Source organism: Pseudomonas sp. PB105 (assembly GCF_009764655.1).
GTDB lineage: Bacteria > Pseudomonadota > Gammaproteobacteria > Pseudomonadales > Pseudomonadaceae > Aquipseudomonas > Aquipseudomonas cyclaminis.
This window is the reverse complement of record NZ_RWIO01000050.1, coordinates 1-102,680: the sequence shown is the minus strand read 5'-3', so window position 1 is coordinate 102,680 and position 102,680 is coordinate 1. Positions and strand designations below refer to the sequence as shown.

The following is a 102,680-nucleotide window of genomic DNA, read 5'->3' as shown; positions in this document are numbered from 1 at the left end:
GCGGCGTCAGCCCCAGCAAGGGCAGTTTTTGCGCCGGGGCGTGCAGGCTGAAGCGGGCGTGCTGGCCGAGCAGGGTTTCGGCGGCGAGGTCACGTTCGGTGCTGGTGAATTCGATGTGGTAGGCGAACGGTTCGCTTAGGCGTTCCTGGCTGTTGAAGGCCAGGACGTCGAGGTGGGCGTTGACGTTGCGAACGCTCAGGGTGTGGCGGCTGTGATCGAAAAAAGCGCTCGGTAATAAGCTGGAAGTCATCCCTTTCACTCCTGGACGCGAAAGCCCGGAGAGTAAAGATTTGTTATCTGTGATTAATGTCGGAAAATTCGACTTTACGAGACAGGCGCTTCCTGAATGTCTTATTGCGCTTCTCAAAAATGGCTGGATGCGAACAGCATCTCCGATGCTGATAACGCACGTTACGTCCACTATGTGCAACGCCTGACAGATACCGGAATTCCCCGTGTAGCCCCTTTCCTAAAGTGAAAGATGGCAGGCAAATTCACCCGGCTAAACCACGACAGTGCCACTGAGCGAACTTACATTTTGCAGCCCCCTTTTCATTCGAAGAAGCTGCAAGTGTCTCAGCCATATGCGTTTATCAACGACCGTCAACAAACGTCGACCGAACTCAAGGCTCGACTTGACATGAGCAGATCCGCTGCCGAGAAGTTCGAATTACTCAACAGCCATATCCGCAACGTAGTGGTTTTACCGGGCCAATTGGTGCTCGTCGGGGATGACACCACGACAATGTGTACGCCACAGGAGTCGCGTTTGAAGCAGGCGGCCTGGAGTGTCCGCCACAGCGTGATGGCAGAAGGAGGTGCCAGCTTTGCGTTGCAGAACTATGACCTGTTGCAAAAACTGCTGGGTTTTACTTCGCTCGGTATCGGTACGGCGGGGGACGCCTGGAGTCGACACCTGAACGATATCGTCAAAACTCTCGATGAGATCGATGCCTTGCACAAGCATGCCCTGCACCAAGGTGGAGGCAGGGCGCGGGATGAGTTCCTGACACGCCGCCAGGTTCTGTTCGCCAGATTGGAAGCCCAAATGCGTGGGTTTGCGCGATATGGCACAGGCTTGCGAAATGAAGGGTCGATTAAGAAAATGCTCGGAATTTCTACTAGGAGTTATCTGCATACCGGGGAGATCAGCCGATATGCCGAGAGGATCGCGCTGATTGCAAAAACAGCCAAAGCGCTTAAGGCAGGGACGCCGTTGGGCATCGCATTGAGCACGGCATCTGCTGCGCTAGAGATCAAGGAGGCGTGCTCGACGGGAAGGGAGGAGCAATGTTCGAAGGCTAAATATGTGGAGGTAAGTAAACTGACGATGGGCGTTGGCGTAGGAGCCTTGGGAGGGTATGCAGGATCAGCGTTGTGTCTTGCCGTACTTTTACCCACAACCGGGCCTGGTTCTCTGGCTTGTCTATTAATCGGTGGAACGGCAGGGGGCATCGCGGGGGCTGCACTTGGCAGTTGGGGTGGAGAAGCAGTGGGGGAAAAACTCTATGAATATTGAAGGCCTCTTAAGTCCTCACGTCATTTTCGGGTTTGAATTAATACTGTGTGTTTTAGCACTTGTCGCCTTATTACTAGGTGTCTTCCTTGCCTACCGACGGCTGGAACACATGGAGCGACTCTTGGATAAATGCAGTTTTGTCGTATTTCACGCTCAGTATTGGGGGAACTCGCCGCGAGCACGAATGATGCGGCTATGTGCGATCAGCGTAGCCGTGTTACTACCAAAGCGATTCTTGAAACGCGGTCTTATAGATTGGCGGCAGGTTCAGGAATTTCCTCGTTGGCTTAAAAACCTGATTCTGTGGATATTGTTTATCGATGTGCTTTTCTTGACCTACTTTTTTGTTCTTTGGTTGCGTGAATAAAGTACTGCTCAGCAAATGTCGTTCTTCAACCACCAAACAAAAAAAGCCCCATGACCAAACAGGCCACAGGGCTAAAAATTGGCTGGATGCGACCAACCAAAGGAGCTCTTTACATCACTTCGCCGTTGCTACAACCGTGTCCGGCTTCCACCCACCCCCCAGCGCCTTGTAGATCGCCACAATCCCGCGATACAGGTCCACTTCGGCCTGGGCCTGGGAGTCTTCGGCGGCGAGGCGTTCGCGTTGGGCGTCGAGCAGGACGAGGAAGTCCACGGTGCCTTCGCGGTAGCGGATGGCGGCGAGGTCGGCGGCGGCGCGGCTGGATTCGCTTTGACGGATCAGCGAGATCAGGCGTTGTTGGCGCTTGCCGTAGTCACTGAAGGCGTTCTCGGATTCTTCCAGGGCGAGCAACACTTGCTGTTCGTAGGTTGCCAGGGCGCCATCGGCTTCGGCGTCGGCGCCACGCAGTCGAGCGCGCACGCTGCCCAGGTCGAACGCGGCCCAGGTAATGCTCGGGCCAAGGGCCCAGGCATTCGCTGCCGAGGAGCCGATCTGCGAACCGCGCCCGGCGGTAAAGCCGAGGAAGCCGCTGAGGCTGACCCGTGGGAACAGGTCGGCCTTGGCCACGCCGATGCGCGCGGTGGCGGCGGCCAGTTTGCGTTCGGCGCTGAGGATGTCTGGGCGACGTTGCAGCAGTTCGCCTGGGTCGCCGATGGGCAGTGCCTTGGCAATCGCCGGCAAGTCTTTGGGGCTCAGGTCCACGCTGAGTTTGTCCGGACGCTGGCCGAGGAGGGTGGCGATGCGGTTACGCTCGCGCACTTGTTCGGCCTGCAGTTGCGGCACGCTGGCTTCAACGGCGGCGAGGCGTGCGTCGGCACGTTCCACGTCGAGTTGGTCACCCACACCGGCATCCCGCAGGCTGACGGTGATGGTGCGTGATTCCTGCTGGTTCTTCAGGTTGTCCAGGGCGATCTTTTCACGCAGTTGCGCGCCGCGCAGTTGACCGTAGGCGTCCACCAGTTCGGCAATCATGCTGACTTGCAGTTGGTACAGGTCGGCTTCGGCGGCCTGCTGGTCGGCGTCGGTCGCTTCCAGGTTGCGCTGGATGCGGCCGAACAGGTCCAGTTCCCAGGCCATGTCCAGGCCGAGGTCGTAACGCTCGGTCTTGACGCGGCGAGTGGTCTGGCCGGGGATCTGGCCCTTGCCCTGGTCACTGCTGACGCGGCTGGTGATGGTCGGCATGGCGTCATTGCTGGCGTCATCGCGGATCGCCCGAGCCGCACGCAGGCGGGCAAAGGCGACGCGCAGATCACGGTTGCCTTGCAGCGATTGAGTCACCAACTGGTTAAGCGTCGGGTCCTCGAACTGCTGCCACCAGATACCTTCGAACTTGGCATGGTCATACTGCTTGGCGTCCGCGGCGGCGGTGATGTTCGCCGCCTCCGGGGTCTGGGTTTTATAGTCCGGGCCGACGGCACAGGCGCTCAGCGCCAGTACCAGCAAGCTCGGCAGGAATACTTTCACACTCATTGCTGTGTCTCCAGCTTCAAGGCCTTGGCCGCTTTGCGCGCTTCGCTGCGTTCCACATAGCGACGGATCAGTACGTAGAACACTGGCGTCAGCAACAGACCGAAGAAGGTCACCCCGATCATCCCCGAGAACACCGCCACGCCCATGGCATGACGCATCTCGGCACCGGCACCGCTGGACAGCACCAGCGGCACTACACCCATGATGAAGGCGAACGAGGTCATCAGGATCGGCCGCAGACGCAGGCGGCAGGCTTCCAGTACGGCGGCGAGCGGGTCGAGGCCTTCCTGTTGTTTATCCTTGGCGAACTCGACGATCAGAATCGCGTTCTTGCACGCCAGGCCCACCAGTACGATCAGGCCGATCTGGGTGAAGATGTTGTTATCGCCGCCCGAGATGATCACCCCGGTAATGGCCGACAGCAGCGTCATCGGTACGATCAGGATCACCGCCAGTGGCAGGCTCCAGCTCTCGTATTGAGCAGCCAGTACCAGGAACGCCAGCAGCACGCACAGCGGGAACACGAACAGTGCGGTGTTGCCCGAGAGGATCTGCTGATAGGTCAGGTCGGTCCACTCGTAGGTCATGCCGTTGGGCAGTTCATCCTTCAACAGTTTTTCAATCGCGGCCTGGGCCTGGCCGGAGCTGTAGCCCGGTGCGGCGTTGCCGTTGATTTCAGCGGTGATAAAACCGTTGTAGTGCATCACGCGGTCCGGGCCCGAGGTGTCGCTGACCTTGATAAAGGTCGCCAGCGGGATCATCTCGCCCTTGTTGTTGCGCACTTTCAGCTGGCCGATCTGGTCGGCGTCCTGGCGGAACTGTTGCTCAGCCTGCACGTTGACCTGATAGGTGCGCCCGAAGCGGTTGAAGTCGTTGGCATACAACGAACCCAGGTAGACCTGCAGGGTGTCGAAGATGTCGCTGATCGCCACGCCGTGGGTCTTGGCCTTTTCGCGGTCGATGGCGGCATCGACTTGCGGCACATTGACGGTGTAGCTGGTGAACAGGCCAAACAGCTCCGGCACGCCGTGGCTCTTGGTGATCACGTTCTGCACTTCTTTGTACAGCTCGTCATAGCCCAGGTTGCCCCGGTCTTCGATCTGCAGGCGGAACCCGCCGATCGTGCCCAGGCCCTGTACCGGCGGCGGTGGGAAGATCGCCATGTAGGCTTCTTCGATGTTGGCGTACTGGCCATTCAGCGCGCCGGCAATCGCTCCGGCGGACATGCTCGGGTCTTTGCGCTCATCGAACGGCTTCAAGGTCACGAACACGATGCCGCTGTTCGGGCTGTTGGTGAAGCCGTTGATGGACAGGCCAGGGAAAGCAATCGCAGCTTCCACGCCAGGCTGTTTCAGGGCGATCTCCGACATGCGCTTCATCACGTTTTCGGTACGGTCCAGGCTCGCGGCGTCGGGCAGTTGGGCGAAGGCCACCAGGTATTGCTTGTCCTGAGCCGGCACGAAACCGGTCGGCGTGTGGGCAAACCCGAAGAAGGTCAGCACCATCAGGCCGGCGTACACGAACAGCGCGATACCACTGCCGCGAATCACCCGGCGTACGGTACCCACATAGCCATGGCTGGCCTTTTCGAAAAAGCGGTTGAATGGACGGAACAGCCAGCCGCCGAACAGCTTGTCGAGGAACTTCGAGAAGCGATCCTTCGGTGCGTCGTGACCGCGTAGCAACACAGCGGCCAGGGCTGGGGACAGGGTCAGCGAGTTGAACGCCGAGATCACCGTCGAGATTGCAATGGTCAAGGCGAACTGTTTGTAGAACTGCCCGGTCAAGCCACTGATGAACGCGGCGGGAATGAACACCGCGCACAGCACCAACGCTGTGGCGATGATCGGGCCGGTCACTTCACTCATGGCTTTTTCAGTCGCGGGGAACGGCTCCAGGCCCAGCTCGATATTACGTTCGACGTTCTCTACCACCACGATGGCGTCATCCACCACGATGCCGATGGCCAAGACCAAGCCGAACAACGACAGCGCGTTGAGCGAGAACCCGAACAGGTGCATCACCGCAAAGGTACCGATCAACGATACCGGCACCGCCACCAACGGAATGATCGAGGCGCGCCAGGTCTGCAGGAACAGGATCACCACCAGCACCACGAGGATCAGCGCTTCGAACAGGGTATGCACGACCGCTTCGATGGAGCCACGTACAAAGATCGTCGGGTCATAGGCGATGCGGTAGTCCATGCCCGCCGGGAAGCTCTTTTTCAGCTCGGCCATCTTGGCGCGCACATCGTTGGAGATGTCGATGGCATTGGAGCCGGGGCGCTGGAAGATCGGAATCGCTACGGCAGGCTGGTTATCGATCAGCGAGCGCAGCGCGTATTGGCTGGACCCCAGTTCAACCCGGGCGATGTCCTTGAGGCGCGTGATTTCACCGTTGGCGCCGGCGCGAATCACAATGTTCTCGAACTCTTCCTCGGTCACCAGACGGCCTTGGGTATTGACCGACAACTGGAAGCTGGTGTCGCTCGGCGCAGGCTGCGCGCCCAGGGCACCGGCCGCCACCTGGCGGTTCTGCTCACGGATCGCGGTCACCACGTCGGTGGCGGTCAGGTTGCGTGAGGCGGTCTTGTTCGGGTCGAGCCAGACGCGCAGGGAGTAATCGCCCATGCCGAACAGTTGCACGTCGCCCACGCCGCCCAAGCGGGCCAGCTCATCCTTGATGTTGAGGATGGCGTAGTTGGACAGGTACAGCATGTCGTAGCGCTGATCCGGGGAGGTCAAGTGCACCACCATGGTCAGGTCGGGAGAGGCCTTGTCCACGGTGATACCGATGCGTGTCACTTCCTCGGGCAGTTTTGGCTGAGTCCGTGTCACACGGTTTTGCACCTGCACCTGCGCGTTGTCCAGGTCGGTGCCCAGGGCGAAAGTGATGGTCAGGGTCAGTTTGCCGTCAGCGGTGGATTGCGAGGACATGTACAGCATGTTCTCGACGCCAGTGATGGCCTGCTCCAGCGGCGCGGCCACGGTTTCGCCGATGACCTTTGGGTTGGCGCCGGGGAAGTTGGCGCGCACGACCACAGTCGGCGGCACCACTTCCGGGTATTCGCTGATCGGCAGTTGGAACAGCGAAATCGCGCCGGCGATCAGGATCAACAGCGACAGCACTGCTGCGAAGATCGGCCGCGAAATGAAGAACTTGGAAAAATTCATCTTGAGTCGTATCCCTTAACCGCGTGGAGTCGCGACGCTGGCCAGTTTGGGCGCGGCTTTATCCGGCGCCACTTGTTCCAGGTTGCTGGCTTCAAGCGCTTGTCGTTGTTGGGCCAAGGCGGCGAGGGTTTCCTGGCTGGCCATCGGAATGGTTTCCGGCGCGACCGGCGAGCCTGGACGCACGCGCTGCAAGCCCTTGACGATAATCGTGTCGTCCTTGTTCAGGCCGCTGCGCACAATGCGCAAGCCTTCGATCTTCGGCCCCAGTTCCACGGCGCGATAGGCCGGTTTGTCGCCGTCCATGACCAGCACGAACTTCTTGCCCAGGTCGGTGCCCACGGCTTCATCGTTGATCAGCACGGCGGAGTAGGTGCCGCTGCCCACCAGCTTCAGGCGTGCGTAGAGGCCCGGGGTGTATTCGCCCTTGCTGTTGTCGAACACGGCGCGACCACGGATGGTGCCGGTGGCCGGGTTGACCTGGTTGTCGACGAAGTTCATCTGGCCCAGGTGCGGGTTGCCGGTTTCATTCGACAGGCCCAGGTACACCGGGGTAGTCGCGCCACGGCGGCCCTGGCGCGCCAGCTCGGTGTACTTGAGGTACACGCGCTCATCGGCGTCGAAGTAGGCGTAGACCTTGTCGGTGGACACCACGCTGGTCAGCGCGGTGACATCGGCGGTCACCAGGTTGCCGGCGGTGATCTCGGCACGGCTGACGCGGCCGCTGATCGGCGAGGTCACGCGGGTAAAACTCAGGTTCAGCTTGGCCAGGTCCAACTGCGCCTGGATGCCGGCGACAGCGGCGCGGGCTTCCTGGGCGGCAGTGGTGCGCGAGTCGGCCAGTTCGGCGGAGATTGCATTGCTCTGGCGCAGGCGCTCGCCGCGTTGGGCTTCATTGTCGCTGCGAGTGGCAGCGGCGCGGGTCTGTTGCAACTGGGCTTCAAGGCGGCGCACTTCAGCCTGGAACGGACGCGGGTCGATCTGGAACAGCAGGTCGCCTTTCTTGACCAAAGCGCCTTCGGTGAAAGCGACTTGGTCAATCTGGCCAGAAACCCGAGGACGGATCTGCACCGTTTCCGGCGCTTCCAGACGGCCGGTGAACTCATCCCACTCGTTGACCGGCTGTTCCAGCACCTTGGCCACGCTGACTTTTGCCGCAGGCATGGCGGCCGCTTGGTCCGGGGTCTTGCCGCACGCGCTCATCACCGCCACGGCCAGAATCGCCAGGGGCAAGCGCAAATGTTTGAGTGACTGTTCCATGAGGTGCATCCGCCAATGTATTTGAGATGGGCGGATCATGCGCGGCGAGGGGGTATGTCACGAATCGAATGAAGCGAAGGTAACTATCATTGCGAATGATATAAGCGCGATATCAGCCCTCTAGCATAGGGGTTTCGTTAGGGGGCTATCAATGGCGATGATGACAAAGGACTGTTGCGGGTGTGCAAGCAATGTCGACTTCGGCATCCGTATGGTTACTATTGCGCATGCAGATCGTTCGACCAGGAAGTCATTCATGACCATGCTCCAAACGTCGCCCCGTAAAGATGTCAGGGTCCAGAGCAATACCTTTTCCCAAGCGCTCAGCCAGGCCCTGACGGTCTTGTCCGAGCGAATCAGCCAGGCTCAAGCCAGCATTGCCGCTATCGACCGCCTGAGTTTACGCAGCGCCGAAAGGGAGCGCACCGAAGCCTTGGCTCCGACCCAGGCGTGCGTGCACAAGTGCCAACAGCAGTTTGATCGGCAGAAAGGTGAAGGGCACGGCTTCGGTTGGCTGCTCAGCCCGTTGGATACGCATCAGGCGTCCGTTGAGCTCAAGGCCGCCCGGCTCCAGCATGAGCAAGCGATCCTGGCTTTCGATGAGCCGGCCATCACGGCACAACGCAACCGCGACATTGACGAGCACAACCGGTACGTCGCCGGCCAGCACGAGGAACGGCTCAAACTCAAGGAGCTATTGGCGAAGCTTCTCAGATCCCAGAGCCAGTTGAAGGACTTCGAGTTGGCCGCGACAGAGGCGTTGGCAGCTGCGAAAGGCAATGGATGGCTGGCGCCTGATTTCGCCGTAACCTTGGCTCGGGTGATGGACCTGGTGCGCGAGATGAAAATGCCACAAGCCCACGACTGCCTGGGGCAACTGGTCTTTCAGAAAACACCGGACGTGGCCGCCTATGCCAAGTGGCGCAAGCGCGCCGAAGGCATTCGCGAACGCGCCAATCGGGATCACTTCGGCGTCGCGGTGACGGGCGGCTTTCCCAATATTGTCGCGGCCAGCGCCAGGCTGGCGGCGGCAAACATGCAACGCGACCCAGCCCGTCAACTGCTGCAATGTGGTCACACTGCCGATCAGTGGCAACTGCTGAGCCAATTGGCGACTTCACCCACCCACCTGTCCATCGATGTGCTCTGGGCGATCTACTGGGCGATGTTTCAGTGCCAACAGGAAATGGCCAGGTTTCTGAACAGCGCAGCGGCCATTGAGGACCTGTTGAACGGCCGGTTCAGTGCCTACGTCGAACACTGGCTTGGGAACTGGGCGTCCAAACAGGTTCCAAAATTCGGCTACCCCATGTCCCAGTCTTTCCTTGGCACGCTGCAACTGGCGGGCAAGCCGGAAGAAAGCCGTTTAGGGGCCGACCTTGGCGTCATTATCTCGTTGAATATCGGTGGCCTGATCTGTCGCAAAGCCGTGCTTTTGCAGGCCAAGCGGGCCAAGGATTGGGTCGCCGATGTGGGCAGCAAAAAAGGCCAGCTACCCAAGCTGTCCAAGTTGCCGCGGGGCGGTTACTACCTGTTCTACCATGAGTCTGCGAACCTGCACTTGGCCACTGCGGTTCCAACGGTCAGCTCTGCTCAAGCGTTGGAGCAACTGTTGCTCACGGCGGGCAAAAAACCGGATGGCACCTACCTGCCCGTCGACGTGCGCGAGACGGGTTGGGATTGGGCGAGCTTTATCAGTTTTGGCCTGTGTGACGCCAATTCGCAGATCGGTGAGCCGTTCGACACCATTGATGACGCGCTGCGGATCCTGGGCAGTGGCGAGACCGGCGCGCTGCCCCTTCGGCTGTTCATGGTCGCTATCGAGGATGAACCGTATGTGCGTGAAATGGAGCAGCGTGTCCGTGAGCGCTATATAGACCTGCAAGAGCCGCTGACCAAGCAAGAAAAGAAACAGCTGGACGGGGATGAACGTGACCATAGCTACAGAATGTGAAGCGTCAAGGACCTGCATGCCGAGTGCCTGAGGGCACCAGGGCTGCGAGCTGACCACGCTCGCAGCCCTGGTTGTTTACGCGGTACCGAACTCGACCCGCACCGTCAGCGCCCCCTGGTTATCCCCCAGCCCAATCCCATACCGCCCCTCCAGGTCATCGTTGATGCACAGCTGCAATTCCCCGGTCTGCCCCGGCGGAATCTCGGCCAGATCCCCCACCAGAAATGGCGCGCCACTGTTGCCCACACGCCCAATCAGCGCCCCTTCATTGGCACCGGGCAGGGTGTAGCCCGCCTTGGCGATCAACCCCGGGCTGCCATTGCCATCGACCATGCCGCCGACCGGGCTGGCCAGCCATTGGCCGCTGACATAGCGCACCAGGCGCGGGCTTGGGCCGTTGATCTGCACGCCAGTGCCTTGCCATGGTTGGTTCGCTTGCACCTGCACGGTGACGGCCTTGAGGTCGTTGCACAGCGTGTCGCCGGCCTGGATCGACAGCGCGGCGATGGTCAGGCTCGGGTTGGAGGTGCCGGTGGTGGGGAACACGCCGTCGCCCACCAGGAACAGGTTGTTGTGGTCCCAACTGCGCTGGTACTTGTCGACCACCGAGGTGGCCGGGTCCGCGCCCATGCGGTAGGTGCCCATCAAGTGGCCGGCGCCCTGGAACGAGTACGACTCGCCCTGGTAGTCAAACAGCCCCGGCTTGATGTCGGCCGTCAGTTCGGTGGCGCCGAGCAGTTCGGTGATGACATGGCTGGCGAGAATCCGCGCCTGCTTGAAACCTTCCTTGGTGTAGTCCGACAGGTCGTAGTGGATTTCCGGGCGCGGGATGCCCAGGCGGTCCTGGTACTGGCTGGACGGCACGATGTAGCAGTTGGCGTTGTTCGGATCGTCCTCGACTTGTTCCACCAAAAAGCCCACGCGAAATTGCCGGGTGAGCAAGTTGTTCAACTGCTGCACCAGCGCCGTGCCGAACAGCACCTGGGCCGCGCCCGTGGCGTTTGGCAACGGGTTGGTGCGGCTGACGTTGGTGCCGTCGATCAGGTCGGCGACGGTGGTGTAGGGGTCGCCGATCGGCCAGTTGAAACCCTCGTTGCCGATCTCGATCCGCCACGCTGCGCGCTGGCTGCGAAAGGCACCGTCGCGCAGGCTTTCGATGCCGGAGGTGGCCACCGGGCCACGGTACGGGAACACCGTCTTGCCTTCGGGCATCAAGCCCCACGCCAGGTAGATCGGGTGGTCCGCCAGGCTGCGACCGACCTGGCCGCTGCTGTTGGCCACGCCCTTGGGCCAGGCGCTGCTGGTTGAGTTGAGCAGCAGTTTGGGCGTCTCGATGGCATGGGCGGCGATCACATAACGCTGGCCGACCGCGACGCCCGTGCCAGTGGCCGGTCCATCACCCAGCTGGTACTGGATAAACTCGATGCCACTGACCGTCTTGTCCGCTGCCACCGTGACCTTGCTCGCCACGGTTTTGTACAGCACCCGTACATTGCCGGTGTTGAGCGCATTGTTCAGGGTCACCGTGGCGTCATACTTGGCCTGGATAGGACAGATCGGCGTGCAGTTGGTATTGCCCGCGCACACCCGGCGCCCGGCATACGGCTGCGAGTTGCGCCCGGCCGGCGTCGGGCTGACCACCAGCGGCAAGCCCTGGAATGACTGGCCCTGCACCGCGCTGACGAAGCTGCCATCGACCAGTGACAACGGAATGCTGGTCATCGGGTATTCATAGTTCGTCGGGAAGGTGATGCCCAGGTAGGCCTGGTCGGCGACGTTGGCCGCCACGCCGATTTCCGCTTCGGCGCGGCAATAGGCGCTTTGCAGGTCGTTGTAGCCGATGGGCCAGTCCACGCCCACGCCGTACAGCGACTTCATCCGGAAATCATTGGGCAACATGCGCAGGCACGTGGCGACCCAATGCCAGGTGGTGCCGCCGCCGACCCGTTCATACGTGCTGGTAAATGGCAGCGGGCCTTTCTGCACCAGGTAACTGACCTCGGGGTTGTCCCAGCCCAGGATCAGGTCGGCAATCGTCGCCCGTGGCGCGTTCTGTTCGGCCGGGTTGCGTGCCGGGCTCAGCGTGCTGACCGGCGGGTAGGGCGATTCGGGGGTCTTCAGCGTGGCGGTGTAGAACCGCTGCAGGTACTGGTTACGGTTGGCCGGGACTTCCGGGCCGGACTCCAGCACCAGCACCTTCACCCCCGCCAGGCCGAGTTGGTAGGCAATGATGCTGCCCGCGAGGCCCGCACCGACGATCACGACATCTGCTTGTTCGCTGCTCATGACGATGCTCCTGGCTGTGGGCTGGCGGTGACCCCGGTGAAGTCTTCCAGGCTCGGTGGCGGGCTGTTCCAGTAGCCGAAGAAAAACTCGCTGTAGCCCATCGGGTGAGCCTGAGCGATGCTCCACGCCCAGCTCTGGGTGTAGGCCTCATCGCTGACCACGGTTTGCTCGTTCACCGGGAACGCGCCTTGGGTATACGGCTGATACCACACGCCGAGCATCCACAACTTCATGATTGCCCGCGCTGCCTGGGCGGTTTGTGTCGCGGCGGGTTGGCCGTTCTGCATCAGGATGGCCGTGCCGATTTGCTGCGGCGTCTGTTGCTCACTTACCAGCGCGGCGTATTGGGCGAGCAGGGCGCTGAGCACGGTTTGCCCCAGGCGTGGGCCGATGAAATCGAGAAAGGTGCTGGGCAGGCCGATGGGGTCGACCGATGGCGCCAACAGTTCCTGATTGATGCCGGTGAGCACCACGCTCAGGCCGGTGAAATTGTCCAGGTCGGTACTCATGGCTGACTCCTTGTCACACCGGTGGATTGGGCGCGTTCGAGCAGGTAGGTGAAGTCGGCGAAACTGGTGCGCGGTGATTGCGTCACGTGGGTGGCCGCATTGCCGTGACACGCAATGCAGCTCGACGACGCCTGGGGCACGGTGCCCTGGATATAGGTCTCCAGCGTGGCATTGGCGAGGAATGACGGCGCCGGGTTGCCCAACGGCTTGGTGGCCGAGATCTGGCACGGGGGCTGGCCGCTGAGGGTCGGCCACTGGGTGCTGATCAACTGGTAATTGGCCCATACGCTATTGGGATTAACCGTGCGCAACAGGTTCTGGTAGGTGGTGTTGAGGGCCTTGGTTTCGTCGGTCAAAGGGATTTCACGCACGATCTGCGATGGCGTGGCCTTTACCGCCGGGTTCCACGGCCGGGGCGGCGGCTGGTTGACCTCGGCATGGCTGCTGGCGTTGTAGAACAAATACGGGCCTTTGCGCTCGGCGGGCGGCGTGGTTTTCTCCGGCACATTGTCGACGTGCTCGAAGGTCGACCACACCCACTGCGGCGCGCTGGTGGTCTTGTGCACGATATGCAATCCCACCAGCCCCACCGGCTCGGCAACGCAGGACTCGGCCACCACCGGCCCCTTGCTCGGGTCGCTGTTGCCCGGCGTATACACCAGGGCATCAACGGTATGGAAACTGCCAGGCTGGTCGTTGCCGTCCAGCACCTTCCACGACGCCTTGACCATCAGCGAACCCACGTCACTGGTGGCCGGGTTGCCACAACTGAACGCCACCGCATTGGTCGGGCTGGCGGCAAAAAACGCCTGCTGGCCCTGGATGCTGTACAGGCCATTGTTGACGATGCCGTCGAACATCGATTGGTTGACCACGATTTCATTGCGTGTGTACACGCCGCTCTGGTCCACCAGCGGGCCACTTTGAAACGGCTGGATAAACTCGTCCAGCACATCCGGCACCTTGCCCATTTGCTGCAACAAGCGTCCCGAGCCTTTGCCCTCACAGGCTGCCGGAACGTTGGCGGGCGCCTGCCAGGCCGCTGGTTTCTGCCCTTGGGGCAGGAAAATCTGATAGCTCTCTTTGTAGCTCTCCCACACCGTGGCCGCGTCCTGCTGGCCGATCTGCACACCGGTATTGGGCTTGCCATCGGCCAGCACCGGCCAGTTCAGCGCAATAAACGTCTGCCATGACATCTCGTCGAAGTTGGCTTGCAGGCTGGTGAGGGAAAACGGCGGCGTCGCCGTGACATCGAAGGGTATTTGCGTAGACAGCGTGGGGGCCGCGACGACCAGGGGGCTCAGCAACGCGCCAAACAGCGCACAGCCGAACCCAGGCCGGGGGCGATGGGTTTCCTTTCTCATCGTTATCTCCTAGGCATCAGGCGCCAGGAGACAGTGGGTCCGTCATGGACTCTTCAATGCGCCTCCTGGCACGGGCTAGAGCGTAGATAAGGTTGAGAACGCAGGTGTACGCAGCGCTAGATTGATTCGTGATAAAAACAATAGCTCAGCGGCGGTTCAGGCACGGTCTGCGCGAATATACGTGCGAAACACATGGTCCCACAGCGGCGAAGACACGCCGAAGTTCTTCTCGATGCCTTTGCGATGATGCAGATCGTGATTGGCCACCAACCCTGGAATAAACCCATGGGCCCAATGCGCCGGGCGGTGCATCACGTAGTGCACGGAGATGTAATAGAAGTAGCCCGTGACCGCACCGACAAACGCCGAGGTCAGGCCGGTGTACCAGGCCAGCAGCAGCAACGCCGCAAAGGTGGAACTGGTTTTCCAGCTCGATACACCGATATAGGCCAGCACATCCACATGGTGGGTCCAGTGCTCGTGGCGATACAGCGAGTGGAACAGAAAGCGATGCGCCGAATACTCCACCAGTGTCCAGGCCAGCAGGCCCGCCAGCAGTTGCAGCGGCTCAAGCGGCGCCAGGCAGAGCGCCAGGCCGACAAACAGGGGGACGGTGAAAAAATCCAGGTAATACGCGACTGACGACATCAGCCATTTGTTTGAAGCCGCCATGTGCGGATCGTCCTTGAAGTGCATGAACCGAGGGGAAGTCAAGCCGGGTTGTCCCCGGCGGCGGGCAGAGTGCCCGTTGCCTGGCGCCTTTGCAACAACTCGATGTGCTCGGCGGGCACCAGGGTGCGCAGGGTCTTGTAGAGCACACGGGTTTCCAACAGGTTCCACACCCGCAGCATGGTTTCCAGCGCGTCCAGCGGTTTGCTGATGAAGTCCCGGGCGCCCAGGGCCAGGGCGCGCAGGCGCGTATCGCGGGTGGCGTCGGCGGTAAGGACCAGGATCGGCAGGTATTCACCCTGGGGGATGCGCCGGTTGAGTTGTTCCAGCACCGCGAAGCCGTCGAATTGCGGCATGTGCAGGTCAAGAATCACCAGGTCCGGTTCGAAGCTGTTGAACAACTCCAGCGTGCGCAGCGGCTGGGTGCTGCTCAGCACGTTGGTCAGCCCTTCGCGGGCGAGCAGTTGCTCTACCAGGTCCAGGTTCGGGCGTTGGTCGTCGATGATCAGAATGCGCAGGTCGAGGTTCACATGGGCTCCATAAAAGACTGGTCGAGGTGGGCGAGAAACGCGGGCACGTTGATCGGCTTGTTCAACACGGCGGTTGCGCCTGCCGCCTGCAAGGCCTGGCGGGTAAGGTCGCTGGCGTCGGCGGTGATCATCAGCACCGGGGTGTCACGGGTGATCGGCGATTGACGCAAGCGTTGCAGCACCTTCACGCCGTCGAGGTCCGGCAGGCACACATCCAGCAGAATCAACTGCGGCGCGTGCTGCGCGGCCAGGTCCAGGCCCAGTTGGCCTTGCATGCTCGACAGCAGTTTTATCCCCGGTCGGCGTTGCAGCAGGGTTTCGATCAGCGCCAGGCTGGAGAGGTTGTCTTCGATGCACAAGACCTTGCCCAGGTGCGCGCAGGCCGTGGGGGCAGGGCGCGGCGCCTGCGTGTCGATGACGGGCGTGGCGATGCGCTGCAATGGCGCCACGCGCGTGAACGGCAGTTCCAAGGTGAAGCGTGAGCCAATGCCGGCCTGGCTCTGCACGTTGAGGTGGCCGTCCATGTTTTCCAGCAGGCTTTTGCTCAGGGCCAGGCCCAGGCCGCTGCCTTCCACATTCGGGTCGGCGCCCAGGCGCTCGAAGGGTTTGAACAGTTGCCCCATATGGTCCGCCGCAATGCCGTGGCCGGTATCACACACCGACACGCCGATACGCGGGCCATCAACGACGACTTCGATGCTGACCTCGCCATCGCGCGGGTTGTATTTGATTGCATTGGACAGCAGGTTCAGCAGCACCTGTGTGAGGCGTTGGCGGTCGGCCACGATGCCCACGTCCGCTGCCAAGTCCGGTAATGGCTGCAATCGAATGCCGGCGTCGGCAGCCATCGGCGAGACCAGCGACAGCGCCTCTTGCAAGACCTCCGCCAGCGGGATCGGCGCGATATTCAACGCCAGGCTTCCTGACTCGATCTTGGCGATGTCCAGCACTTCGTTGATCAGCGTCAGCAGATGCTGGCCGGCGCGCAGGATATGCCCGACGTCGGCCTTTTGCGCCTTGGGCGCGTCCATGTCCAGCAACTGCGCGAAGCCCAGGATCGAGTTGAGTGGGGTGCGCAGTTCGTGGCTCATGCGCGACAGAAACTCGCTTTTGGCGCGGCTGGCGCGCTCGGCTTCCTCACGGGCCTTGCGCAGGGCGATTTCCGCAGCGCGGCGGTCAGTGATGTCGCGGGTGATCTTCGAAAAGCCGCGCAAGGCGCCGGTGCCGTCGTACTGGGCGGTGATCACCACGCTGGCCCAGAACCGCGTGCCGTCCTGGCGGCAGCGCCAGCCTTCCTCGGTGTAATCGCCATTAAGGGTGGCTTCGCGCAGCGCCATGTTCGGGTGCTGCGGGCATTCCTCGGGCAAGTAGAACACCGAGAAATGCTGCCCGATGATTTCCTGCTCGGTATAGCCCTTGATCCGCTCGGCGCCGTTGTTCCAACTGGTGACATGGCCCGCCGTGTCGAGGGCGAAGATCCCGTAGTCCTTGACCCCGTCGATGATCAGCCGCAGGCGTTCTTCGTTGTCACGCAAGGCGCGCTCGCGTTCGGCCAGCAGCAACCCGGCTTCCACCAGGCTGGTGCCCAACTGGCCGATTTCATCGTGTTCCGGCGGTTGCGGCAGCAGGGGCGAGCCCAACGCCAGGCGCTGGGCATTGCGCTGTACATTCTGCACCCGCGCCACAATGCCCTTGGACAGGAACAGCACCGCAACAATCGCCCCAAACAGCCCGCAGATCGCCGCCAGCCAGGTGGACAGCAGCAACCGTTGACGGGTTTCGGCCGCCGCAGCGCTGCGCTCGGCCAGCAACGATTCCTCCAGGGTGAGCATGGTGCTGATGTGTTGGCGCAAGGCATCGAGGATGTGCTTGTTGCTGATCAGGATGGTACTGATGGATTGCGGTGTGGCGTCGCGGTCCTTGAGCATCTCTTCCAGGCCGTCGACCTTGCCTTCGATCAGCGGCTTGATGGCGCTCAGTTGCTCACGCACCCGTGGATCACGCACGTTGCGGTCGAGCCGGCGCAGAGCGGACTCGATCTGTGGCCCGGCGTTGAGGTAGCTGGGCAGGAAGTCTTCACGGTGCGTGAGCAGGTAGCCGCGCACACTGGCGGCGGCTTCTGCGAGCAGGGTGTGCACGGCCTGGATATCGCCTTGCACGCGCAGCACCCGGCGCACGTCTTCTTCGGCGCGGGCGGTCTGGCGTTCGGTGGTGTAGATCAGCACCAGGGACAGCAACAGCACCACCAGCGGCAGCGAGATCACCACCAGCGCCTTGCCCCGCAGCGGCAGGTCGGCCCAACGCCGCTTCATGGTGACGTCACCAGGCCCAGGGCGATGCCGCGCACGGCTGCCTGGGTCCGATCAGCCGCGCCGAGCTTGCCGATCACGCGTTCCACATGGGCCTTGGCGGTGCCGGTGGTGATCCCCAACTGTTCGCCGATGGCGCGGTTGCTCATGCCGTTGGCCACCAGGCCCAGTACCTGGCGCTCGCGGGGGGTGAGGTTTTCGCTGGGGGCTGCGCCGCTGGCCTGGCGTTCGGTCATGCGGCGCAACAGCCGCGCGCTGACCGCCGTGTTGAGCGCTTCGCCGCCGGCGCCCACGTGTTGCAGGGCGTCGATCACCTCGGCCCGGCTGGCGTCCTTGAGCAAGTAGCCGACGGCGCCGGCATTCATCGCCGCTTCCAGGTATTCGGGGCTGTCGTCCATGGTGAACATCACCACCTTCACCGCCGGCAGGCGCTCTTGCAGCAAACGCGCGGCGCCCAAGCCGTTGAGCCCGGGCATGCGGATGTCGAGGATGACGATGTCCGGCAGCAGCTGTTCGCACAGCTCGACCGCTTGCAGCCCATCGCTGGCTTGACCGACCACCTCGAACTGCGCAAGGCCGGCCAGCAGCGAGACAAAACCGGTGCGCGTGACTTCATGATCGTCTGCCAGCACGAGACGCAGGACGTGGGTCATTGAGGGGTTCCAGGCAAATGGGCCGGCACGCGGGCGTGCAGTTGGGTACCGCTGTGGGCTGCGCTGACGCAGGTGAAACTACCGCCCAGCAGGCTGGCGCGCTCCTGCATGGTCGCGAGGCCCAGGTGCTGGGCGTCATCGCGCAATGGCGCGCAAGTGAAGCCTTTGCCATTGTCGTCCACGCGCAGGGATGCCTGGCTGTCGTGCAACGCCAGGGTCAAGTGCACCCGGCTGGCGTGGGCATGCTTGAGGACATTGTTGATGGCTTCCTGGCCGATCCGGAACAGCGCGATCTCCACCTGGCTGGCCAGGCGCGTTTCACACTCCGCCTGCCACACCACGCTGATGCCCGCGTCGCGCAGGCGGTCGGCTTCCTTGTCGAGGGCTTTGAACAGGCCGAAATCATCCAGCACCGTTGGGCGCAGGCCGGCGATCAATTGCCGGCCTTCACCGACGCAGTGCTGCGCCAGGGTGAGGATCGCCTGCAGATCGGCGGCGAGTGCGTCAGGCAGTGCGGGGCAGCGGCCGGCAAAGCCTTGCAGTCGCTGGTGCAAACCCGCGAGAGTCTGTGCCAGTCCATCGTGCAGGTCGTAGGCCACGCGTTTGCGCTCGTCCTCCTGGGCGCGGAACAGGCGGTTGACCAGGTCGGACAGGGTCTTGTCGCGGGTTTTGAGGGTGGTCAGCAGCCGATCGTTTTCCAGGTGCGCAGCCAGCAGGGTGGCGAGCAGTTGCAGGGATTCGCTGTCTTCGTGATCCGGCGCCCGCAGGCTGACGCTGTTGCCCAGCACCAGCAGGCCAAAAGCCTGGCCGTCACTGCCGCACAATGGCACTTGCAGCACGCTGTGCGGCTGTTCCTGCCAGCGTGGTGCGCGCAGGTCGCGGTCGGCGAGGGCCGCCAGGCCGTTCAGGCGCGCCGGGCTGCCATGGCTTGCCGTGGTGTGGACGGCCCCTTCGGCGTCCCATTCCTGCAGCAGGCCGTGGTCCATCGCAAGAAACGCGCAGGCGCGCACGAGCACGCGTTCGCGCATGGCGTCGGGGGCCAGTTGGCTCAGCTCCTGTCCGGTATCCACCAACAGCCGCAGCCGCGCCGTGCGGCTTTGCGATTGGCGCAAATGCGCGCGCATGGCCAAGGCGCTGCCGGGGTCATGGGGCAGGTTATGCATGGGTGATGCTCCAGCGATGCAGGGAGGGCGGGGCGTCTATTAAACATGGTTAAACGCCTTGGCGGCTATCTGCCAAATGGCATAGGTAAATGACTCCGATTGGCCGATGGCGCGCCATGCTCGGTTTGGCAAAGTGGGCTCAACGAACACCACTGGAGTCTCCCCATGCAATTCAAGCCCGCAGCAATCGCCCTGATGTTTGCCTTGAGCGTTCCGTTTGTTCAGGCCGCTGAAACGTCACCCTATGTCTACCGCGAGGTGGCCCAGGCGCCCGCCAATGTGAAGGACCGGGAGATTGCCGGTTTGTTCGACCGCTGGAACAGCGCCCTGCAGACCGGCAACGTCACGTCGGTGGTCGACCTCTATGCGCCGGGCGCGGTGTTGCAGCCGACCGTGTCCAACCAGGTGCGCACCACGCCGGACCAGATCAAGGACTACTTCGATCACTTCCTGGCGCTCAAGCCGGTCGGCCAGATCAACTACCGTGAAATCCGCCAACTGGGCACTAACGTGGCCATGGACAGCGGGGTCTACACCTTCACCCTGACTGACGCGAAGGGTAAGGTCAGCCAGGTGCAGGCGCGGTACACCTTCGTTTATGAGCAGGTGGGCGGGCAGTGGAAGATTCTGAATCATCACTCTTCGGCGATGCCTGAGGTGCAGGTCAAGCACGCCAAACAGTGATAGGTGGAGGGGTGATGCCTATCCGTTGGTGGGTGTGAGCGTGGGGGGGCGCTCGGCCGAGTGAACGGCTGGCCTTAGTGGAAATACACCGGTTTGTAAGAAATAACGCTATCGGTGAACATCGGCGGCGCGCCTACATCTGCCACATTGATCTTGACGACACTGCCGTGAGCTTTAGAGATGGTTGGCGTTATCTGACCGATAAATTTTTGTCGTAGTATCTCGTCTGACACTTGCTCGACGAGGCTGGGAGAGGCTTGCGGATACGTATTTTGTGTTTCCGTCATTAACGTGCGCCGCTTGCTGGTCATTTGGGTAGAGCCGTAAGTCATGCTCACCGTGCCTTCAAACGCTTTGACGGGGCGCTGGACTTCTTGTTGGAGCAATCGACCAAAAGCCTGGCTTCGCCCTTCACCGGAATAGCACACCAAAAGCCTGATGTTGTTGTACAGCGAGGGATCAACCCCCTTGCTGTTCAATAACGTCACCAGTTCCCGAGCAGAATAGGGTTTACCCTCAATCACGACATGAGTGCCCCTGCCGAATATTTTGTCAGCCAAGTTACGGGGGTGTCCGTGGGCAACGATGTTAAGACGGTCCACTCCTTTGTATACATCAACATACGTATGCATTTCGTTAGCGACCATCTTAAGGTCCTGCATTGGACCGCCCATTTGTACAACGTTATCGGCTTGCAGACTTTTCTCGAAGTGATTGAGCGGGGCCGAAGGTGCAGAGGCTATAGTTGAAACCGGTCGATGTGTCTGCGGTGAGAACTTGTCAATTTTTGCTCCGTACGGGCGCGCTTTGTCAGCGTCATAATGGAACCAGTGACCTGTGTTCTGATCGCGCATCGCTAGCGCTTTGATACGCTCAGTGCTCGTGCCCACCTGATAGGTCCCTTCAGTGATATCCGCCCTTTTGACGAATTCCTTCATCTGCGCGTTGTTCATCGCACTTTGTTGCACCTGACGGATGTGCGGGAATTTTGCGCCAGGCGCAATGGGTCGAGTGCTGACAGGCAGGCGCGGGGCGCTTCCCAGCACACCTCGGCCAAATGGCCTGCTCGCAGCGCTTGCCGCCCTGGTACGTCCGACGCTACGGAGCGCGCTGCCGCCTTTGGTAAAGGCCGTACCTGTCAGGTACATGACGGCATCAAAACACAGATCGCCAATCGCGGCCAGCGGGTCGCCGTTGATCAAGTTCCTGACGGCGGAGGCCCCAGGTATCAGGCCGAAGATGATATTGGTTATTGCGTTTTCCTTGGCTTTCTCTTCATCAAATGTCGTGATGGCCTTGGTCAACTCAAACATAGTATTAAAGAGCGATGCGGGGTTGCTATGGGAGGCGACGAGTTCACCAATATAGTGACTGCGTGGGCTGGTGAACGAAGCGGGTGTAGTGACCGGTAGGGGGCTGGCTGCTTGTTTAGCGGCCTGGTCCACCGATGGGGTGCGTTCATAGATAGCCGTGTTTTTCCAGGCTTTGCCATAAAGGCTAGGGATTTCGACCCAATTGCCTTGAGGTCCTTCCTTGAAGTTTTTTTTCAGGTCGTCGCGCTTGGTTATTTGCCCTTTTTGCGATGACATTTCATAAAACTCCAGATTGCCGTCACGCTCGGTCTGGAAAATAAGCGCCCGTTTGTCCTGGGGTTGGACTGCATGGCGATCTTCGTGGTCGTGTGTAGAACCGGGAAGGACCAAACGTGACTTTTTGACCTCACCTTCGGTAAAGACTCGAATTTTACCGAACTCGAGATTTTTTCGATCATCTGGGGGCAGTCTGGAAATCTGGTTTTTTATCACGATGGTGTGCGCGTCGATAACGTTTTGTTTGTACGTGTCAAACGCTCGCTCATGTTTGGATTTTGGGTTGGGCAGGCTCGACAGTTGAGCGATCATGCCGGTGGGAAACCGACTGTCATCTGATACCCAGTTTGAAAATCTATTCAACTCAGGATTGGTTAGGTAAAAATCCAACAACGAGAAGGTGGGTTGTGTGGGGCTGGCAAGGTTGCCGCTGCCTCTTCCTATAGGGCTGTTATCCCTGAAACACTTGAGTTCGTAAGGAAGTTCGGCGCCAAACTTCTTCTTGAGTTCGTCCAATCCAATATCGCGTTGGGTGGGCACCTTGGTGGCAAGGTGTTCGAGTGACGTTTGCAACGCTGTAATTTTGTCCTGAAACGCTTTTTTCGTCTGGTCGATATGTGCCTGAGCATAGTTGCCGTCTTCTCGGGGCACGAGTGTGCCGTGCAGTTTTCCCCATTCGATCAGAGCCAAGCGTGATTTGGCTTCCTGAATTCCTTGGCCGGAAGCGGTAATCGGATCCTTGGCGTCCAGTGCGGACACCTGAGCAAAGGTCATCTGCGCGGTGGCGCCAGGACTGTAGGTTTCGATGCGCGCCACCGCTGCCTTGAGCGCTACCCAAGCGGCGGACCCGTAAGTCACGTGATTGGGAATATTTTGAACCAGCAGCTCGGGCGCCGCACGCGCCAGCAGCAGGTGCGCAGCAACAGGGGCCAGCTCTTGCGATGCTCGGTTGAGCTGTACGAGATGGTCGGCGAGTTCCTGTTTGATCGTTGTCAGGGGCTGCCCACTGAAGCGGTAGTCTGCGAGGTTGAAACCTGCCACATGATTGAGAGTTGGACGAAAAAGGCTCTCTGTGTCCAAGGTTGTCGCGATCGCAGTCAAGACCCAGTCATGGGAGGAGCTGGTTTTCCATTGGTCGCCCATTTTTGCTTGCAGGGCAGACTCGAGTTCGCGAGCCTTGGGGGTATTGAGTATTTTCTCTATGACTTGAAGAGGATTGCGCAATTCGCTGCTAGAAAATTGGATGTTTTTTGCCAGGTAACCCAAGGCACCTCGTGGGTCTTTTTTAAGACCATTTTCGATAAGGCTTGGCAGATTCAGGTTGTAGTAGAAGTGACTGTAAACCGCTTTTTGTTCGTACGTCTTCAGCGGCACTGGCCATGACAGGGCTCCCCCCAGAGTGCCAAGCGTTGACACGGGCAGCGGTGGACTGTTGATGACCTGTATTAAGTTGTCGAGTTCTGCCGGTGTTTTTGGCAGGTTCCAATTGTTTGCAAGAATAAACTGTTCGAGTGTAGGGGGCATGGTGATACCCAACTCGCTCAATTGGCCGAATGACGAGTCCGGATCCACATCCATCGTGGTACTCGTCAACGCACCTTCGATTTGGCTGGCGCCGTTGTACTGGAGTTGCTTCAACCTAGAGGACAACGTGTGTATGTCCTCAACGTCGCCCAGCGCAGTTTTTTCCATGGCCAGGCGATCCAGACTGGCCGTTGGGGTCATGTGACTGTCCGGATTGTTAGCCGCGTTTTTTCTGAAGGTCTGGGTCCGCTCCAACTCGTTGGCTCGCACAGCACTCACATTTCCCCATTCTCCATAGAAATTCGCCACGACCTGAAAGGGGGCGCTGGTGGGACTGCCCGGCGTGATTACCAGGGGGGAGTTACCCGCCTCCACCACGCCCGCCGTCCGTAGCACTGGTGCCACGGCCATGTCCCATAAGGGGTCCTTATCTAACGCTCCGAAGGTTTGGTGCTGGCCACTGGCAATCGCGGTCAGACGGCCGAAGGAGCTGATCAGCAGAGGCTTGGAAAGGTCGATATGTTTGCCTTTCGCCCAACCCACGAACTGTGGGTTTTTAAGCAGTTTGTGTAGGTGTGTCCACCATTGTCCGAAGGTTGAATCAGGCGGAATCTCGTCGAGGTAATCGGTATTGTCAAATGAAAGCCCGGTCTTCACGAGTTCATGTGAGGTTTTGGCAAACACCCCCGCGAGGTCCTTGTCGCCCTTGGCCTGGGGAGTTTCGCCAAGGGCTTGATTGGTCGCGTGTGCAGCTGTGCTGGTGGCGGGTGACGGGACCAGTGTGGGCTCGGCCACGAAAGGCTGTGGCAGTACTTGCCCTGTATTCCGGGGGGCGCTGCTAGTCAGTAGGGTCACGAATTTCTACCTCTCAACCTCAATCATTCATGGGTGCCCAGTTTTGGTTCTATCGACGGGGCTGTTGAAGTGAGTGAGCAACCGTGACGTTTGATTCCCCTGTAATGAATTCAAAGGTGTTAGCAATTGCTTCCTCCCCAGACCGTATGCTTGAGGAACGCCTCAGGCGGCCGTCGCCTTGAGCAACTGGCCAGGGATGGCCGCAATCAGTTCGCGGGTGTACGCGGTGGCCGGACGGTTGAAAATCTGCTCCACCGAACCCTGTTCCACCACGCGGCCATTGCGCAGCACCAGCACCTCATGGGCGAAGTTGGCGACCACCGACAAGTCATGGGACACCAGCACGTAGGCAATGCCCATGTCCCGTTGCAGTTCCTGCAGCAGGTCGAGAATGTGTGCCTGCACGGACACATCCAGTGCGCTGACCGGTTCGTCCAGCAGCAGCAGGTCGGGTTTCAACGCCAGGGCGCGGGCGATGGCCACACGTTGGCACTGCCCGCCGGACAGCTCGCGGGGCAAGCGGTCGAGGCAACTCACCGGCAAATGCACGCGGCTGATCAACGCCCGCGCCGCCTGCTCCAGCGCCGCGCCCTTGAGCAAACCGAACGACACCAGCGGTTCGACAATGCTGTCGAACACCGTAAAACGCGGGTCGAGGGCGGCGAAAGGATTTTGCTGCACCAATTGCAGGCGCTGGCGCAATGGGCGGAAGTCGCGCCAACTGAGGTCAGTGACGTCTTGCTGTTCGAACCTCACCCGGCCCTGGCTTGGCTTCTCCAGGCCGAGGGCGATGCGCAGCGCGGTGCTCTTGCCCGAGCCGGACTCGCCGACGATAGCCAGGGTCTGGCCGGGGTAGACCTCCAGGTTGAGACCCTCCAGGGCCAGGAAGGTCGACGCCTCGCCCTTGACCTTGGGCAGGGCGAACGTCTTGCCGACGTTGTGCAGGCTCAGGATCGGCTGGCGCCCCAAGTCGAGATTGATCAACGGTTCGCGGCGCCTGGCGAAGGCGGGCGCGGCGGCGATCAGGGCGTGGGTGTAGTCGTGGCTGGGCTGGGCCAGGATCTGCTTTGGCGGGCCTTGTTCCACCACCTCGCCGTGCTGCATCACCAGGATGCGGTCGGCGCGGTCAGTGGCTACGCCGAGGTCGTGGGTGATGATCAGCAGCGAAATGCCGCGCTCGCTGACCAGTCGTTGCAGGTGATCGAGGATCTTGCGCTGCACGGTCACGTCGAGGGCGCTGGTGGGTTCGTCGGCGATGATCAGGCGCGGGTTACCGGCCAGGGCGATGGCGATCAGCACGCGCTGGCGCATGCCGCCGGAGAGTTCATGGGGATACTGACGCGCACGCAGTACCGGTTTGTCGATCCCCACCTGTTGCAGCAACTCGACAATATCCGCATCGACGCCGGGGTAGCGCTTGCCCTTGGCCAGGATCAACGCCTCGGCAATCTGCTCGCCGACGCGCAGGGTGGGGTTGAGGCTGACCATCGGGTCCTGGGGCACCAGGCCGATGGTGCGGCCGCGCAGGCTGCGTTTCTGGCGTTCGCTGGCGTGGGTCAGGTTATGGCCGTCGACCCACAGTTGCCCGGCGCTGATCTGCGCGTTGTCCGGCAGCAGGCCCAGAATGGCGTTGGCCAGAGTGGATTTGCCCGAGCCGGACTCGCCGACAATCGCCACGGTTTCGCCCTGCGCCAGGGAAAACGACAGCGAACGCACCGCCGGATTGACCTGGCCGCTGGCGCGGTAATCGACACTGAGTTGGCGTACATCGATCAAAAGCGCGCTCATCGCTGGATCTCCTCAAAGGTGCGGGCGATATGGTTGAGGCTGAACACCACCGCCACCAGGAACAGCCCGGGCAGCAAGGACACCCACGGTGCGGTGATCAGGAAGTGCCGGCCGTTGGCGATCAGGGTGCCCCATTCCGCCGCCGGTGGCACGGCGCCGAAACCGAGGAAACTCAAGCCTGCGGTGGCGAGGATTGCCGCGCCGAAATCCAGGGTGGCCAGTACCGCCACCGGGCCCCAGGCATTCGGCAGGATGTGTCGCAGCAAGGTGCGGCCCCAACTGGCACCGCCCAGGCGTGCGGCTTCTACATAGGGCAGGGTTTTCACCCGCAGTACTTCGGCGCGGGTGGTGCGGGCAAAGCCCGGAATAATGCCGATGCCCACCGCGATGGCCACCGGCACGGTGCCAAAACCGATGGCCGTGACGATCGCCAGGGCCAGCAGCAGGCCGGGCAGGGCGAGCAGCACATCGACTACGCGCATGGTCACCGCATCGAGACGGCCACCGGCAAACCCGGACAAGATGCCCAGCCCGAGTCCGCCCACCAGTGCGATCCCCACCGCCAGCGAGGCTGCCAGCACCGACAGGCTCGCGCCGTAGACCACGCGGGTAAACAGGTCGCGGCCCAGTTCATCGGTGCCGAACCAGTGGTTCAGGTTAGGCGCGGTGAGCTTGGCGGCGGGGGCGGTGGCGTAAGGGTCGAAGCTGCTCAGCAGGTGCGGTGCCACGGCGGCGACCAGCGAGAACAGCACCACCAGCACCGCCAGGCTGAACCCCGGCCGGCGCAGCAAGGGCAGCAGGGTCGCCGTGGCGCGTTGCCAGGGGCTGCGGCGGCGCCAGAGGGTTTCACTGCGCACGCGTTTGTGGGTAAGCGTCGTCATGGTCTAGGACACCTTGGGCGTGTGGGAGATGCGCGGGTCGAGCCACGGGTAAAGCAGGTCCACCAGCAGGTTCACCAGGACAAAGGCCGCCGCCGACACGGCAACGATGGCCAGCACCACTGGAATGTCCTGGCGCAGCACGGCTTCCTGGGCCAGGCGGCCGATGCCGGAGCGGGCGAAGATGGTTTCCACCAGCACGGCGCCGGACACGGTATTGCCCACCTGCAAACCGATCAGCGTAAGGATGGGCAGCGCGGCATTCCTGAACCCATGGCGCGCCTGCACCTGGCCTCGGCTCAGGCCTTTGGCGTAGGCGGTGACGATATAGGCTTCTTTCCACACGCCCTGAAAACTGCGTTGCAGCACCTGGGCGTACACCGCCGCACTGGGGATCGCCAGGGTGATCGCCGGCAGTACCAGGCTTTCGAAGCCCCGGCTGCCGGTGGCGGGAAACCAACCCAGGCCAAACGCAAACACCTGGATCAGCAGCAAACCCATCCAGAACACCGGCACCGAAAAGCCCAGGGACGGCAAGCGCGCCAGGGCTTTTTTCAACGGTTGCCAGCGGATATACGCGGTGAGGTACGCCAGGCCGATGCCGCCCAGCAGCGACAGCACAATCGCCAGCCCCGCCAGGGACAGCGTCTGGGGCAGGCGTTCGGCGAGCAACTCGGCCACCGGGCGGTTAAGCGACAGTGACTGGCCGAAGTCACCGTGCAACGCGCCCAGCAGCAGGTCGATATATTGCTCGAACAGGCCTTTATCCAGCCCGTAATAGGCCCGCGCCTTGGCCAGGTCTTCCACCGACAGCGCGTCGGCTTCCATGCCGGACGCACTGAGCATGATCGACAAAGTGTCGCCCGGCAGCAGGTAGAGGATGAAGTAAGTGATGCTGTACGCACCCCAAAGCACCAGCAGCGCCTGGCCGACCCGGCCGATCAAGTAGCGGCTCATGGTGCATCGACCTCGATATCACCCAGCAGCGCAAAGCCTTCGGCGGTCCAGCGGAAGTTTTTCACTTTGGATGAGGTCGCCGCCTGCCACACGCGCTCGTAGACCGGGAACGCCGAGCCCTCATCCACCAGCAGGTCTTGCAGGGCGCCGTAGGCTGCTGCACGTTGCTGGCTTTGGGTGGCGGTGATGCCGGCATCGAACAGGCCCTTGGCGGTGTCCAGTACCGCCGGTTCGTAGAGGTTGGTGGCCAGGGTCGAGCTGTTGGCGGTGCGCGGATCGAGGATGGTTTGCAGGATGATCGGGTCGGCGCGCGTCATGTAGTTGATGGTCAGGTCATAGTTACCGGCGGAGTTGTTGGCGACCCACTCGGCGCGGGTGACCACGCTGAGCTTCAACTCGATGCCGACCTTGCGCAGTTGATCCTGGATCAGTACGTCGCCTGCGGTTTCAGCCGGGCTGATGTTGTAGCTCAGGCTCAGGCGCTTGCCGTTTTTGCTGCGGTAACCGTCGGCGCCCTTGGCCCAGCCTGCCTGATCCAACAGGCGCTCCGCACCCGCCGGGTCATACACCAGCTTGGCGCCCTGGCTTTTGAAGTAAGGCGTGGTCACGTCATAGATGCCGTCCACCACCGGGAATTCAGCGTTGTACACGGTGCTGGCGTAGCTCTTGCGGTCGATGGCTTTTTGCAGGGCCAGGCGTACCTGTTTGTCGCCCAGGGCGCGGCCGTCACGGGTGTTGGGATACAGGTTCAACGCCGGCCCCGGCAGCGAACGGCTCTGGATGGTCGCGCCCTTGGACTGGAACAGCTTCAGGTCGACCTCGGAGAACGGGTTGCGCGGCCACAGGATGTCGGCCTTGCCTTGCAGGAACAGACCGTTGCGCACGCTTTCCTCGGGGATGTAGGTGACGTCCACCGCATCCAGGTGCGCTTCGCCCTGGTTTTTCATATTCGCCGAGGCCCAGGCGTAACCCTTGCGTTTGGTCAGGTGCGCGCCGACTTCCGGGGTGTAGCTGGCCAGCACGAACGGGCCGGTGCCGATGATCTTGCCCAGCGAGCGCTCCTTGGCGCTGAGCGCATAAGAGGCGGGCGCCAGGATCGACAGGTTGGTGGTGGACGTGGCTTGCAGGAACCCGGCGTTGGGTTTGGCCAGCACCAGTTTGACGGTCAGGTCATCCACCACTTCGGCATGGTCGAACCCCGCCAGATAGGTGGCGCCGAAGGTGGCCGGCAACTCGGCGGCCAGCGCCTTGTTGCTGTCGAAGGCGGTTTTGACCGCCACGGCATTGAAGCGCTCGCCATTGCTGAAGGTGACGTTATCGCGCAGGTTAAAGGTATAGGTGAGCGCGTCGTCACTGACTTCCCAGCTGTTGGCCAGCCAGGGAATGATCTTGCCGGTTTGCGGGTCCTGGTCGGTCAGCGACTCGGCGACATTGCGCAGCAACACCCGGTGTTCCAGCCAATAGACCTGGAATGGGTCGACGCTGACCAGTGTGGTGTTGTCGCCAAAGAAGGCGATATTCAGGGTCTTGCCGACCTGGCTGTCACTGCCCGAAGGTGAGCAGGCGGCCAGGCTCAATGCCAGGGCGCAAGGGGCCAATAGACGGCTCATCAAGTTGGAGGTGTTCAATGGGATGCCCTCGTATGGCGATTGGCTTAGAAGTCGTAGGCCAGCTTGGTGTACCAGTAGCCGCCGCCGGGGTAGAACGGCGGGTTGCCGTAGGGCGCCAGGCCCAGGTTGCTGTAGACGGCGTGCCGGTCGGGGCGCACGTCGAAGATGTTGGTGCCGCCGATGCTCACGGTGATCTGGTCGACGAAGGTGTAGCTGACGTCCAGGTCGGTGATCCATTTGGCGCCGAAGCTGCGGTCGCCCGTGGGGTTGACCGCCAGCGTCTTGACCGCGCCGTAGCGGCTGGTTTGCAGGTTGACCTCGAGGTCCTTGACCTTCCAGTTGGCGCCCAGGATCCATTTGGTCTTGGGCGACGCTTCGGTCAGGTCGCCTTCGCGGTCGCGGCCCACCAGGGTCACGCCGGAATTGGCCAGCGCATTCGGTGTGTCGCGGGTGCCTTCGATGGTGGTCTTGTTCCAGTTGAAACCCAGGCTCCAGCGCACTTCGCCCCAGGTATCCAGCGGTGTGGTGTGGTCGGCGACCACGTCCAGGCCACGGGTGCGGGTATCGAAGGCGTTGGTGTAATAGTTGACCCAGGTGCCTGAGGGCACGCCTTGGCCGGTGAGGATGCCGTTGATCACGCCGTTGCCCTGGTCGTAGATATTGCTGGTCAGGGCGATGCGGTCGTCGATGTCGATCAGGTAGGCATCGGCAGTGATGCTGGTGCGCGGTGCCGGTTGCCAGGTGAGGCCCAGCCCGAGGTTGCGCGATTTTTCCGGCTTGAGGTCATCACCGCCCAACGCCTTGGCCAGGTTGCTGCCCGACGGGGTCAGGCGGGTGACGGCGGGCACTACGTTGCCGTTCACGTCGGTGGACACGCGGTTGTCGGCCACGGTGTAGCCGATCTGGGTCAGGGACGGCGCACGGAAACCGGTGCCGACAGTGCCGCGCACGGCCACGCTGTCGGTGAGTTCGTAGCGCGAGTTCACTTTCAGGCCGAGGGTGTTGCCTGAGTCGTCATCGTAATGTTCGACCCGCCCGGCGACGTCGAGAAACCAGCGTTCGGTCAGGTCGAAGCCCAGGTCCAGGTAGCCGGCGTAGTTGTTGCGGATCAGGCTGACTTCGTCTTCCGGACGAATCGTCACCGCCGCCTGGGCACCCGATGCCGCCGGGTACGAACCGGTGATATAGGCCTCGGGGTCGCCGGCGAAGGTGCTGAAGTGCTCCCAGCGATGTTCCAGTCCGGCCGACACCTGCACCGGCGAAGTCAGGTTGAACAGGCTGTCGTAGCGGCGGGTGAAATCCAGGTTGTTGACCCACTGCTCGAAGCGGAAGGTCGCCAGGTTGTCGAACTTGGTCGGTGACGCGGTGCCCAGGGACGGGTTGATGTTGAGGTCGCTGGAGTGGTGGACGTTGTTGCGCCCGTAGGTGGTGCTCAGGTCCCAGTTCCATTCGGCTGCCTGGCCCTTGCCGCCGAACAGCAATTGATAATCGCGGTCCTTGATGTTGTTCAACGGGTAGTAACCGTCGGGGAACACCTCGGGCACGGCGGCCCGGCCGGTCGGCAGGCGGAAGTAGTTGGCGGCCTCGGCGTCTCGCTCGCCGTAGGTGGAAAATGAGTACAGGGTCAGGTCTTCCAGGGGCAGTTCGGCGTTATAGGCCAGGTTGAAGGCCTTGAGGTCGGGGTCGCCGTTCTTGATCGCTACGCGGTCCCAGGCGGCTTCCCTGGCCGGATCGTTGAAGGCCCTGACGCTGCCGTCGGCCTTGTCGTTCCACGACGCTTCGCCACGTTTGCGTGCATCCGCCGACAGGTGGAAAAAGCCGCCATCGCCCAGTGTGAAGCCTTGGTCGCCGGCCACCTTGATGGTCTCGCCCTGGCCGGAGAACAACTGGCCGTAACTGGTTTCCAGGTGACCGCCGCTGCTGCCGGTCTTGAGGATGATGTTGATCACACCCGCCACCGCATCGGACCCGTACTGGGCCGCTGCGCTGTCTTTGAGCACTTCGATATGGTCCACCGAGCTGACCGGGATCAAGTCGATGTCCACCGCATTCGCACCGCTGTTGTCGATGGACCCGCGCTGGCCCGTGGCGCCGTTGTGGCGGCGTTTGCCGTTGACCAGCACCAGCGTGTAGGCGGGGCCGAGGCTGCGGTTGCTCAGCGGGCGGGTCACCGAGTTGTAGCCGGCGATGTTGGTGCCGAAGTTGAACGACGGCAGCAATTTGGCAATCGCTTCGGACAACTCGGCGCGGCCGGTCTTGAGCAGTTGCTCGCTGTTGATCACATCAATCGGCGCCGGGCTGTCGGCCACGGTGCGCGCCTGACCACGCAGGCCGGTGGAAATCACGGTGACGGTACCGAGCTTGGCGTCTTCGGTCGAAGTTTCGGCGAAGGAGGGCGCGGCAGCGAGCAGCAGGGAACTGGTCAGCAGCGACAGGTGAAACTTCTTGAGGGGCAGCGGGGCGGCGAGGTCGGGCATGTCGAGATCGGTCCATTTAGCCTTTTACAGGCACCTGGTGGTCGGGGGTACGTCCTCCGCCAGGTATGGGGTCGGTCTGTGAAGTGAAGATATTCCTATAAAAAACCCGAGGGAAAGTCTTTTTTGGAATAAGCTAATTATTAGATATTGTTATTATGTGATTTATTAAGATCATCTATTTTTATGATGTTTTGCGCTGGTGCGGGCCGTCACGCTCAGCGAGACCAGTCCGCTTGCGCCATGTAGCCACCCGCGAAAAAAGACAACAGAACGCAGATGTTTGCGCTCAGTTAATATATGACCCACGGCCACGAGCAATGGCTTCAATCGCGGCCAAGCCTTTCCTGAATCCCCCCTGAGAAACAGTATGAACACCGAATTGACGGAAGAAGAGATGCGACAGGCGCTATTCGGCGTATCTGTGCCCGCAGTGTCGACGGAAGCTGACCCTCAGCCAGAACCCGTTCCAGCAGTCGTGATACCGCCAAAGGCAACGCCCAAAAAGCAACAGAAAACCTCAAAAAGCTTTACCCCGAGGCTCAGGGTCACACTGCGCGTGGGCAATGAGTTCGAAGGGCAGATGCACGAGATCATTCATGAGGCTGATACGCTCAGCACCCTTGTAGCCGAGCAAGAAGCTACCAAGGCAGCCAGGAAGAAGTTTCGTTTTGTCGAAGTGGTCTCGGTCAAGTCGATGTAGTGGCGATCGCCATTTCTCCAAGGCGTTGCAGCGGTTTCGCACAGCGCACATTTCTTTGAACTCAACCGGCCACCCACTTTCCGGCATCCCCTGGGCCGCTTTCGGGGCGACTGGAAAATGTGGTGGGACATGCTGACCGGCCGACTACCGTTCTGAAGCACGGCTGCCGTGAAGATTGAGGAATGGATCTTCACGGCACCAGTTCATTTTTGGACAGGCCGTATTCCCCCAACGAATAGAGCAAGGTTCCATACCCCAGTTGGTCGTAGCCGCCGCTGTTGGGGCCATAATCCCCGCCACCGCCTTCCACCTCGACTTTGTGCGCGAAGGCTTTCACGTTCGGCGCGCTGAGGCCTTTGAGCACCACGTAATGGTTGTAGAGCAGTTCCCAGATCGGGCGGATGTCGCCACGGTGATCGGGCGAGATGACGGTCTGCTTGAACGCGCTGTTGATGAAGGTCGTGAACGGCACGTCATTGCCCAGGTTGTACTTGGCCACATACTCGGCGCCTTGCAGCACCCGGTTGTTCTGGTAACCGAACAGGTCGTCGCCCTGGCTCCAGGCCATTTGGCAGAAGCTGCCGAGCAAGGCGATATCGAGCATCGTGTGCGCTTGGTCACGCCCGCTTTCCTGGACTTGACCGAGGCCATTGCCGTAGAGCTTCCACACAGCGTGTTCGATGGCGCCGTTGCCGGCGCCGTGCTTGAAGTAGTTGACCGCTTCATCGTAGATGTCGCGGCGGTCGGTCAGCACGCCGATGGCCAGCATCGCGTTCATGTTGGCCAAGTCCCAATTCGCCCAATAGTGGTCGACCGGCGCGTTATTGTGATGCACCAGAAAATCATGATTCATCGGGTAGAAGACCGTGAGCATCATGCTTTGGAACTGACGAAAATCCGCCGCCTTCCACTTTGAATAACCGCGCAGCAACTCTGCGGCGTTGGCCAGTTGATAACCGTACAAGCCGGATGCCAGGAAGCGGTCCGAGGTGCCTGCAATCGACGTAAGGGCGCTGGACCATTGGTTCAACATCGCTACGGCTTTGTCGGCATACGCGGGATCACCCGAAAGCTGCCAGCGCAGGGCCAGTGCGTACGCTGCTGCAGCGTCATTGAATAAGCGGGCGTAGTTTTCCGGATGTTGGCCATCCGCGCCCCGATACACCACTGCGACCGGGCTCGGGTTCCAGGCCAGTGAAGCGTGCCGGTTGGCGATCAGCTTCTGCCACCCGGCCAGCCACGGCTGGTTATGGTTGGCCAGTTTTTCGCGGATGCGCAGGAAGTCCTGTTCGGTCTGCAACAGGCCTGGATGGACGAATGCGTCGGGATGTGGGGTTGCGGCGTGACTGGCAATACTGATCGACAGTGCGCTGAGCAGCATGGCCCCTTTGGATAGGCGTTTGACGGTGCGCGTCGCCTTGAGCAAAAAAGTCATGGTGTGTTCACCGTGATGTGTGGAGTTTTACGCTGCGTAAACAGCAATACATACAGGACCGGGATCAACCCCAGCGTTACCAACGTTCCCAGTGCAAGACCGCCCATCATGCTGATTGCCATGCCTTTCCACAGTGGCCCGGCAAACAGCATCAACGGGATCAGCCCGAGGATGCAGGTCAGTTTGGTCATGACGATCGGGCGCAGGCGTTTGACGGCGGCATTTACGACGGCCTCGTACACGGGCAGGCCGTCGTGGAGTTCCGCTTCAATACGCTCCAGCAACAGCACCGCGTTATTGACGATGATCCCTGCCAGTGACAGCAGGCCGAACGTGGCCATGAAGCCAAACGGGTAACCGGTGACCAGCAACGCGACTGAAACGCCGATCAGTACAAAGGGAATTGCGCAAACCACAATCAGCACCTTGCGAAACGAATTGAACTGCCACACAAACAACAACAGCATGGCGATCAGCGCGTGGGGCAGGTATTGCAGCAGCGCCTGGTTGGCATCTGCCGAGTCTTCGATTTCACCGCCCAGTTCAATCCGGTAGCCCGGCGGCAAGCGCAGTGCCGCGACCTGCGGCGCCAGTTGCTCGACGATGGACGTCGCCGTCAGCGACGGGTTGTGGCCCACTACGGTGATGGCCCGTTCCTGATTGCGGCGCATCAGCGTGGACGGTTCGCTGGAGGCGACAATGCGGGCAATGGCCGACAGCGGCACGGGCGTCGAGCCGTCGGCCGGGTAGACCTGGATACCGCGCAGGTCGGGCGATACGGTGTTTGTCATCGCAGGTTCGCGTACCACCAGCGGTACGCGGGTCTGATTGTCCTGCAGGGACGAAACCTGGAGGCCGCCGAAGTGTAATTGCAAGGCCTGGGCTATGGCCTGGGTGTCGACCCCGGCGCGGCGTGCACTGTGCTGGTCGACCTCGACGGTATAGCGCGCCAGGCGCGTGCTCCAGTCATTGCGCACATCGAGTGTGCCCGGCATGTTGCGCAAAGCGTTCTCGATCTGGCCGGCCAATAGGCGTAATACGTTCTCGTCCGGGCCAATCACGCGATAGATCGCGACCCCGGCTTCTGTGGTGCCCAGGGAAAACCGTTTGGGCTCGGCGCGCAGCTCGGGGTGTTGTTTGAGCAGATAGCGACGCATATTGGCAATGACCGCATCGATATCCGTGCCCGCCATGACGCTGACGGTGAAGTAAGCGGTTTCCGGTGCTGGCTGCGGCGGGTTGAGGCCCAGCACGATGCGCGGTCCGCCATCGCCCACGTAGCCGATGCTGTCGACTACCTGGGGTTCCTTGCCTAACCACAGGCTGATCTCGCGCACGCTTTGCAAGGTCTTGCGCGAACCGCTGCCGGGCTCCAGGGTGATGGGCACCTGAAACTGCAACCGGTCCGACTGGGGTAAAAAGTCATAGGGCACGCGCATCAGTTCAAAAATGGCGGCGGCCAGCAACACCAACATGGCCATCAGAAACAGCACTTTGTGCTGCAGCACGCGGCAGATGACGGCCCGATAGCCTTGGTAAAAGCGGCTGTTGTAGCTGTCCTCTGACGCCTTATGACGTGGGGGCTTGGCAAAATACAGGCACAGCAGCGGCGTGACGGTGATGCTCAACAGCCACGAGCCGAGCAGGGTCAGGGCAAGAACAATGGCCAATGACCGCAGGTATTCATTGGTGCTGGTCTGGCCGAGGAAGAACGGCGAGAAGGCCAGCACAATCACCAGGGAGGAGGTCAATAGCGGAATCGCCAGCGTACGCCCCGCATCCTCGCAGGCCTGGCGGCGTTCCTCACCGGCATGCAGCCGGCGCTCGATGTCCTCGGCGATGACAATGCCGTTGTCCACCAGCAAGCCGAGCGCGAGGATAATCGCGGCAATCGATACGGTCTGCAGCTCGACCCCCAGCATGCGCATGGCGATCAACGTGCCGAGGATCGTCAGCGGCACAATGGCGCCGACCACCAGGCCGGTGCGCCAGCCAAGGAACAGCATCACCACCGCCATGACGATGACCACGGTTTCGATCATCACATGCTTCATCTTGGACATCTGCTGATCGACCACATCGGCCTGGAACGTCACCACATGGGCGGTAAAGCCCAGCGGGAGTTGCTGCTCCAACTGCGCCAGTCGTTCGCGCAGGGCTGCGCCGAATTGATGAATGTTTTGCCCTGGCGCCATCGACACGGCCAGCACCACGGCGTCCTGGCCCTGGTACACCGCGGCGGTCTGGGGCGGGTCGGCAGCCATCACGGCAATCTGCGCAAGGGCGCTCAACGGCACCGATTGCACACTGCCGTCGGCGCCGGGCAGTTGAATCGGCACCTGGCGCAACTGTTCCACACCGAGCAATTCGCCGGTCACGGTGAGGGTGGTGATCTGCCCGCCAATGTCGGCGATACCGCCAGGCGCCAGCACATTCTGTTGCTGCAGTTGCTGGAACAATTGCTGCGGGGACAAACCCAGCCCGGCCAGGCGTTGCGGGTTGAAATCAATTGAAAGCTGTTGATCCTGCAAACCATGCAAGGTGACCTGGCCGATGCCCGGCAACCCGCCCAACTGGTCGCGCAGGCGCTTCAACGGCCCGCGCATCTCGCTCATGCTGTAGCCGGGTGCGGTAACGGCGATGGAGGCCACGGCAACGCGCCCGAAATTATCGTCGACAAACGGCCCTTGGGTGCCGGGTGGAAAGCCCGCGCCGGCTTCGGCGACCTTATTGCGCACCTGTTGCCACAGCACGCCGAGGTCCTTGGTTTCATCACGGGCCGTCACTTGGATAACCACGCTGCCGGGATGAATCGTGGTCACGATATTTTTGATTTGCGACAGTTCGCGCAGTTTTTCTTCGGTGGGCCGCGCCAGCAATTCTTCGGCGCGTTCGCTGGGCAGTCCGGGGAACTGGATGCTCACCAGCGCATCGCGGATGGTCACCGAGGGCTCTTCCTGGGTGGGGAAGCTGAGAAACGTCGCCACACCTGCGATCAGGATCAACAGCGCGGTGAAGAGCGTCAGGCGGCTTGCGCCCAAGGCGTGTCGGGTCAGGTTGATCATTCGGTTGTGCTCAAGCGGCTGGAGGGCGCAAGCAGGTTGACGGGCTGGCCGTCACTGAGAAACGCGACGCCCGTGACGACCACTTGCTCGCCATCCTTGAGGCCGTTGTCGACAGTGACGCGGCCCTGGTCGATCAGGCCGATCTTGATGTCACGCTGGGCGACCTTGCCCGCGGTGGGGTCATAGACAAACACTTGCACCTGGCTGGCATCACCCCCGATGCGCAGGGCCTGGGTTGGAATGGACAGCGGGAGCGGAGCAGGGGACGCGAGCCTCACATTGAGATTCACGCCGCTGGGCAGCGCGAGGTCGTTGGCGGTCAGGCGAAAGCGCGCGCTTTGCAACAAACCGTTCTGTGCGCGCATCGACAGGCCTTCCAACACCAGCGGCAGGCTAGAACCCGGCGCGGTCGGGTCGGCGGCTACGGCGTGGTCCCCAGGCTTGAGGCTGGCGGCCTGTTCCACCGGGATTTGCACCAGCACCTGCAAAGCGCCCGAGGCCTCCAGCTCCATCACGACCTGGCCGGGCGATAGCTCGCTGTACAGCTGCGCAGGCCGAGCCACGACGCGGCCGTTGAAAGGTGCAATCAGTTGCCCTTGGCGCTGATCGCGGCGCACCAGGTCCAGCGCCGCTTCATCGGCGGTCTGCTGCGCGACGGCCGCTTGCCACGCCGCTTCGGCTTGCTCCACAGCGCTGGTCGCGACGCTACCCTGGGTAAACAACTGTTGCTGGCGGACTTTGTTGCGCTTGCGCTCGCTTGTCTGTGCCACGCTGGCAAACAAGGTGGCCTGGGCCTGTTTCAGGCGCAGCCGGACTGCGGCCGCGTCCAGACTCGCCAGTACCTGACCTTGTTTAACCGAATCGCCTACATCAACGTTCAAGGCGACCAGACGACCTGCGCCCTCGAAGGCCAGCGTCGCACGTTGGCGTTGGCGCACAACGCCGGTCAACGGCGCAGCGTCCACTTGCGCGGCGCGCACTGCGGTGACTTTTACGGACCTTACGGCGGGCTCCGGCACGGGTGACTCGCGCGAACAGGCCGCCGTTGTCAGGCAGGCGAGGCCGAGGAGGAGACGGGCCCAGGGACGAAACAGCTGAGGAAAACCATGCATGCCTGGGGCCTCGTTATCAGAAGGTGTAGTTGATGGCGAACAGGCCAAGGCCGGCGCTTTCACGCAGGACCAGCGGGCTGTTGCGGGCCTGGTCGGCGTACTGGGTCAGCGTCAGGCTGACCAGCGTCGACCAGTGTGCATCCAGGCTGTGCTGCCAGTTCAAGGCGGCGGAGTAGGCATAGATGCCTGCATCGGCGCTGTATTTTCCATAGAGCGAACGCTGGCTCTGCGCCTGGGTGACGCCGAAGTAGGTCTGGTTGTAGCGGCTATCGCCGGCGTGCGCATCGAGGTCCAGGGCCAGGGTGTCGCTGTCGGTATGAAACAGAATGCCTTCGAGGCCAAAGCGGTAGCGGTTGCCCCGGTGCTCGCCGGCCATGCGCAGTTCGGCTTCGCCGCTGACCGACAGCCAGTCAAGCAGTTGCTGGCTGAGGGTGAAGTCGGCGACGGTGGCGCCGTTGACATCGCCCATGCCGTTCAGCTCGCGGCCGCCGGGGCGGCTGGTGCTGTCCTTTTCCTTGCGGCCCAGGTCGTAGTTGATCGCCGCGCTGGCAGCAAAGCCGCTGTCGGATTGAAATTGCACACCCAGGCCACGGGTGCTGTCGGCAAACAACACACCGCGCTGGATGCTGAACATCGGCAGCACGAGCGCCCGGTAGCGGTCTGCGCCCATGAAGCGCGGTGTGACGCCCATGCCGAGGCCCAGGGTGGCAGTGGTGGTGTCGGCCGCCTGTGCCTGAGGCGCCAGCGTGCAAGACATCAACGCGGCGGCGCCCCAAAGCGCGGCACGGGTAGGAGGCGTGATCAAACTCATGATGGAACCCTTTCTGCGGAGGAAAATAACGGTGCGCCAGACAGCGCGCGATACAGCGCCAGGCGGTTGAACAACAACTGGTAGGTGGCCTTGCGTAATCCGATGGCGGCTTCAGCCAGGCGAATTGAAGCGCCGGTGTGCTCTGAACGGGCAGCCGCACCCACGGCTATTTGTTGGTCGAGACGCTTGGCCTTCAAGGCGGTCAACGCCGCCAGATCAATTTGTGTGGTGGCGTTGGCCAATGCTTGCTGGCGCTGAGTCAACAGGTCGGCGATTTCGCGGAAGGCGTCCTGCACGGTTTTTTCGTATTGGGCGACTGCCGACTGTTGGCGAGCGGTGGCCAGGTCCAGGTTGGCCTGGTTGCGGCCACCGTCGAACAACGGCAGGTTCAGTTGTGGGGTGAACAGCCAGGCGCCGCTGCCGGCCGAAAACAAGTTGCTCAAGCGCGGGCTGGCGATGCCGACACCGGTGCTCAAGGTGATCGAGGGGAAAAACGCTGCACGGGCGGCACCGATGTTGGCATTCGCCGCGCGCAGGGCTTCCTCGCATTGGCGCACATCGAAGCGCTGCAGCAGGCGCTGTGACGGCATCTCGACCAGCCATGGCGGGGGACTGAGGTCGATGACGGCGCTGTCTGCCGCCGCTGTAGAAAGGGCAGCCTGATAGCCGGTGACCCACGCCAGCGCCTGTTGTGCACGCGAGTAGTCGGCGCTTGCATCCTGCAATAGCAGAGTGGCGCGACGCACCTCCATGCGCTGGGTGTCGACCGTGTCCGGGGCTACCAGGCCTTCCTTTTGCTGACCGTCGAGTACGCTCAGCAGTCGTTTCTGGTCGTCGAGAATTGACCGCGTGTCGGCCTGCACGCCCGCCTGCAAGCGCTCCTGCAAATACAGACGCGCCACTTCGACGATCAGCGCCTTGCGCGCCGCCAAAGCCCCGTAGCGTGTGGCGAGGTAGTCATGTTGCGCCGCTTCGGACAGGCTGCGCACCCGGCCGAAAAAATCCAGCTCGAAGTCCGATACACCCACGGACGCGACCGCGATGTCCTGCCCGTAACGTTCGTCGGCGGCCTTGTCGTGCAAGTGCTGGCGGTTGCGTTGCAGCCCCAGGGCCACGGTGGGTAAGCGATCGGCGCGAGAAATGCCGTACTCAGCGCGGGCTTGCTCGACTCGCAGCAACGCCAGGCGCAGGTCGCGGTTGTAGTCCAAGGCGTGTTCAACCAGAGCCGGTAACTGCGCCGATGAGTCCAGGCTGGCCAACAGGTGTTTTTCCTCTTCGGACAGCGCTTCCACGCTGTTGATCATGGAGGAGGGCGCGCCCGTTAGCCGTGAGCCTTGCAGGGTGTCCGGCACTGGCAACGCGGGCGTCTGGTACATCGGCGCCAGTGAGCAGCCGTTCAACATGCCCACCAGCAGCAAAACCGCGCCGAGGCGTTCAGGCAGCTTGATAGGCTTGGACAGCGGTGCAGTGGTCGGCATAGGATCGGTTCGCGAAAGTCGGGCGTAGGCCAATACTGGCAGCGGACTTTCAATAAACCGTTCGTGAATTATCAAGGTTTCATCAAGAGGCTTCTTTGTGTCAGGAAAACGTATCCTCATTGTCGAAGACGACGCCGACAGCGCCAATATTCTCGAAGCCTATCTGCGCCGGGACGGCTTTGAGGTGGCCTTGGCCGAAGACGGCCAGCGTGGCCTGGACCTGCACAAAAGCTGGCAGCCCGACCTGATCCTGCTGGACGTGATGCTGCCCCGCTTGAGCGGCACGGAAGTGTTGTCCGCCGTGCGCCGCAGCAGCGACACGCCGGTGATCATGGTCACGGCCATGGGCGATGAGCCGGAAAAACTCGGCGCCTTGCGCTATGGCGCGGATGACTATGTGGTCAAGCCCTACAGCCCGCGTGAGGTGGTGGCGCGGGTGCATGCGGTGTTGCGACGTACCCTGGGCAGCCAACCGGTTGAACAGCTGCTGCGCCATGAAAACCTGCGTGTTGATCTCACCGCCTTCACGGCCAGCCTTGAGCACCGCGATGCGCCGCCGCAGGTGCTCGACCTGACGCCGACGGAGTTCAAGCTGCTGGTGACGTTGCTCAAGACACCATCCAAGGCGTTCACCCGTGATGAGCTGCTGGAAATCTGCCTGCCGGAAAGCGAAGCCCTGGCACGGGTCGTTGATGCCCACGTACACAACCTGCGACGCAAACTGGAAACCCATGGCATCGCCGGGGTATTGGTGACCGTACGCTCCATCGGCTATCGGTTCAGGTAAGCCGCATGTTCAAGAAATCTCGGGTCAACGACAAACCGCTGTGGCGCTGGGTCGGTATGCGCATGAGCCTGTTGGCAATCGGCGCCGTTGTGGTGATTGCGCTGTGCATGTGGGTCAACTTCAAACTGTCGGACTGGTATTTCTTGCAGCGCCTGCCGCCGCAAGCGCGTGAGGAGTTGCTGCACCTGCGCGCCGAGCCGCAACTCAATGAAACACGCTTGCGCCAACTGGTTGCCGAATACTACCCGGTGGAATTCTTCCAGCCGGATATCGCCAATCGCGACTGGCTGATCCTGGCCTGCCTGGTGCTGGCTGCCATCCCAATCATCATCATCTGTGGCTTGTGGTTTTCACGCCCCTTGTCCAGCCAGTTCTCGGCAATAGCCCAAGGGGCACGGCGAGTTGCCGGCGGAGATTTCTTCACGCGCCTGCCCATTCACCGGCACACCCCCGACGAGCTGCAACGCCTGATCGGCGACTTCAACAGCATGACCACGCAACTGGAGCGTTACGAGCGGGATGTGCGCGAGTCCAGCGCGGTCATCGCCCACGAATTGCGCACGCCACTGAATGCCGCCATGGGGCGCGTGCAGGGCATGCTCGATGAGGTGTTCCCCAGCGATGCCGTACAGTTGGGCATGGTCAAGCGTCAGCTCGATCAGCTCAGGAAACTGGTGGATGACTTGCACCTCTTGTCGATGGCCAGGGCGGGTCGACTGGTGCTGGAGCGCAGCGACTTTTCCCTGGCAGCCCTGGTGAGCGAACGGCTGGCCTGGTTCCAGCCGCAATTGGATGACTTCGGTGTGCAGACGTACATCACTATCACCGACGGGTTTCGTATCAATGCCGATCGTGATCGCCTGGGCCAGGTGCTGAATATCCTGATCGATAACCTGCTGCGCTATGCGGCAGGGGGCGGTGAATTGAGCATCATGGCGCGGCAGGTCGAAGGGCGGGTGGTGATTGAGATCGGAGACCTTGGCCCTGGTATCGAGGCGCAACACCTGGACAGTGTCTTTGACCGCTTCTGGCGTGCAGAGCGTTCCAGGGCGCGTTACTCGGGCGGCAGCGGGCTAGGCCTGTCCATCGCCCGGGCGATTTGCCAGGCCCATGGCGGCGCCATTACCGCCAGCAATCGTAGCCAGGGCGGCACTCTGATCAGGGCGGAATTTCCGTCATAGCGGTCGCGTTAATATCTATGGCTAGATAGCTATTAATATATAGGTAATAATCGCCCCGACGGCGTTAATTCGAGCGCCTGGCGCAGTATTGACGGGGCACGGCCATGGCGAACGGACAACATCGGTTCAAACGAATTCTGCTTACCAATGACGATGGCATCGATGCCCCAGGGCTCAAGGTTCTGGAGCGCATCGCTTGCCAATTGGCGAGTGAGGTCTGGGTCGTCGCACCGCTGCTCGACCAGAGCGGCACCTCCCATTCCTTGAGCCTGCATGCCCCCCTGCGCATGAGCTACCACGGCACACGCCGGTTTGCGGTCACGGGTACGCCAGGCGATTGCATCGCAGTGGCGCTCGGGCATCTGCTGAGTCACGACAAGCCGGACCTGATTTTATCCGGCGTGAATCGCGGGGCGAATCTGGGAACGGAAACGGTGTTTTCGGGCACCGTCGGCGCCGCGATGACAGGGTTGCTGTTCGGTATCCCATCCATTGCGTTGAGCCAGGCGTTTACCGACCGTACCGCAGTGCCTTGGGGAAACGCACTTGACCACGGGGCACGGGTTATTGAGCAACTCATGGCGATGGATTGGCCGCATGATGTGTGCCTGAACGTCAATTTTCCGAGTTGTGCCCCCGGTGCCGTGCTGCCTCTGAAGATAACGCGCCAGGGCAGTGGGCGCTTGGAGAGGGTCTCCGTACGCTCGGAAAATGACCCGCGCGGCCTGGAATACCATTGGCTTCAGTTGGAGCGGCATCAGGGCGCAGATGAGCCTGGGACCGAAACGGCGGAAAATCTTGCGGGGCACATCACCGCGACGCCTTTGCAGTTCGAACGCACGCACGCAATGGCGGGCGTTGTCTCTGAAAATGGCTTCAGCGTTCCTCGTCGCGGCCATACTGGCTGAGCTTGTCCATCAGCAGCCCGGCCGCTTCCAGTTGCTTGCGTTCACTGGCGGTGAGGCAGGCGTCTGCCGCCTCAGCCAGCCACTCATCACGGCGCTGACGGCTTGCTTGCAGGACGCTCTGGCCTTGTTCCGACAGCCCGATCCAGGTGCGTCTGCGGTCTTGCGTATCTGGCGTGCGGGTAATCAGGTCTCGTGCTTCCAAGTCCTTCAACAGCGAGGCAAGGTTGGATGAGCGGATGTTTTCCGCTTCGGCGATTTTTGAAGGCGTTGCCATGCCGTCCATTTGGTCGATGGCGCTCAGCACCAGCATCTGCGACCAGGTCTCGGGATGATTCTGCGCCTCTTGGCGCAGGCGCTTGTTCAAGCGCGTGAAGCGCCCGCGAAATAAAGAGATGTCCATGCTGCAGTACCGTGGAAAAAACCTATGGGATTGTAACTAAATCGGGCGGGATGTGCTGTGGTTGCCTTTGTGCCGGATTGGCTGTGTCGAGCGCGCTTATTAAAAGCTAAAATGCTCTCATTTAATCAATGATTGCAACGTGCCATGAACTTGGGTGGCGAAGGTTATATGTTGAGTAGTGGCATATAACTACTTAAATAATTTTTCATCCTGTGCATTTAGAGTTCCATGTTAAACCTTGTTTCGCACTATGGAGCTGGTCGAGATCGAAGTGTGCTGTGCACTTTAAAATCGGCTTGTCATATAAGCGTTAGTAAAAGGACATCAACATGAAACATGCGAATCACACACCTACTCGCTGGACTCGGGCTGATGCGCTGAAAGTCAATGAAAGTGACCCCACTACCACGCAACCGTTAGTGCCGGCTGATTTTCCCGTGATGAGTGACACGGTATTCATCTGGGACACCATGCCCCTGCGCGACCTCGACGGGGCGGTGGTTTCCGTTAATGGCTGGTCGGTAATTTTCACGTTGACCGCCGACCGGCGCCCCCATGATCCGCAGTTTATTGATGCCAACGGGCGTTATGACATCAAGCGCGACTGGGAGGATCGACACGGCCATGCGCGTATCTGCTTTTGGTACTCACGCACCGGCAAGGACTGGATTTTCGGCGGTCGCGTCATGGCCCCAGGCGTGTCGCCCACCACGCGGGAATGGGCAGGAACGCCGATCCTGGTGAACAATAACGGTGACATCGACTTGTATTACACCTGCGTTACACCCGGCGCGACTATTTCCAAAGTCAAAGGCCAGATAGTGACAACCGAGGAGGGCGTTGAACTCGTCAACTTCAATAAGGTGCACGCATTATTTGAGGCGGACGGGGTTTATTATCAGACCGAGTCGCAAAATGCGACGTGGAACTTTCGCGATCCAAGTCCTTTTATTGATCCGAAAGATGGCAAGTTATATATGGTGTTTGAAGGCAATGTCGCGGGTGAACGCGGCACCCACATAGTCGGCCCCGACGAGATCGGCCTGGTCCCGCCAGGCCACGAAGAGGTGGGTGGCGCTCGCTATCAGGTGGGGTGTATTGGCCTTGCCGTGGCCAAAGACCTGAGAGGCGATGAATGGGAAATATTACCGCCGTTGGTGACGGCCGTTGGCGTTAATGATCAGACCGAGCGCCCGCATTACGTCTTCCAGGACAACAAGTACTACCTGTTCACCATCAGCCATAAGTTCACCTATGCCGACGGTGTGACCGGCCCCGATGGCGTTTACGGGTTTGTCAGCGAACACCTGTTCGGCCCTTACCGGCCAATGAATGCCTCTGGCCTGGTATTGGGAAACCCACCCGAGCAGCCCTTCCAGACCTATTCACATTGTGTGATGCCAAATGGTTTGGTGACTTCGTTCATCGACAGCGTACCCACCCGCGACGGCGATTTCCGCATCGGCGGCACTGAAGCACCCACGGTCAGGATCCTGCTGCAGGGCGATCGCTCGTTTGTACGGGAGGCATATGACTACGGTTATATCCCGCCGATGCGGGATATCGTGCTGGATTGAGGGTGTTGCGCCGGTAAAGCCTGCCCGTGATCACGCCTGTGCGTGTCCCGTCCCAAAAAGCCAAAAGCCACTCAGTCGAGTGGTTTTTGCGCGCGGAGAAAAATCTCGGTATCCCGATTAGACCTCAGACAAACCACGCGGCACGTTTAAGGCGCAGTTATATGAACGACCGGCAAGCCCGTGCGCAGACCAAGCTTACGCGCCAACGTGCTTTTGCCTGAGCCAGGTTGACCAACAATCATCACCCGTTGCATCGAACCTCCTTTTCGCTTTGCACGCTGATTTTTCGGGGGAAAGATTCTACTTGAGCCACCCGCGCCGCAGTGAGGGACGGCAGGAGCCTCGCTAAAGGCTCCTGTGGTTGTCACTTCGCGTCACCGGCGTGCGCCTCTGACAGCGTTTTGGCATGCTCCAGATGCGATTTCAATTTGGGCAATGTCTCGGTGGCAAACGCTTTAACCTCAGCGTCCTTGCCTTCAGAAATCTCCTTTTCAAAGATTTCAATCGTGGCCTCATGCGCCTTAACCTGATTGTTGGCATAAGCTTGATCGAAGGATTTTGCGCCGCGAAGTTCCAGAATCATCGCTTTGGCCTTGTCCATGAGCTCCGCACTGTCGGAAACCTTTAGATTTTTGGCGTCCGCAATTGTTTTAAGCTTTGCGTTCGCCGCGGTGTGATCCTTGATCATCATGTCTGCAAAGGCCTTAACATCGGCGGCACTGCCTTTTTCTTGGGCGAGCTTGCCAGCTTCGACTTCGGCTACTCCCTTGGCGGAAGCGTCCTCAACAAAATCGTCGTCTTGTGCTGCGAAAGCCCCTTGGGCCGCCAGGCTGACGAGCAAGGTGAGTGCGCAAGTTCTTAGTGCGTTTGGCATATCGATTTCCTCTTCATGTCTAATGAGCAATAGCGCCCATAAACTTGTGAGCGGTAGCCACGCATTACGTTCAAGGTTTCTTTAAAGCGACAGACTATCGGGCATAGAAGCCTGCGCATACACGGTTCGGCGTGCATGGGCTCGCGCGGTTTCATGGCCGAAAATACAATGGCATTTCTTCGTGTTTTTGTGAGCCATCCCCAAAAAATATTTTGACTGGGCTCTAACGCAGTGATTCAAGGTCGGCCGAATTGAGATTTGCCCCCAATTTTGCCCCTTGAAGCGCAGGATAATGCGAAATCGCGCTCTACCCTGCAGGGCTGGTCGGAGAATAATTGTATTCCGGCACCGTGCCGGTTTTTTTGGGTATGAGGAGAACTCATACCCCCATGACTTTTAATGGTTACGGCCCCTCCGGCCCCCGATGTTAAAAAATCGCAAACACAGCTCACCAATAACAAAAAGAGCGTTTGCAATCATGACTAAGCCCCTCTGCCGCGCCTCCGCCAGCCTCGTGTTGCGCTCTTCATACCCTGATGTTTGCCAGGCGATCTTCAAGATCCGCGTGCGCTTCTGATCACCCAAAATAAATCCAAAAAGAGTAACGACTCATGAAAGAACTCGACCTGTATATCGGTGAAGGTTTCGAAGGTCCTGGTGTGAATGCCGCACACATCAACATCCTGATCGGCCCGCGGAACGGGCCGGCGGGGCAGGCGTTTGCCAACAGCTTGGCGTCGCCGAGCCAAGGGCATTGCCCCTTTATGGTGATCGCCCAACCGAACATTCCGGTCAAGCCGATGACGCTCTACGTCAACAAGGCTGCGATCAGCAGCGACTTGCACGGCAACGCCACCTGGGGCGCGTCCCAGGCCGGGATTGCCAAGGCTGTGCTGGAAGCGCTGCTGGACGGCACCTTGCCGCCGGAAGCCGAAGACGAGTGGGCGATTGTCACCGCCAACTGGGTCAACCCGGCTTGCGATGATCTGGATGCGGTGTACTTGAATAACTACAACGCCTGCCGCACCGCGATCCGCGCCGCCCTGACCGGCAAACCGGAAACCGCGCAACTGGCGGATGTGGTCACTCACATCAGCAACCCTTTCTACACCCCGAAAGCCTGAGGTCTGAGCCATGCAATACATCCGTTTGGGCAACTCCGGCCTGCAAGTCTCCCGCTTGTGCCTGGGCACTATGAACATGGGCACCCCGGACTGGAAACCGTGGATCTTCGATGAAAAGCAAAGCGAGCCGATCGTCGCCCATGCCCTCGATAACGGGGTGAATTTCATTGACCTGGCAGACTTCTATTCCGCAGGTGTCGGTGAAGAAGTGGTCGGGCGCATCGTTAAGCGTCTGGCCCGTCGTGAAGATTTGGTCATCACCACCAAGGTCGGCTACGGCACCCGCAACGGCATCAACGCCAGCGGTCATTCGCGCAAACACATCATGGACAGCATCGACGCCTCGCTGAAGCGTTTGAACATGGATTACGTCGACGTGTTCATGCTGCATTACTTCGACCTGAATACCCCGGTTGAAGAAACCATGAGTGCGATGAACGACATTGTGCGCTCCGGCAAGGCTCGCTACATCGGTGTGTCGACCATGCTCACCGGGCAGTTGGCGAAGATCCTCATGGCTTGCGAACGCAATGGCTGGGTCAAGCCGATCAACATGCAGTTGCAACTGAACTGCGCCTACCGCGAAGAAGAGCGCGAGATGATTCCGTTCTGTCGTGATCAGGGCCTGGGTGTCTCGGTGTTCAGCCCGCTGGCTCGCGGCTTGCTTACCGGCGACGTGCAATCGACCCGCAACCAGACCGACTTCTTCACTCAGCAGATGTACAGCGACGAGGCTTCGTTCGAGATCGCTCATTCGGTACAGCGCGTCGCCCGCGCCCGTGGTGTGTCGAACGCGCAGATCGCTCAAGCCTGGGTCGCCAATCATCCGGGCGTCGATTGCATGCTGGTCGGCGCCGACACCACTGCGCAGTTCGACAGTGCCCTGGCGGCACTGGAGACCAAGCTTGATGCTGAAGAACTGCAGGAACTGGAACGTAACTACACCCCGTGCGACGTGATCAACGATTACACCGCCGGCAAACGCATCCTGCGCTCGGCTCGTCCGGGCCTGGAACGCTTTACTCTGACCGAGGCTGTGGCATGAGCACGCTGATCCGTAACGGCAATTTCATCGACGGCCAATGGTCGAGCGGCGGTGCGACCTATCCTGTATTGAACCCGGCCAATGGCGAAGTGATCGCCGACGTGCAAAAGGCCGGCGCCGAAGAAACCAACCTCGCCATCGCCGCGGCGAACCGCGCTTTGCCAGCCTGGCGAAAATTGACTGCCAAAGAGCGCAGTCAGCGCCTCAAGCGCTGGGGCGAGCTGATGCTGAGCAACCAGAAAGATCTGGCCACTTTGCTCAGTCGCGAACAGGGCAAACCGCTCGCCGAAGCTATGGGTGAAGTGGTCTATGCCGCAAGCTTTCTGGAATGGTTCGCCGAAGAAGCCAAGCGCGCTTACGGCGACGTAATCCCGAGCCATAAGGCTGATGCGCGAATCATTGTGGTCAAGGAGGCCATCGGCGTGGTTGCGGCGATCACCCCTTGGAACTTCCCGCTGGCAATGGTCACGCGCAAGGTCGGCCCGGCGCTGGCGGCGGGTTGCACAATGATTCTCAAACCATCGGAAGAGACACCTTTGTCAGCCTTCGCCTTGGCGGTGCTGGCCGAGCAGGCGGGCATTCCTGCCGGCGTGTTCAACGTCATCTCAGGTGACGCCGCAGCGATTGGCGGGGCGCTGCAAGCGAGCGGCATCGTGCGCAAACTCTCGTTCACCGGCTCGACCCGCACCGGTAAACTGCTGATGCGCCAAGCGGCAGATACGCTGAAAAAAGTCTCGCTGGAGTTGGGCGGCAACGCGCCGTTCATTGTGTTTGACGATGCTGATCTGGACGCCGCGGTCAAAGGCGCGATGGCCTCGAAATTCCGCAATACCGGGCAGACCTGCGTCTGCGTGAATCGTTTCTTCATCCAGGACGGCGTTTACGAAGCGTTCACCGGCAAACTCGCCGAAGCGGTCGCTGCGATGCGCGTCGGCAGTGCTCTGGACGGTGAAACCGAGCAAGGTCCGTTGATCAACGCAGCGGCGTTGGCCAAGGTTGAGTTGCACGTGAGTGACGCCTTGGAGAAGGGCGCCACGCTGTTGTGCGGCGGTCGTAGGCATGCGCTTGGCGGCACGTTCTACCAGCCGACCATTCTCACCGATGCCACCAGCGACATGCTGATCGCCCAGGACGAAACGTTCGGCCCCGTAGCTGCGTGCTTCCGCTTCAAGGACGAAGCCGACGTATTGCAACAGGCGAATGACACGCCCTACGGATTGTCGGCGTACTTCTACAGCCGCGACATCGGCCGCGTCTGGCGCATGGCCGAAGGCCTGGAAGCCGGCATGGTCGGGATCAACGAAGGCATCATCTCCACGGAAGTCGCGCCGTTTGGCGGCATCAAGGAATCGGGCCTGGGGCGCGAAGGCTCCAGGTACGGTCTGGAAGACTACCTGGAAATCAAATACCTGTTGATGGGGGGCCTCTAGCCCCGCTGGATGCTGGCCTCGTCGGCGATCCCGGCAGCGTTGATCCTGATCGCGCGGATCGGCACCCCGGAATCACCGCGCTGGTTGGTCAATCAAGGGCGGATCGCCGAAGCACGGGCGATTGTCAAAAAACACCTGGGTGATAATGTTGAGCTCGATGAAACCCGCTCCACCGAAACCCGTTCCGGCTACGCGGTGCTATTCAGTCGCGAATACCGCAAGCGCACCGCGTTTAACTGCCTGTTCTTCGTCTGCATCGTGATGCCGTATTTTGCGATCTACACGTTTCTGCCGTCGATTCTGCAGAAGCTGGGCTTGGCGGAGGGCTTTGGCACTGAATTGATGTTGAACATGCTGCTGATCCTCGGCGCATTGATCGGCATCTGGTGCACGGTGAAATTCTCGCGCCGAGGCTTTCTGATCAACTCATTCATCATCCTGGCGGTGGCCTTGTTCATGCTGGCAGCTCTGCCGGGCAGCGCGCCATTCCTGATGGTGCTGGTGTTCGGTGTGTTCACGCTGGTGTTGTCAGCGGTGAGCAACCTGGTGGGCGTGTTCCCGGCCGAGAGCTTTCCGACCGAAGTGCGTGCCAGCGGGATTGGCCTGGCAACGGCTGTGAGTCGCTTGGGTTCTGCGGTCAGCACCTTTCTGTTGCCGGTGAGCGTGGCCGGGATCGGGTTGAGCCCGACCATGGGCATCCTGGCGTCGATTCTCGCACTGGGCGCGATCATTTCCTGGGCCTGGGCACCGGAGACCAAATCCCTGACGCTGAGCCAGGCGTGCAAGGCGCAGAGTCCGGTGGAGAGCGGTGCGCCGGTGACCGTCAAAGTCGCAGCACCGATCTAAAGAATGGGCACATTTCCAATGTGGGAGCGGGCTTGCTCGCTCCCACAGGGGGTATCCGTGTTTCAAGGATTACTGACCAACCCCAGCCACTGCGTAAACAACCGCACCTTCGACAATCCCTGCTTATCATTCGCCACATCCAGCCAATACCCATAAGGCCCAAGCACTTCAACCGCAGTGATCGGCAACAGGCTGCCATTCGCCAGTTCCTTTTCAATCATCTGTCGGTCAATCACCGCCAGCCCACCACCGGCCAGTGCTGTGTGGATCACCTGGTCCAGCGTGCTGAATTCCAGCCCTTGCGCGGCATCGACATCCTCGCGGCCCATCGCGGCCAACCAGTTCTCCCACACCTTCAAGCGTTTGCCGTCATGCAGTATGTGCAATAGCGGAAACTGCCGCAGATCCGGCGGCTGGCCATTGACGAACAACTCGGGGCTGGCCACTGCCATGTGCCGCTCCATTACCAGCAACTGACTGCTGCAATGGTTGGCCGCGTCGAGGCCGAAGCGGATGTGGCAATCGATTTCCGCGAGGCTGTCGTTGCCGTTCTGGTGGGTCACGCTGAGGCCGATGTCCGGGTAGCGCTGGCAGAACGCGCGCAAATGCGCTGATAACCAGCGCGTGGCCCAAGTGGGTGGCGCGACGATGCGTAGGCGTTGGCGCAGGTTCGGCACACGCACCGCTTGCAGGGCACGTTCGAGGTGGTCGAAGGCATCGCTCAATTGGGGGGAGAGGGCAAGGCCGGTTTGGGTCAGCGACAGACCTTGGGGTGTGCGGATAAACAGCGCCACGCCGAGATAATCTTCAAGCTGCTTGATTTGACGGCTGACCGCGCCTTGGGTGACGTTAAGACCCAAAGCCGCCTGACTGAAACTGCGATGCCGCGCGACTTCTTCAAAAATTCGCAGCATGTTGAGCGAGGGCAGTTGACGCATGAAAGAGTGACTCCATACCCGACTTCGACGCAGTAGTGCGCGGGCAGGTTTATTGTTTTTGGTGAATATTCTGTACGGCGTATCTGACTCCTTTCTGAGAGGCCGATGCAAGTGGTGTTTGGGTAAAAGTCTTCGCGAGCAAGCCCGCGCCCACAGGTTCAGCTCATAACCTGTGGGCGCGGGCTTGCTCGCGAAGAGGCCTTGAGAAACGTCAAACAGTCCGGATCAGAAATAATACCCAATGTTCATGTATAGCTGGTTTTCCCACTGATTATTCCCACCAGACGCCAGGCTTTGGGTGTAACTGCTGCCACCAATGTACGGGTCATTTTTGCCGTACAACCATTCCGTCGCGATCCACAATTTGCTGAAGGAAAACGAGGTCCCGAGGATCAGCCGTTGCGAGGTCTTGAACGCGTCGGCGGATTTATCGAAGGCGCTGTAGTTGGCGTACAGCTTCACACCGCTGATCTGGTCGAACAGGTATTTGCCGGCGACGTCATAGCTAAGGTCGGCGACGTACAAGTTGCCGCGACTGGCGACGTTGTAGGTGCCGTCGTACCCGCCAAGTGTGACGACTTCATCACTGCCACGGTTACGCGGCGACATCTGTTGCCGCGCCGCTTGCAGTTGCACGCCCCATGGGCCGTTCTTGCCAAGGTAGTGCACGGCTACGGCGTTGCGACGGCCATCGTTATCAGTGTCCTTGTTTTCCAGGGTCGAGGTCAGGCCGGAGAGGCCGATTTCGGATTTCCACGCGCCGAGGTCCAGGGCTTTGGCCACGCGCAGCACCACGGTATTGCGTTCCTGGTTGTCGCTCCCGTCGCCCACGTAGCTGTCGGCCCCGGACACCACGCTGGAATACGTTACCCCTTTGCTGGTGCCTTTACCTTGCCACGCCGGGCGCAGGTAGTAGCCGGCCTGGATGTTCCAGTCGCCACTTTGCTGGATGTACTTGGCGCCGACTTGTTGCACATCTTCCAAGCCGATGACGTTGCCCAGGGTTTCGTAAAAGGTGCTGCCGAAGTACGGCTGCAACCCGAACGGCACGGTATTCAGGCCTACCTGCACTTGTTGGTCAGGATTGAACTTGTAACCGACCCAGGCGAACTTGGCGAACTGGATATCGCCGTAGTTCTTGGTGTACTGGTAAGGATAGGAACGGCCGTAGAAGCGGTACTGGGCCTCGCCGATCCAGGTGTCGGAGTTGTACTTGGCGCTGAGGAACACCGTGTCCAGGCCGAACTTCTGAATGTCGCGGTCCGGGTCATAGTCCCAGCGCGCCCGAATGGCACCGCCGAGGTCAAGGTTGTCGGTAACCTGCACTGCCATGGCCGGGGCCGCAAAGGCGCCGAGCAGCGGAATGAGAGCGATGGAACGGACCGCAATCTGGGTAGTCGTGCGCATAGTGTACTCCTGGTTTTTTAGTTATCGTTGGCAACAGCAGCCCATGGCGCAGCGAACGCTGCACCCTGGGAAAAAGGCTTGTTAACTCAGTTGGTTTGCGGTCGGATCAGCCTCAGCGCGGGTTCGGCAACAGGCACCACCGGAATCGCCGAAGCGCCGGGAGCTGCAGCCAGCAAGGTCTGGGTGTAGGCGTTTTGCGGCCGCAGCAGCACCTGTTCCGCCGTGCCGTACTCCACCACTTCGCCCTGGCGCATCACCGCGATGTAGTCACTGATTTGCGCCGCCACGCGCAGGTCGTGGGTGATGAACAAGATGCTTAGGTTGAGGCGCTGTTGCAGCTCGGCGAGCAGCTCCAGTACCTGTTTTTGCACCGAAACATCCAGCGCCGATACGCTTTCATCCGCAATCAGCACTTCCGGGCGCATCGCGAGGGCCCGGGCTATGCCGATGCGCTGACGCTGGCCACCGGAGAACTGCCGGGGCTTGCGCTTGAGGGCGTCACGCTTGAGCCCGACCTGTTCCAGCAAATCACCGGCCTCGGTCCACGCATCCTTGGCCGACAACCCGCGCAATTGCGCCGCGCGGGCGATGATATCGCCGACCCGGTGCCGTGGATTGAGCGAGCCGTACGGGTCCTGGAAAATCATCTGAATCCGCCGCCGATTGGCCGCCAGCGCGGAACCGCGCAATGCCAGGAAATCCGTGTCACCCACCCAGACATGGCCGCTGTCGCTTTCCACCAGCCGAATTGCGGCTTTGACCAAGGTGCTTTTGCCCGAGCCGGACTCACCCACAATCGCCAGGGTCTTGCCCCGGGGCAGTTGCAGCGAGACATCCTTGAGCGCCGGGACCAAGCGGCCACCGACGTTGTAGGTCTTGGTCAAGTGCTCGATGCGCAACGCCAACTCACCGTCGGCGCACGGCGCGTGCAGCTCCGGGTGCAGGGCCGGAACAGCGGCGATCAACTTGCGGGTGTACGGGTGTCTCGGCGAGTTGAGTACTTGATCGCGCTCACCGATTTCCACCAGCACGCCGCCCTCCATCACGGCGATACGGTCAGCGATTTCTGCCACCACGCCGAAGTCGTGGGTGATGAACAGGATGCCGTGCTGACCTCGACCGCGCAGGTCGCGGACCAGTTTCAGCACCTGGGCCTGAGTGGTCACATCCAGCGCGGTGGTCGGTTCGTCGGCAATCAGCAGATCCGGGTTCATCGCCAGTGCCATGGCAATCACCACTCGTTGGCATTGGCCGCCCGAGAGTTGATGCGGGAAGCTGTTGGCAATCCGTGGCGGATCGGGCAGTTGTGTCGAATCCAGGAGGGCGAGCATGCGTTCGCGGCGCTCCGTGGCGGGCATCTGCGGCGCATGAATGTCGAAGATTTCTTCGACCTGCTGACCAATGCGAATCGCCGGATTCAGCGCTGCCATGGGCTCCTGGAAAATCATCGCAATGCGGTTGCCGCGCAGCGTGCGCAGAGCGTTTTCGTCCATGCGGCAGATATCGTCGCCGAGGAAATCGATCACGCCTTCACTGTGGCGCAGGCCTTTGGCGTAATCGCCCATGATCGCGGCCGAGAGTACCGATTTGCCGGAGCCCGACTCGCCGATCACACACAGAATTTCGCCTTTGCGTACATCCAGGCTGATGCCCTTGACGGCGTGGCTACGATCGGCGCCGGCGGGCAGTTCGATGGAGAGGTTTTCCACTCTCAATACTTGTTGATGACTCATGCTCAGCTCCTTGCGCCTTTCTGGGCGTGTTCGTCCAGACCGTCCGCCAACAGGCTCAGGCCCAGCATCAGGGTGGAGATGGCAATGCACGGGAAGATCACCAGGTGCGGGAACGCGATGGCCATGCTGCGGCCTTCGTTGATCATGCCGCCCCAGTCCGGGGTCGGCGGCGGCAATCCGAGGCCGAGGAAGCCAAGGGCGCCGATCATGATCGCGGTGTAGCCGATACGCAGGCAGAAATCGACGATCAACGGGCCGCCGCAATTGGGCAGGATTTCCACCAGCATGATCCGCAACGACCCTTCGCCCTGGGTGATGGCGCTGAGCACGTAATCCCGCGAACGTATGTCGATGGTCAGTGCGCGCATGATCCGGAAGATCGCCGGAGCGCTGGTGAAGGTCACCGCAATCAGGATGTTAAGCGCCGACGCGCCGAGGGCGATGATGATCACGATGTACAGCACCAGCACCGGGAACGACAACACAGTGTCGGCGACATAGGACAGCACCGCATCGACCCAGCCATTGAAGTAACCGGCGCACAGGCCCATGGCGATGCCGACGGCGAATGCGGTCAGCGTCGCCAGAATCGACCAGAACAACACGGTGCGTGTGCCCCAGATCAGCCGCGAGAGAATGTCCCGGCCGATCATGTCGGTGCCGAGCAGAAAGTGTATCCCGTCGCCATCCGGAGTCATCGGCGTCAGCAGCGGGGTGAAGCTTTCCAGCGGATCATGGGGCGCCAACCACGGCGCGAACAGCGCCATCAGCACCCAGCCGCCCACCAGCAGCAAACCAAGTAACGCAAGGGGATGTTTGAACGAATTGAGGAAATTCATTGGCCACCTCCGCCAAGACTGCGCAACGTTATGCGCGGGTTGAGCCAGGTATAGGCCAGGTCAGAGAAGATTTTGGTCGCGCCGACTACGATGCCGCTGATCATTGCGCAGGCTTCGATCAGGTAGACGTCATGGTTCAGCGACGCGGTGTAGAGCAGCGAGCCGAAGCCTTTGTAGGCGAAGAACACCTCGACCACGATCACGTTCGATAGCAGCCACGGGATGTACAACATGATCACTGTGATTGGCGCGATCAGCACGTTTCGCAGCGCATGGCGCAACACGATGCGTGAGGTCTTCGCGCCTTTGAGGCGGGCGGTGCGGATGTACGGCGCCTGCATCACTTCGACCATTGAGGCCCTGGTGATCCGCGCCAGGTAGCCGATGCCGAACAGGCACAGCACCATCAGTGGCAGCGCCAGTTCCACTGGGTTGAAGCCGTCGCTCATGCTGCTCACGCCCGGCAGCCAGTTAAGCCAGAACACGAAGATCGCCGAGACAAACACCGCACTGGCGAAGTCTGGAATCGAGGTGGTGACGATCGACAGAAACGACACCAATCGATCCACCGCCGAGCCCTGGCGAATCCCGGCCAGGATACCGAGTGTCAACGCCACCGGTACCATCACCGCCAACGCCAATCCAGCGAGGATCAACGTTTGCCCGAGGTTCGGCAGCAGCAGATCAATCACCGGCTCGCGAAAATGCACCGAGGTGCCCCAGTCGCCGCTGAGAAAGTCCTTCAGCCACACGAGGTAGCGCCAGACGAAGGGTTGGTTGTAACCGTGTTCCACCAGCCATGCAGCGCGCTGGTCGGCGGCGGAGTAGGGGCCTAGGACGTTGATCGCGACGTCTTCGATATTCAGTTCCAGGGCTAGGAACACGATCACTGACACCGACAGCAAGGTTGCCGCCAGCGCCAATAACTTGCGCAATAGAAATTCAGCCATGCTCGCACGCTCCGGCTAATCAAAGGATGGCGACCCGCCGCAGCTGAGTGGGCGGGCTCGTTCAGGGCGCTTGAATCAGGCGCTCAACCAGACTTGATCCATTGGGTAGAAGTCCGAGGGGTGAACCTGGAACCCCTGGACTTTCTTGCTCGCGGCGGTGAATTTATCGCCCCAGAACGGCTGGACCATGACGCAGGCGTCTTGCAGGATCTGCTCGACGCTTTGCATCGCTGCTGCCCGTTGTTTCGGGTCGATGATGCCCATGGCTTTGTCCAGCGCTGCGTCGAACGCAGGGTCGCTGTAGTGGCTTTCATTCCAGGCCGCGCCGCTGCGGTAGGCCAGTTCCAGCGACATCACACCAAGTGGGCGGTGTGCCCAGTAGGTGAGGCTGAACGCGGCCTTGTCCCAGATCGGCCAGTATTGCGTCGCGGGGATCACTTTGAGGTTGATGCGGATGCCGGCCTCGGCGCAGTTTTGCTGGAGGATCTGCGCGCAGTCCTGTTCGTAGCGGCCCTGGGTGTTGCCGACGATCAGGTCGATGTCTATGCCGTTCGGGTGGCCGGCTTCGGCGAGCAGTTTCTTCGCACCCGCCACGTCCCGCGCACGTTTGGGCAGCGGGAAGTATTCCGGGTGGGACGGCGCGACGTGATGGTCTTCGCCCAGGGTGCCCATGCCGCGATAGGCGATTTTCAGCATCTGCGCGTTGTCGGCGCAGAGCGCTACTGCTTTGCGGATGCGCAGGTCGTCGAACGGCTTCTGGTCGCAGGCCATGCGCATGACGATTGTTTGCGCCGATTTACAGGTCAGCAGTTGCGCGCCGGGCAAGCGTTTGGCCAGGTCGAGTTCGGCCACGGTGACCCGGTACAACACGTCCACTTGCCCGGCCTGCAACGCCGCGAGGTGGGTGGAAATATCGGTGCCCATGTCGACGTAGCGCAACTCGTCGAGGTTTGCCGGTGTGCGCCAGTAATCGGCACGCTTGGCGAAGGTCGCCTGCTTGTTGACCGCGAATGACACCAGTTTGAACGGCCCGGTACCCAGCGGATTTTTCGCCCAGTCGTCACCGGCCTTGAAGCTGCGGTGCACGATGGCGCAAGTGAAGGCGTTGAGCATTTCCGGGATCGCCAGCATCGGACGCTTGAGCACCAGGCGGAACTGGAAGTCACTGACTTTTTCGAACGCGGTAATGTCCTGGAACGCGGTGCGGTTGACCGACTTGGAATCGGCGGCAATCCAGCGCTCGATATTGTGCTGCACGTCCTCGACGTTGAAGGTGTCGCCGTTGCTCCACTTCACGTCCTGGCGCAGGTTGAAGGTCCAGGTTTTCAGGTCCTCGGACGGGCTCCAGCTCTCGGCCAGGTACGGGTGAGTGATGTTGTCGGCATCGACCCAGGTCAGGAATTCGAGACTGTTGCGCAGCAGGTTCGAGGCTTCGATCCAGGTGATCAGCATCGGGTCCTGGATTTCCTGGATAGCACAGGCAAACCTCAGGCTGCCGCCCTGACGCGGCGTTACCGCGTCAGCGGCATGAGCGGAATTACCGAGCAGCGCGGAACCGAGGAAAGTGCTCGCGCTGGCGGCGGTGATGCCCAGCAGTGCGGCGGTGCGCAGGAATTGGCGACGATTGATCTCGCCACTTTTGACTTGGGTGCACAGGTCGTTCACCGCTGGATGCGGCAGAGTGCCGTCCAGTGTCATTAAGTCTTTCATATGCCTCTCCGATAACGTGCAAAAGTGCGTTTTTCGACTGGCCGCACATGGGGCGAGCGGCAGACGCGGTCGGTTCGATGAACCGAGACTGTCAGTGGCCGGCAGCGCGAAGGCGCAGGCGTAACAGGCGTAAAGCCGGCAGTAGAGCAAGGCGCAACGAGATCAGAAGGACGGAGGCTGGGTATGACATAGGGCTGCTCTCATGTTGTTTTTATTAGAGATGCCCGCAGTTTTGTCATCTGGGCAACGATCGACAAACGATAAATTCAACGCTGAAACGTTCGATAAATGCATGTTACTGACCGTAAGGAAGGCTGCCGCTTGAGCTAGACAGGCCGGACGGAGGAAGGCGCGGGTACGAAACACTGCGCGATGGCCGCAAACGCCCCTTGTTCCGGGTGGGAACAAGGGGAAAACCGGACGATGTCGAAGGAGGTTACGGCGCCGTCCGGGGCAACTCAGCGTGGCATCAGGCGCGAATCGAACGGGTAGTCCGAAAGCAACTCGATGCCGTTTTCGTGGATATAAATCTGCTCTTCGAGCTTGACCCCTTCGCCGCCCGCATCGTGGCCGATATAGCTCTCCACGCAGATGGTCATGCCGGCTTCGAACACCCCGTCGTAACCCAGTGCATCGATGTCTTCGCGATGCACCACGTACGGGTATTCACCAGTCATGCCAACGCCGTGGGCCAGGGCGAAATAGCGGTTGGCCTTGTAGTTGTCCGGGATTCTCCAGGCCAGCTCGGCGTATTCCTTGAAGCTGCGGCCGGCCTTGAGCATTTCCACGTTGGTCTGCACTTGTTCGTAGGCCAGTTTGTACAGCTCCTGTTGCTTGGCGGTGGCGGCTTGCTCGCCGCAGAGGAAGGTCCGTGAAAAGTCCGCGTAGTAGCCGAAACGCCCAACCACATCGGTGTCCAGCGCTACCAGGTCACCGGCTTCGATGGGCCGGGTGCTGCACTCCTGGAACCACGGATTGGTGCGCGGGCCGGAGGACAGCAGGCGGGTTTCGACGTAGTCGCCGTCGGTAGCGATTACGTGTTGGTGCAAATGCGACCACAGTTCGTTTTCGCTTATGCCCGGCACCAGTTTGCTTTCCATCAAGCGCACGCCGGCCTCGGTGGCACGCAGGCTGGCGCGGATCATCTTCAGCTCGTTCGGCACCTTGATGCAGCGCGCGCGCTCCAGCGGTTCCTGGGCATCGAATATCTGGTAGCCGAGTTTTTGCAGTTCGAACGCAGCGGCCGAGGTCGCGCTTTCGATGGCGATGCGTTTGTTACCGCCGCCGTGCTTGCGCACCAATTCACCGATTTCAGTGGCCCATTCGGCGGTGACGTTATTCAGGAAGCTGTCGCAGAAGTAATAGGAGATGGCCTTGGCCGGGCGCACTTCATCGACGGTGTTGAGCTGTTCGGCCAGGTGCAGGCAGCCGCCAAATTCGAAGACCACCACCGGGCCTTCTGCCGGGATGAAAGCGTAACGTGCCGGGTTGCGCGCCGAGTACACCTGCATGTTGCGCGAGCCGGTGGCGTAGCGCATGTGGGTCGGATCGAACAGCACGCACGCAGCGTAGTCGCGTTTTTTCAGTTCGTTGCGCACCCGTTGCAAACGGTCCAGCTGGATCTGCTGGATCTCGGCGTAGGTCGGTTCGCAGTCGGCGGGGTTGCGGTTGGGGCCGGACAGACTCATGGGGTGTTCCTCGCAGGCAAATACGGTTGGTTTTTTTAAGATTTTTTTGGAATGGATCAGTCGAGCAACTGGTCGCTGCGTACCAGGTTGCGTTCGGCTTGCAGATGGGCTTCGGACAGGCGTCCGTAAAGCTGTTTGGTGCGCTGGGCACGGCCGATGATTCCAGGCTTTTCGGAGTAGGCGAAAATCGCCGTATTACGTTCAGTAGCGCCTTCGACGCGGGTTACCCGGTGCACTGAAAAACGACCCTTGAAAATCTGCAAATCGCCGGGGTTGAGCTCCAGTTCCTGCACGCGGCTGCGGTCGTTCCCGCGCACCACATTGCCGACAGCACCTAGATTTTCCTGAGTGCGCGTGCGGATCATCGGCGCGTACTCGAACAGGCCGCCAGCCTCGGGCTTCTGGGTCATCATGCTGACGATGAATTCGTTGGTATCGAAGTGCCAGGGTTGCTCGGTGCCTTCGGGCATCACATTGATCACCAGCCCGGCGAACGGGTCGGCGTATTCGAAAATTTCCGGCTCGTCGAGGCAGGCACCGATGAATCGCTTCATCATCGGCGAGACGTACAGGCGATGAATGATCGCGTCCGGGGCAATCATGTCCCGCGTGACAAAACCGCTGGTGCGCTCCATGAATGTGCGGCGCGGGTCATCTTGGGGCAGGGCAGGGTCGTCTTCTGTGAAATAGGCGTTGACCTTGCGCACCGAGTAAAAGGTCTTGCCCGACAGTGCCTGACCTTCGGCACGCGCCTGTTCCAGCGCCTCGGGCCGCAAGAAATCTTTCAGCAGGCAGCAACCATCTTCGGCCAGTTCTGCGCGGGCGTGTTCGATCAGCGCCTGCAACCGGACATGGCCCGAATCATGTATGGGGTACAACTCGGTATTTATGATATCGCTGATATCGCCCACTTCGGCGTCGGCAAGTTGAAGGCTCATGCAAGTCTCCTGGAACTATCAATTAACAGTGTTTGGCGTTGAATCGATAGTTGCTTAAAGAGGTGCGAAGTGGAAATTACAAGTTGTGATCGAATCCATCGGCAGGGGCGATAGTTATGTCAGGCGAACTGGATGGAAGCTTACTTAAAGTGTTTGTTGCGATTATCGAGTGCCACGGATTTTCTGCGGCGGCCGAGCGTCTGCACAAAACCCAGTCGACCATCAGCCAGAATTTGCAGCGCCTGGAAGAAATCGTCGGCACGCCGTTGGTCCAGCGCACCAGTCGCTCGGTGAGCCTGACACCCGGTGGCGAGACGTTTCTGATCTATGCACGGCAGATCCTCAAACTGCATGCCGATGCGATCAACGCCGTGCAACTGCCCGATGAGCAGGTGTGCATTCACGTCGGCATGCCCGAGGACTACGCCCAGTTTTGCCTGGCCAAGGTGTTGCGCGACTTTCAGGTGCAGTTTCCCCAGGTGCGGCCGGACATTTGTTGCGAGATGTCGACGGCGCTGGTCAGTCGTTTGCAACGCGGTGAGCTGGACCTTGTGCTCGGTGTGCAACACGCCAATGTGCAACTGGGCGAATATCTGTGCGACGAGCCGCTGGTGTGGGTGGCGGCTGAGGGCTGGAGCGCCGGGGCGGATGTCTCGGTGCCTCTGGCAGTGTATGCCGAGGGCTGCGCCTTTCGAGCCAATGCCGTGCGGGCGCTGGCCGAGGCCGGGCGGGCGTGGCATGTGGTTTACACCAGCCAGAGCCCGCGTGGGATAGGGATTGCCATTGAACAGGGCCAGTCGGTCGGTGTCACGGCGCGGCGCCTGGTGCCGGCGGGTTGGAAGGTGCTGGACGCGGCCCAGGGCTTTCCGCCGATTGAGCCGGCGCGGTTGATGTTCTGGCGTTCTACTCAGTGCGAGGCGCTGGCGGTGGAGGCCTTGGTGGACATTCTGTCGCGTCGCTTGGGCCGTTCAGAGTGGCTGGCCGAGCGCCGGCTCACAGCGTTGACGGCGGGCCATCAGCCTCAGCAATAACAGGCTCGCGGTGACCCAGCAGACGATCCAGCCGTGCACCAGGCCAAACTGCCCGGTGGCCTGCAGCAGCCAGCCGCACAGCCAGTTCGCGGTGGCGCTGCCCAAGCCATAACCGACCATGCTCAGGCTCACCACTTGCAGGCTTTGCACGGGGCTCAAGCGTGCGCTGAGGTAGGCGGCCATCAAGCCCCAGACAGGGAAATAGAACAGCGCGAACAGCCCGGCCGCCAACCAGGTCAGATTCAAGCTCGGTTGCCAGAGCAGGGCGAGCATTGCCAGGCCGAAGGCGCTGATACTCAACGCCATCACCCTTAATGCGCCCCAACGATCGGCGAATGAACCCAACAATAAACCGCCGACTGCCCCGCCAATCCCGATCAGTGTCCACAACGAGCCGGTGATCTGTGCGTTGGCGCCCAGCCGTTCGCTGGCGAACGCCGAGAGAAAATTCAGGAACGGGCCGCTGATTCCGCCAATAAAGGTGCTGAGCAGCAGCACATGCAGCGCTACCGGGTGTTCCAGGCACAGCTTCAACCATTGCCTGAGTATCCGGCGCAGCGATGGCGCACTGCTTTTCGTGGTGCGCTGGCCTTTCGCCAACGGTGCCAGGACCCAAAAGGTCAGTAGGGTGACCATCAGCGTCAGCCCGGCGCAAATCAGCCAGAAGTGCCGCAGCGAGATGCCCTGCAACAAGGCGATCAGCAACCCGTTAAGGCAGATCGCAAACGCCGCACCTGACGACGCCAGCCCTAGCACGCGGCTGCGATGGGAGACGGGGATCACTTCGCCGACCAGTGCGGCGATGGCGTTCCAGTTCGCCACGGCGCAGGCCGAGACCAACGCCAGGCTTAGCGCATACGGCAGCACCCAAGGGGTGGCGACGGCCAGGGCCAGCAGCGCCGGGCTCAAGGCCATCGTCAGCTTTACCATGTTGCGCGGGCTGATCCACGCCGCGGCGATGCCGCTGGCAATCGATGCGCCCATGTAGAACAGTTGCAGCAGCGCCGCAATGGACGCTGCCTGGCTGTAGCTCAGCTCGAACACCTGGCGGATCTGGGGTAATAAGGCCGAGTAGAGGAAAATACTGAAGCCGTGGGTGGTCGCGTTACACGCCGTAAAGATAAGCGCTAATAAAATAATACTTTTTGTGGGTGAGTGTGGGTCGAAGGGCATGGGGTTGGCTCGGTCAATTTAATTGCTATGGAATGGGGCGTAAGTGCAAGGCATGCCCTATGTAAGTGCGTTGACTTAGTCGGCGGTTTAATTAAAACAAGACTAGCGTTTATATAAATAAAACAGCCAGTGCTTAATAGTCGTGAGTGTGCTGCGAAATACTCATGCTATTTATACGTCGGCGACAGTGGCAGGGCTGAAACCGACGTCATTGAATATTGCCGATTACCTGTGGCGAGGGAGCAAGGGAATCGCCCTACACAACACAAAAAATCATGTTACTCGGGAAATTTCCCGCAAGCCGTGGGATGCTTGGGGCTCGTCAGCCCCAGCGCGAGTCCTGTTCATGAAACGCAAAATGCCCGCGCTCAATGCGCTCAAAGCCTTCGAAGTGGCCGGCAGTACCGGCAGTTTTACCCGGGCGGCGGAGCTGCTCAACGTCACGCAAAGTGCCGTCAGCCGCCAGGTGCGCCAGCTCGAAGAACAGCTCGGCGAGAACCTGCTGGAACGCCGGCATCACCACCTTGAACTGACCAGCGCCGGCCGGGTTTTGCTGCGGGCGCTGCATCAGTCCTTCGACAAAATCGAGCTGACGGTGCGCAGCATCCAGCAGAAGTCCCACGCTAATCGCCTGCACATCAACGCACCGCCTACCTTCACCAGCCGCTGGTTGATGCCGCGCCTGGGACGGCTGCGGGAGAAACACCCCGAATTGGAACTGAGCATCACCACACGTTTACAGGACAGCCTGGCGGAAACCAGCACTCTGGACTGCGCGATCCGCTTTGGCGATGGCGAATGGGATGGGCTGGACAGCTCACTGCTGCTCCAGGAACGGCACATTGCGGTGTGTGCTCCGTCCTTGTATGCGCGGGAATGGAGTGAGCGCGGCATCGACCTTAATCGCCTGACCTTGCTGCATGTATTGGCCCGGGAAGACCAGCGTTATCTGACCTGGAAACACTGGCTCGACGCGGCGAAAATCAGCGGCGTGGATACCCAGGGCGGTTATGAATTCGACCTGCTGGACCTGGCGATTCGTGCGGCCACCGACGGCTTGGGCATCACCATTGCCGACTGGCACATGGTTGCCCCGGAGCTGGCCAGCGGGCAGTTGACCCAGGTACTGAACGTGCATGTGGAAGGGCATCAATCCTACTGGTTGGTGACTCGGCCGGAGCAGACCTTGATGCCGCAATTGCAGGTGTTCAGCCAGTGGTTGCAGGAGGAAATCTGGTTGGCGCAAAGGCAGCTCGAACCCTCCACCGCCGCCGGTTGACCCCCAACCTTCACGGGAAATTTGATTGCTTCTCGCGTAACCTGCATTTTTTGAATGTTACCCCGCTCAATAAATCGTTTGTTCAACCCCCTCAGGATGCCAAAACTGCGGGAACTGGATAAAAACAACGATGGGCAATTCACATGCGACTTGAGCGAAACTTTGTAAACGGTCACTTCATTGAGCCTGCCAGCGATGCGCTGATTGCGGTCTACAACCCGGCCACCGAAGCCTTGGTGGGTAAGGTCTCGGCCGCCACCAGCGCTGAAGCAACCGCCGCCGTTGAGGCTGCCGCCGCCGCCCAGAAGCGCTGGGGCAAGCTCACCGGCATCGAACGCGCCGAGCACTTGCGCTCATTCGCTGACGCCCTGGAGGCCTGCGCCGAGAGCATCGGTGCCGCCTTGGCCGCCGAGTCCGGCAAAAGTGTCAGCGACGCCAGCAACGAAGCCCGTTACGCCGCGCAAATCACCCGCTACCACGCCGAATGGGCTCGGCGGATCGAAGGCGAGATCATCCCCAGCGATACCCCGAACGAAAACCTCTTCCTGCACCGCGAGCCGATTGGTGTGGTCGCCTGCCTGATTCCGTTCAACTACCCGGTCTACACCTTGCTGCGCAAAATCGCCCCGGCGCTTATTGCCGGCAATACCGTGGTGGTGCGCCCGAGTAACAACACCCCGACCTCGGCGTTTGAAATCGCCAAGGCTGTGCAGCAATCCGGTTTACCGGCCGGCGTGGTCAACATACTGACCATGGACCATGCTACCGCCGCAACGGTCTGCACCCACAAAGCCGTCGGCTTGATCACCCTGACCGGTAGCGTCAACGCCGGGCGGATCGTGCTCGACTATTGCAAGGCCAACATTGCCAAGCCGTCCTTGGAGCTGGGCGGCAAAACCCCGGCAATCATTGAAGCCGACGCTGACCTTGAAGCTGCCGCCAGCGCTATCGTCGCGTCCAAGACCACTCACTGCGGTCAGTTGTGCACGGCGGTGGAGCGGGTTTACGTGCAGGAAAGTGTCTACGAGCAATTTCTCGCGTTGCTCAAAGCCAAAATCATCGCCGTTAAGTTTGGCGACCGTGCCACCGACGCCAGCCTGATGGGCCCGTTGGTCAACGCAAGCTCGCAGCAAAACATCCACGCCATGGTCGAGCGCGCCGTCTCCGACGGTGCGGTACTGGAAGCAGGCGGTTTCATTCCTGAGGGCAACGGCCATTTCTACCCGCCGACGCTGTTGAGCAACTGTCGCCAGGATATGGAAATTATCCAGGAAGAAATCTTCGGCCCGGTGCTGCCAGTGCTCAAGTACCGCGATATCGACGAAGCGTTGGCCATGGCCAACGATCACCAGTTCGGCCTGTCGTCGGTGCTGTACACCGAGAGCTACCGCACCACCCTGAAAGTCGCCAACACCATCGAGGCCGGTGAGTTGTACGTCAACCGGACCCCGGCCGACCCTTACCAGGGCTTCCACGCCGGGTGGAAACGCTCGGGCCTGGGCGGTGATGACGGCAAGCACGGCATGCTCGAATTCACTCAGACCCGACTTGTGGTGATGAAGTACTAGACCGGCAGCTAAAGTTCCAAGCTTCAAGCGGCAAGTAAAAGCGAACGGCAGCCGGCTCTGACTTGCCGCTTGTAGCTTTGCGCTTGCTACTGCTCCAAACCTATAAAAACAATTATTGGGGCGCCCGGACCACCGGGTTGCCCGAGGTCTCATAGATGTCCAAGCCTGCAACCACTGTTGCCGCTGTTCAGGGTTCGAACGCGGGTGCAAAAAGCCGCAGTGACAAGGGAAGTCGCTACATCCAGTTAATGCTGTTGGTACTGGCCGCCGGGGCGATCTACCCGATACTGTACCTGCGCCAGGTTTACCAGACCACCATGCTCGAGGTGTTCCAAATCAACCACAGCGAATTGGGTTATCTGTACTCGATGCTCGGTACGATTTTCCTGCTTAGCTATTTGCCGAGCGGTTGGTTGGCCGACCGGATCGCCCCGCGGTTTTTGATTTTCTTTTCGCTGGTGGCCACCGGAGCCTTGGGACTTTGGTACTCCACGGGGCCGTCGATGGCCGGTTTGATGATCATCTTCGGTTGCTGGGGCCTGACCACCGGCCTGACGTTCTGGGCCTCGGTGCTCAAGCGGGTGAAGATGATTGCTCATCACACTGAACAGGGCCGGTTCTTCGGCATCCTCGACGGTGGTCGCGGCCTGGTCGAAGCGCTGCTCGCAACGGTCGCCCTGGGGCTGTTTGCCTTCGCCACAGAAACCCGTGGCGAGTCCGCCGCAGAAGGTTTCAAGCACGTGGTCTACCTCTATGCCTTCACCTGTATTGCCATCGGCTGTGTGCTGGTGCTGATCAAGGATCCGAAGGCGATGGAGGACACCGCGCCGGTGGAAAAGGGCAAATACAACCTGCTCGGCGACCTGACCATACTGGTAAAAATCCCTGAGCTGTGGTTGGTGACGGCCATCGTGTTCTGCGGTTACCACATCTTCTGGGCGACCTACAGCTTCTCCGATTATTTGCAGGGCGGCGGCATGACCGCCGTCATGGCCGGCACCATCACCACCATCAAACTGTGGATGCGCCCGATTGGCGGTATCGGTGGCGGCTGGCTCGGTGACAAGTTCTCGAACATCTCGGTGCTGATCGTGGCGCTGTTCCTCGCTACGTTGGCGATGGTCGGCCTGATCGTGTTCCCGGCGCTCAACAGCATAGGCCTGCTGGTCGGTACGGTGATCTTCATCGGCCTGATGACATATGCGATTCGCGGTTTGTACTGGGCGATCCTCGACACCTGCAACATTCCTTTGCGCATCACCGGCCTGGCCATTGGCATCGTCTCGGTGGTCGGTTACCTGCCGGATGCCTTCATTCCATTGATCAACGGCTACCTCACCGAGCACTTCCCCGGCGCCCTTGGCTACAAGCTGTATTTCGGCTACATCGCCTCCGTCGGCCTGATCGGGACCCTCGCGGCCCTGACCTTGCGTGCGCGTATCAATCGTCAATCTTCGAATAAAACAGGTGCCTGAGATGAAAATCGTCGCCCTTGAAACCCATATTGTTGCCGTCCCGCCACCGCATATCGGCGGCATGTATTGGCTGTTCGTCAAGCTCAAGACCGATTGCGGCATTGAAGGTGTCGGCGAAATCTACGCTGCGACCTTCGGCCCCAAAGCCATGCTGCCGATCATCGAAGACGTGTTTGAACGCTACTTGCTCAACCACGACCCGCATCACATCGAACGCTTTTTCCGTCAGGCCTATTCGAGCGGCTTCACCCAGCGTCCCGACCTGACCATGATGGGCGTGGTCAGCGGCCTGGAGATGGCCTGCTGGGACATCATCGGCAAAGCGGCGAACAAGCCGGTCTATGAATTGCTTGGCGGCAAGGTCAATGAGCGTCTGCGTTCCTACACCTACCTGTACCCGGTCAACAGCCAGGGTGAGTACGACTATGACGACCCGGACCTGGCTGCCGAATGCGCTATCGAGAACATGAATAAAGGCTTCACCGCCGTGAAGTTCGACCCGGCCGGGCCGTACACCGCGTACTCCGGTCACCAGATTTCGCTGGAAGTACTGGAGCGCTGCGAAACCTTCTGCCGAAAGATCCGCGAAGCGGTGGGCGACAAGTGCGACCTGTTGTTCGGCACCCATGGGCAAATGGTCCCGTCCTCGGCGATTCGCCTGGCCAAGCGCCTGGAGAAGTACGACCCGTTATGGTTTGAAGAGCCAGTGCCACCGGGTCAGGAGGAGGCGATGGCGCAAGTTGCGGCCAAGACCACCATTCCGATTGCTACGGGCGAGCGGCTGACCACCAAGTACGAATTCTTCAAGCTGTTGCAGGCCGGCGGTGCGTCGATTCTACAAATGAACGTGGCCCGCTGCGGCGGGCTGCTGGAAGCCAAGAAGATCGCGAGCATGGCCGAGGCCTATTACGCGCAGATCGCACCGCATCTTTATAACGGGCCGATTGGCGCGGCGGCGAGTTTCCAATTGGCAACCTGTACCCCGAATTTCCTCATCCAGGAGAGCATCATGACCTGGGGTGGATTCCACGCCGAAGTCCTGACCAAGCCACTGCAATGGGAGGACGGCTACATCATTCCGTCCACCGAGCCGGGCCTTGGGGTGGAGCTGAACATGGACGTGGTGCGCAGCCATTCGCCCTATACCGGTGAGCGTTTGCACCTGCAAATGGCACCGGCCCCGGCAGACGTCAAAGACACATCGCCGGCCAGAGGCTGACGGTATTTCCCGTCTTTCAGTTGCGGGAATGGGTGTTTTTTTAATAACGACTTACGCGGTAACCGTGCATGACATACGACTACATCATCGCTGGCGCCGGCGCGGCCGGCTGTATCCTCGCCAACCGGCTATCGGCCTGCGGAAAATACACGGTGCTGCTGCTGGAAGCGGGCGGCAAGGACAGTTCGCTGTGGTTCAAGATCCCTGTCGGCTTTGCCAAGATGTATTACAACCCGACCTTCAACTGGATGTACTACAGCCAGCCGCAGAAGCAGCTCAACAATCGTGAAATTTATGCTCCGCGCGGTAAGGTCCAGGGCGGTTCGGGCTCGATCAATGCGATGATCTACGTCCGTGGTCAAGCCCATGACTTCGATGACTGGGCCGCCAACGGCAACGATGGCTGGGGTTTCAAGGACGTTTTGCCGTATTTTCGCAAACTGGAAAATCACCCATCGGGCGAAAGCGAATATCACGGCGGCAGCGGCCTGATCAGCATCACTCCGATGAAGGGAGAGACCCATCCGATCTGCGATGTGTTTCTCAAGGGGTGCGATGAACTCGGTTACCCGCAGAGTGACGACTTCAACGGGCCGAACTTTGAAGGCTCGGGTATCTACGATGTCAACACCAAGGACGGCCAGCGCAGTTCCAGTAGTTTTGCGCATCTGCATCCCGCACTCAGCCGCCCGAATCTGACGGTCGAGCATTACGCACTGGTCGATCGGGTATTGTTCGAGAACGTGCGGGCCAGCGGCATTTCCGTGACCCAACACGGCGTGGTCCGCACCTTCCAGGCGCGCAAGGAGGTGATCCTCTGCGCCGGTGCCGTTGACACACCGAAGATTCTGCAACTATCCGGTGTCGCCGATCAGGCGTTACTGGCCAGGCACCAGATTCCGCTCGTCAAACACCTGCCGGCGGTGGGGCAGAACCTTCAAGATCACTTGTGCGTCAGCTATTACTACAAGGCGAACATTCCGACGCTCAATGACCAGCTCAGCTCGCTGTTCGGGCAGTTCAAGCTCGGCCTTAAATACCTGCTGACCCGCAAGGGTGCCTTGGCGATGAGCGTCAACCAGGCCGGTGGTTTCTTCCGTGGCAACGAGTCGCAGACCAACCCGAACCTGCAACTGTACTTCAATCCGCTGTCGTACCAGATCCCGAAGAACAACAAGGCCAGCCTCAAGCCCGAGCCGTATTCCGGCTTCCTGCTATGTTTCAACCCGTGCCGGCCGACGAGTCGGGGGCATATCGAGATCCAGTCGAATAACCCTCGAGACGCTGCGCTGATCGATCCCAATTACCTGAGTACGCGAAAGGACATCGACGAAGTGATCCAAGGCAGTCGGCTGATGCGCAAAATCATGCAGGCGCCGGCCTTGAAAGGCATCACGGTTGCTGAAGTCCTCCCGGGGCCGGTGGTCGAAAGCGATGAACAGATGCTGCAGTACTTTCGCGAAAACAGCGGTTCGATCTACCACCTGTGCGGCTCGTGCGCGATGGGGGCGGATGTACAGAAGTCAGTGGTCGATAAACGGCTTAAAGTCCATGGTCTCGATGGTCTACGCATTGTCGATGCGTCGATTTTTCCCAATGTGACGAGCGGCAATACCCACGCCGCAGTCCTGATGGTGGCGGAGAAGGGCGCCGACCTGATTTTGCAGGACGCCGGATCGTTGCCATAGTGATTGAACGTCTGCCGATTTATTTTTGTTTAACCTGAGTAGTCGATAATAAGAAAGCTGGGGTCGATGGTTGTCGAACTCTTGATCCAACTGACCAAGAGGGAAGGGAGCTTCGGCTTAGAGGGGGCATCCTTTTAAAACCATCCAGAGCATGCCCTCAGATATGCCCCCCAATGTAGCCATCCACTGGAAGTAAATGGACCTCTATGGTCTATCAAAAGGCAGAAATGATCAGGATTAACAGCCTTCCCGACAACGCCTAAAGACTCTCAGGATCGCCAAAAAACATCTGAATCCGCGACCTAAGCCACCGCTCCCCCGGATCATTATCCTGCGAGCCGCGCCACGCCATGTGCAGTTCAAATGAACGCACCGGCAACGGTGGATCTTCGGAGCGCAAGCCGCCGGCCGATGTCAGCGCTTCGGCGGCATAATCCGGCACGGTGGCGAGGATATCGGTGCCCGCCAGCAAGGTACCCAGGCCGTTGAACTGCGGTACGGCCAGGACCACGTGGCGTTTGCGATCGAGCTTTTCCAACTCTTCATCGATAAACCCGCTCAAGTCCCCGGCAAATGACACCAGGGCATGGGGGCGGGCGCAGAAGTCGTCCAGGCTCAGGGCGCCGGGGACGCTGTCGGCACGCAGCAGTTTGGGCAGGCTGCGGCGCAATACTTTGCGCTTGGCGTTGGCCGGCAGGTCGGCGGTGTAGCTGACGCCGATGGAGATTTCGCCGGAAGCCAGCAGGCCTGGCATCAGGATGTAATTCACGCGACGCACCACCAGTACGATGCCTGGGGCTTCGGCGCGCAGGCGTTTGAGCAGTTGGGGCAGCAGGGCAAATTCAACATCGTCGGACAGGCCGATACGGAACACGGCGGTGCTGGTTGCCGGGTCGAACTCGGCGGCGCGGCTGACGGCGGTGGAAATCGAGTCCAGGGCCGGGGAGAGCAGGGCGAAGATTTCCACCGCACGGGCCGAGGGCTCCATGCTGCGGCCGGTGCGCACAAACAGCGGGTCGTCAAACAGCCCGCGCAGGCGTGACAATGCCGCACTGATGGCCGGCTGGCCGAGGAATAGCTTCTCGGCGGCGCGGGTCACACTGCGCTCGTGCATCAAGGTTTCGAATACGATCAAGAGGTTAAGGTCGACACGACGCAGGTCGTTACGGTTCATCTTGTGTCCTGGAAGAGTCAGCTGACTTGACGAGAGCGGCCACATACAAACGATGACCAGCATTAATCTTACGGGGAAAGGCTGGTACTCTGCACAGGATAATTGACTTTTCCTACGATGGTTGAGGTCTATTCCTTATACGTGGAATCAATGACAGGCATGTCGACTATTAATGGCGACCTGTGGTCTTACCCGCAAAGCCCAGATAAAGTTCATGGCATTAGAGGTTACTTTGACGAGGTTTGCGATGTCCCGCACGATCCGTTTTCACAAGTTTGGTCCGGCCGAGGTGCTCAAATGCGAAGAGCATGCAGCCGCGCAGCCCGCACCGGGCGAAGTGCAGGTGCGTGTCGAGGCGATTGGCATCAGTTGGTATGACATTTTGTGGCGCCAGAACCTGGCATCGTCCCATGCCCGTCTTCCATCAGGCCTGGGCCATGAGATGGCCGGTGTGGTTGTCGCCCTTGGCGAAGGCGTAGATGACTTGGCAGTGGGCGATAAAGTGGCCAGTTTTCCGGCCGAGAGCCCCAATGATTATCCGGTGTATGGCGAGCAGATCGTCTTGCCCCGTTCGGCCCTGACCCGCTACCCGGACGTCTTGAGCCCTATCGAAGCCAGCGTGCACTACACGCCGCTGTTGATTGCTTACTTTGCCTATATGGATCTGGCCCGGGTCAAACCGGGACAATTTGCGCTGGTCACCGACGCCAGTCACTGCGCCGGTCCGTCCTTTGTACAGCTGGGCAAGGCCTTGGGTGTGCGGGTGATTGCCGCGACCAAGGACAGCACCGAGCGTGACTACCTGTTGTCCCTTGGGGCAGAGAAGGTGATCGCCACCGAAGAGCAGGACCTGCTGATGCAAATCAACAAGTTCACCGACAACCGCGGCGTCGACGTGGTCTTCGATGGTTTGGGCGGCCCGCAGATGTCCTTGCTCGGCGACGTGCTGGCACCCCGAGGTAGCCTGGTGCTTTATGGCTTGCAGGGCGGAAACCAGACGCCGTTCCCAGCGTGCGCGGCGTTCCAGAAGAATATTCAGTTCTTCGTGCACTGCATCGGTAATTTCACCGGTAAACCGGAACTGGGCATCATCCAGGACCATGTGGCGTTACAGCGTGCATTGCGTGATATCAACCAATTGACCGCCGACCGCGTGCTGGTGCCGTTGAAAACCACGGTATTCCCGTTCAATCAGTTCGTGGAAGCCCACCGTTATATGGACGAATGCCCATGCCGCGAGCGTGTTGCGTTGCAGGTTGCGGCTGTTTGAGCTGTAGGAGTATTCGTAAATGAATGCTCCCGTGTCTGAGTGAAGGGGGCAAATGCGCCATTTGACAGGGCTTAACCCGCCCGCCCCGAAAGGTACCGACCTGGCACGTTAGCCCCTAAATCCTGCTGTTCCTCCCTGACGCCGCCCTGAATCCCAGCGCGGCGTCTTTGTGTGCGCGACATTTACGTGCCAACGGTCGCTCATCTGCACTGGTTTTCGGCCAGCTTCTGTATCTATTAATCATTATTACAACGCTGATAATTGCGCCTTCACTTTCATCTCAAGGATTGAGCAATGATTGAATCAAGTAGTTATTTGAACGATGAGTGCGGCGAACACGCGAACTCCGCAAGGCAGGTACTTTCATACAAGCTGCCGGCTTGCACAAAAAGAAAGTTGCTTGAGTCTGGTTTGTCGGACACTTCTTTAAAAGGTTGGTTAAAAATGCGTAGGAGCTTGTCGGAAGAGTCCTAAGGGTGCGCTTTTATCAAGATAACCCCTTTAAATTCATTGGGTTGCATGGTCTCAGTGTTGAGGTGAGCACCCAAGGAGATCCATGTCGTTTTGTTGCGCGGTGCTAGTGTTTATCCATCGACGCACAACGCGGTGCGCGATTTTCCTACACGCACAATAGGTCGGGCAGATACGGTCAGTAGTTGCTCGAAACTGATATTTCAACTCGGGTAGTAGAACTATGAGCACTATTCACGAACAAGCTATGAATCATGTTTATCAGCAAGTTCTGCAGCGTTTGATTGGGCATCTTAATCGCGCGAGCCGCACGGCTCTTCAATTACTGGTCCAACGGATCGTTGTGGCGGCAGGGGGCATGGAGCAGGTGGGGAATTTCAAGGTGCTGGTCGCCCACAGCGGGGGCGAAGTCAGCAGCTATACCCTGGCGTTACTGCGCGCGGCCCAATTGACCATTGCCGGCCGGGCGCCGCGCACCTTTGAACTGAGAGTCGCGACGTTGCGGCACGCGGGCATGACTGAGGGGCACCTCGAGACGATCAATCGCGGCTATGGTCGCTTGTTTCTGCATGACGATCCGCGCGTCGAGTTGCTGGTGGTGGAAAACCGGGAAGTACAGCCCTTCAATCACCACCGCCCCGCCTCGGCGGCCGGGCGTGAGGCCAGCCAACGCAATATGTTGATGATGGGCCACCTGAGCGCGGGCGACTGCCGCGCCACACTGTGTAACGACACTTACCTGGCTATGGGTGATTTCTACCAGCGGGTCACCACCTGCAATGGCGGCGTCCATGCACTGGTCAGTGGCGACTCCCCGCGCAAACAGCGTCAGTTTTTTGCCTGGCTCAAGAAAACCGCCCAGAACGCGGGCCTCGCCGTGCCAAATGGCTATCCATCCTCGCTCAACGCGTTGTTCGCGTGCATGGACGAGTGGAGCGATGGCTATTACCGGGATCTGTTCGGTGAGCATTATGTGGCGAGCGATAACCCGAGCAAGGCGGGGCATCGTCACTTGGCCTACATCGGCATCGCCGATCTACTGGAAGATGTCGACCTCATGTCGACAACCTTGTTGACCGAGTTCATGGCCTATACGCCGGACCCGCTGGGCTTTCACTTTAGCCATCCGGCTTATTCCAATCCGCTGCTGATGGCTCATCTGCGCGGACTGCAAGCCGAGAGCCTACGTGAGCTGGAGTATGAAGAAGGGGTGCAAGACTTTGTGCAGCAAGCCGCTTCTTACCTGCGCCGTCTGCGCATGCCCGACGATGTGCTCGCGGAGGTCGGGACCCGTGAAGGCCGCATTCTGTCGGCTACTTACTCACAACAGTTCTTTGGCCTGGATGAAACCCAACTGACCTGCCTGTTGTTCTCGCCGTTTCTTCATCACGGCGAGCGACTGGAAGGCTATTTGCGCCAATGCCATCCGGGCATGCTGGTGGCGCTGCCCGAGTTGCACAAAGTCCTTCAGGGCAAACCCTGCGCCGAGATGCTGCAACAGTGGGTAACGGACACCAGCGGATTGCCCCTGTGCTTGTTGCAGCACCTGTACGGCAAGCGGCCGCGGCTCAGTGTTAAACGCAGGCGTCCAGTCGCAAGGACCCATGGCGCCGCCCAGACTGTGCAATTGTCCGAGCGATGACGCCGCGCACGGAGCGTCAGGCGGACTTCGCGTATCAGGCGGTCTATCGCTACATGATCAGCCTGATCAACGAAGCCAGTACCGACACCCGGGTAAAATTGCCGTCATTGCGGCAGTTGGCCGTCCGCCTGAACGTGTCGATTTCAACGATCCAGTACGCCTACGCGCTGCTGGAGAAGGAGGGCAGGGTCTATTCAGTGGCCAAGTCGGGGTACTACGCTTGGCCAAAGTCGATAAACCCTTTGGCGTGGAGCGGCGGGGACCTGCTCGACCGCCTCTACGCGGCAGCCCGGCGCCCCGGCATGGTGGTGCTCAGTAGCGACGAGCCGGCGTTGCTTGGCTCCCTGGATGAAACATTGCTGAGGCTGGAGCGTGAGCTCGTGCGCCAGCATCCATCGCATCTGCAGCCGTGGTCCCAGCCTTGCGGTGTGTGGGAATTGCGGGCGGCGTTGGCGGCCCGGTATACCTCGTCGCCAACGCACTGCTGGCATGCTGACGACGTGTATATCGGTGCCGACCTGCGCGGCGTGCTCGACATTCTGATCGAAGTGCTGGGCCTGCGCGGCACCACCGTGATTGTGGAATCGCCCTGCGACTGGCTGATCCTGCGCCTGTTGCAGGACGCCGGGGTGCACATCATCGAACTTCCCTGGACGCCGGAGGGCGGCCTGGATCGCGCCGCACTGGAAAGGCTGCTGCGTGAAGAGGCGGTGCATCTGGTGTTGTTTTCCTCCACGGTCAGCCTGCCTTCTGGCGTGGCGATGTCGGTCGACGATCGCCTGGACGCGGCGCGGTTGCTGGGCCAGTACGGGTGCTGGTTGCTGGAAAACGATACGTTTGGTGAGCTGGGTTTCGGCGCGCCGCAGCCGGCACTGCGTGAAGAAGTGAACCCTGAGCGACTGATCGTGTTTTCTTCATTCGAGAACACACTTGGCTCGGAAGCGTCTTACGGTTATCTACTGTCCCGACGCATGAGCAATGAATTGCAGCGCCAGTTCCTGCTGCGCTCATTCCGCTTGTCGTCGATCCGCCAGCGTGCGATTGCGCGCCTGTACCAAAACGGACGGATTGATCAGCATCTCTGCACACTGCGCCAACAGCTGAGCGAGCAAGCAGCGCAGATGAGTCAGCGCCTGCTGCATTACTTGGGCGACCAGGTGACCTGCCGCATGCCGAACGCAGGCGCCGCCTGCTGGCTGCAGTCCACCCGTGCAGTGGACATGCGCCAGGTGTTCCAGCGTTTGCTGGCGCAGCAAGTGGTCATTGCACCCGGCGAGCTGTTCAGTGTCAGCGGGTTGCATCATCAGAACTTGCGCTTGAGCCATGCTTTTCGTGGGCAAGCCAGCCTGGATGTTGCCCTGGCAGCGTTGAGTGAAGCGCTGCGGCAGGCGCAGACTGCGTGAAGTTTCTCTGACGGTTGTAGGATCTATACCGTCGCACCGTAGTCCAACACTTAGTAAACTGCGATTTTTCCATATCCTTCTTTCCGAGGTTCATGCATGACAATCAGTCCTTTTGCGGGCAAACCGGCGCCAGCCCAATTGCTGGTGGATATCCCGCGACTGGTGACGGCCTATTACACCGGCCAGCCTGATGCAGCGATCTCCACCCAGCGCGTGGCCTTTGGTACTTCCGGCCACCGTGGCAGCTCCTTCGAGCTGAGCTTCAACGAATGGCACGTCCTCGCCATCAGCCAGGCCATCTGCCTGTACCGTGAAGCCCAGGGCATCAACGGCCCACTGTTTGTCGGCCTGGACACCCACGCCCTGTCGACCCCAGCCGGCGCCAGCGCCCTGGAAGTGTTGGCGGCCAACGGCGTTCACGTGATGCTGGCTGAAGGCGACGAATACACGCCGACCCCGGCGATCTCCCACGCCATCATCTGCTACAACCGCGGCCGTACCAGCGGCCTGGCTGACGGTATTGTCATCACGCCGTCCCACAACCCGCCGCAAAGTGGCGGCTACAAGTACAACCCACCCAACGGCGGCCCGGCCGATACCCACGTGACCAAGTGGATCGAAGCCAAAGCCAATGAGTTGCTCGCCAATAAACTGGCCGGGGTCAAACGCATCACCCACGCCCAGGCACTCAAGGCCGACACCACCCATCGCCACGACTACCTCAACAGCTACGTGGCCGACCTGATCAACGTGATCGACATGGACGCCATCCGCAGCGCTGATCTGCGCCTGGGCGTTGACCCATTGGGTGGAGCAGGGGTGCGCTACTGGTCGGCGATTGCCGAGCACTACCGGTTGAATCTGGACGTGGTGAACACTGAAGTCGATGCCACCTTCCGCTTCATGAGCGTCGACTGGGATGGACAGATCCGCATGGACCCGTCTTCCAGCTACGCCATGCAGGGCTTGATCGGGCTCAAGGAGCGTTTCGACGTGGCCTTCGCCTGCGATCCGGACCACGACCGTCACGGTATCGTTACCCCGTCTGGTGGCCTGTTGGCGCCGAACAACTACCTGGCGGTGTCCATCGACTACCTGTTCCAGAACCGTCCCGACTGGCGCACCGATGCGGCCGTGGGCAAGACCGTGGTCAGCAGCGGGTTGATTGATCGCGTGGCGGCGCGCATTGGCCGCCGCCTGTACGAAGTGCCAGTAGGCTTCAAGTGGTTTGCCGATGGTTTGTTCGAGGGTTCGCTGGGTTTCGGCGGTGAAGAAAGCGCGGGTGCGTCATTCCTGCGCAAAGACGGTACCGTATGGAGCACCGACAAAGACGGTCTGATCCCGGCGCTGCTCGCCGCAGAAATGACCTCGCGCAAAGGCCAGGACCCGAGCCAGATCTACCGTGGCCTGACTGATGCGCTGGGTGAGCCGTTCGCTATTCGTGTGGATGCCAAAGCCACCCCGGCGCAGAAGGCGTTGTTGGGCAAACTGTCGCCGGAGCAGGTGACCTCTACCCAACTGGCAGGGGAAAGCATCCAGCAGATCCTCAGCCATGCGCCGGGTAACAATCAGGCCATTGGCGGCCTGAAGGTGATGACCGAAAACGGCTGGTTCGCCGCACGGCCATCGGGCACCGAAGACATCTACAAGATCTACGCCGAGAGCTTTATTGGCGAAGATCACCTCAAGCAACTGGTTGAAGAGGCCCAGGTCCTGGTGGACGGCGCCATTTCGCAGTAACCCCGCAACCCCCGTAGCAGCTGCCGAGCGCAAGCGAGGCTGCGTTGGGCGCCCCGCAGATCGCGGGGTGTCAATACGTCCGCCACGCAGCCTCGCCAAGGCTCGACAGCTACGACCCGAAACTTGCGATTGCCCATCTACGTGGGCTACTCCGACATCAGGCGAGGTCAACCAACACGATCTCGCTGTCTTCAACCGCCGTTACCCGCAGCACCTGCTCGTCCTCAACCGCAACACCGTCTCGCGCTTGCGCTCGCAAGCCATTGACTTCAATCACACCCTTGGCCGGCACCAGATAGGCACGGCGTCCAGTGTCCAGGCGGTACTCTGCCGTTTCCCCGGCTTTCAGGTTGGCTGCCACCAGGCGGGCATCAGCGCGGATGCGCAGGCTTTCGCTGTCTCCGCTTTTGCCGCTGGCCAGGGTCACAAACCCCTCACGCTCACCTTTCGGGAACGGCTTGGCGCCCCAGGACGGCGGCAAACCGGCTTCATTCGGGATAATCCAGATCTGGAAAATCCGGGTCGGCGTCGCTTCCAGGTTGTATTCGCTGTGGGCGATCCCGGTGCCTGCACTCATGACCTGCACGTCACCGGCTTCAGTCCGGCCCTTGTTGCCCAGGTTGTCGGCATGGCTGATGGCACCTTCGCGCACATAGGTGATGATTTCCATGTCACGGTGCGGATGCTGTGGAAAGCCCGTGCCTGGCGCGATGATGTCGTCGTTCCACACGCGAAGATTGCCCCAGTGCATACGCTTGGGGTCGTGGTACTCGGCGAACGAAAAATGGTGATGGGCGTCAAGCCAGCCATGGTGGGCGCCGCCCAGGGAGTTGAAAGGTCGAAGTTCCAGCATGATCGTCTCCTGTTGATGGCGCCTATGATCCAGCAGGGCATGATCGATAAAAAGCGTAAAAAATGCCTGATTCCTATCAGTGGAACCGATTGGTTAGTGGCGTTTTAACTTTCATTTCATCGCCTAACTGCATGACAACAAAGCAATTGGCTGGAACTGAGCGCCGATTCCGGCGACCATGGCGCCCTTGTCACCACCTAGCTCACCGCAGGAGTCCGCGTGCCGCAACACAAGCCTGATCTGCCTCCCGAACTGCGCCCGTTGGCGCAAATGCCCTTGCTCAAGCGCCTGGCCGCGCGCCTGTTCGGCCATGGGCTGACCCGATTGCGCGCACAGCACCGGTTTTCCTGGTTGCACGGGCAGGCTGACGGTTTTCGCAGTGGTCACGAAGCGGGTGTGGAATATGGTTATCGCGAAGGCAAGGCCGATGGCATCGAGGAGGGCCGCCAAGTCCTGCTGATCCGCGACTTTCGCCCCGATGAGCACCGTGCGCCCGGTATTGATGACAGTCTGTTCGATGATTGGCGCCTGCCCCTGACGGCGCACGTGAAGAAACGCATCAAGGCCGACGTCGCCCGCTTGCTGCCGGCCCATGCCCAGCCCAGTGTGGCGCAATGGAAGATGATTTTCAGCGACACGCCATCCACCTCCGTGATCGCCGGCGCCGGTGCAGGCAAGTCCACCTCGCTGGTCCTGCGCATCCTGCTGCTCACCCATTACCTGGGCTTTGAATTGAGCTCGATGACCGTGGTGACCTTCACCCGCGAATCGCGCAAAGACTTCATCAACAAGCTCATGGAGATTCTTGGACTGTGGGGGCAACCCCTTGACCTGAAAGAGGCTCAGGCGGTGGTGCGCACTTTTCACTCGCGCATCCTCCCGATGGTCCGCAGCCTGCCGGGGTTTGAGCGTCTGCAAGCGTTCGAGAACCTGAACGCGGGTGTCGAGGATGCTGACAGTAACCCGTTCGACCTGCGCATCAACGACGCCCAGCGTCAGCAGATGAATGCCTGCTACCACCGGCTACACGGCCAGCACCCGCGCTTTCGAGAGCTGATCGCGCCATTGGCCCGGCATGGCCTGCAGCTCAAGGAGCTGGAACGTGATCACCCGGATGTGCAAAAGCGCATGGCAGTGACCGAACTGGCAGCCAAACGCGATGAAGAGCTCTGCGACGTGATCGAAGACCTGTGGTTTCGCGCTGGTGCGTGGCCGATCAAGGGCATTGAATCCAATCGCCAGACTATCGAGATCAACGGCGCGCAGTTCCATTGCCATGGTTACATCCCCGAGCTGGACGCGTGGGTGGTGCTGGGATTCGATTCCCGGGAAAACGCCCAGCTCAGCCGGCCCAATGCCAAGCTGTCAGTGCGTGCGGAATGGGCGGTTAAGCGCACCCTGTTTCAAGCTTTCTGTCGTAAGCCATTGATTTGGATTGATAGTTACGAATCGTCCAGGCGCCTTTTAAGCAGTTTGGCGGGGGATGCCTGCGCGGGCCCTGGGTTTGATTACAAGGTCAAAGGCGAACTGGCGTCCGCGCCGTTGCTGGACAGTTTTGTCATGGCCGCCGGCTTTATCGAAAACCTTGGGTTGGACGTGCCGACGGCCGTGGGCAAGATGACCTTCGCCAAGGACGATCCTGACCGTTTCTTCTTCGAGGCCTTGAGCATTTTCTGGAAAGCCCTGGAAGATCATCTACTCGATCAGTCGCCGCCGATCATGACCTACAACCGCATGTTCTCGCTGTTCGGCGAAAACACCCCGGAAAACCTCAAGTTGCTCAGCGACCCACTGCTACGGCCGTTGTCGCACCTGATGATCGACGAGTTCCAGGATGTGTCGCCGCAGATCGTCTCGTGGATCCGCGCCAGCCTGCGGGAAATCCGCAGCCGTGGCCCGGCCATGCATGTGGGGCGCGGTGCCCAGTATTCTTCGTTGTTGTGCGTGGGCGATGATTGGCAATCGATTTACGGCTGGCGGGGCAGTTCGCCCAAGTATTTCATGGAGTTCGATCAGGAATTCCCGTCACCCAGCACTACCCGCGTGATGCTGGGCGAGAATTACCGCAGCCACCAACACATCATCGACGCTGCCGAGCACATCGTACGCGCCGCGCCGGCCATCCCTGGCAAGAAAGCCAAGGCCAGTGGCACGCCCAAGGCGTTGGAGCCAGTCAAGGTACTGGTGCGTGACGATGCGGCGCTGGGTCGCCAGTTGCTGGAGCACTATCAAAAGGGCGATTCAGTATTAATGCTGTATCGAAAAAGTAGCGATAAGCTACTGATTAAAGAGCATATTCAGTCAGTAGTTAATGTGGATTCTAGCTTGCCGGCTCAGTCACGCAGGTTGAAACAGCTGACCTATCACAGTGCTAAAGGCTTGCAGGCGGACGCCGTGTTTCTGCTGGGAGATTGCCAGCACCTGACCAGTTCGCCCTATAAGAACCAGGTCTATCGCATGGCTGGCCTGGGTAAGTCTGGCGACAGCGAACCCTATGACTCGGCGCAAAAGGACGAAGTGCTGCGCCTGGCGTACGTGGGCATCACCCGGGCCGTCAGCCATTGCTACTGGTATGTGGAAAAGCCCGAAGGCCAGGCAGTGAATATGCCTAAGGCCTCGGAGCGTGTAGACGGGAAGAAGGCGTTTTTTGACGATCAGCGCAGCTAAAGGCTGATCGATCACGCCCGAAGGGATAAAGGCGGCACAAACGACTCCAACTCATCTTCCACCGCCTCGATAATCCGCTCCACGTCGGCGGCATTCATTACCGTGGCACAGGGAATGCCGGCGATGGCAATCAGCGTTTCGCCGCTGGCACGGTCGAAGAGGCGCACGATCATGCTGCCGGGCGCGTCCATGCTGCCCTCGAAGCCCATCGGATGAAAATGCCAGCGCATCAGCTGGCAGGCGTTGGGGAACGTCACTTTATTCATGTTGCCCACCTTGTTCATTGAGCGCTTCCTTTAGCTCGCGGCAGGGGGCCATGACCGTCACTGGTCTTGGCAGGGTTGGTTTCAAAAATAGCATTCGTTCTCAACCGGAGGTGACTTTTTTCGCCCCGTTCGGCGGTTGTTTTCCTAAAGGTTGACGTGGGTCAGGTCCTACTGAAACCTGGGCAAATAGCCATTAGTCAAAAGTGCGCCTGGCCATTGAACGCACCAGCGAATTTCGGCAATCTCCACGGTCTACCCCGCCGCAGAGCCGAACATGCCTGACATCGCCCCTGACGATGATTGCCTGCACACCCAAGCCACGGGTGACTTGGTGTTACGTCATCACCTGTGCTGGCGCCATCGTGACTTGGACGGGGTGATGTCCTACTACCACCCGGATATCCAATACCACGACTTTTTTCAGAACCGCGTAGTCGGTTACGCCGAGCTGCGCGACTACCTGCAAGCCAGCATGCCCCGCCAGGCTGACGAAGCGATTGAACACACCGACCGCATCCGCGCCGACGGTGATACCGCCTTTATCCAGTACCGCATCACCCTGCGTGGCGGCCAGGGGCTGGTGTCATTCCGTACCAGCGAGGCCATCACCGTGCGCGACGGGCTGATCTGGCGCGTCAATGAATACGCCTCATTGGTGCACGAACAACCGTCCCAGGCCCAGCGCCCCAGCGTCAGCCGCCTGGGCCTGTCCCCCCAGCAACTGGGGCATATGGCCAATGACTTGCAGCAGTATTTCGAACGCAAGCAAGCGTATCTGGACCCGGACCTGGACCTGCAGCGGGTCGCCAAGGAGTGCGGATACAGCCGTAATCAGATTTCTTACCTGCTCAATCAAGTACTCGGGCAAAGCTTCTACCGCTACGTCAACCAGGCGCGGCTGCAGCATTTGCTCGCCGCGCTGGACAAGGCGCAGCCGCCGATCAAGGTCGACGACCTGGCCTTTGCCGCCGGTTTCAATTCGCTGTCGGCGTTCTACAGCGCCTTCCGCCAGCACACCGGCCAATCGCCCAAGGCCTACGTCAAACAAATTTCCCTGCGTGCACGCGCGCAAGACAGCGAATAACCGCCGGCTCTAGGATCACCCCATCGAAACGTGGGTGGGGAGCTTGGCATGCCGGCATGGCGCAACATCAGTTTATGGATGGACCAACTGGACGACCCGCTGGTGGCGCGGCCGTCCCTGGAACACGACCTGGACGTCGATGTGGCCATTATCGGCGCCGGCTACACCGGGCTCTGGACCGCCTACTACCTGAAACGCCATGCCCCTGAGCTGAAAATCGCGATCATCGAGGGGCAAACCGCCGGCTTCGGTGCATCGGGCCGCAACGGTGGCTGGCTGATGGGCAACCTGCTGGGCGAAGACCGCCTGCTGGCCGGCCTGGCACCTGAACAACGCCGCGCCTCCTTCGACCTGCTGCACGGCATTCCCGATGAAGTGGCCCAGGTCCTGGCCCGCGAAGGCATCGACTGCGACTACCGCAAGGGCGGCGCCCTTTACTGCGCGGCACGCTACCCCGAGCAGGAGGCCAGCCTGCGGGCCTACCTGGACAAGCTCTACGCCCAAGGCCTCAGCGAAGCCGATTACCGCTGGCTGAGCCCGCGGCAGTTGGCGGAGCAGATCCGCATCGCCAAACCCTATGGCGGTATCTATGCACCCCACGTCGCGACGATCCACCCGGCCAAGCTGGTGCGCGGCCTGGCGCGAGCCGTGGAGCGCCTGGGCGTGACGATTTACGAACGAAGTCCGGTCACCCAGTGGCAGTCCGGCAGCCTGCGCACCACGACGGCCAGCGTGCGCGCCGGCTGGGTAGTGCCCGCCGTCGAGGGTTACGCGAACACCTTGCCGCCCTTGGGCCGCTACCAGTTGCCGGTGCAGAGTTTGATCGTCGCCACTGAGTCACTGCCCGCCAGCACCTGGGACGAAATTGGCCTGCGCCACGGCCAGGCCTTTGGCGAAAGCAGCCGCCAAGTCACCTATGGCCAGCGCACGGCGGATAACCGACTGGTGTTCGGTGCCCGCGGCGGTTACCAGTTCGCCGGCAGGTTGCGCCACAACTTCGATCTGACTGACAGCGAAGTGGAGCTGCGTCGCTACCTGTTCGGCGAACTCTTCCCACAGCTCAAGAACGTGCGGATTACCCATTCCTGGGGCGGCAACCTTGGTATGTCGCGTAATTTCCGACCGCACATGCTCTGTGACCACAACACCGGCATCGCGCTGTCCGGCGGGTACGGCGGGGAGGGCGTGGGTGCCACCAATTTGGGGGGGCGCACGCTGGCGGATTTGATCCTCGGCCGCGACATGCCCCTGACCCATCAACCCTGGGTGATCCGCGAGCGCGGTCTTGACGCGCTCAAGGCCTGGGAACCCGAACCGTGCCGCTGGCTGGGTTACAACGCGATCATTCGTAGTTTTGTCCATGAAGACCAGGTGTTGGCCAACCCCAACACCGCCCCTTGGCGCCGCAAGCTGGCGACCGGCGTGGCCGGGTTCATGGAAGGGTTCATGCACTGAGTCGTTTCACTTACACGGGAAAACCCCATGAGCATCACGCAATTCAAAGACACGCTGAATGCCCACCTGCCGGATTCATCACCCGTGGCCGTGCCCTTGGGCGAGCCGATTGCGGTGGCCTCTACCTTGAGCGTAGAGCGCAGCGATGGCGTCGAAACCGGCATCTGGGCCTGCACCCCAGGCCGCTGGCGTCGGCAGATCAAATCCCAGGAGTTTTGCCACTTTATCCAGGGCCGCTGCACCTTCACCCCCGACAGCGGTGAAACCGTCCACATACAAGCCGGCGACGCACTGATGTTGCCGGCCAACAGCACCGGAATCTGGGATATCCAGGAAACCGTGCGCAAGACCTACGTACTGATTCTGTAACGCTTTGATCCTTGATCGCCTGCCATAAAAACAGCCCTAAAACCGCCAGGAAATCGAACCATGAAAGCCATTGCCCTGTTGCCCTTGATGTTGGTGGCCTCTATCAGCCAGGCCGCCGAGACGGTGAAGATCTACAACTGGTCGAGCTACATTGCGCCAGACACCACGAAGAACTTCCAGAAGCAGACCGGGATCGGTTTCAGCTACGACGTGTACGACAGCAACGAAACCCTCGACGGCAAGCTGATGACTGGCAACTCCGGTTATGACGTGGTGTTTCCGTCCAACCACTTCATGGCCCGGCAGATCCAGGGCGGCGCCTTGAAGAAGCTCGACAAGAGCCAGTTGCCCAACTGGAAAAACCTCAACCCGGTGCTGCTCAAGGCATTGGAGAACAACGATCCGGGCAATGCCCATGGCTTCCCGTATCTGTGGGGCAGCACCGGCATCGGCTACAACATCGACAGGGTCAAGGCCGTGCTGGGGGATAACGCTCCGGTGGACTCCTGGGACTTGATCTTCAAGCCCGAGTACATGGAAAAACTCAGCAAGTGCGGGGTGGCCATCCTCGATAATGGCCCGGAACTGTTGCCCATCGCCCTCAATTACCTGGGGCTGGCGCCTCACAGCAAGAACCCGGAGGACTACAAAAAGGCGGAAGCCTTGCTGATGAAAGTGCGCCCTTACGTGGCGTACTTCCATTCCTCGAAATACACCGGCGACCTGGCCAATGGCGATATCTGCGTGGCCGTCGGCTTCTCCGGCGATGTGCTGCAGGCCGAAAGCCGCGCCAAGGAAGCCAAGAACGGCGTGAAGATCGGGTATCAGATCCCCAAGGAAGGCGCCGCGATCTGGTTCGACATGGTGGCCATGCCTGCCGATGCCCCGGATGAAAAGGCCGGCTACGCGTTCATGAACTACCTGCTGGAACCCCAGGTGATGGCGGACATTACCAACTCGGTGCATTACGCCAACGGCAACAGCGCGGCGGACAGCCTGGTGGATCCAGAGATCAAGGGCGACACCAAGATCTATCCAAGCGAGGCCATGATGGGCAAGTTGTTCGCACTGGAAGCGATGCCGCTGAATATCGACCGGATTCGCACGCGGGTCTGGAACACCATTCGTATGGGCCGCTAATCGGTAACATTTCGTCGCCCAATGGGCGCTCTGTTTAGACGTTGTTGTCTGTAGCTTCCTTGCCTCCTTTCAATAAAGCGGGGCAAGGAATGCTCATATCAAACAAGTCAGGACGGTTGCGTACAGGGCGGGTTTCACAGGTGGGCGGGGTGTATTTGCTCACCGCTGTGGTCAATCGACGAGAACCGATCTTTGATGATTGGCGGCTTGGACGGCTGGTTGTCAGGCAGTTTCGCGACGCGCATGAAGATGAGTGGGTTGATTCCCTGGCATTCGTCGTGATGCCAGACCACCTGCATTGGTTGGTTCAACTGCGGGACAAGACCTTGGCAGAAGTGATGTGCCGGCTTAAATCGCGCAGCAGCCTGGCGGTCAACCGGGCTCTGGGTCGAAAAGGGCGGCTATGGCAGAAGGGCTATCATGATCGTGGCGTGCGGCGAGAGGAGGATTTGAAAGACTTCGCGCGTTACGTGGTGTTGAACCCCCTGCGCGCGGGGTTGGTAAAGCGTATTCACGATTATCCGCTTTGGGATGTTTGGTGGTTGTAGATCCGTCACGCAGCCTCGCCAAGGCCGTAGATACCGTCTTGACGCTCACCGGGCAACCCCCAAGGTTTGGGTCGTAGCAGCTGCCGAGCGCAAGCGAGGCTGCGTTGAGGGGCCCGCAGATCGCGGGGTGTCAATACGTCCGCCACGCAGCCTCGCTTGCGCTCGGCAGCTGCTACGAGGGTTTTTGTGGTGCTGGATAAGACGGTATCTACGCCGCCGCCGATCTCATTGAGCATCTACGGGTTCTCCAGATCATGTCCCAGCGACTGGATAAATAGCGAAAACAGCTCCGGCTGTGACGAGATATCGAGCTTGGCGTACAAATGCCGACGGTGCACTTTCACTGTGTCTGGCGAGATGTTCAGGCGTTCAGCCATGGCCTTGGAGGAAAAACCGCGCAATACCAGGCGGGCGATTTCCAGCTCGCGGTCCGAAAGCACGCCGCAACCGAACTGGCTCAAGGCATCCCTGATCTGGCTGTCCATGGCCGGTGCGCGCTGAGTACTTTGCTGCCAATGCTGCTGCATCAACGGCAGTACCCAGGCCGCCATCATCGTCATCAGCCCGGTCTCATCGGCACTGAACCGCCGCTGCATGCCCAACGACAGCGACAACGTCCCCGCACCGGGCAGTTGCAGGATGAATTGCACCTCATCTTCCAGCACGTTGTCGTGGAAGTAGTTGAGGAAGTACTCACTCTGACGGAAATGGTCCGGTGCCACTTCCTCCAGGCGATAAACACCGCTGGCATAACCTTCGCGGCACGCCTGGAAAAACGGATCGAGCAAGTACAGGCCATTGAGGTACGTCAGCATCGACGCCGGTTTGCTGCTGGGCTGGGCGTCGTATTCTTCCAAGGCCTGGGGCGCACCCTCCTGCGGGTAGAAAATCGCCAGGGCGTTATCGAAGGGCAGGCACTGGTGCAGCAACAGCACCAACTGTTTCCAGAAACGCTCGGTACCAATGTGCGCGACGGTGCGGCCCAGGCCAGCGTGCATGCCGACCTCACGAAACAGGCTCATATCACAGGCTCCCGCCAGCAAGAGATCGCCCAAGGGTTCGGCTTTTGCCGGATGCCGTCAAGGGGAGTACGCCAATAGGGGAATTGGCTGACAAGCCACCTGCGGATAACGTCTTCATCATTCAACGGGAAAAATATCCCGACACATACATCATTTTTCGTTTCTGCCTCACACCAAGAACAACGACAGAGGATAACGATATGAGCACTTCCCCCACGCCCGACGGCGTGTTGAAACCTACCCTGAGCGTCTTCGATGTAGTGGCCATCACCGTTTCCGCAGTGACGCCGGCCAGTTCCGTCTTTGTGATTGCGCCGTTTGCCATCCAGCAGGCGGGCAGTGGCGTGTTCCTGGCATTCGTGATGGCGGGCCTGCTCGCGCTGATGTTCGCGTTTTGCTACGCCGAACTGGGCCGCGCCCACAACAGCGCCGGTGGCGAATATGTGTACGCCAAGCGCGTGTTTGGCGGCATGGCCGGCTATGCGACCTTCCTTACCGTGCTGGTGATGTTGCTGTTTATCCCGCCGGTGTTGGCCACCGGGGCTGCGACGTATCTCAACAACGCCTTGGGCACGAAGTTTGATTCGCAAACCGTCGCCCTGGTGATCGTCGTGTGCAGTTACGCCCTGGGCATCCTCAATATCAAGCTCAATGCGTGGATCACCGGCACTTGTTTGCTGCTGGAAGTGGCGGCCTTGCTGGTGATCGTAGTGATCGGTTTTGGCAACCCGGTGCAGCCCGCGAGTGTGTTGTTCCAGCCGCAGATTGTCGAAAACGGCGTGCTGCACCTCGCGCCCTGGGCCTTGGTGATCGGCGCGGTGGGCATCGGTCTGTTTTCCTACAACGGCTACGGCCCGGCAGTGTTGCTGGCCGAAGACATGAAGTGCGGCGGCAAGGGCGTGCACAAGGCGGTGCTGTGGTCCCTGGGCCTGGTGGTGGTGATTGAGCTGGTGCCGATCACCGCGCTGTTGATCGGCGCGCCGTCCCTGAGCGAAATGATCAGCAGCCCCGACCCCATCGGCTACCTGCTCACCAGCCATGGCAATGAAACCCTGTCGCGCCTGGTCAGCGCCGGGATCTTCCTCTCAGTGTTCAACGCGATTGTCGCCATCGTGATCCAGATCGGCCGCGTGGTATTCAGCAGCGGGCGCGATGCGCTGTGGACGCCGACCATCAACAAACTGTTCACCCGCATTCACCCCCGCTGGGATTCGCCGTGGCTGGCTACGCTGTTCCTGGCGATCCCGTCGGCGTTGCTCAGCTTCAGTTCCAACCTGGCCGACCTCACCTCGTTCAGCGTGTTGCTGATTATCCTGGTGTACCTGGTGGTGGCGTTGAGCGCGTTGATGAGCCGGGTGTTGCTGCGCGATCGCGAGCACCCGTATCGCATGCCGCTGTGGCCGTTGCCGGCAGTGTTGGCGGTGATCGGTGCAGGTTACCTGCTGGCGACTTTGATCTATGCGGCATCGGTGCGCGACATCATGATCATCCTCGGCTTGCTGGCCCTGTCGGTGATTTTCTATTGCATCAGCGGCCGGTCGAGTCCGGTCTTTCAGAAATTGTAAGGAGTGGTTATGCGCGCACGTCAATTGGGCATCACGTTGGGGCTGGGTACACCGGGTGAGTTGAATGCCATCACCGATGTACCGGGCGTGCGGGTGGGCCACAGCACCCTCAACACCCGTATCGATGGCAAGCACGTACGCACCGGCGTGACGCTGATCCAGCCACGCGCCGGGGAAGCACGCCAGCAACCATGCTTTGCCGGCTACCACGTGCTCAATGGCAACGGCGATGCCACAGGGCTGGAGTGGATCAGCGAAGCGGGGCTGTTGACCACGCCGCTGGCCATCACCAACACCCACAGCATCGGCATTGTGCGCGACACCCTGATTGCCCTGGAGCGCGAGCGCCTGGCAGCCCCGGCCGTGTATTGGTGCATGCCGGTGGTGATGGAGACCTACGACGGGCTGCTCAACGATATCTGGGGCCAACATGTGAAGCCCGAGCATGTGCGCGAGGCCCTCAGCAATGCCGAAACCGGTCCGGTGCAGGAGGGCGCGGTGGGCGGTGGCACCGGGATGATCTGCCACGAGTTCAAGGGCGGCATCGGCACGGCGTCGCGGCGCTTGCCGGCGGAGCAGGGCGGTTGGACCGTCGGCGTGTTGGTGCAGGCCAATCATGGCAAGCGCCAGGAGCTGCGCGTCGACGGCTACCCGGTGGGGCGCCGGTTGATGGACATTCCATCGCCCTTCGCCGAGCGCGGCACGCCAGGCATGGGTTCCATCGTAGTGATCCTCGCCACGGATGCGCCGTTGCTGCCCCACCAATGCCAGCGCCTGGCGCAACGTGCGTCCATCGGCATCGCCCGCACCGGCGGCGGTACCGAAGACTCCAGTGGCGACCTGTTCCTGGCCTTCGCCACCGGCAACCAGGACCTGCCGGCGGCGGACTACGGGCGCAAGGGCCTGCCGTTCAGCAGTGCCTTGCAAATGGTCAATAACGACCACATTTCGCCGCTGTTCAGTGCGGCGGCCGAGGCCGTAGAAGAGGCAATCATCAATGCCATCCTCGCGGGTAAGACCATGAGCACCGATGACGGCGTGCAAGTGCCGGGTTTGACCGGCGAGTCGCTGTTACAGGCATTGCACGACACCGGCTGGAGTATGTCCCGGTAATGGGGGACAACCCCTGTTATTAGTTTAAATACTGGCCGTTTAATGTTGCCAATGACACCATGGCAATATATTGGATCCATTTAATAAGCGCGCCGCTCAACTTGAGCGGCGTTAGCGCTATTTAATATTTAAATAGGGGTTGGTTGTTTTTTGTCGGACAAAATCAAGTTGGCCCAATAAACGCGGCACAAAACTTCAATTAGTTACCAGGCTGCGACTTTTTCACGTTGGAAATAGATGTAGACGAAAGATTTCAAGTTGTGTCAGTTTTCTTACGCCTTCAAAAGAGGCGAGTGATAGGACGATCTCGCCCGCGGGGTTCCTATCGATCAAAGACTGATGCACTTGCAAACAAGGAAGTACGTTTATGTCCAAAGTAAAAGACAAGGCTATCGTGTCGGCGGCGCAAGCCAGCACCGCTTACTCGCAAATCGATAGCTTCAGCCATCTGTATGACCGTGGCGGCAACCTCACGATCAATGGCAAACCGTCCTACACCGTCGACCAGGCCGCCACCCAGCTGCTGCGCGACGGCGCCGCTTACCGGGACTTTGACGGCAATGGCAAGATCGACCTGACCTACACCTTCCTGACCTCGGCGTCGTCGAGCACCATGAACAAACATGGCATCTCGGGCTTCAGCCAGTTCAACACCCAGCAGAAAGCACAGGCCGCACTGGCCATGCAATCCTGGGCGGATGTGGCCAACGTCACGTTCACCGAGAAAGCCACCGGCGGTGACGGCCACATGACCTTTGGCAACTACAGCAGTGGCCAGGATGGCGCGGCTGCGTTCGCCTACCTGCCCGGCACCGGTGCAGGCTACGACGGCACCTCGTGGTACCTGACCAACAACAGCTACACGCCAAACAAGACCCCGGACCTGAACAACTACGGCCGGCAGACCCTGACCCACGAAATCGGGCATACCCTCGGCCTGGCTCACCCTGGCGACTACAACGCCGGCGAAGGCGCGCCGACCTACAACGACGCGACCTATGGACAGGACACGCGCGGCTACAGCCTCATGAGTTACTGGAGCGAGAGCAATACCAACCAGAACTTCAGCAAAGGCGGCGTCGAGGCCTACGCTTCCGGCCCGCTGATCGACGACATTGCCGCGATCCAGAAGCTCTACGGCGCCAACTACAACACCCGCGCCGGCGACACCACCTACGGCTTCAACTCCAACACCGGGCGTGATTTCCTCAGCGCCACCTCCAACGCCGACAAGCTGGTGTTCTCGGTGTGGGACGGCGGTGGCAACGACACCCTGGACTTCTCCGGTTTCACCCAGAACCAGAAGATCAACCTCAATGAAGCCTCGTTCTCCGACGTGGGTGGCCTGGTGGGCAACGTGTCCATCGCCAAGGGCGTGACCATTGAAAACGCCTTCGGCGGTGCAGGCAACGACCTGATCATCGGCAACAACGCCGCCAACGTCATCAAGGGTGGGGCCGGCAACGACCTGATCTACGGCGCTGGCGGTGCGGACCAACTGTGGGGCGGCGCCGGCAACGACACCTTTGTGTTCGGCGCCAGTTCCGACTCCAAGCCAGGGGCAGCAGACAAGATCTTTGACTTCACCTCGGGTTCGGACAAGATCGACCTCAGCGGCATTACCAAAGGCGCGGGCCTGACCTTCGTCAATGCGTTCACCGGGCATGCCGGCGACGCGGTATTGACCTACGCATCCGGCACCAACCTGGGTACGCTGGCCGTCGACTTCTCCGGGCACGGCGTGGCGGATTTCCTCGTCACCACCGTAGGCCAGGCAGCCGTCAGCGACATCGTGGCGTGATACAAAGGCGCGGCGTTTCGGCGTCGCGCCTCCAGGATGGAGCGTGAAGATGCAGCGTTTTTTCAACTTGATCGCCTGCGTGTTGCAGGTGATGTTCGTGTCGGCAGGAGCCCACGCAATGGCGAGCAGTCTTGTTTTACCCTCCAGCGCCCAATTGGCCGGGCATTGGCAATTGCACCAGCAGGATCAGGTCTGTGCCCTCGACCTGCTCGAACAGGCCAATGGCTTGAGCGGTGATGTAGCCTGTGCCGCGCAATGGCTGGGGGACACGCCGTTGACCTGGTCGCCCACACCGGACGGCATCTGGCTGTTCAACGCCGAAGGCAGCGGCATCACCCATTTGAATCGCCAGAAAGACGGCGACTATCAAGCGCGCACTAAATCCGGCGCCGTGGTTGAATTAAAACGTATGCCTTAGTTATCGCTATAAGTTTATAACTCGATTTTATTAGTTGGCCGGCCTTTATTCGGGGCTCGGGCAACTTATGCGCGCAATTTGGCTCAAGGAAGATCAGAACATATGGCCAAGCCCTCTGCGGTTGCGCCCTTATTCAAGGCGCTGGGTGAATACAAGAGCATCTTGATCAGTATTGGCTGCTTCACGGCATTGATTAACCTGTTGATGCTGGTGCCGTCGATTTACATGCTGCAAGTGTACGACCGCGTGCTGTCCTCCCAGAACGAAACCACCCTGGTGATGTTGACGCTGATGGTCGTGGGCTTCTTTGCCTTTATTGGCACGCTGGAAGTGATCCGCAGTTTTATCGTGATCCGTATCGGCAGCCAGTTGGAACGGCGTTTCAACTTGCGGGTGTACAAAGCCGCGTTCGAGCGCAACCTGCAACGCGGCCAGGGGCATGCCGGGCAATCCCTGGGCGACCTGACCCATATCCGCCAGTTCATCACCGGGCCGGCGCTGTTCGCGTTTTTTGACGCGCCGTGGTTTCCGATCTACCTGTTTGTGATTTTCCTGTTCAACGTCTGGCTTGGGGTGCTGGCCAGCGCCGGCGCGGTATTGCTGATCGGCCTGGCATGCCTGAACGAATACCTGACCAAGAAACCCTTGGGCGAGGCCAGCGGTTTCTCCCAGCAATCGACCCAACTGGCCACCAGCCATTTGCATAACGCCGAAACCATCCAGGCCATGGGCATGCTCGGCGCGCTGCGCAAGCGCTGGTTTGCCGTGCACGCGCAGTTCCTCAACTTGCAGAACAAGGCCAGTGACACCGGTTCAGTCATCACCGCCCTGAGTAAATCCCTGCGCCTGTGTTTGCAGTCCCTGGTGCTGGGCCTGGGCGCACTCCTGGTGATCCGCGGCGATATGACGGCAGGGATGATGATTGCCGGTTCGATCCTGATGGGCCGTGTGCTCAGCCCCATCGACCAGTTGATTGCCGTGTGGAAGCAATGGAGTTCGGCCAAGCTGGCCTATCAGCGCCTGGATGAGTTGCTGCGTGAGTTTCCACCGGAGGTCGAGCAGATGGCCTTGCCGGCGCCCAAGGGCCAGGTCAGTTTCGAGCAGGTCAGCGCGGGCCCGCCGGGCAAGCGCGTGGCGATGCTGCATCACGTCAGTTTCAACCTGGGCGCGGGCGAGGTGCTCGGTGTGTTGGGGGCTTCGGGCTCGGGCAAGTCGACCCTGGCCCGTGTGCTGGTGGGGGTATGGCCAACCCTGGCCGGCACGGTGCGGCTGGATGGCGCAGACATCCATCGCTGGGACCGCGACGACCTGGGCCCGCATATCGGTTACTTGCCCCAGGACATTGAGCTGTTCAGCGGCAGCATCGCCGACAACATCGTCCGCTTTCGCGAGGCCGACCCCGAGCGTGTGGTCAAGGCGGCGCAACAAGCCGGCGTGCACGAGCTGATCCTGCGTCTGCCCCAAGGCTACGACACGGTACTCGGCGACAACGGCGGCGGCCTGTCCGGCGGGCAGAAACAGCGCGTGGCCCTGGCCCGTGCGCTGTATGGCGAGCCACGCTTGATTGTGCTGGATGAACCCAACTCCAACCTCGACACCGTGGGCGAAGCCGCGTTGGCCAGCGCCATCGTGCAGATGAAGGCTCAAGGCAGCAGTGTGGTGCTGGTGACCCATCGGTCGTCGGCATTGGCCCAGGCCGACAAGTTGCTGGTGCTCAACGACGGCCGTTTGCAGGCATACGGACCGAGCCAAGAGGTGCTGCGTGCCTTGTCCGGCCAGCAGGAAGCGCCGAAAGACAAACCTGGCGTCAGTTTCAGTCGTCAGTACCAAGCGGGAAGGAATCCAGGCGCATGAGCAGTATCACTTTCGAACAACCTGTCAAAGAGCGTGACGCCCGTTTTTTTGCCCGTCTGGGCTGGCTGCTGACGGTGGTCGGCGCCGGTGGTTTCTTCCTGTGGGCCAGCCTCGCGCCTCTGGATCAGGGCATTCCGGTGCAAGGCACGGTGGTGGTGTCCGGCAAGCGCAAGGCCGTGCAAACCCTCAGCCCCGGTGTGGTCAGCCGTATCCTGGTGCGTGAAGGCGAGCAGGTGAAACAAGGCCAGCCGCTGTTCCGGCTTGACCAGACCCAGAACCAGGCCGACGTGCATTCGCTGCAGGCCCAATACCGCATGGCCTGGGCCAGCGTGGCGCGCTGGCAGAGCGAGCGCGATAACCACGCCAGCATCACCTTTCCTGCCGAACTGAGCAGCCATCCCGATCCCGCCTTGGCGTTGGTGCTGGAAGGCCAGCGTCAGTTGTTCAGCAGCCGTCGCGAGGCCTTCGCCCGCGAGCAGGCCGGCATTCGCGCGAATATCGACGGCGCCACCGCGCAACTCGGCGGCATGCGCCGTGCTCGCAGCGACCTGACCGCCCAGGCGCAATCCCTGCGTGATCAACTGAGCAACCTGCAACCCTTGGCCGACAACGGCTACATCCCGCGCAACCGGCTGATGGAGTACCAGCGCCAATTGTCCCAAGTGCAACAGGACCTGGCGCAGAACACCGGCGAAAGCGGTCGGGTGGAGCAGGGCATCGTCGAGTCACGCCTCAAATTGCAGCAGCACAGCGAGGAATATCAGAAGGAAGTGCGCAGCCAGTTGGCCGACGCGCAACTGCGCAGCCTGACCCTGGAACAACAACTGACTTCCGCCGGGTTCGATCTGCAACACAGCGAAATCAACGCACCGGCCGACGGCATCGCGGTCAACCTTGGCGTGCACACCGAAGGCGCCGTGGTACGTGCCGGTGAAACCCTGCTGGAGATCGTGCCCCAAGGCACGCGCCTGGAAGTGGAAGGGCACCTGCCGGTGCATCTGGTGGACAAGGTTGGCACGCACTTGCCGGTGGATATTCTGTTCACCGCCTTCAACCAGAGCCGCACACCGCGTGTGCCGGGTGAGGTCAGCCTGATCTCGGCCGACCAGATGCTCGATGAGAAAACCGGCGCGCCCTATTACGTGTTGCGCACGACGGTGAGCGAGGCCGCGCTGGGAAAACTCCACGGCCTGGTGATCAAGCCCGGCATGCCTGCCGAGATGTTCGTGCGCACCGGTGAACGTTCGTTGCTCAACTACCTGTTCAAGCCGTTGCTGGATCGCGCCGGCTCCGCGTTGACTGAGGAATGAACATGAAACCTGTGTTCTTCGCTGTGCTGTTGAGTTGCACCAGCGCCCACGCCGCCATGGGCCCGTTCGATGTGTACGAGCAAGCCTTGCGCAACGATCCGGTGTTCCTCGGCGCGATCAAGGAACGTGACGCCGGCCTGGAAAACCGCACCATCGGCCGCGCCGGGCTGCTGCCCAAGCTGTCCTACAACTACAACAAGGGGCGCAACAATTCCCAGGCCACGTTGCCTGACGGGCGCGGCGGCAATTATCACGACGACCGCAACTACAACAGCTACGGCTCCACCTTCAGCCTGCAACAGCCGCTGTTCGACTACGAGGCCTATGCCAATTACCGCAAAGGCGTGGCCCAGGCGTTGTTTGCCGACGAAAGTTTTCGCGACAAGAGCCAGGCGTTGCTGGTGCGCGTGTTGACCTATTACACCCAGGCGCTGTTCGCCCAGGACCAGATCGACATCGCCCGCGCCAAGAAGAAGGCCTTCGAGCAGCAGTTCCAGCAGAACCGGCACCTGTTCCAGCAAGGCGAGGGTACCCGTACCGATATTCTTGAAGCTGAGTCGCGCTACGAGCTGGCCACCGCCGAAGAGATCGAAGCGCTGGACGAACAGGACGCATCATTGCGGGAGCTGGGCGCCTTGATCGGCGTGCAAAGCGTCAACATCCACGACCTGGCGCCGCTGAACCAGGGGTTCGCCGCATTCACCTTGAGCCCGGCCAACTACGACACGTGGCACGCATTGGCGATCAGCAATAACCCCACGCTCGCCTCCCAGCGCCAGGCTCTGGAAGTGGCGCGTTATGAAGTGGAGCGCAACCGCGCCGGGCATCTGCCCAAGGTCACGGCGTACGCCAGCTCACGCCAGCAGGAGTCCGACAGCGGCAACACCTACAACCAGCGCTATGACACCAACACCATCGGCGTGGAAGTCAGCGTGCCGTTGTATGCCGGTGGCGCTGTCTCGGCATCCACGCGCCAGGCCAGCCGCGCCATGGAGCAGGCCGAGTACGAGCTGGAAGGCAAGACGCGCGAAACCTTGATCGAATTGCGTCGCCAGTTCAGTGCGTGCCTGTCCGGCGTGAGCAAGTTGCGTGCTTATCAGAAAGCGCTGTCCTCTGCCGAAGCACTGGTGGTGTCGACCCAGCAGAGCATCCTCGGTGGTGAGCGGGTCAACCTGGATGCGTTGAATGCCGAGCAGCAGCTCTACAGCACCCGCCGCGACCTGGCCCAGGCGCGTTACGACTACCTGATGGCCTGGACCAAGTTGCATTACTACGCCGGTAACCTACGCGACACCGACCTGGCAAAGGTGGACGAGGCGTTCGGCCCGGCAGCGCATTAATGGGTTTTCTCGCTAATTCCAACAACAAGAGAGGCAATACCATGGGTGTCTTTGACTACAAAAACCTCGGCACCGAGGGCTCCAAAGCACTGTTCGCCGATGCCATGGCGATCACGCTGTATTCCTACCACAACCTGGATAACGGCTTTGCCGTGGGCTATCAGCACAACGGGCTGGGGTTCGGTTTGCCGGCCACCCTGGTCGGCGCATTGCTCGGCAGCAGCGATTCCCAGGGCGTGATTCCCGGCATTCCCTGGAACCCGGATTCAGAAAAAGCCGCCCTGGACGCGGTGCAACAGGCCGGCTGGACGCCGATCAGTGCGAGCACCTTGGGCTACACCGGCAAGGTCGACGCCAGGGGCACGTTCTTCGGCGAAAAAGCCGGCTACACCACGGCCCAGGTCGAAGTGCTGGGCAAGTACGACGCCGCCGGCAAGCTGCTGGAAATCGGCATCGGTTTTCGCGGTACATCCGGCCCACGGGAAAGCCTGATCAGCGACTCCATCGGCGACCTGGTCAGTGACGTGCTCGCCGCCCTGGGCCCCAAGGACTATGCCAAAAACTACGCGGGCGAAGCGTTCGGCGGCTTACTCAAGAACGTCGCCGACTATGCCAGTGCCCACGGGCTCAGCGGCCACGATGTGGTGGTCAGCGGGCACAGCCTCGGCGGTTTGGCGGTCAACAGCATGGCCGATTTGAGCACCGGCAAATGGGCGGGCTTCTACCAGGACGCCAACTACGTCGCCTACGCCTCGCCAACCCAGAGCAGCGGGGACAAGGTGCTTAATATCGGCTATGAAAACGACCCGGTTTTCCGTGCGTTGGACGGTTCATCCTTCAACTGGTCGTCGTTGGGCGTACATGACAAGCCCCATGAATCGACCACCGATAATATCGTCAGCTTCAACGACCATTACGCCTCGACGCTGTGGAATGTACTGCCGTTCTCCATCACCAACCTGCCGACCTGGATCGCCCATTTGCCCACCGGGTATGGCGACGGCATGACGCGTATCCTCGATTCCGGGTTCTATGAACAGATGACCCGCGACTCGACGGTTATCGTCGCCAACCTGTCCGACCCCGCACGGGCCACCACCTGGGTGCAGGACCTCAACCGCAACGCCGAAACGCACAAGGGCAACACCTTCATCATCGGCAGCAATGGCAACGACCTGATCCAGGGCGGCAAGGGCGCGGACTTTATCGAAGGCGGCAAGGGCAATGACACGATCCGCGACAGCAGCGGGCACAACACGTTTTTATTCAGCGGGCAGTTTGGCCAGGACCGGGTGATTGGCTATCAGCCGACGGACAAGTTGGTGTTCACGGACGTGCAGAGCGCTGGTGATTATCGGAATCACGCCAAGGTGGTGGGCGGGGATACGGTCATCAGTTTTGGCGGGGATTCGGTGACGCTGGTGGACGTGGTCGGCTTATCGGGGGAGGGGATCACTATCGCTTGAACGGGAATGGGGTAAAACCTGTGGGAGGGGGCTTGCCCCCGATAGCAGTGGGTCAGTCAATAAAGATATCGGCTGAAGACCCACCCCTCCCACAGTTGCTCAGTGTCGGCGGCTGGCAATCATTTTTCCTTGCGCACCGTCGCCACATCATCGGCTTTGACACGGACGCGCTTGCCGGCGATGTCGGTGAACTCGTAAAAACCGTCGGCGGTCTTGGCGTTTGGCGTGTCCTGGGTCAAGTACTGTGTGCCATTTTGCAGCGTCACTACGGTTTGCGTCGCGCAACCGGCCAATACCAGAAAAGTGAGTGCAACCAGTGGCAGACCCAAATTCTTCATGTTCATAACCCTTACCGTTAACCCTGAAAAGTCCCGCGCCAGAGGCTGCGGGCCATAAATGTTACGCGATCGACTCCCCCATCTGATCACTTTTATACAAAAAGTTGCGTGAGCCATTTATCTATTACCGATTGCAACAGAGCAGCAGGGGCGGCACTCTGTATGCATAACCAGTATTTGACTCGCTCGCGCCATGGCCAATCCCCTCGACGATCCGCTCTATTACCTGCATAACTTCCGCCAGGTCCTGCATTGGCTGGGGCAGCGCTATGCCGACTTGCTGGAGCCTGACGAAGAGCATTTCATTCAGCAATTCGACAGCTTGGCGCAACCGTCCCAGGCGTTGTTGGTGCGCATGGTGATGCGCAAGGGTGTGCATTTTCGTGCTGGCAAACTCAGCTACCAGGAGGTCGGCTGTACCCACGCCGCTGCGATGCCATTGCGGGCATTGGGCTGGGTGGACGATCAATGCCTGCTGGCCTTTGAAGAAGTGTTCGCCTTGCTGCAAAAAGGCGAAATCCTCAGCACGTTCAAGCCCTGGATCGACCACCCCAAGGGCAACAAGGCCGACTGGCTTGAGGGCCTGACGGCGCAGTTCAGCGAAACCCGCAGCTTTGCCCAATGGTGCCCGGCGCTGGCCGAACCGCTGTACAGCCTCACCGTGATGGACCTGTGTGACCGCCTGCGCCTGATGTTCTTCGGCAATCTGCACCAGGATTGGTCGGAGTTCGTGCTGGCGGACCTGGGTATCTACACCTACGAAAAAGTGGCGTTCTGCGCGGAATCCCGTGGCTTGCGCAGCCGGGATGACGTGCACGGCGTGCTGTTCCTGCACCAATGTCAGCACGCCTTTGAAACCGGCGCAGCGCTGCACGACGTACTGGCGCAGGTGGCCACGCTGACCACCGACAACCCCTGGCTGGAAAAACGCCGGGCCAAGCTGTTGTTCCAAGTGGGGCAGTATTGCGAGCGCAGCGCGGAGTTGGCGTTGGCCGAGCAGATCTACCGCACCTGCGCCTATCCCGGCGCACGTGCGCGACTGATCCGCGTGCTGGAGCGTCAGGAGGACTATGCCCAGGCCATGGCCCTGGCGAGTGCCGCGCAACAGGCACCGGAAAGTGCGGCCGAGCAGCAACACCTGCTGCGCGTCATGCCTCGCCTGCGCCGCAAACTCGGTGAGCCCAGGCTGCCCAAGCTGAAACCACGGGACGTTTCGCGCCTAGACCTGGAACTGGTACTGCCGGAACCAGTGATGTCGGTGGAGTACTGCGTCCAGGCACATTTGAGCGAGCCCGATGCACCGGTGCATTACGTGGAAAACGGCTTGATCAATTCGCTGTTCGGCTTGCTGTGCTGGGACGCGATCTTCGCACCGCTGCCGGGCGCGTTTTTCCACCCGTTCCAGCGCGGGCCGGCGGACCTGCACAGCGAAGATTTCCACCAACGCCGTGCGCCGCTGTTCGCCGCCTGTTTCGAGCAATTGCAGGATGAGCAGTACAAACACCTTATTCGCCAGCGCTACGCCGATAAGTGGGGCATTCAGTCGCCCTTCGTGTTCTGGAACCTGCTCAGTGAAGACCTGTTGGAGCAGGCCCTCGAATGCCTGCCCGCCGCCCATCTACGCTACTGGTTCGAGCGTCTGCTGCTGGATATCCGCGCCAACCGCGCCGGCATGCCGGACCTGATCCAGTTCTGGCCAGCGCAAAAAACCTACCGCATGATCGAAGTCAAAGGCCCTGGCGACCGCCTGCAAGACAATCAACTGCGCTGGCTGGAGTTTTGTGGCGAGCACCAGATGCCGGTCACCGTCTGCTACGTGCGCTGGGCGGAGCAACCGGCTTGAGTTACAGCGTGGCCGTGCGTGCACTGTGTGAGTTCACGGCCAAGGTCGGCGATCTTGACCTGCGCTTTACCCCGTCGCCCAGCGCCCAGGAAGGGATTGTCGGCCACCGCACGGTTGCCTCGCGCCGCAGTGCGCACTACCAGAACGAAGTGGCACTGGAGGGCGAGTACCAACAACTCACAGTAAGGGGCAGGGCAGACGGCTACGACCCCGATGCCAACCGCCTGGAAGAAGTCAAAACCTATCGTGGCGACCTTGATGCCCAGCCGGCCAACCATCGGCTACTGCATTGGGCCCAGGTCAAGGTGTACGGCTGGCTGATGTGCCAGAAGTTGGGGTTGGGCGAAATCGACCTGGCGCTGGTGTACTTCGATATCGTCGGCGAGGGCGAGACCCTGCTCAATCAACGCTTCCAGGCGGCCGATCTGCAGGCGTTCTTCAACCAGCAATGCGCGCTCTTCCTCGGCTGGGCCCAACAGGAAATGCAGCACCGCGAAGCGCGCAACGCAGCCGCGCAGGCCTTGAGTTTCCCCCATGCCGACTTTCGCTCCGGCCAACGCACATTGGCCGAGTCGGTGTACAAGGCCGTCAGCACCGGCCGTTGCCTGATGGCCCAGGCGCCCACCGGCATCGGCAAGACCATTGGCACAATCTTCCCGCTGCTCAAGGCCCTGGCGCCGCAGCAACTGGACAAGGTGTTTTTCCTCACCGCCAAGACCCCCGGTCGCAAGCTCGCCCTCGATGCGTCACAGGTGCTGTTCACCAGCAGCCCCGGCCTGGAGCTGCGCGTGCTGGAACTGGTGGCGCGGGACAAAGCCTGCGAACACCTGGACAAAGCCTGCCACGGCGATTCATGCCCCTTGGCCAAGGGTTTCTACGACCGTCTGCCCGCTGCGCGCAGTGCTGCGTCCAAGGTAAGCCTGCTCAACCAGCACAATCTGCGCGAGGTTGCCCTGGCCCATGACGTCTGCCCCTATTACCTCAGCCAGGAAATGGCGCGCTGGGCCGACCTGGTGGTCGCCGACTACAACTACTATTTCGACTTTGGCGCCATGCTGTTCGGGCTCGCCCAACTCAACCAATGGCGCGCCGCCGTGCTGGTGGACGAAGCCCACAACCTGGTAGAGCGTGGTCGCTCGATGTACAGCGCCAGCCTCGATCAATACAGCCTCAAGACCCTGCGCGACTGCGCCCCCGAGCCGCTGAAGAAACCCTTGCAGCGCCTGAACCGCGAATGGAATGCCCTGCACAAGGACCAGCTCGCGCCGTACCAGGCCTACGCCGCCCGCCCGGAAAAACTGCTCCAGGCCTTGAGCCTGTGCGCCAGCGCCCTGGGTGATTACTTCAACGACCACCCCGAAGCCCTCAACGGTGAGTTGCAAGCCTTCTACTTCGAAGCCCTGCAATTTGCCAAGGTCGCCGAGCTGTTCAACGAGCACTTCATCTTCGACATCAGCAAACGCCAACTCAACGGCAAGCGCAGCAGTTCAACCCTGTGCCTGCGCAATGTGGTGCCCGCCGAATTCATCCGCCCCCGGCTGACGGCTGCCCGCAGCAGCGTGCTGTTTTCTGCAACCTTGAGCCCACGCCACTATTACGCCGACCTGCTTGGGCTGCCGACGGATACCGCGTGGATCGATGTGGAGTCGCCGTTCAAGGCTGAGCAACTGCGTGTGCGCATTGTTGATGAAATCTCCACCCGTTTTGTGCATCGCCAAGCCTCCTTGGCACCCATCGTCGAGCTTATTGCCCGCCAGTTCGCGCAGCAGCCGGGCAACTACCTGGCGTTTTTCTCAAGCTTTGACTACCTGCAACAAGTGGCGCAGTTGCTCGCTGAGCGACACCCACGGATCGCGCTGTGGCAGCAGTCCCGGGGCATGGCGGAGACCGAACGCCAAGCCTTTCTCGATCAGTTCACCGAACACAGCCAGGGCATCGGCTTTGCGGTGCTTGGTGGTGCCTTCGGCGAAGGTATCGACTTGCCCGGCGCGCGGTTGATTGGCGCGTTTATCGCGACGCTCGGCTTGCCGCAACTGAACCCGGTCAACGAACAGATGAAGCTGCGTATGGGAGCGATCTTCGGTGCCGGTTACGACTACACCTATCTGTATCCCGGCGTGCAGAAAGTGGTGCAGGCCGCGGGCAGGGTGATCCGCAGTCAGCAGGATGAGGGTGTGGTGATGCTGATCGATGACCGCTTCGGCGAGGCACGGGTCCGTCAGTTGTTGCCGCGCTGGTGGACGGTCGACTGATATTCCCGCCATCAATGATGAGGGCCTGGAGAGCGTCCATCGCGCAGCCTCACCTGACTAGAACAAGGGCCAAACTTCCAGTGAATGCGGAATCTATGTCAAACGCGCTGTTGTGGTGAGCGGGCTTGCCCCGCGCTGGGCTGCGAAGCGGCCCCAAAACCGGCCAATGGGTTATGACTGAAAAAACGCGGTGCCTGGATTGGGGCGGCTTCGCCACCC

Annotated in this window: 76 protein-coding genes and 4 pseudogenes; 40 read left to right on the top strand and 40 right to left on the bottom strand. The window is 60.5% G+C overall.

Annotation, left to right across the window (positions count from 1 at the left end; genetic code table 11):
• Window positions 1–250, bottom strand: a pseudogene (locus EJD88_RS13535) (type VI secretion system tip protein VgrG); the annotation flags it as partial.
• Window positions 251–571: 321 nt separating this feature from the next.
• Between EJD88_RS13535 and EJD88_RS13530 the strand changes: the two are divergent.
• Both EJD88_RS13530 and EJD88_RS13525 read left to right on the top strand, forming a co-directional pair.
• The gene (locus EJD88_RS13530; RefSeq protein ID WP_158878209.1) at window positions 572–1,519 is read left to right on the top strand and encodes a hypothetical protein; all 948 of its coding nucleotides are present in this window, start codon (window positions 572–574) and stop codon (window positions 1,517–1,519) included.
• A complete protein-coding gene (locus EJD88_RS13525) occupies window positions 1,509–1,886 on the top strand; it encodes a hypothetical protein (RefSeq protein ID WP_158878208.1) in 378 nt (125 codons plus the stop codon). The genes EJD88_RS13530 and EJD88_RS13525 overlap by 11 nt, the downstream gene beginning before the upstream one ends.
• 114 nt (window positions 1,887–2,000) lie before the next feature.
• On the opposite strand, the gene EJD88_RS13520 is transcribed toward EJD88_RS13525, so the two are convergent.
• Genes EJD88_RS13520 through mexE form a run of 3 tightly spaced genes read right to left on the bottom strand, consistent with a single transcriptional unit; the run spans window position 2,001 to window position 7,849 of the window.
• Window positions 2,001–3,416, bottom strand: coding sequence for an efflux transporter outer membrane subunit (locus tag EJD88_RS13520; RefSeq protein ID WP_112195154.1), 1,416 nt, complete (start codon window positions 3,414–3,416; stop codon window positions 2,001–2,003).
• Window positions 3,413–6,592 carry an efflux RND transporter permease subunit gene (locus tag EJD88_RS13515; RefSeq protein ID WP_158878207.1) on the bottom strand — a complete coding sequence of 1,060 codons (3,180 nt, stop codon included), beginning with the start codon at window positions 6,590–6,592 and terminating at the stop codon, window positions 3,413–3,415. Before EJD88_RS13515 ends, EJD88_RS13520 begins: the two co-directional genes overlap by 4 nt.
• Window positions 6,593–6,607: 15 nt before the next feature.
• On the bottom strand, window positions 6,608–7,849 hold the full coding sequence (mexE, locus tag EJD88_RS13510; protein ID WP_112196952.1) for a multidrug efflux RND transporter periplasmic adaptor subunit MexE: 1,242 nt from the start codon (window positions 7,847–7,849) through the stop codon (window positions 6,608–6,610).
• 256 nt (window positions 7,850–8,105) lie between these two features.
• On the opposite strand from mexE, the gene EJD88_RS13505 reads away from it, so the two are divergent.
• On the top strand, window positions 8,106–9,803 hold the full coding sequence (locus EJD88_RS13505; protein ID WP_158878206.1) for a hypothetical protein: 1,698 nt from the start codon (window positions 8,106–8,108) through the stop codon (window positions 9,801–9,803).
• Window positions 9,804–9,878: 75 nt separating this feature from the next.
• Here the strand turns inward: EJD88_RS13505 and EJD88_RS13500 are convergent, their stop codons facing one another.
• The 8 genes from EJD88_RS13500 to EJD88_RS13465 form a co-directional block, all read right to left on the bottom strand.
• Window positions 9,879–12,089, bottom strand: coding sequence for a GMC family oxidoreductase (locus tag EJD88_RS13500; protein WP_158878205.1), 2,211 nt, complete (start codon window positions 12,087–12,089; stop codon window positions 9,879–9,881).
• Entirely contained in the window at window positions 12,086–12,598 is a 513-nt protein-coding gene (locus EJD88_RS13495; protein ID WP_158878204.1) for a sorbitol dehydrogenase, read from the bottom strand. Before EJD88_RS13495 ends, EJD88_RS13500 begins: the two co-directional genes overlap by 4 nt.
• Complete coding sequence (locus EJD88_RS13490; RefSeq protein ID WP_158878203.1) at window positions 12,595–13,962, bottom strand: cytochrome C; 1,368 nt, start codon at window positions 13,960–13,962, stop codon at window positions 12,595–12,597. Before EJD88_RS13490 ends, EJD88_RS13495 begins: the two co-directional genes overlap by 4 nt.
• A gap of 156 nt (window positions 13,963–14,118) precedes the next feature.
• Complete coding sequence (locus EJD88_RS13485) at window positions 14,119–14,634, bottom strand: sterol desaturase family protein (RefSeq protein ID WP_112195164.1); 516 nt, start codon at window positions 14,632–14,634, stop codon at window positions 14,119–14,121.
• Between the two features lie 38 nt (window positions 14,635–14,672).
• Window positions 14,673–15,161 carry a response regulator gene (locus EJD88_RS13480; RefSeq protein WP_099584258.1) on the bottom strand — a complete coding sequence of 163 codons (489 nt, stop codon included), beginning with the start codon at window positions 15,159–15,161 and terminating at the stop codon, window positions 14,673–14,675.
• The gene (locus tag EJD88_RS13475; protein WP_158878202.1) at window positions 15,158–17,473 is read right to left on the bottom strand and encodes an ATP-binding protein; all 2,316 of its coding nucleotides are present in this window, start codon (window positions 17,471–17,473) and stop codon (window positions 15,158–15,160) included. The genes EJD88_RS13480 and EJD88_RS13475 overlap by 4 nt, the downstream gene beginning before the upstream one ends.
• Complete coding sequence (locus tag EJD88_RS13470; RefSeq protein ID WP_099584260.1) at window positions 17,470–18,123, bottom strand: response regulator transcription factor; 654 nt, start codon at window positions 18,121–18,123, stop codon at window positions 17,470–17,472. Before EJD88_RS13470 ends, EJD88_RS13475 begins: the two co-directional genes overlap by 4 nt.
• Window positions 18,120–19,286, bottom strand: a complete 1,167-nt coding sequence (locus tag EJD88_RS13465) for a sensor histidine kinase (RefSeq protein WP_158878201.1) — start codon at window positions 19,284–19,286, stop codon at window positions 18,120–18,122. The genes EJD88_RS13470 and EJD88_RS13465 overlap by 4 nt, the downstream gene beginning before the upstream one ends.
• 165 nt (window positions 19,287–19,451) lie before the next feature.
• On the opposite strand from EJD88_RS13465, the gene EJD88_RS13460 reads away from it, so the two are divergent.
• Window positions 19,452–19,970 carry an SgcJ/EcaC family oxidoreductase gene (locus EJD88_RS13460; RefSeq protein WP_099584262.1) on the top strand — a complete coding sequence of 173 codons (519 nt, stop codon included), beginning with the start codon at window positions 19,452–19,454 and terminating at the stop codon, window positions 19,968–19,970.
• Between the two features lie 74 nt (window positions 19,971–20,044).
• On the opposite strand, the gene EJD88_RS13455 is transcribed toward EJD88_RS13460, so the two are convergent.
• The 6 genes from EJD88_RS13455 to EJD88_RS13430 all read right to left on the bottom strand — a co-directional run bounded on the left by EJD88_RS13455 (window position 20,045) and on the right by EJD88_RS13430 (window position 31,648).
• Window positions 20,045–23,767 carry a hypothetical protein gene (locus EJD88_RS13455; protein ID WP_158878200.1) on the bottom strand — a complete coding sequence of 1,241 codons (3,723 nt, stop codon included), beginning with the start codon at window positions 23,765–23,767 and terminating at the stop codon, window positions 20,045–20,047.
• A gap of 333 nt (window positions 23,768–24,100) precedes the next feature.
• Entirely contained in the window at window positions 24,101–25,726 is a 1,626-nt protein-coding gene (locus tag EJD88_RS13450; RefSeq protein ID WP_158878199.1) for an ABC transporter ATP-binding protein, read from the bottom strand.
• Window positions 25,723–26,607: an ABC transporter permease gene (locus EJD88_RS13445; protein ID WP_158878198.1), complete on the bottom strand. Its 885-nt coding sequence runs from the start codon at window positions 26,605–26,607 to the stop codon at window positions 25,723–25,725. Before EJD88_RS13445 ends, EJD88_RS13450 begins: the two co-directional genes overlap by 4 nt.
• Before the next feature lie 3 nt (window positions 26,608–26,610).
• Window positions 26,611–27,561, bottom strand: a complete 951-nt coding sequence (locus tag EJD88_RS13440; RefSeq protein WP_099584265.1) for an ABC transporter permease — start codon at window positions 27,559–27,561, stop codon at window positions 26,611–26,613.
• The gene (locus tag EJD88_RS13435; protein WP_160384991.1) at window positions 27,558–29,171 is read right to left on the bottom strand and encodes an ABC transporter substrate-binding protein; all 1,614 of its coding nucleotides are present in this window, start codon (window positions 29,169–29,171) and stop codon (window positions 27,558–27,560) included. Before EJD88_RS13435 ends, EJD88_RS13440 begins: the two co-directional genes overlap by 4 nt.
• A gap of 44 nt (window positions 29,172–29,215) precedes the next feature.
• Complete coding sequence (locus tag EJD88_RS13430; protein ID WP_158878196.1) at window positions 29,216–31,648, bottom strand: TonB-dependent siderophore receptor; 2,433 nt, start codon at window positions 31,646–31,648, stop codon at window positions 29,216–29,218.
• 367 nt (window positions 31,649–32,015) lie between these two features.
• Between EJD88_RS13430 and EJD88_RS13425 the strand changes: the two genes are divergently transcribed.
• Window positions 32,016–32,348, top strand: coding sequence for a hypothetical protein (locus EJD88_RS13425; protein WP_158878195.1), 333 nt, complete (start codon window positions 32,016–32,018; stop codon window positions 32,346–32,348).
• 54 nt (window positions 32,349–32,402) lie between these two features.
• Window positions 32,403–32,504, top strand: a pseudogene (locus EJD88_RS27545) (Mpo1-like protein); the annotation flags it as partial.
• A gap of 34 nt (window positions 32,505–32,538) precedes the next feature.
• On the opposite strand, the gene EJD88_RS13415 reads toward EJD88_RS27545, so the two are convergent.
• Genes EJD88_RS13415 through EJD88_RS13395 form a run of 5 tightly spaced genes read right to left on the bottom strand, consistent with a single transcriptional unit; the run spans window position 32,539 to window position 40,249 of the window.
• Window positions 32,539–33,783, bottom strand: coding sequence for an alginate lyase family protein (locus tag EJD88_RS13415; RefSeq protein WP_158878194.1), 1,245 nt, complete (start codon window positions 33,781–33,783; stop codon window positions 32,539–32,541).
• Complete coding sequence (locus EJD88_RS13410; RefSeq protein ID WP_158878193.1) at window positions 33,780–36,848, bottom strand: efflux RND transporter permease subunit; 3,069 nt, start codon at window positions 36,846–36,848, stop codon at window positions 33,780–33,782. Before EJD88_RS13410 ends, EJD88_RS13415 begins: the two co-directional genes overlap by 4 nt.
• The gene (locus EJD88_RS13405) at window positions 36,845–37,960 is read right to left on the bottom strand and encodes an efflux RND transporter periplasmic adaptor subunit (RefSeq protein ID WP_158878192.1); all 1,116 of its coding nucleotides are present in this window, start codon (window positions 37,958–37,960) and stop codon (window positions 36,845–36,847) included. Before EJD88_RS13405 ends, EJD88_RS13410 begins: the two co-directional genes overlap by 4 nt.
• A gap of 16 nt (window positions 37,961–37,976) precedes the next feature.
• A complete protein-coding gene (locus EJD88_RS13400) occupies window positions 37,977–38,771 on the bottom strand; it encodes a MipA/OmpV family protein (protein ID WP_158878191.1) in 795 nt (264 codons plus the stop codon).
• A complete protein-coding gene (locus EJD88_RS13395; RefSeq protein ID WP_158878190.1) occupies window positions 38,768–40,249 on the bottom strand; it encodes an efflux transporter outer membrane subunit in 1,482 nt (493 codons plus the stop codon). The genes EJD88_RS13400 and EJD88_RS13395 overlap by 4 nt, the downstream gene beginning before the upstream one ends.
• A 97-nt stretch (window positions 40,250–40,346) precedes the next feature.
• On the opposite strand from EJD88_RS13395, the gene EJD88_RS13390 reads away from it, so the two are divergent.
• The 3 genes from EJD88_RS13390 (at window position 40,347) to surE (ending at window position 43,125) form a co-directional block, all read left to right on the top strand.
• A complete protein-coding gene (locus EJD88_RS13390; protein ID WP_099584274.1) occupies window positions 40,347–41,036 on the top strand; it encodes a response regulator in 690 nt (229 codons plus the stop codon).
• A 5-nt stretch (window positions 41,037–41,041) separates the two neighbouring features.
• Window positions 41,042–42,217, top strand: coding sequence for a cell wall metabolism sensor histidine kinase WalK (locus EJD88_RS13385; RefSeq protein WP_158878189.1), 1,176 nt, complete (start codon window positions 41,042–41,044; stop codon window positions 42,215–42,217).
• Window positions 42,218–42,321: 104 nt separating this feature from the next.
• Window positions 42,322–43,125, top strand: coding sequence for a 5'/3'-nucleotidase SurE (gene surE, locus EJD88_RS13380; protein WP_158878188.1), 804 nt, complete (start codon window positions 42,322–42,324; stop codon window positions 43,123–43,125).
• On the opposite strand, the gene EJD88_RS13375 is transcribed toward surE, so the two are convergent.
• Window positions 43,094–43,525: a MarR family winged helix-turn-helix transcriptional regulator gene (locus tag EJD88_RS13375; RefSeq protein ID WP_158878187.1), complete on the bottom strand. Its 432-nt coding sequence runs from the start codon at window positions 43,523–43,525 to the stop codon at window positions 43,094–43,096. The two genes, surE and EJD88_RS13375, sit on opposite strands and share 32 nt — an antisense overlap.
• A 329-nt stretch (window positions 43,526–43,854) precedes the next feature.
• Here EJD88_RS13375 and EJD88_RS13370 point away from each other — a divergent pair, with 329 nt between their 5' ends.
• Entirely contained in the window at window positions 43,855–45,102 is a 1,248-nt protein-coding gene (locus EJD88_RS13370) for a glycoside hydrolase family 68 protein (protein ID WP_112195190.1), read from the top strand.
• Between the two features lie 158 nt (window positions 45,103–45,260).
• Here EJD88_RS13370 and EJD88_RS27220 read toward each other — a convergent pair.
• Both EJD88_RS27220 and EJD88_RS13360 read right to left on the bottom strand, forming a co-directional pair.
• Window positions 45,261–45,356 (bottom strand): annotated as a pseudogene (locus EJD88_RS27220) (AAA family ATPase); the annotation flags it as partial.
• Window positions 45,357–45,466: 110 nt separating this feature from the next.
• Complete coding sequence (locus EJD88_RS13360; RefSeq protein WP_112195194.1) at window positions 45,467–45,976, bottom strand: DUF4142 domain-containing protein; 510 nt, start codon at window positions 45,974–45,976, stop codon at window positions 45,467–45,469.
• 611 nt (window positions 45,977–46,587) lie between these two features.
• Between EJD88_RS13360 and fae the strand changes: the two genes are divergently transcribed.
• The 4 genes and pseudogenes from fae to EJD88_RS13340 form a co-directional block, all read left to right on the top strand.
• Window positions 46,588–47,100: a formaldehyde-activating enzyme gene (gene fae / locus EJD88_RS13355; protein WP_158878186.1), complete on the top strand. Its 513-nt coding sequence runs from the start codon at window positions 46,588–46,590 to the stop codon at window positions 47,098–47,100.
• 10 nt (window positions 47,101–47,110) lie between these two features.
• Window positions 47,111–48,145 (top strand): aldo/keto reductase, encoded by a 1,035-nt coding sequence (locus EJD88_RS13350; RefSeq protein WP_158878185.1) that lies wholly within the window; start codon window positions 47,111–47,113, stop codon window positions 48,143–48,145.
• The gene (locus tag EJD88_RS13345) at window positions 48,142–49,575 is read left to right on the top strand and encodes an NAD-dependent succinate-semialdehyde dehydrogenase (protein WP_158878184.1); all 1,434 of its coding nucleotides are present in this window, start codon (window positions 48,142–48,144) and stop codon (window positions 49,573–49,575) included. Before EJD88_RS13350 ends, EJD88_RS13345 begins: the two co-directional genes overlap by 4 nt.
• Window positions 49,576–49,578: 3 nt before the next feature.
• Window positions 49,579–50,421 (top strand): annotated as a pseudogene (locus EJD88_RS13340) (MFS transporter); the annotation flags it as partial.
• Window positions 50,422–50,483: 62 nt separating this feature from the next.
• Here EJD88_RS13340 and EJD88_RS13335 read toward each other — a convergent pair.
• The 8 genes from EJD88_RS13335 to EJD88_RS13300 form a co-directional block, all read right to left on the bottom strand.
• Complete coding sequence (locus tag EJD88_RS13335; RefSeq protein ID WP_158878183.1) at window positions 50,484–51,359, bottom strand: LysR substrate-binding domain-containing protein; 876 nt, start codon at window positions 51,357–51,359, stop codon at window positions 50,484–50,486.
• A 225-nt stretch (window positions 51,360–51,584) separates the two neighbouring features.
• Entirely contained in the window at window positions 51,585–52,766 is a 1,182-nt protein-coding gene (locus tag EJD88_RS13330; RefSeq protein WP_158878182.1) for a hypothetical protein, read from the bottom strand.
• An 86-nt stretch (window positions 52,767–52,852) separates the two neighbouring features.
• A complete protein-coding gene (locus tag EJD88_RS13325; RefSeq protein ID WP_158878181.1) occupies window positions 52,853–54,499 on the bottom strand; it encodes an ABC transporter ATP-binding protein in 1,647 nt (548 codons plus the stop codon).
• Between the two features lie 2 nt (window positions 54,500–54,501).
• Window positions 54,502–55,338 carry an ABC transporter permease gene (locus tag EJD88_RS13320; RefSeq protein WP_158878180.1) on the bottom strand — a complete coding sequence of 279 codons (837 nt, stop codon included), beginning with the start codon at window positions 55,336–55,338 and terminating at the stop codon, window positions 54,502–54,504.
• Window positions 55,335–56,288, bottom strand: a complete 954-nt coding sequence (locus EJD88_RS13315) for an ABC transporter permease (RefSeq protein WP_158878179.1) — start codon at window positions 56,286–56,288, stop codon at window positions 55,335–55,337. The genes EJD88_RS13320 and EJD88_RS13315 overlap by 4 nt, the downstream gene beginning before the upstream one ends.
• 75 nt (window positions 56,289–56,363) lie before the next feature.
• Window positions 56,364–57,998, bottom strand: coding sequence for an ABC transporter substrate-binding protein (locus EJD88_RS13310; RefSeq protein WP_158878178.1), 1,635 nt, complete (start codon window positions 57,996–57,998; stop codon window positions 56,364–56,366).
• 458 nt (window positions 57,999–58,456) lie between these two features.
• Entirely contained in the window at window positions 58,457–59,686 is a 1,230-nt protein-coding gene (locus EJD88_RS13305; RefSeq protein ID WP_158878177.1) for a Xaa-Pro peptidase family protein, read from the bottom strand.
• A 56-nt stretch (window positions 59,687–59,742) separates the two neighbouring features.
• The gene (locus EJD88_RS13300; protein ID WP_158878176.1) at window positions 59,743–60,624 is read right to left on the bottom strand and encodes a hypothetical protein; all 882 of its coding nucleotides are present in this window, start codon (window positions 60,622–60,624) and stop codon (window positions 59,743–59,745) included.
• Window positions 60,625–60,740: 116 nt separating this feature from the next.
• Here EJD88_RS13300 and EJD88_RS13295 point away from each other — a divergent pair, with 116 nt between their 5' ends.
• On the top strand, window positions 60,741–61,655 hold the full coding sequence (locus EJD88_RS13295; protein ID WP_158878175.1) for a LysR family transcriptional regulator: 915 nt from the start codon (window positions 60,741–60,743) through the stop codon (window positions 61,653–61,655).
• Here the strand turns inward: EJD88_RS13295 and EJD88_RS13290 are convergent.
• Window positions 61,593–62,828, bottom strand: coding sequence for an MFS transporter (locus tag EJD88_RS13290; RefSeq protein WP_158878174.1), 1,236 nt, complete (start codon window positions 62,826–62,828; stop codon window positions 61,593–61,595). The genes EJD88_RS13295 and EJD88_RS13290 overlap by 63 nt on opposite strands.
• 346 nt (window positions 62,829–63,174) lie before the next feature.
• On the opposite strand from EJD88_RS13290, the gene EJD88_RS13285 reads away from it, so the two are divergent.
• The 5 genes from EJD88_RS13285 to EJD88_RS13265 all read left to right on the top strand — a co-directional run bounded on the left by EJD88_RS13285 (window position 63,175) and on the right by EJD88_RS13265 (window position 70,057).
• Window positions 63,175–64,107, top strand: coding sequence for a LysR substrate-binding domain-containing protein (locus EJD88_RS13285; protein WP_158878173.1), 933 nt, complete (start codon window positions 63,175–63,177; stop codon window positions 64,105–64,107).
• Window positions 64,108–64,250: 143 nt separating this feature from the next.
• Window positions 64,251–65,675: an aldehyde dehydrogenase gene (gene aldA, locus EJD88_RS13280; RefSeq protein ID WP_158878172.1), complete on the top strand. Its 1,425-nt coding sequence runs from the start codon at window positions 64,251–64,253 to the stop codon at window positions 65,673–65,675.
• Window positions 65,676–65,830: 155 nt separating this feature from the next.
• The gene (locus EJD88_RS13275) at window positions 65,831–67,150 is read left to right on the top strand and encodes a nitrate/nitrite transporter (RefSeq protein ID WP_158878171.1); all 1,320 of its coding nucleotides are present in this window, start codon (window positions 65,831–65,833) and stop codon (window positions 67,148–67,150) included.
• A gap of 1 nt (window position 67,151) precedes the next feature.
• Window positions 67,152–68,369 carry a mandelate racemase/muconate lactonizing enzyme family protein gene (locus EJD88_RS13270; protein WP_158878170.1) on the top strand — a complete coding sequence of 406 codons (1,218 nt, stop codon included), beginning with the start codon at window positions 67,152–67,154 and terminating at the stop codon, window positions 68,367–68,369.
• 68 nt (window positions 68,370–68,437) lie between these two features.
• Window positions 68,438–70,057 carry a GMC family oxidoreductase gene (locus tag EJD88_RS13265; RefSeq protein WP_158878169.1) on the top strand — a complete coding sequence of 540 codons (1,620 nt, stop codon included), beginning with the start codon at window positions 68,438–68,440 and terminating at the stop codon, window positions 70,055–70,057.
• A gap of 259 nt (window positions 70,058–70,316) precedes the next feature.
• On the opposite strand, the gene EJD88_RS13260 is transcribed toward EJD88_RS13265, so the two are convergent.
• Window positions 70,317–71,231, bottom strand: coding sequence for a LysR substrate-binding domain-containing protein (locus EJD88_RS13260; protein WP_158878168.1), 915 nt, complete (start codon window positions 71,229–71,231; stop codon window positions 70,317–70,319).
• A 247-nt stretch (window positions 71,232–71,478) separates the two neighbouring features.
• Here EJD88_RS13260 and EJD88_RS13255 point away from each other — a divergent pair, with 247 nt between their 5' ends.
• The 4 genes from EJD88_RS13255 (at window position 71,479) to pgm (ending at window position 77,757) form a co-directional block, all read left to right on the top strand.
• Window positions 71,479–72,501: a zinc-dependent alcohol dehydrogenase family protein gene (locus EJD88_RS13255; RefSeq protein WP_158878167.1), complete on the top strand. Its 1,023-nt coding sequence runs from the start codon at window positions 71,479–71,481 to the stop codon at window positions 72,499–72,501.
• Between the two features lie 694 nt (window positions 72,502–73,195).
• Window positions 73,196–74,614 carry a hypothetical protein gene (locus EJD88_RS13250; RefSeq protein ID WP_256673632.1) on the top strand — a complete coding sequence of 473 codons (1,419 nt, stop codon included), beginning with the start codon at window positions 73,196–73,198 and terminating at the stop codon, window positions 74,612–74,614.
• On the top strand, window positions 74,611–76,017 hold the full coding sequence (locus EJD88_RS13245; protein WP_158878166.1) for a PLP-dependent aminotransferase family protein: 1,407 nt from the start codon (window positions 74,611–74,613) through the stop codon (window positions 76,015–76,017). Before EJD88_RS13250 ends, EJD88_RS13245 begins: the two co-directional genes overlap by 4 nt.
• 96 nt (window positions 76,018–76,113) lie before the next feature.
• On the top strand, window positions 76,114–77,757 hold the full coding sequence (pgm, locus tag EJD88_RS13240; protein WP_112195207.1) for a phosphoglucomutase (alpha-D-glucose-1,6-bisphosphate-dependent): 1,644 nt from the start codon (window positions 76,114–76,116) through the stop codon (window positions 77,755–77,757).
• A gap of 157 nt (window positions 77,758–77,914) precedes the next feature.
• Here the strand turns inward: pgm and EJD88_RS13235 are convergent, their stop codons facing one another.
• Complete coding sequence (locus tag EJD88_RS13235; protein ID WP_112195208.1) at window positions 77,915–78,610, bottom strand: pirin family protein; 696 nt, start codon at window positions 78,608–78,610, stop codon at window positions 77,915–77,917.
• Between the two features lie 219 nt (window positions 78,611–78,829).
• Here EJD88_RS13235 and EJD88_RS13230 point away from each other — a divergent pair, with 219 nt between their 5' ends.
• Window positions 78,830–81,277, top strand: a complete 2,448-nt coding sequence (locus EJD88_RS13230) for a UvrD-helicase domain-containing protein (RefSeq protein WP_158878165.1) — start codon at window positions 78,830–78,832, stop codon at window positions 81,275–81,277.
• Window positions 81,278–81,288: 11 nt separating this feature from the next.
• Here the strand turns inward: EJD88_RS13230 and EJD88_RS13225 are convergent, their stop codons facing one another.
• A complete protein-coding gene (locus EJD88_RS13225) occupies window positions 81,289–81,561 on the bottom strand; it encodes a DUF1652 domain-containing protein (RefSeq protein WP_034135599.1) in 273 nt (90 codons plus the stop codon).
• A 256-nt stretch (window positions 81,562–81,817) separates the two neighbouring features.
• Here EJD88_RS13225 and EJD88_RS13220 point away from each other — a divergent pair, with 256 nt between their 5' ends.
• The 5 genes from EJD88_RS13220 (at window position 81,818) to EJD88_RS13200 (ending at window position 86,139) form a co-directional block, all read left to right on the top strand.
• Entirely contained in the window at window positions 81,818–82,627 is an 810-nt protein-coding gene (locus EJD88_RS13220) for an AraC family transcriptional regulator (protein WP_099582876.1), read from the top strand.
• Window positions 82,628–82,675: 48 nt separating this feature from the next.
• Window positions 82,676–84,082, top strand: a complete 1,407-nt coding sequence (locus EJD88_RS13215) for an FAD-binding oxidoreductase (RefSeq protein WP_158878164.1) — start codon at window positions 82,676–82,678, stop codon at window positions 84,080–84,082.
• A gap of 27 nt (window positions 84,083–84,109) precedes the next feature.
• Window positions 84,110–84,451, top strand: a complete 342-nt coding sequence (locus tag EJD88_RS13210) for a cupin domain-containing protein (protein ID WP_150675374.1) — start codon at window positions 84,110–84,112, stop codon at window positions 84,449–84,451.
• Between the two features lie 60 nt (window positions 84,452–84,511).
• Window positions 84,512–85,591 (top strand): polyamine ABC transporter substrate-binding protein, encoded by a 1,080-nt coding sequence (locus EJD88_RS13205; protein WP_158878163.1) that lies wholly within the window; start codon window positions 84,512–84,514, stop codon window positions 85,589–85,591.
• Between the two features lie 89 nt (window positions 85,592–85,680).
• The gene (locus EJD88_RS13200) at window positions 85,681–86,139 is read left to right on the top strand and encodes a transposase (protein WP_099582881.1); all 459 of its coding nucleotides are present in this window, start codon (window positions 85,681–85,683) and stop codon (window positions 86,137–86,139) included.
• A gap of 236 nt (window positions 86,140–86,375) precedes the next feature.
• On the opposite strand, the gene EJD88_RS13195 is transcribed toward EJD88_RS13200, so the two are convergent.
• On the bottom strand, window positions 86,376–87,161 hold the full coding sequence (locus tag EJD88_RS13195) for a helix-turn-helix transcriptional regulator (protein WP_099582885.1): 786 nt from the start codon (window positions 87,159–87,161) through the stop codon (window positions 86,376–86,378).
• A gap of 200 nt (window positions 87,162–87,361) precedes the next feature.
• Between EJD88_RS13195 and EJD88_RS13190 the strand changes: the two genes are divergently transcribed.
• The 8 genes from EJD88_RS13190 (at window position 87,362) to EJD88_RS13155 (ending at window position 98,028) form a co-directional block, all read left to right on the top strand.
• Window positions 87,362–88,726: an APC family permease gene (locus EJD88_RS13190; RefSeq protein WP_099582886.1), complete on the top strand. Its 1,365-nt coding sequence runs from the start codon at window positions 87,362–87,364 to the stop codon at window positions 88,724–88,726.
• A gap of 9 nt (window positions 88,727–88,735) precedes the next feature.
• Complete coding sequence (locus EJD88_RS13185) at window positions 88,736–89,839, top strand: P1 family peptidase (protein WP_158878162.1); 1,104 nt, start codon at window positions 88,736–88,738, stop codon at window positions 89,837–89,839.
• A gap of 367 nt (window positions 89,840–90,206) precedes the next feature.
• Window positions 90,207–91,640, top strand: a complete 1,434-nt coding sequence (locus EJD88_RS13180; RefSeq protein WP_158878161.1) for a serralysin family metalloprotease — start codon at window positions 90,207–90,209, stop codon at window positions 91,638–91,640.
• Window positions 91,641–91,689: 49 nt separating this feature from the next.
• Window positions 91,690–92,058 carry an AprI/Inh family metalloprotease inhibitor gene (locus EJD88_RS13175; RefSeq protein ID WP_099582891.1) on the top strand — a complete coding sequence of 123 codons (369 nt, stop codon included), beginning with the start codon at window positions 91,690–91,692 and terminating at the stop codon, window positions 92,056–92,058.
• 102 nt (window positions 92,059–92,160) lie between these two features.
• Window positions 92,161–93,912 (top strand): type I secretion system permease/ATPase, encoded by a 1,752-nt coding sequence (locus EJD88_RS13170; protein ID WP_158878160.1) that lies wholly within the window; start codon window positions 92,161–92,163, stop codon window positions 93,910–93,912.
• A complete protein-coding gene (locus tag EJD88_RS13165) occupies window positions 93,909–95,222 on the top strand; it encodes an HlyD family type I secretion periplasmic adaptor subunit (RefSeq protein WP_158878159.1) in 1,314 nt (437 codons plus the stop codon). Before EJD88_RS13170 ends, EJD88_RS13165 begins: the two co-directional genes overlap by 4 nt.
• 2 nt (window positions 95,223–95,224) lie before the next feature.
• On the top strand, window positions 95,225–96,562 hold the full coding sequence (locus EJD88_RS13160; RefSeq protein ID WP_099582895.1) for a TolC family outer membrane protein: 1,338 nt from the start codon (window positions 95,225–95,227) through the stop codon (window positions 96,560–96,562).
• 41 nt (window positions 96,563–96,603) lie between these two features.
• Window positions 96,604–98,028: a lipase gene (locus tag EJD88_RS13155; RefSeq protein WP_158878158.1), complete on the top strand. Its 1,425-nt coding sequence runs from the start codon at window positions 96,604–96,606 to the stop codon at window positions 98,026–98,028.
• 119 nt (window positions 98,029–98,147) lie between these two features.
• On the opposite strand, the gene EJD88_RS13150 is transcribed toward EJD88_RS13155, so the two are convergent.
• A complete protein-coding gene (locus EJD88_RS13150; protein WP_112195225.1) occupies window positions 98,148–98,372 on the bottom strand; it encodes a YgdI/YgdR family lipoprotein in 225 nt (74 codons plus the stop codon).
• A gap of 187 nt (window positions 98,373–98,559) precedes the next feature.
• Here EJD88_RS13150 and EJD88_RS13145 point away from each other — a divergent pair, with 187 nt between their 5' ends.
• Both EJD88_RS13145 and EJD88_RS13140 read left to right on the top strand, forming a co-directional pair.
• On the top strand, window positions 98,560–100,209 hold the full coding sequence (locus EJD88_RS13145) for a VRR-NUC domain-containing protein (protein WP_158878157.1): 1,650 nt from the start codon (window positions 98,560–98,562) through the stop codon (window positions 100,207–100,209).
• A complete protein-coding gene (locus EJD88_RS13140; RefSeq protein WP_158878156.1) occupies window positions 100,206–102,461 on the top strand; it encodes an ATP-dependent DNA helicase in 2,256 nt (751 codons plus the stop codon). The genes EJD88_RS13145 and EJD88_RS13140 overlap by 4 nt, the downstream gene beginning before the upstream one ends.
• Window positions 102,462–102,680 lie beyond the last annotated feature (219 nt).

What these genes read in the sequence shown, in the direction of transcription:
- EJD88_RS13525 (WP_158878208.1), top strand. Translation starts at nt 1,509, where the DNA reads ATGAATATTGAAGGCCTCTTAAGTCCTCACGTCATTTTCGGGTTTGAA.
- EJD88_RS13520 (WP_112195154.1), bottom strand. Translation starts at nt 3,416, where the DNA reads ATGAGTGTGAAAGTATTCCTGCCGAGCTTGCTGGTACTGGCGCTGAGC.
- EJD88_RS13515 (WP_158878207.1), bottom strand. Translation starts at nt 6,592, where the DNA reads ATGAATTTTTCCAAGTTCTTCATTTCGCGGCCGATCTTCGCAGCAGTG.
- mexE (WP_112196952.1), bottom strand. Translation starts at nt 7,849, where the DNA reads ATGGAACAGTCACTCAAACATTTGCGCTTGCCCCTGGCGATTCTGGCC.
- EJD88_RS13505 (WP_158878206.1), top strand. Translation starts at nt 8,106, where the DNA reads ATGACCATGCTCCAAACGTCGCCCCGTAAAGATGTCAGGGTCCAGAGC.
- EJD88_RS13500 (WP_158878205.1), bottom strand. Translation starts at nt 12,089, where the DNA reads ATGAGCAGCGAACAAGCAGATGTCGTGATCGTCGGTGCGGGCCTCGCG.
- EJD88_RS13495 (WP_158878204.1), bottom strand. Translation starts at nt 12,598, where the DNA reads ATGAGTACCGACCTGGACAATTTCACCGGCCTGAGCGTGGTGCTCACC.
- EJD88_RS13490 (WP_158878203.1), bottom strand. Translation starts at nt 13,962, where the DNA reads ATGAGAAAGGAAACCCATCGCCCCCGGCCTGGGTTCGGCTGTGCGCTG.
- EJD88_RS13485 (WP_112195164.1), bottom strand. Translation starts at nt 14,634, where the DNA reads ATGGCGGCTTCAAACAAATGGCTGATGTCGTCAGTCGCGTATTACCTG.
- EJD88_RS13475 (WP_158878202.1), bottom strand. Translation starts at nt 17,473, where the DNA reads ATGAAGCGGCGTTGGGCCGACCTGCCGCTGCGGGGCAAGGCGCTGGTG.
- EJD88_RS13470 (WP_099584260.1), bottom strand. Translation starts at nt 18,123, where the DNA reads ATGACCCACGTCCTGCGTCTCGTGCTGGCAGACGATCATGAAGTCACG.
- EJD88_RS13465 (WP_158878201.1), bottom strand. Translation starts at nt 19,286, where the DNA reads ATGCATAACCTGCCCCATGACCCCGGCAGCGCCTTGGCCATGCGCGCG.
- EJD88_RS13460 (WP_099584262.1), top strand. Translation starts at nt 19,452, where the DNA reads ATGCAATTCAAGCCCGCAGCAATCGCCCTGATGTTTGCCTTGAGCGTT.
- EJD88_RS13450 (WP_158878199.1), bottom strand. Translation starts at nt 25,726, where the DNA reads ATGAGCGCGCTTTTGATCGATGTACGCCAACTCAGTGTCGATTACCGC.
- EJD88_RS13445 (WP_158878198.1), bottom strand. Translation starts at nt 26,607, where the DNA reads ATGACGACGCTTACCCACAAACGCGTGCGCAGTGAAACCCTCTGGCGC.
- EJD88_RS13440 (WP_099584265.1), bottom strand. Translation starts at nt 27,561, where the DNA reads ATGAGCCGCTACTTGATCGGCCGGGTCGGCCAGGCGCTGCTGGTGCTT.
- EJD88_RS13435 (WP_160384991.1), bottom strand. Translation starts at nt 29,171, where the DNA reads ATGAGCCGTCTATTGGCCCCTTGCGCCCTGGCATTGAGCCTGGCCGCC.
- EJD88_RS13430 (WP_158878196.1), bottom strand. Translation starts at nt 31,648, where the DNA reads ATGCCCGACCTCGCCGCCCCGCTGCCCCTCAAGAAGTTTCACCTGTCG.
- EJD88_RS13425 (WP_158878195.1), top strand. Translation starts at nt 32,016, where the DNA reads ATGAACACCGAATTGACGGAAGAAGAGATGCGACAGGCGCTATTCGGC.
- EJD88_RS13415 (WP_158878194.1), bottom strand. Translation starts at nt 33,783, where the DNA reads ATGACTTTTTTGCTCAAGGCGACGCGCACCGTCAAACGCCTATCCAAA.
- EJD88_RS13410 (WP_158878193.1), bottom strand. Translation starts at nt 36,848, where the DNA reads ATGATCAACCTGACCCGACACGCCTTGGGCGCAAGCCGCCTGACGCTC.
- EJD88_RS13405 (WP_158878192.1), bottom strand. Translation starts at nt 37,960, where the DNA reads ATGCATGGTTTTCCTCAGCTGTTTCGTCCCTGGGCCCGTCTCCTCCTC.
- EJD88_RS13400 (WP_158878191.1), bottom strand. Translation starts at nt 38,771, where the DNA reads ATGAGTTTGATCACGCCTCCTACCCGTGCCGCGCTTTGGGGCGCCGCC.
- EJD88_RS13395 (WP_158878190.1), bottom strand. Translation starts at nt 40,249, where the DNA reads ATGCCGACCACTGCACCGCTGTCCAAGCCTATCAAGCTGCCTGAACGC.
- EJD88_RS13385 (WP_158878189.1), top strand. Translation starts at nt 41,042, where the DNA reads ATGTTCAAGAAATCTCGGGTCAACGACAAACCGCTGTGGCGCTGGGTC.
- surE (WP_158878188.1), top strand. Translation starts at nt 42,322, where the DNA reads ATGGCGAACGGACAACATCGGTTCAAACGAATTCTGCTTACCAATGAC.
- EJD88_RS13375 (WP_158878187.1), bottom strand. Translation starts at nt 43,525, where the DNA reads ATGGACATCTCTTTATTTCGCGGGCGCTTCACGCGCTTGAACAAGCGC.
- EJD88_RS13370 (WP_112195190.1), top strand. Translation starts at nt 43,855, where the DNA reads ATGAAACATGCGAATCACACACCTACTCGCTGGACTCGGGCTGATGCG.
- EJD88_RS13360 (WP_112195194.1), bottom strand. Translation starts at nt 45,976, where the DNA reads ATGCCAAACGCACTAAGAACTTGCGCACTCACCTTGCTCGTCAGCCTG.
- fae (WP_158878186.1), top strand. Translation starts at nt 46,588, where the DNA reads ATGAAAGAACTCGACCTGTATATCGGTGAAGGTTTCGAAGGTCCTGGT.
- EJD88_RS13350 (WP_158878185.1), top strand. Translation starts at nt 47,111, where the DNA reads ATGCAATACATCCGTTTGGGCAACTCCGGCCTGCAAGTCTCCCGCTTG.
- EJD88_RS13345 (WP_158878184.1), top strand. Translation starts at nt 48,142, where the DNA reads ATGAGCACGCTGATCCGTAACGGCAATTTCATCGACGGCCAATGGTCG.
- EJD88_RS13335 (WP_158878183.1), bottom strand. Translation starts at nt 51,359, where the DNA reads ATGCGTCAACTGCCCTCGCTCAACATGCTGCGAATTTTTGAAGAAGTC.
- EJD88_RS13330 (WP_158878182.1), bottom strand. Translation starts at nt 52,766, where the DNA reads ATGCGCACGACTACCCAGATTGCGGTCCGTTCCATCGCTCTCATTCCG.
- EJD88_RS13325 (WP_158878181.1), bottom strand. Translation starts at nt 54,499, where the DNA reads ATGAGTCATCAACAAGTATTGAGAGTGGAAAACCTCTCCATCGAACTG.
- EJD88_RS13320 (WP_158878180.1), bottom strand. Translation starts at nt 55,338, where the DNA reads ATGAATTTCCTCAATTCGTTCAAACATCCCCTTGCGTTACTTGGTTTG.
- EJD88_RS13315 (WP_158878179.1), bottom strand. Translation starts at nt 56,288, where the DNA reads ATGGCTGAATTTCTATTGCGCAAGTTATTGGCGCTGGCGGCAACCTTG.
- EJD88_RS13310 (WP_158878178.1), bottom strand. Translation starts at nt 57,998, where the DNA reads ATGAAAGACTTAATGACACTGGACGGCACTCTGCCGCATCCAGCGGTG.
- EJD88_RS13305 (WP_158878177.1), bottom strand. Translation starts at nt 59,686, where the DNA reads ATGAGTCTGTCCGGCCCCAACCGCAACCCCGCCGACTGCGAACCGACC.
- EJD88_RS13300 (WP_158878176.1), bottom strand. Translation starts at nt 60,624, where the DNA reads ATGAGCCTTCAACTTGCCGACGCCGAAGTGGGCGATATCAGCGATATC.
- EJD88_RS13295 (WP_158878175.1), top strand. Translation starts at nt 60,741, where the DNA reads ATGTCAGGCGAACTGGATGGAAGCTTACTTAAAGTGTTTGTTGCGATT.
- EJD88_RS13290 (WP_158878174.1), bottom strand. Translation starts at nt 62,828, where the DNA reads ATGCCCTTCGACCCACACTCACCCACAAAAAGTATTATTTTATTAGCG.
- EJD88_RS13285 (WP_158878173.1), top strand. Translation starts at nt 63,175, where the DNA reads ATGAAACGCAAAATGCCCGCGCTCAATGCGCTCAAAGCCTTCGAAGTG.
- aldA (WP_158878172.1), top strand. Translation starts at nt 64,251, where the DNA reads ATGCGACTTGAGCGAAACTTTGTAAACGGTCACTTCATTGAGCCTGCC.
- EJD88_RS13275 (WP_158878171.1), top strand. Translation starts at nt 65,831, where the DNA reads ATGTCCAAGCCTGCAACCACTGTTGCCGCTGTTCAGGGTTCGAACGCG.
- EJD88_RS13270 (WP_158878170.1), top strand. Translation starts at nt 67,152, where the DNA reads ATGAAAATCGTCGCCCTTGAAACCCATATTGTTGCCGTCCCGCCACCG.
- EJD88_RS13265 (WP_158878169.1), top strand. Translation starts at nt 68,438, where the DNA reads ATGACATACGACTACATCATCGCTGGCGCCGGCGCGGCCGGCTGTATC.
- EJD88_RS13260 (WP_158878168.1), bottom strand. Translation starts at nt 71,231, where the DNA reads ATGAACCGTAACGACCTGCGTCGTGTCGACCTTAACCTCTTGATCGTA.
- EJD88_RS13255 (WP_158878167.1), top strand. Translation starts at nt 71,479, where the DNA reads ATGTCCCGCACGATCCGTTTTCACAAGTTTGGTCCGGCCGAGGTGCTC.
- EJD88_RS13250 (WP_256673632.1), top strand. Translation starts at nt 73,196, where the DNA reads ATGAGCACTATTCACGAACAAGCTATGAATCATGTTTATCAGCAAGTT.
- EJD88_RS13245 (WP_158878166.1), top strand. Translation starts at nt 74,611, where the DNA reads ATGACGCCGCGCACGGAGCGTCAGGCGGACTTCGCGTATCAGGCGGTC.
- pgm (WP_112195207.1), top strand. Translation starts at nt 76,114, where the DNA reads ATGACAATCAGTCCTTTTGCGGGCAAACCGGCGCCAGCCCAATTGCTG.
- EJD88_RS13235 (WP_112195208.1), bottom strand. Translation starts at nt 78,610, where the DNA reads ATGCTGGAACTTCGACCTTTCAACTCCCTGGGCGGCGCCCACCATGGC.
- EJD88_RS13225 (WP_034135599.1), bottom strand. Translation starts at nt 81,561, where the DNA reads ATGAACAAGGTGGGCAACATGAATAAAGTGACGTTCCCCAACGCCTGC.
- EJD88_RS13220 (WP_099582876.1), top strand. Translation starts at nt 81,818, where the DNA reads ATGCCTGACATCGCCCCTGACGATGATTGCCTGCACACCCAAGCCACG.
- EJD88_RS13215 (WP_158878164.1), top strand. Translation starts at nt 82,676, where the DNA reads ATGCCGGCATGGCGCAACATCAGTTTATGGATGGACCAACTGGACGAC.
- EJD88_RS13210 (WP_150675374.1), top strand. Translation starts at nt 84,110, where the DNA reads ATGAGCATCACGCAATTCAAAGACACGCTGAATGCCCACCTGCCGGAT.
- EJD88_RS13205 (WP_158878163.1), top strand. Translation starts at nt 84,512, where the DNA reads ATGAAAGCCATTGCCCTGTTGCCCTTGATGTTGGTGGCCTCTATCAGC.
- EJD88_RS13200 (WP_099582881.1), top strand. Translation starts at nt 85,681, where the DNA reads ATGCTCATATCAAACAAGTCAGGACGGTTGCGTACAGGGCGGGTTTCA.
- EJD88_RS13195 (WP_099582885.1), bottom strand. Translation starts at nt 87,161, where the DNA reads ATGAGCCTGTTTCGTGAGGTCGGCATGCACGCTGGCCTGGGCCGCACC.
- EJD88_RS13190 (WP_099582886.1), top strand. Translation starts at nt 87,362, where the DNA reads ATGAGCACTTCCCCCACGCCCGACGGCGTGTTGAAACCTACCCTGAGC.
- EJD88_RS13185 (WP_158878162.1), top strand. Translation starts at nt 88,736, where the DNA reads ATGCGCGCACGTCAATTGGGCATCACGTTGGGGCTGGGTACACCGGGT.
- EJD88_RS13180 (WP_158878161.1), top strand. Translation starts at nt 90,207, where the DNA reads ATGTCCAAAGTAAAAGACAAGGCTATCGTGTCGGCGGCGCAAGCCAGC.
- EJD88_RS13175 (WP_099582891.1), top strand. Translation starts at nt 91,690, where the DNA reads ATGCAGCGTTTTTTCAACTTGATCGCCTGCGTGTTGCAGGTGATGTTC.
- EJD88_RS13170 (WP_158878160.1), top strand. Translation starts at nt 92,161, where the DNA reads ATGGCCAAGCCCTCTGCGGTTGCGCCCTTATTCAAGGCGCTGGGTGAA.
- EJD88_RS13165 (WP_158878159.1), top strand. Translation starts at nt 93,909, where the DNA reads ATGAGCAGTATCACTTTCGAACAACCTGTCAAAGAGCGTGACGCCCGT.
- EJD88_RS13160 (WP_099582895.1), top strand. Translation starts at nt 95,225, where the DNA reads ATGAAACCTGTGTTCTTCGCTGTGCTGTTGAGTTGCACCAGCGCCCAC.
- EJD88_RS13155 (WP_158878158.1), top strand. Translation starts at nt 96,604, where the DNA reads ATGGGTGTCTTTGACTACAAAAACCTCGGCACCGAGGGCTCCAAAGCA.
- EJD88_RS13150 (WP_112195225.1), bottom strand. Translation starts at nt 98,372, where the DNA reads ATGAACATGAAGAATTTGGGTCTGCCACTGGTTGCACTCACTTTTCTG.
- EJD88_RS13145 (WP_158878157.1), top strand. Translation starts at nt 98,560, where the DNA reads ATGGCCAATCCCCTCGACGATCCGCTCTATTACCTGCATAACTTCCGC.